Annotated in this window: 95 protein-coding genes and 1 pseudogene (2 of these 96 running past the window's edge); 48 read left to right on the top strand and 48 right to left on the bottom strand. The window is 63.4% G+C overall.

What is annotated here, in order from left to right:
- A protein-coding gene (locus tag LJ656_RS09500) for an NAD(P)/FAD-dependent oxidoreductase (RefSeq protein WP_230509027.1) crosses the window boundary here: on the bottom strand, nt 1-1,008 show its 5' portion. It extends 237 nt beyond the left edge of the window; only the first 1,008 of its 1,245 coding nucleotides appear in the window; its start codon is at nt 1,006-1,008; its stop codon lies off the left edge, out of view.
- A 97-nt stretch (nt 1,009-1,105) separates the two neighbouring features.
- Nucleotides 1,106-1,894 carry an ABC transporter substrate-binding protein gene (locus tag LJ656_RS09505; protein ID WP_230509028.1) on the bottom strand — a complete coding sequence of 263 codons (789 nt, stop codon included), beginning with the start codon at nt 1,892-1,894 and terminating at the stop codon, nt 1,106-1,108.
- A 239-nt stretch (nt 1,895-2,133) separates the two neighbouring features.
- Here LJ656_RS09505 and LJ656_RS09510 point away from each other — a divergent pair, with 239 nt between their 5' ends.
- On the top strand, nt 2,134-3,105 hold the full coding sequence (locus LJ656_RS09510) for an ornithine cyclodeaminase family protein (RefSeq protein WP_230509029.1): 972 nt from the start codon (nt 2,134-2,136) through the stop codon (nt 3,103-3,105).
- Nucleotides 3,106-3,339: 234 nt separating this feature from the next.
- On the top strand, nt 3,340-3,984 hold the full coding sequence (locus LJ656_RS09515; protein ID WP_230509030.1) for a helix-turn-helix transcriptional regulator: 645 nt from the start codon (nt 3,340-3,342) through the stop codon (nt 3,982-3,984).
- A gap of 619 nt (nt 3,985-4,603) precedes the next feature.
- Here the strand turns inward: LJ656_RS09515 and LJ656_RS09520 are convergent.
- From LJ656_RS09520 to LJ656_RS09540, 5 genes and pseudogenes are all read right to left on the bottom strand, one after another.
- A complete protein-coding gene (locus LJ656_RS09520) occupies nt 4,604-5,350 on the bottom strand; it encodes a glucose 1-dehydrogenase (RefSeq protein WP_230509414.1) in 747 nt (248 codons plus the stop codon).
- A 159-nt stretch (nt 5,351-5,509) separates the two neighbouring features.
- A pseudogene (locus tag LJ656_RS09525) lies at nt 5,510-6,150 on the bottom strand (HD domain-containing protein).
- 90 nt (nt 6,151-6,240) lie between these two features.
- A complete protein-coding gene (locus LJ656_RS09530; protein WP_230509031.1) occupies nt 6,241-7,710 on the bottom strand; it encodes a catalase in 1,470 nt (489 codons plus the stop codon).
- A gap of 388 nt (nt 7,711-8,098) precedes the next feature.
- Nucleotides 8,099-9,031: a helix-turn-helix transcriptional regulator gene (locus tag LJ656_RS09535; RefSeq protein WP_230509032.1), complete on the bottom strand. Its 933-nt coding sequence runs from the start codon at nt 9,029-9,031 to the stop codon at nt 8,099-8,101.
- Between the two features lie 235 nt (nt 9,032-9,266).
- Nucleotides 9,267-10,745 (bottom strand): efflux transporter outer membrane subunit, encoded by a 1,479-nt coding sequence (locus LJ656_RS09540; protein WP_230509033.1) that lies wholly within the window; start codon nt 10,743-10,745, stop codon nt 9,267-9,269.
- A 98-nt stretch (nt 10,746-10,843) separates the two neighbouring features.
- Here LJ656_RS09540 and LJ656_RS09545 point away from each other — a divergent pair, with 98 nt between their 5' ends.
- The 4 genes from LJ656_RS09545 (at nt 10,844) to LJ656_RS09560 (ending at nt 16,945) form a co-directional block, all read left to right on the top strand.
- A complete protein-coding gene (locus tag LJ656_RS09545; protein ID WP_230509034.1) occupies nt 10,844-11,461 on the top strand; it encodes a TetR/AcrR family transcriptional regulator in 618 nt (205 codons plus the stop codon).
- 76 nt (nt 11,462-11,537) lie between these two features.
- Nucleotides 11,538-12,659, top strand: a complete 1,122-nt coding sequence (locus LJ656_RS09550; RefSeq protein ID WP_230509035.1) for an efflux RND transporter periplasmic adaptor subunit — start codon at nt 11,538-11,540, stop codon at nt 12,657-12,659.
- A complete protein-coding gene (locus tag LJ656_RS09555) occupies nt 12,656-15,754 on the top strand; it encodes an efflux RND transporter permease subunit (RefSeq protein ID WP_230509036.1) in 3,099 nt (1,032 codons plus the stop codon). Before LJ656_RS09550 ends, LJ656_RS09555 begins: the two co-directional genes overlap by 4 nt.
- A gap of 579 nt (nt 15,755-16,333) precedes the next feature.
- Nucleotides 16,334-16,945: an NMCC_0638 family (lipo)protein gene (locus LJ656_RS09560; RefSeq protein WP_230509038.1), complete on the top strand. Its 612-nt coding sequence runs from the start codon at nt 16,334-16,336 to the stop codon at nt 16,943-16,945.
- 296 nt (nt 16,946-17,241) lie between these two features.
- Here the strand turns inward: LJ656_RS09560 and LJ656_RS09565 are convergent, their stop codons facing one another.
- Entirely contained in the window at nt 17,242-17,952 is a 711-nt protein-coding gene (locus LJ656_RS09565) for a FadR/GntR family transcriptional regulator (protein WP_230509039.1), read from the bottom strand.
- 466 nt (nt 17,953-18,418) lie between these two features.
- Here LJ656_RS09565 and LJ656_RS09570 point away from each other — a divergent pair, with 466 nt between their 5' ends.
- Both LJ656_RS09570 and gudD read left to right on the top strand, forming a co-directional pair.
- A complete protein-coding gene (locus LJ656_RS09570; RefSeq protein ID WP_230509040.1) occupies nt 18,419-19,750 on the top strand; it encodes an MFS transporter in 1,332 nt (443 codons plus the stop codon).
- Between the two features lie 112 nt (nt 19,751-19,862).
- Complete coding sequence (gudD, locus tag LJ656_RS09575; RefSeq protein WP_230509043.1) at nt 19,863-21,212, top strand: glucarate dehydratase; 1,350 nt, start codon at nt 19,863-19,865, stop codon at nt 21,210-21,212.
- Between the two features lie 136 nt (nt 21,213-21,348).
- Here gudD and LJ656_RS09580 read toward each other — a convergent pair whose 3' ends face one another.
- From LJ656_RS09580 to LJ656_RS09630, 11 genes are all read right to left on the bottom strand, one after another.
- Entirely contained in the window at nt 21,349-21,876 is a 528-nt protein-coding gene (locus tag LJ656_RS09580; protein ID WP_230509045.1) for a DUF2867 domain-containing protein, read from the bottom strand.
- A 71-nt stretch (nt 21,877-21,947) separates the two neighbouring features.
- Complete coding sequence (locus LJ656_RS09585; RefSeq protein WP_230509415.1) at nt 21,948-23,456, bottom strand: MFS transporter; 1,509 nt, start codon at nt 23,454-23,456, stop codon at nt 21,948-21,950.
- 306 nt (nt 23,457-23,762) lie between these two features.
- On the bottom strand, nt 23,763-25,070 hold the full coding sequence (locus LJ656_RS09590; RefSeq protein WP_230509047.1) for a sensor histidine kinase: 1,308 nt from the start codon (nt 25,068-25,070) through the stop codon (nt 23,763-23,765).
- Between the two features lie 44 nt (nt 25,071-25,114).
- Complete coding sequence (locus tag LJ656_RS09595) at nt 25,115-25,780, bottom strand: response regulator transcription factor (protein ID WP_230509049.1); 666 nt, start codon at nt 25,778-25,780, stop codon at nt 25,115-25,117.
- A gap of 5 nt (nt 25,781-25,785) precedes the next feature.
- Complete coding sequence (locus LJ656_RS09600) at nt 25,786-27,201, bottom strand: efflux transporter outer membrane subunit (RefSeq protein ID WP_230509051.1); 1,416 nt, start codon at nt 27,199-27,201, stop codon at nt 25,786-25,788.
- Nucleotides 27,198-30,281 carry an efflux RND transporter permease subunit gene (locus LJ656_RS09605; protein WP_230509052.1) on the bottom strand — a complete coding sequence of 1,028 codons (3,084 nt, stop codon included), beginning with the start codon at nt 30,279-30,281 and terminating at the stop codon, nt 27,198-27,200. Before LJ656_RS09605 ends, LJ656_RS09600 begins: the two co-directional genes overlap by 4 nt.
- Nucleotides 30,282-30,311: 30 nt before the next feature.
- Complete coding sequence (locus LJ656_RS09610) at nt 30,312-31,310, bottom strand: efflux RND transporter periplasmic adaptor subunit (protein ID WP_230509055.1); 999 nt, start codon at nt 31,308-31,310, stop codon at nt 30,312-30,314.
- A 185-nt stretch (nt 31,311-31,495) separates the two neighbouring features.
- Nucleotides 31,496-31,894: a hypothetical protein gene (locus LJ656_RS09615; protein WP_230509056.1), complete on the bottom strand. Its 399-nt coding sequence runs from the start codon at nt 31,892-31,894 to the stop codon at nt 31,496-31,498.
- Nucleotides 31,891-32,262: a tlde1 domain-containing protein gene (locus tag LJ656_RS09620; protein ID WP_230509058.1), complete on the bottom strand. Its 372-nt coding sequence runs from the start codon at nt 32,260-32,262 to the stop codon at nt 31,891-31,893. The genes LJ656_RS09615 and LJ656_RS09620 overlap by 4 nt, the downstream gene beginning before the upstream one ends.
- A gap of 386 nt (nt 32,263-32,648) precedes the next feature.
- Entirely contained in the window at nt 32,649-33,104 is a 456-nt protein-coding gene (locus LJ656_RS09625) for a type II 3-dehydroquinate dehydratase (protein ID WP_230509060.1), read from the bottom strand.
- A gap of 78 nt (nt 33,105-33,182) precedes the next feature.
- Entirely contained in the window at nt 33,183-34,559 is a 1,377-nt protein-coding gene (locus LJ656_RS09630) for an MFS transporter (protein WP_230509062.1), read from the bottom strand.
- A 255-nt stretch (nt 34,560-34,814) separates the two neighbouring features.
- On the opposite strand from LJ656_RS09630, the gene LJ656_RS09635 reads away from it, so the two are divergent.
- From LJ656_RS09635 to LJ656_RS09655, 5 genes are all read left to right on the top strand, one after another.
- The gene (locus tag LJ656_RS09635; protein WP_230509063.1) at nt 34,815-35,597 is read left to right on the top strand and encodes an IclR family transcriptional regulator; all 783 of its coding nucleotides are present in this window, start codon (nt 34,815-34,817) and stop codon (nt 35,595-35,597) included.
- A gap of 263 nt (nt 35,598-35,860) precedes the next feature.
- Nucleotides 35,861-36,859, top strand: coding sequence for a porin (locus tag LJ656_RS09640; protein ID WP_230509416.1), 999 nt, complete (start codon nt 35,861-35,863; stop codon nt 36,857-36,859).
- 681 nt (nt 36,860-37,540) lie between these two features.
- Nucleotides 37,541-38,248 carry a dienelactone hydrolase family protein gene (locus LJ656_RS09645; protein WP_230509065.1) on the top strand — a complete coding sequence of 236 codons (708 nt, stop codon included), beginning with the start codon at nt 37,541-37,543 and terminating at the stop codon, nt 38,246-38,248.
- A 132-nt stretch (nt 38,249-38,380) separates the two neighbouring features.
- Entirely contained in the window at nt 38,381-39,415 is a 1,035-nt protein-coding gene (locus LJ656_RS09650; RefSeq protein ID WP_329958847.1) for a helix-turn-helix domain-containing protein, read from the top strand.
- A gap of 4 nt (nt 39,416-39,419) precedes the next feature.
- Nucleotides 39,420-40,661: a Zn-dependent hydrolase gene (locus LJ656_RS09655; protein ID WP_230509066.1), complete on the top strand. Its 1,242-nt coding sequence runs from the start codon at nt 39,420-39,422 to the stop codon at nt 40,659-40,661.
- Nucleotides 40,662-40,685: 24 nt separating this feature from the next.
- On the opposite strand, the gene LJ656_RS09660 is transcribed toward LJ656_RS09655, so the two are convergent.
- Nucleotides 40,686-41,387 (bottom strand): methylated-DNA--[protein]-cysteine S-methyltransferase, encoded by a 702-nt coding sequence (locus LJ656_RS09660; RefSeq protein WP_230509068.1) that lies wholly within the window; start codon nt 41,385-41,387, stop codon nt 40,686-40,688.
- A gap of 270 nt (nt 41,388-41,657) precedes the next feature.
- On the opposite strand from LJ656_RS09660, the gene LJ656_RS09665 reads away from it, so the two are divergent.
- The 4 genes from LJ656_RS09665 to LJ656_RS09680 all read left to right on the top strand — a co-directional run bounded on the left by LJ656_RS09665 (nt 41,658) and on the right by LJ656_RS09680 (nt 45,249).
- Nucleotides 41,658-43,031, top strand: coding sequence for a leucine-rich repeat-containing protein kinase family protein (locus LJ656_RS09665; RefSeq protein ID WP_230509069.1), 1,374 nt, complete (start codon nt 41,658-41,660; stop codon nt 43,029-43,031).
- Nucleotides 43,031-44,020: a substrate-binding domain-containing protein gene (locus LJ656_RS09670; RefSeq protein ID WP_230509071.1), complete on the top strand. Its 990-nt coding sequence runs from the start codon at nt 43,031-43,033 to the stop codon at nt 44,018-44,020. Before LJ656_RS09665 ends, LJ656_RS09670 begins: the two co-directional genes overlap by 1 nt.
- A gap of 82 nt (nt 44,021-44,102) precedes the next feature.
- On the top strand, nt 44,103-44,756 hold the full coding sequence (locus LJ656_RS09675; RefSeq protein WP_230509074.1) for a LysE family translocator: 654 nt from the start codon (nt 44,103-44,105) through the stop codon (nt 44,754-44,756).
- A 61-nt stretch (nt 44,757-44,817) separates the two neighbouring features.
- The gene (locus LJ656_RS09680; RefSeq protein ID WP_230509077.1) at nt 44,818-45,249 is read left to right on the top strand and encodes an NUDIX hydrolase; all 432 of its coding nucleotides are present in this window, start codon (nt 44,818-44,820) and stop codon (nt 45,247-45,249) included.
- Between the two features lie 43 nt (nt 45,250-45,292).
- On the opposite strand, the gene LJ656_RS09685 is transcribed toward LJ656_RS09680, so the two are convergent.
- The 3 genes from LJ656_RS09685 to LJ656_RS09695 are packed head-to-tail and all read right to left on the bottom strand — an operon-like array spanning nt 45,293 to nt 49,532.
- Complete coding sequence (locus LJ656_RS09685) at nt 45,293-46,279, bottom strand: hypothetical protein (protein WP_230509078.1); 987 nt, start codon at nt 46,277-46,279, stop codon at nt 45,293-45,295.
- A gap of 2 nt (nt 46,280-46,281) precedes the next feature.
- A complete protein-coding gene (locus LJ656_RS09690) occupies nt 46,282-46,800 on the bottom strand; it encodes a (2Fe-2S)-binding protein (protein WP_230509079.1) in 519 nt (172 codons plus the stop codon).
- Nucleotides 46,788-49,532, bottom strand: a complete 2,745-nt coding sequence (locus LJ656_RS09695) for a xanthine dehydrogenase family protein molybdopterin-binding subunit (RefSeq protein WP_230509084.1) — start codon at nt 49,530-49,532, stop codon at nt 46,788-46,790. Before LJ656_RS09695 ends, LJ656_RS09690 begins: the two co-directional genes overlap by 13 nt.
- A gap of 706 nt (nt 49,533-50,238) precedes the next feature.
- On the opposite strand from LJ656_RS09695, the gene LJ656_RS09700 reads away from it, so the two are divergent.
- Nucleotides 50,239-51,384 carry a branched-chain amino acid ABC transporter substrate-binding protein gene (locus tag LJ656_RS09700; protein WP_230509085.1) on the top strand — a complete coding sequence of 382 codons (1,146 nt, stop codon included), beginning with the start codon at nt 50,239-50,241 and terminating at the stop codon, nt 51,382-51,384.
- 108 nt (nt 51,385-51,492) lie between these two features.
- Here LJ656_RS09700 and LJ656_RS09705 read toward each other — a convergent pair whose 3' ends face one another.
- Nucleotides 51,493-52,881: a TIGR00366 family protein gene (locus tag LJ656_RS09705; RefSeq protein ID WP_230509088.1), complete on the bottom strand. Its 1,389-nt coding sequence runs from the start codon at nt 52,879-52,881 to the stop codon at nt 51,493-51,495.
- Nucleotides 52,882-53,284: 403 nt separating this feature from the next.
- On the opposite strand from LJ656_RS09705, the gene LJ656_RS09710 reads away from it, so the two are divergent.
- The 3 genes from LJ656_RS09710 (at nt 53,285) to LJ656_RS09720 (ending at nt 57,099) form a co-directional block, all read left to right on the top strand.
- A complete protein-coding gene (locus LJ656_RS09710) occupies nt 53,285-54,106 on the top strand; it encodes an alpha/beta hydrolase (protein WP_230509089.1) in 822 nt (273 codons plus the stop codon).
- A 263-nt stretch (nt 54,107-54,369) separates the two neighbouring features.
- A complete protein-coding gene (gene ilvD, locus LJ656_RS09715; RefSeq protein WP_230509091.1) occupies nt 54,370-56,232 on the top strand; it encodes a dihydroxy-acid dehydratase in 1,863 nt (620 codons plus the stop codon).
- 294 nt (nt 56,233-56,526) lie between these two features.
- Complete coding sequence (locus tag LJ656_RS09720) at nt 56,527-57,099, top strand: winged helix DNA-binding protein (RefSeq protein WP_230509093.1); 573 nt, start codon at nt 56,527-56,529, stop codon at nt 57,097-57,099.
- A 22-nt stretch (nt 57,100-57,121) separates the two neighbouring features.
- On the opposite strand, the gene LJ656_RS09725 is transcribed toward LJ656_RS09720, so the two are convergent.
- The 4 genes from LJ656_RS09725 to LJ656_RS09740 are packed head-to-tail and all read right to left on the bottom strand — an operon-like array spanning nt 57,122 to nt 62,295.
- On the bottom strand, nt 57,122-58,519 hold the full coding sequence (locus LJ656_RS09725) for an amidase (RefSeq protein ID WP_230509418.1): 1,398 nt from the start codon (nt 58,517-58,519) through the stop codon (nt 57,122-57,124).
- Between the two features lie 19 nt (nt 58,520-58,538).
- On the bottom strand, nt 58,539-59,864 hold the full coding sequence (locus tag LJ656_RS09730; protein ID WP_230509095.1) for a M20 family metallopeptidase: 1,326 nt from the start codon (nt 59,862-59,864) through the stop codon (nt 58,539-58,541).
- Between the two features lie 34 nt (nt 59,865-59,898).
- Nucleotides 59,899-60,921: an FAD-binding oxidoreductase gene (locus tag LJ656_RS09735; RefSeq protein WP_230509097.1), complete on the bottom strand. Its 1,023-nt coding sequence runs from the start codon at nt 60,919-60,921 to the stop codon at nt 59,899-59,901.
- A gap of 24 nt (nt 60,922-60,945) precedes the next feature.
- Nucleotides 60,946-62,295 (bottom strand): aromatic ring-hydroxylating dioxygenase subunit alpha, encoded by a 1,350-nt coding sequence (locus LJ656_RS09740; protein WP_230509104.1) that lies wholly within the window; start codon nt 62,293-62,295, stop codon nt 60,946-60,948.
- 432 nt (nt 62,296-62,727) lie between these two features.
- Between LJ656_RS09740 and LJ656_RS09745 the strand changes: the two genes are divergently transcribed.
- The 8 genes from LJ656_RS09745 to LJ656_RS09780 all read left to right on the top strand — a co-directional run bounded on the left by LJ656_RS09745 (nt 62,728) and on the right by LJ656_RS09780 (nt 70,307).
- Nucleotides 62,728-63,801 (top strand): porin, encoded by a 1,074-nt coding sequence (locus LJ656_RS09745; RefSeq protein WP_230509105.1) that lies wholly within the window; start codon nt 62,728-62,730, stop codon nt 63,799-63,801.
- A 115-nt stretch (nt 63,802-63,916) separates the two neighbouring features.
- Nucleotides 63,917-65,032, top strand: coding sequence for an alcohol dehydrogenase catalytic domain-containing protein (locus LJ656_RS09750; protein ID WP_230509106.1), 1,116 nt, complete (start codon nt 63,917-63,919; stop codon nt 65,030-65,032).
- A 28-nt stretch (nt 65,033-65,060) separates the two neighbouring features.
- Nucleotides 65,061-65,606, top strand: coding sequence for a cupin domain-containing protein (locus LJ656_RS09755; RefSeq protein ID WP_230509107.1), 546 nt, complete (start codon nt 65,061-65,063; stop codon nt 65,604-65,606).
- Between the two features lie 26 nt (nt 65,607-65,632).
- Nucleotides 65,633-66,130, top strand: a complete 498-nt coding sequence (locus LJ656_RS09760; protein WP_268998574.1) for a bacteriohemerythrin — start codon at nt 65,633-65,635, stop codon at nt 66,128-66,130.
- A gap of 20 nt (nt 66,131-66,150) precedes the next feature.
- On the top strand, nt 66,151-66,894 hold the full coding sequence (locus LJ656_RS09765; RefSeq protein WP_230509108.1) for an SDR family NAD(P)-dependent oxidoreductase: 744 nt from the start codon (nt 66,151-66,153) through the stop codon (nt 66,892-66,894).
- A gap of 40 nt (nt 66,895-66,934) precedes the next feature.
- The gene (locus LJ656_RS09770) at nt 66,935-67,300 is read left to right on the top strand and encodes a BON domain-containing protein (RefSeq protein WP_230509110.1); all 366 of its coding nucleotides are present in this window, start codon (nt 66,935-66,937) and stop codon (nt 67,298-67,300) included.
- Between the two features lie 213 nt (nt 67,301-67,513).
- Nucleotides 67,514-68,872: a purine-cytosine permease family protein gene (locus LJ656_RS09775; RefSeq protein ID WP_230509420.1), complete on the top strand. Its 1,359-nt coding sequence runs from the start codon at nt 67,514-67,516 to the stop codon at nt 68,870-68,872.
- Nucleotides 68,862-70,307, top strand: a complete 1,446-nt coding sequence (locus LJ656_RS09780; protein ID WP_230509112.1) for a Rieske 2Fe-2S domain-containing protein — start codon at nt 68,862-68,864, stop codon at nt 70,305-70,307. Before LJ656_RS09775 ends, LJ656_RS09780 begins: the two co-directional genes overlap by 11 nt.
- 52 nt (nt 70,308-70,359) lie before the next feature.
- On the opposite strand, the gene LJ656_RS09785 is transcribed toward LJ656_RS09780, so the two are convergent.
- From LJ656_RS09785 to LJ656_RS09800, 4 genes are all read right to left on the bottom strand, one after another.
- Nucleotides 70,360-70,968, bottom strand: coding sequence for a winged helix DNA-binding protein (locus LJ656_RS09785; protein WP_230509113.1), 609 nt, complete (start codon nt 70,966-70,968; stop codon nt 70,360-70,362).
- 308 nt (nt 70,969-71,276) lie between these two features.
- Complete coding sequence (locus LJ656_RS09790) at nt 71,277-71,990, bottom strand: maleate cis-trans isomerase family protein (RefSeq protein WP_230509115.1); 714 nt, start codon at nt 71,988-71,990, stop codon at nt 71,277-71,279.
- Nucleotides 71,991-72,038: 48 nt separating this feature from the next.
- Nucleotides 72,039-73,361, bottom strand: coding sequence for an MFS transporter (locus LJ656_RS09795; protein WP_230509117.1), 1,323 nt, complete (start codon nt 73,359-73,361; stop codon nt 72,039-72,041).
- Nucleotides 73,362-73,642: 281 nt separating this feature from the next.
- Entirely contained in the window at nt 73,643-74,260 is a 618-nt protein-coding gene (locus tag LJ656_RS09800) for a TetR/AcrR family transcriptional regulator (RefSeq protein ID WP_230509118.1), read from the bottom strand.
- Nucleotides 74,261-74,488: 228 nt separating this feature from the next.
- Here LJ656_RS09800 and LJ656_RS09805 point away from each other — a divergent pair, with 228 nt between their 5' ends.
- Genes LJ656_RS09805 through LJ656_RS09840 form a run of 8 tightly spaced genes read left to right on the top strand, consistent with a single transcriptional unit; the run spans nt 74,489 to nt 80,206 of the window.
- Nucleotides 74,489-75,757: an aromatic ring-hydroxylating oxygenase subunit alpha gene (locus LJ656_RS09805; protein WP_230509122.1), complete on the top strand. Its 1,269-nt coding sequence runs from the start codon at nt 74,489-74,491 to the stop codon at nt 75,755-75,757.
- Nucleotides 75,758-75,790: 33 nt separating this feature from the next.
- On the top strand, nt 75,791-76,183 hold the full coding sequence (locus tag LJ656_RS09810) for a hypothetical protein (RefSeq protein ID WP_230509123.1): 393 nt from the start codon (nt 75,791-75,793) through the stop codon (nt 76,181-76,183).
- Between the two features lie 19 nt (nt 76,184-76,202).
- The gene (locus LJ656_RS09815; RefSeq protein ID WP_230509124.1) at nt 76,203-76,619 is read left to right on the top strand and encodes a cupin domain-containing protein; all 417 of its coding nucleotides are present in this window, start codon (nt 76,203-76,205) and stop codon (nt 76,617-76,619) included.
- Nucleotides 76,616-76,945, top strand: a complete 330-nt coding sequence (locus LJ656_RS09820; RefSeq protein WP_230509127.1) for a cupin domain-containing protein — start codon at nt 76,616-76,618, stop codon at nt 76,943-76,945. Before LJ656_RS09815 ends, LJ656_RS09820 begins: the two co-directional genes overlap by 4 nt.
- Complete coding sequence (locus LJ656_RS09825) at nt 76,942-78,186, top strand: NAD(P)/FAD-dependent oxidoreductase (RefSeq protein WP_230509128.1); 1,245 nt, start codon at nt 76,942-76,944, stop codon at nt 78,184-78,186. Before LJ656_RS09820 ends, LJ656_RS09825 begins: the two co-directional genes overlap by 4 nt.
- Nucleotides 78,183-78,728 (top strand): nuclear transport factor 2 family protein, encoded by a 546-nt coding sequence (locus LJ656_RS09830; RefSeq protein ID WP_230509129.1) that lies wholly within the window; start codon nt 78,183-78,185, stop codon nt 78,726-78,728. Before LJ656_RS09825 ends, LJ656_RS09830 begins: the two co-directional genes overlap by 4 nt.
- A gap of 30 nt (nt 78,729-78,758) precedes the next feature.
- On the top strand, nt 78,759-79,163 hold the full coding sequence (locus LJ656_RS09835; protein ID WP_230509133.1) for a non-heme iron oxygenase ferredoxin subunit: 405 nt from the start codon (nt 78,759-78,761) through the stop codon (nt 79,161-79,163).
- The gene (locus tag LJ656_RS09840; protein WP_230509134.1) at nt 79,163-80,206 is read left to right on the top strand and encodes an asparaginase; all 1,044 of its coding nucleotides are present in this window, start codon (nt 79,163-79,165) and stop codon (nt 80,204-80,206) included. Before LJ656_RS09835 ends, LJ656_RS09840 begins: the two co-directional genes overlap by 1 nt.
- A 195-nt stretch (nt 80,207-80,401) precedes the next feature.
- On the opposite strand, the gene LJ656_RS09845 is transcribed toward LJ656_RS09840, so the two are convergent.
- The 5 genes from LJ656_RS09845 to rutR form a co-directional block, all read right to left on the bottom strand.
- Entirely contained in the window at nt 80,402-81,583 is a 1,182-nt protein-coding gene (locus LJ656_RS09845; RefSeq protein ID WP_230509135.1) for a porin, read from the bottom strand.
- 182 nt (nt 81,584-81,765) lie between these two features.
- Nucleotides 81,766-83,079: a cytochrome c gene (locus tag LJ656_RS09850; protein WP_230509136.1), complete on the bottom strand. Its 1,314-nt coding sequence runs from the start codon at nt 83,077-83,079 to the stop codon at nt 81,766-81,768.
- A gap of 2 nt (nt 83,080-83,081) precedes the next feature.
- Nucleotides 83,082-84,854 carry a GMC family oxidoreductase gene (locus tag LJ656_RS09855; protein ID WP_230509142.1) on the bottom strand — a complete coding sequence of 591 codons (1,773 nt, stop codon included), beginning with the start codon at nt 84,852-84,854 and terminating at the stop codon, nt 83,082-83,084.
- Between the two features lie 65 nt (nt 84,855-84,919).
- Nucleotides 84,920-85,627, bottom strand: a complete 708-nt coding sequence (locus tag LJ656_RS09860; RefSeq protein WP_230509144.1) for a gluconate 2-dehydrogenase subunit 3 family protein — start codon at nt 85,625-85,627, stop codon at nt 84,920-84,922.
- Nucleotides 85,628-86,020: 393 nt separating this feature from the next.
- Entirely contained in the window at nt 86,021-86,764 is a 744-nt protein-coding gene (gene rutR / locus LJ656_RS09865; RefSeq protein ID WP_230509145.1) for an HTH-type transcriptional regulator RutR, read from the bottom strand.
- 294 nt (nt 86,765-87,058) lie between these two features.
- Here rutR and rutA point away from each other — a divergent pair, with 294 nt between their 5' ends.
- From rutA to rutF, 5 genes are read left to right on the top strand one after another with little or no spacing between them, the layout of a single operon-like run.
- Nucleotides 87,059-88,153 carry a pyrimidine utilization protein A gene (gene rutA, locus LJ656_RS09870; RefSeq protein ID WP_230509147.1) on the top strand — a complete coding sequence of 365 codons (1,095 nt, stop codon included), beginning with the start codon at nt 87,059-87,061 and terminating at the stop codon, nt 88,151-88,153.
- 22 nt (nt 88,154-88,175) lie between these two features.
- Nucleotides 88,176-88,964: a pyrimidine utilization protein B gene (rutB, locus tag LJ656_RS09875; RefSeq protein WP_230509150.1), complete on the top strand. Its 789-nt coding sequence runs from the start codon at nt 88,176-88,178 to the stop codon at nt 88,962-88,964.
- Nucleotides 88,961-89,350, top strand: a complete 390-nt coding sequence (gene rutC / locus LJ656_RS09880; RefSeq protein WP_230509157.1) for a pyrimidine utilization protein C — start codon at nt 88,961-88,963, stop codon at nt 89,348-89,350. The genes rutB and rutC overlap by 4 nt, the downstream gene beginning before the upstream one ends.
- A 3-nt stretch (nt 89,351-89,353) precedes the next feature.
- Nucleotides 89,354-90,172: a pyrimidine utilization protein D gene (gene rutD, locus LJ656_RS09885; protein WP_230509160.1), complete on the top strand. Its 819-nt coding sequence runs from the start codon at nt 89,354-89,356 to the stop codon at nt 90,170-90,172.
- Between the two features lie 19 nt (nt 90,173-90,191).
- The gene (gene rutF / locus LJ656_RS09890; RefSeq protein WP_230509161.1) at nt 90,192-90,725 is read left to right on the top strand and encodes an NADH-dependent FMN reductase RutF; all 534 of its coding nucleotides are present in this window, start codon (nt 90,192-90,194) and stop codon (nt 90,723-90,725) included.
- Nucleotides 90,726-90,757: 32 nt separating this feature from the next.
- Here rutF and LJ656_RS09895 read toward each other — a convergent pair whose 3' ends face one another.
- From LJ656_RS09895 to LJ656_RS09945, 11 genes are all read right to left on the bottom strand, one after another.
- Nucleotides 90,758-95,923, bottom strand: a complete 5,166-nt coding sequence (locus tag LJ656_RS09895) for a trifunctional serine/threonine-protein kinase/ATP-binding protein/sensor histidine kinase (protein ID WP_230509163.1) — start codon at nt 95,921-95,923, stop codon at nt 90,758-90,760.
- Between the two features lie 429 nt (nt 95,924-96,352).
- Nucleotides 96,353-98,617, bottom strand: a complete 2,265-nt coding sequence (locus LJ656_RS09900; RefSeq protein ID WP_230509164.1) for a xanthine dehydrogenase family protein molybdopterin-binding subunit — start codon at nt 98,615-98,617, stop codon at nt 96,353-96,355.
- On the bottom strand, nt 98,614-99,135 hold the full coding sequence (locus LJ656_RS09905) for a (2Fe-2S)-binding protein (protein WP_230509421.1): 522 nt from the start codon (nt 99,133-99,135) through the stop codon (nt 98,614-98,616). The genes LJ656_RS09900 and LJ656_RS09905 overlap by 4 nt, the downstream gene beginning before the upstream one ends.
- Nucleotides 99,132-100,427 (bottom strand): c-type cytochrome, encoded by a 1,296-nt coding sequence (locus LJ656_RS09910; protein ID WP_230509166.1) that lies wholly within the window; start codon nt 100,425-100,427, stop codon nt 99,132-99,134. The genes LJ656_RS09905 and LJ656_RS09910 overlap by 4 nt, the downstream gene beginning before the upstream one ends.
- 46 nt (nt 100,428-100,473) lie before the next feature.
- The gene (locus tag LJ656_RS09915) at nt 100,474-101,610 is read right to left on the bottom strand and encodes an alkene reductase (RefSeq protein ID WP_230509168.1); all 1,137 of its coding nucleotides are present in this window, start codon (nt 101,608-101,610) and stop codon (nt 100,474-100,476) included.
- A gap of 84 nt (nt 101,611-101,694) precedes the next feature.
- Nucleotides 101,695-102,909, bottom strand: a complete 1,215-nt coding sequence (locus tag LJ656_RS09920; protein ID WP_230509169.1) for an MFS transporter — start codon at nt 102,907-102,909, stop codon at nt 101,695-101,697.
- A gap of 288 nt (nt 102,910-103,197) precedes the next feature.
- Nucleotides 103,198-104,157, bottom strand: coding sequence for an HlyD family secretion protein (locus tag LJ656_RS09925; RefSeq protein ID WP_230509171.1), 960 nt, complete (start codon nt 104,155-104,157; stop codon nt 103,198-103,200).
- 25 nt (nt 104,158-104,182) lie between these two features.
- Nucleotides 104,183-104,383: a DUF1656 domain-containing protein gene (locus LJ656_RS09930; RefSeq protein ID WP_230509173.1), complete on the bottom strand. Its 201-nt coding sequence runs from the start codon at nt 104,381-104,383 to the stop codon at nt 104,183-104,185.
- A complete protein-coding gene (locus tag LJ656_RS09935) occupies nt 104,367-105,881 on the bottom strand; it encodes an efflux transporter outer membrane subunit (protein ID WP_230509174.1) in 1,515 nt (504 codons plus the stop codon). The genes LJ656_RS09930 and LJ656_RS09935 overlap by 17 nt, the downstream gene beginning before the upstream one ends.
- On the bottom strand, nt 105,878-108,109 hold the full coding sequence (locus tag LJ656_RS09940; RefSeq protein ID WP_230509175.1) for an FUSC family protein: 2,232 nt from the start codon (nt 108,107-108,109) through the stop codon (nt 105,878-105,880). Before LJ656_RS09940 ends, LJ656_RS09935 begins: the two co-directional genes overlap by 4 nt.
- Nucleotides 108,110-108,318: 209 nt before the next feature.
- Entirely contained in the window at nt 108,319-108,564 is a 246-nt protein-coding gene (locus tag LJ656_RS09945; RefSeq protein ID WP_230509422.1) for an H-NS family nucleoid-associated regulatory protein, read from the bottom strand.
- A gap of 502 nt (nt 108,565-109,066) precedes the next feature.
- Here LJ656_RS09945 and LJ656_RS09950 point away from each other — a divergent pair.
- From LJ656_RS09950 to poxB, 6 genes are all read left to right on the top strand, one after another.
- Complete coding sequence (locus tag LJ656_RS09950; RefSeq protein WP_230509423.1) at nt 109,067-109,426, top strand: response regulator transcription factor; 360 nt, start codon at nt 109,067-109,069, stop codon at nt 109,424-109,426.
- On the top strand, nt 109,354-111,639 hold the full coding sequence (locus LJ656_RS09955; RefSeq protein ID WP_230509176.1) for a PAS domain-containing sensor histidine kinase: 2,286 nt from the start codon (nt 109,354-109,356) through the stop codon (nt 111,637-111,639). Before LJ656_RS09950 ends, LJ656_RS09955 begins: the two co-directional genes overlap by 73 nt.
- Nucleotides 111,636-112,307 carry a response regulator transcription factor gene (locus LJ656_RS09960; protein ID WP_230509177.1) on the top strand — a complete coding sequence of 224 codons (672 nt, stop codon included), beginning with the start codon at nt 111,636-111,638 and terminating at the stop codon, nt 112,305-112,307. The genes LJ656_RS09955 and LJ656_RS09960 overlap by 4 nt, the downstream gene beginning before the upstream one ends.
- Before the next feature lie 400 nt (nt 112,308-112,707).
- Nucleotides 112,708-113,637 (top strand): helix-turn-helix domain-containing protein, encoded by a 930-nt coding sequence (locus LJ656_RS09965; protein WP_425605915.1) that lies wholly within the window; start codon nt 112,708-112,710, stop codon nt 113,635-113,637.
- Between the two features lie 276 nt (nt 113,638-113,913).
- On the top strand, nt 113,914-114,312 hold the full coding sequence (locus LJ656_RS09970; RefSeq protein WP_230509178.1) for a DUF3331 domain-containing protein: 399 nt from the start codon (nt 113,914-113,916) through the stop codon (nt 114,310-114,312).
- A gap of 51 nt (nt 114,313-114,363) precedes the next feature.
- Nucleotides 114,364-115,343, top strand: the 5' portion of a protein-coding gene (gene poxB, locus LJ656_RS09975) for a ubiquinone-dependent pyruvate dehydrogenase (RefSeq protein WP_230509179.1). Its footprint extends 742 nt past the window's final position; the window shows 980 of its 1,722 coding nt (coding positions 1-980); it begins with the start codon at nt 114,364-114,366; its stop codon lies off the right edge, out of view.

Genomic DNA, 115,343 nt, shown 5'->3' on the forward strand with positions numbered 1-115,343 from the left:
GAAGCTCGGCCGGGCGGTGCGCTCCGCGCGTTCGAGCTGGATGCCCGTCGGCCTGGCGTCACGCTGTGCGATCTCGACGCCCGTGGTCAGCCGCAGGCGTCCTTCCATCGGTGCCACCACGTAGCCCTGCTCCGCGTCGACGAACGGCATCGACAGCATCTGTCGAGTGGGACGGTAGTGCATGTGATAGCCGCGCTTCGCGCGCAAAGGAATGCGATAACCAAGCGGCGCGAAAACGCGGTCAGACCATGAACCGAGTGCCACCACGACCTCTTTCGCGCTGATCCGGCCCGCCACTGTCTGAACCGTCCACGCGTCCGCTTGTGCCGTCAGCGTGGCGGCGTCGCCGGCGAACACCGTCCCGCCGCCTGCTTCGAAAAGACCCGCATAACCTTTGGTCAGGGCTCCGGGATTGACGATGCTCTTCGGGTCCTGCCAATGCAGCGCGCCACAAAAGCTGTCCGCGAGGCCCGGCTCGCGCGCGGCCAGCGCCGCCGCATCCAGTACCGCGAGCCGCAAGCCATAGGTCCTGGCGGTCGTTGCGGCGACCGCCGCCTGCCGCGAAAATTCCGCCGGGGTGCGATAGGCGTCGATCCAGCCGCTGTCGCGAACGAGATGACCGAGTTGCGCGCGCTCGATGAGCCGATCATGTTCCGCGACGCTTTGCCGGATCAACGGCAACATGTCGCGTGCGGCGGCCACCAATCGCGCGGGCGACGATTCCCACCAGAAGCGCGCCAGCCAGCTCGCAAAGTGCGGCAACGCCCGGTAGTCCCAGTACAGGTCGGTCGAACGATTCTTCGCATAGCGCAGCAACGTGCTGAAGTCGCGCGGAAAACCGTACGGAACGACCGAGGAGCTTTCAAGCAGCCCCGCGTTGCCGAAACTGGTCTCTTCGCCTGGAGCGCGCCGGTCCACCAGTGCCACCCGGCGGCCGCGGTCCTGCAACTGCAGCGCGGCCGATACGCCGACAATTCCGGCGCCCAGCACTATCACATCGAAATCCATAAACTCGCTTCGCTTTTTCTGTCAGGACTGGACGCCCGGCTGCCGCATTTTGCGCGGCAAGCCGGTGCGAAACCTCCGGCGCCGGCTCGTGGATCCGTTACTTCGCAATAATGTCGCTGTTGAAATACTTCTGCGAAAGACTGCTCAATGTGCCGTCTTTCTTCAGCGCGTCGAGCGCGGCATTGACTTTCGCGATCAGCGCCTTGTCGGCCTTGCGCATACCCCAGCCGGTGCCCTCGCCGAGCGTTGCGGGATCGCTGAGCGGCTTGCCGGCGATCGCATACTCGTGACCCGCGGGCTTGCCGAGGAAACCGTCCTGCGCGGTTTGCGCTTCCTGAACGGCGGCGTCGAGGCGCCCACCAACCAGGTCGGCATAGATCTGATCCTGGTCCGGGTACGAGACGACCGTTACGCCGGCATTCGCCCAGTGAGCTTTGAGGAAATCCTCCTGGGACGACCCCTGCAATACGCCCACCCGTTTACCCTGGAGACTTTTCACGTCGGGCAGCAGGCCGGATCCGCGCCGGGCCACCATCACGATCGGCACGATGTAGATCGGCTTCGTGAATTCGATCGACTGACGGCGCTTTTCCGTGATGTTCATCGCGGAATTGATCACGTCGAATTTGCGGGCCTCCAATGCGGGAATCAGCCCATCGAACGCATTTTCGACCCATACGCACTTCACGCCGAGCTTCGTGCAAACGGCATTGCCGAGGTCGACGTCGAAGCCCTGCAGTTGCCCGCTCGGCGACTTGCTTTCGAACGGCGGGTAGGCTGCCTCGATGCCGAAGCGCAAGGTGTCCTGAGCCTGCGCGCCGACGGCCCCGAGCGAGCCCGCCAACGCAGCGGCGACGATAAGTGAAAGTTGAAACTTCCGAAACATGAGAGATCCCCTGGGTGTTTGGTCGACGACAATTGAGGACATGCGTGACGGTTGGCCGACCCGCTCCGAGACATCGCATGAGGCATGCTGACACGCCGGCCTCACATCTGCTCTGGATGGACAGTCTATTCTGGACAAATATAAAAGCAAGTAATTTTCATAATAAATGTCCAGATTGGACTGTTTGACTTAGAATCGCCTCACCGCCGAACCCCGGCAACGTTTTGGAGTGCAGTTCAATGAGCCAGTCAGAAAAAGGGTTGCCCCTGATCGTCAATCAGCACGCCGTTCGCGAAGCGCTACCGCACCTCGACGTGCGGGGCGTACTGGCGCAGATGTTCCGTGCGCTCGGAAGCAACATGGCGGCGCAACCGCCACAGACGCTGACGCTGTTTCCGCAAGCCGCCGGCGACTTCATTACCTATCTGGGCGTGATGGCGGACGCGAAGGTGTTCGGCGCGAAGCTGTCGCCGTACATCGTCACCCAGGCGAAGCCGATCATTACCGCGTGGACGGCATTGATGTCGATGGAAACGGGGCAACCGCTGATGTGGTGTGATTCAGGTCTGCTGACGATCGAGCGCACCGCCGGGGCGACCGCACTCGCGGTAGAGCACCTCGCTGCCGATCATGCTAGCCGACTTGCGATTGTCGGCGCGGGTGCGGTGGGACAGGCTCATTTGCGCCATCTGGTTTCGGTGCGGCCGTGGCAATCCATTCAGGTGTTTTCGCCCAGGCTTGCGAACGATCCGGAAAAACGCGCGCAGTTCGCGGCGATAGATGAAAGAGTCTCCATTTGCTCCAGGATCGAAGACTGCGTCGCCGACGCTGACGTCGTTGCACTGTGCACCTCGTCCGGCACCCCAGTGCTGCACGACAATATGCTCCGCAAGCCAGCGCTCATCACGTCCATTAGCACCAACGTCGCGAACGCTCACGAGATTCCGCCCGCATGGCTTGCCGACATGGACGTCTATTGCGACTACCGCCGCACCACCCCAGCCAGTGCGGGCGAGATGAAGCTGGCTTTGGAACACCATGGCTGGCGTCCCGAAGCCGTGCTAGGCGATCTCTCCGAACTGATGTGCGGCGAAGCGATCAGGCCGTCCTATCGAAAGCACGCGTTTTTCCGCTCGATCGGGCTGGGTCTTGAAGACGTGGCGATTGCCTATGCGCTGTTCAACCATCTGACTGCTCGAACGGGCATGTAAGAGATCGCCGCGATCTTGCCGATCACGCCATGCCGCCGGAGCAATGACAAAGGCTGTCCGCCGGGATGCCGCGGTGCTTGATCTCCAGGCGAGCTGATTCAGTCGCTACGCGTCCGGGTCGTCCTGTCATCGAGCAGAAGTACCGCTTCGCTCGTGGCAAAATGCCGGGCATTCCCGGACCTTCTAAACCGCCCACCCAGGTGGACTTTCAGAAAGCTGCAAGCATCTACTTCTATGCGAAAGCCCAAGACAACGGCCGCACGCCGGCTACTTCTGGATCGCTACAGCCGTGTTGCCGATGGCATTGCGCTGCTGTTTTTCCCTTACGTCGAAATCGTGATTCATGACCTGCAAAGTCAAACGATTGCCTATATCGCCAATAATCTGTCGAAACGGGAACTCGGCGACGACTCCGCTCTGGAAGAGATCGATCATTCCGCGGAGTCCGGTACGGTGGGGCCGTATGAAAAGGTCAATTGGGATGGAAGGCGGATGCGGTGCGTCAGCACGGTGTTGTTCGACGATACCGCCAGCGCTGTCGGCGTGATGTGCGTGAATTACAATATCGCCGTCTTCGAAGACATCAAACATGTGATCGATCGCGTAATCTCCGGCGCCGGCGTGGTGAAACAGCCTGAGGAACTATTCAAGGACGACTGGCAGGAACGCATCAACACGTTCCTTCACACGTGGCTCCAGGAACGTCAGTTGGCGCTAAATTCGCTGACTCGCGACCATCGTCGCGAGATCGTCGAAGCGTTGTGGGAAGAAGGAGCATTCAAGGGGAAAAGCGCTGCAAACTACGTGGCGAATGTGTTGGGGATGGGACGAGCCACCGTCTACCAGCATATTAAAGACTTGCGAGACGCGGACACCTGAGACTAGCTGAACAATTACGACACACATCCGATGGCAACGCTGACCGAGGTTGTGCCGGAGTGGCCGTTATGGAACTGTAGGCGGCCGTCGAAGGCTTGCACCGTATCGTGGAGGGGAGTGCGCAATTGGCCGAGTCGAGGCAGTGCCGACCGCAATTGGCTTGCCGCAAACCGGTCGTTGACCAAGGCGCGTGAGACCTGCGGCATCCAACTGGACGACGACCTCGACCGTCCGATCATGGCCCGGTCACGGTCCGACGCCGGTCGCACGGTGTGCTTACCAGAGATCGGGTGGAGTCGGACCGTCATCGACCCATAACTGCCTCTGCGTCAGAAAGTTCCGAGTGACCGCAATTGAGCAGGGAAGAGACTCCCAACCGCACGATCTTGGCGGCCTGCTGACGGCGAAGCACCTCCCCCTTCCCCCGCAGACCTGTCGGGCAGAAAGAGCAGCGTTTGAGAAGGTGCCGAACTGGCGGCGTGTGCGCATTCCGCGTAGGACCGTCAGGTGGAGGCTGCTGCGTCTCGATGCAAACCAGCACGTCGGCTGCTACCGAACGTGCCGGTCAGTCTCTCAGCAGATCGCCCACCAGCCGGCTGGCTGGCGGTACCCGCAAATCTCACCGCATCCCGCCACTCGCGATGATATGTTCGCCCGTCAACCACTTTGCGTCGTCGGAGGCGAGGAAGACGGCAATCGATGCCACGTCGTCCGGGCGGCCCACGCGTCCGAGCGGCGTCTGGCTCACCGCTGAACTCTCGAATTCCGATCCGATGACCCCGGCGCTTTGGGCGCCTTCGGTCACGATCACGCCGGGATTGATTGTGTTGACACGAATCTTTCGCGGGCCGAGTTCGCGTGCGAGCGCGCCGGTGATGGAATCCACCGCGCCTTTCGTGCCGCTGTAGACGGCGGTCGTGGCCGGCGTGAGCGTCGAAACGACCGAGCTGACATTGATGATGCTGGCGCCTTCGCCGAGATGTTGAACCGCAGCCCGCGTGGTGAGCAGCACACCGAGCACGTTGATGTCGAACTGTTTGCGGTAGTGCGCTTCCGTGAACGCTTCGATGGGCGCGAACTCGTAGACGCCCGAGTTGTTCACGAGGATGTCGAGTCTGCCATACGTTTCGATTGCCGCGTCGACGATACCCTTTGTGTCGGCGGCCTTCGACACGTCGCCGCCCACGGATATCGCCTTGCCTCCGGCCGTGGTGATGGCGGACACGACCTCATCCGCGCCGCTCTTGCTGCTCGCGTAATTCACAACGACCGATGCGCCTTCTGCCGCGAGCGCCTTCGCTATGGCGGCGCCAATTCCCTTCGATGCGCCGGTTACGACGGCCACTTTCCCTGCCAGCTTGCCCATGATGTTCACCTCAGTGTGAATAACTGCGTTGATATAAACCGGCATGTCGTCTTGCACGACACAATCGCCGGTGTTTTCTGCGGAAGCGGACCTGCGTGTCGTCGCGATCGGTAAGCGCGGTGCGACTGCGCGGGTATCGATGCGCAGGACAGGCTTTCTTTATCCCGGCCACGACGAATTGCGGATTACAGAGCAAAAATTCCCGCTGTGGAAATGCGGTTCCTTGTCGGCGATGACGTCGGCTTTCACGTTGCCGAAGGTTGTCTCCGGTTTGTGTTTGATGCCGTCGTAGAAGGCCTGAATGATTTCTTCCTTGAAGTGTGTGGGGCGCGGATGCGCGTGCGTCACGGCTTCGCGTTCCTCGGGGGAAAACTCGTGGTACGTGAGTCCGAGCACATCCATTTCGACGCCGGCCGTCACGAGCGCGACGATCGGGTGCATATGACGCGGAATGCCAGGCGTGGTGTGCAACGCGATGGCGGTCCAGACGAGGTCGATGTCGCCCGCCGTGATGCCTCGGGCTGAGAGAAAGTCGCGAGCCGCATTGGCTCCGTCGACTTCGAATCGTTCGGTGGCGCTGCTGTACGCACTGGCGAGCCCCACGTCATGAAACATGGCGCCCGCATACAGCAGTTCCGGATCGAATTTCAGGCCACGGCGCGCGCCTTCGAGTGCGCCGAACAAATACACGCGGCTCGAATGATGAAAAAGCAGAGGGGGGACGTGTCGCGCACGAACTCCGTAATTTCGCGTGCAAGCCGACTGTCGGGCACGGCGACATCCTGAATAAACTGTGACATGACGTTTCTCCATCGAGAGGTGAGCGCAAAGTTGAGCCGTGAAATGAGCGCACGTCGGCCCCCGTTCCGACGTCGCGCGCGAATGGCCTGCTACTTCGTTTCAGTTGTCGCCGCGAGCCGGGCCAGCGCCTCCCGAACCCCCGCTCCGTATGCAGGGTCTGCCTTCGAACAATTAAGAACGTGGCGTTCCTGGATCGACGCCTGAACGGAGGCCATCTGGCGAGCGGTGTTATCGAACAGCACCTGCTGCTGCGCCGCGCTCATCAAACGAAACAGATCGCCGGGCTGCGCAAAATGATCCACGTCCACGCGATGGTCCCAGTGAGCAGCGTCGCCTTCTATGCGCAGCGGCGGCTCGTGAAGCTCGGGTCGCACTTCCCACTCGCCGACACTGTTTGGGTAGTAAGAGGGCGTGCCACCGAGGTTGTCGTCGGTGCGCATGGCGCCGTCGCGGTGGTAGCTGTGTACGGGGCACTTCGGCGCGTTGACAGGAATGTGATTGAAGTTCACGCCGAGCCGATATCGTTGCGTGTCGCCGTAAGAGAAAAGGCGCGCCTGCAGCATCTTGTCCGGCGAAAAGCCAATGCCCGGCACGACATTCGCGGGCGAGAAGGCGGCCTGTTCGACCTCGGCAAAAAAATTACCGGGATTGCGATTCAATTCGAGCACGCCCACTTCGATCAACGGGAAATCGCGTTTCGGCCAGACCTTGGTGAGATCGAACGGATTGAAGGGCAGCGACCTGGCTTCATCGTCGGTCATTACCTGAACGAAGAGTGTCCAGCGCGGAAACTCGCCACGCTCGATGCTTTCGTAAAGATCGCGGCCATGCGTTTCACGGTCCTTGCCCACGAGTTGTTCGGCTTCGCTATCGGTCAGGTTCTCGATGCCTTGCTGCGTGCGGAGGTGAAACTTCACCCACGTCCGGCGATTCTCGGCATCGAGCAAGCTGAACGTATGACTGCCGAATCCGTGCATGTGACGATAGCTGCGCGGAATGCCGCGATCGCTCATGACGATCGTGACCTGATGCAGCGCTTCCGGCAACAGCGTCCAGAAGTCCCAGTTGCTGTTTGCGCTGCGCAGTCCCGTGCGCGGGTCACGCTTGATCGCGTGGTTGAGATCGGGAAAGCGCAGGGGATCGCGGAAAAAGAACACGGGCGTGTTATTACCCACGATGTCCCAATTACCTTCTTCGGTGTAGAACTTCACCGCGAAGCCCCGGATATCGCGCTCCGCATCGGCGGCGCCGCGCTCGCCCGCCACAGTAGAAAAGCGCAGGAATACCGGCGTGGTCTTGCCGGTTTCCGAAAAGAGCTTCGCTTTGGTATAGCGCGTGATGTCGTGCGTCACCGTGAAGGTGCCGTGGGCGCCCGATCCTTTCGCGTGCATGCGACGCTCGGGAATGACCTCGCGGTCGAAATGCGCGAGTTTCTCGATCAGCCAGATATCCTGCAGCAGCGCGGGACCGCGCGGCCCGGCCGTTTCGATGTTCAGATTGTCGACAACGGGTGCACCCGTTGCGTGATCAAGACGCGTAGACGTATCGCGATTTGTCATGCCACGACTCCAGGAAGGTTGTGCGGGACCGGCGCAGCACCGTAGCGTTCCGGGCTGGCGGATGCGCGAGGCTTTGCGGGCAAATTAGCGTGCTGGTACTGCAGGAGCGGCGCGACGAAACCGGACGAAACTGCCGCACTGCAATGGCCACTCGATCAACGCGTGACGAGAGGCGGAGGCATCGACTTGTCGATGTGAGGAAAGCGTACCTGTTGGGTGCCAGATCGATCTTGGATAAAACCACGATTCGATGGACGAATCGTGGGCGATCGTGCGCACCGGAGGCACTCGCTGTTTTGCGAAGGTGAGGGGAATCCGGCGCGCTCGGCGTCGGTGAAAATCAAACGTGCGCGAAAGCATCGATAACGACGCTCGCGCATACCAGGCGCTATCGGTTCTGCTGCCGCCAGTCTTTCGGCCCGCATCCTTCGAGACGCGAAAACACCCGTGAAAAATGGCTCTGATCGAAAAATCCGCAATCCGATGCGATAGTCGCGAGGCTTGCCTCGGTTTCCCGCAACAGGGATTTCGCGCGCTCGATGCGTCGCTTGAGCAGCCACTGATGGGGTGTGCTCCCGGTGGTCTGCCTGAAGGCCTCTCCAAAATAGCTCGTGGAAAGATCGCACTGGCGCGCTAGATCGGCGATGGACGGATTGCCGTGCAGGTGCGCCGCGAAGAAGTCCTCGATGCGCCGCATCTGCCACGGCGCGAGTCCGGAGCGGCGTGGCCGGAGCGAAGGATCGGCGCGGCCATACCGCATGACGACGTGCTCGCAAAATGCGAGCGCGAGATAATCGACGAACAGCGCACTCGTCAGGTCGGGCTGTTGCAGAACGGCCTGCAGCGTGTGTGAAAGACGAAACAGCACCGGGTCGCTCGCGCCGAGATTCTGCTGCACCAGTCCGCCGATACGCCGCCGCTTCTTTTGATCGGTGAATTCTTCGATCGCGCTTTGCGCGAGGTAGAGCCGCATCGTGTCGAATGGCATGTCGAGACGGCGCGTCGGACTTGAGCGCAGATCGAGCAGATAACAGCTACCAGGTCTGGCCGACGCGGAAGCATCCAGGTCGCCGCTCGTATAACGGATGCCCGGATCAGGGCTCAAAATCAACGGCATCTGAAAGACAAACGCTTCTTCCGGTTGCGGCGTGAGCGAGCGCCCCGGTTGCGGACGGGTGTTTGTTAACCGTGTGAACGAGATCGGTTGCCCGTGGGAAAAAACACCGGCCCGCACAGTAGGCGCGTCACGCAACAGAAACCGTTTGGCGAGGACATCGTCTGCAATGGGTTGCCCGAAATCGACATGACTCTTGTCGTTCATTCATTGCGCCTTTGAGTGGGCCCGCGCAGGCGTTGCGTGCCCTTGCCAGGCGACCGGTTCACATGAAGACAGCCGTAATCTAGCGCAGTTCGGTGACTGCCGCGCGACCGGTGTCGTGACGTGTTGGAGTGTGTCCGTTGGTGGCAGCAAGCCGCGCTGCGATGGTGCAATTCACGCCGTGCAATCCCAGAATGTGCGCAGATTTCGTTGCGTGCTCCCGCATTGGGCGGATTTGTCAGCGCGAAGACAGCGACGTCGGCGTCTGGAGCGAATCCGGGTCCCAGCCTCCGCCGAGCGCCTTGAACGTCGATATCGCTGCACGCGCGGATTCCGTTTGCGCTTGTGCGCGCGCGTCGGCGGCCTGGAGCAGGGTTTCGTTGGCGTGCAATACGTCGATGAAGCTCGCCGCACCGCTTCGGTATGCGGTCATCGACGAATCCTTCGCTTTCGATAACGACGATTCCGCGTGCGCGAGCGTGGCCGCCTGTGACTCGCGATTCACCAATGAAGAGAGCGAGTTTTCCACGTCCTCGGTGGCGCGAAGGACGGACTGGCGATACGCCGCGAGCGCCTGCGCGTCGGCGCCTTTCGCCGCGTTGACATCGGCGTTGATGCGCGCGAAGTCGAACAGGCGCCAGCGCAGCCCAACGAGCCCGGCCGCCTGGCTGGCGCCGCCCGAGAACAAGGTGCCGGCCGCGGCCGAGGTCGCGCTGCCGAGGAAGGCGTTCAACGAGACCGTGGGGTAGTACTCGCTGATCGCCGCGCCAATGCGCGCGTTGGCGGCGGCAAGGTGGCGTTCGGCGGCGATCAGATCCGGACGCCTTTGCAGCAGATCGGCCGGCGTGCCCATGTCGGCGAGCGACGGCGCAACGGGGATCAAGGACGGTGGGCTCAACTCGGCGCGGTGTGTGCCCGGCGGCGTACCCAGCATCACGTCGAGGGCATTCGACGCCGCATCCAGCGCCGCGTCGAGCACGGGCACGCTGGCCTGAACCTGGTCAAGCGCGCCCTCCGCCTGCTGAACCTGATAGTCGGCGGCCGCGCCCTTCGAGTACAGGAGGTTCACGTCCGCAAGCAGCGTCTGCTGCGTCTGCACCTGCAGGTTTGCAATATCGAGGCGCGCCTGGAGGCCGCGTATCGTGACGTAGATATCGGCAGTCTGGGCCGCGACGGCGAGTCGTGTGGCGACTGCCGCCGCCTGCGTCGCCGAGTAGTCGGCCAGCGCGGCTTCACGCTGCCGCCGCAGGCCGCCAAAAATGTCGATCTCCCAACCGGCCTCCAGATTGGTCTCGTACTCGGTGCCCCAGCGCTCGTAGCCCGGCGTTGCATTGAGCAATTGGCCCACCGGCGTGTCGATCGATTGATAGGCCCGCGCCGCCGAGGCGGAAACCGAGGCCGAGGGCAGTAGCGCCGCGTTGGCCGTGCCGAGGCGCGCGCGGGCCTGATCGATTTGCGCCACGGCCTGAGCGAGGTCCAGATTCTGGGCCAGCGCCTGTGAAACGTAGTGCGTGAGCAGTGGGTCGTTGAAGCTTTCCCACCACGCAGACAGATCGGCAACCGGCGCTTTTGCCGCGCTGGCGGACGGCGGCTGTGTCACATAATGCTGCGCTAGCGGCGCATCCGGACGGTGGTAGTCGGGACCCACGGCGCAGGCCGACAGGACGGCGGCGCTGGCCAGGAGGTGGAGCGGAACAAGTGGGCGGCGCAAAGACATGATTATCTCGGGAGCGACAACGGGAAGGGTGATGTAGTGACCAATATACAATATGGTCACACGTTGTCAACTATCAGGTGAGCGACTAAGCTTGAGGCATGAACAAGCCCATCCCTTCCGCCTCCCCGTCCCGTGGCCCCTCGGACCACGAAGTGCGCGCCCAGATCGTCGAAGCCGCAACGGAATACTTCAGTCGCTATGGCTATGAAAAGACCACAGTTTCCGATCTCGCGAAGGAAATCGGGTTTTCGAAAGCCTATATCTACAAATTTTTCGACTCGAAACAGGCAATTGGTGAAGTCATCTGCGCCAATCGCCTTGCCGCCATGATTGCCGCCGTCAGCGCGAATGTCGACGACGCACACAGCGCGACGGAGAAATTTCGGCGCATGTTCAAGACGTTACTGGCGTCGGGTAGCCATCTGTTTTTCCAGGATCGCAAGCTCTACGACATCGCCTCTGTGGCGGCTGCCTCGCCCTGGCCTTCCGTCAAAGGCTATGAAGAACAGATTCGCCAACTCATCGCCGATATCCTGCGGCTTGGCCGGGCGACCGGCGAATTCGAACGTAAAACGCCAATGGACGAGGCGGTGAATGCGATCTTTCTGGTGATGAAGCCGTACTTCAATCCCTTGTTGCTCCAGTACAACCTGGATGCCGCGGAAGAGGCAACGGTCCAGCTCGCGAGCCTGGTACTCAGAAGTCTTGCTCCTTAAGTCTAATTGTGACTGTTGACTGATTTGGTCACTGGAATCAGAATGAGGCCTCCTGTTCTTTGCGAGGGGCGACCTCATGTTCCGGCACCATCATTTTGTCTACATACTGAGTCTGGCTTCGCTCGCCCTCGCGGCGTGCGGCGAGCGGCCGGCGACTGATCCGCGTACCGAGGCGCCGCTTGTGCGGACGAGCGCCATTCAGGCCGCGGCGGGCGCGAGCCGGTCGTTTTCGGGCGTCGTCGGGGCCCGCGTTCAGAGCGATCTTGGTTTCCGGGTTCAGGGCAAGGTCATCGAGCGTCTGGTCGATGCAGGTCAGGTGGTCAAGCGCGGCCAGCCGCTGATGCGTATCGATCCGATCGATCTGGGATTGCAGGCCCGCTCGCAGCAGGAACTCGTGGACGCCGCCCAGGCGCGCGCCACGCAGACGGCTGCCGACGAGGCGCGCTATCGCGACCTGGTTGCGGCGGGCGCGGTGTCTGCGTCGACCTACGAGCAACTCAAGGCGGCCGCCGATGCCGCCCGGGCGCAGCTCGTCGCGGCGAAGGCGCAGGCGGTGCTCGCGAGCAACGCGTCCGGTTACGCGCTGCTCGTTGCGGATGCCGACGGCGTGGTGGTCGAGACGCTGGCCGAGCCGGGCCAGGTGGTCGCGCCAGGGCAGATCGTCGTGCGGCTCGCGCATGCCGGGCCGCGCGAGGCCGTCGTCCAGCTTCCGGAGACGTTGCGTCCCGCACTGGGCTCGACGGCCGAAGCGACGCTGTACGGCGCTGGGATGAAGCCGGTGCCCGCCGCGTTGCGTCAGCTCTCCGATTCCGCCGACCGCCTGACGCGGACCTACGAGGCGAGGTACGTGCTCGAAGGCGCGCTGTCGAATGCGCCGCTCGGCGCGACCGTGACGCTCGATCTCGCCGGCGCTGCGAGCCAGGCGCAGGCCGCGATGGAGGTGCCGGTCGGCGCGTTGTTCGATCCGGGCACGGGCACCGGCGTCTGGACTATCGATCGATTGCAGTCGCGCGCGAGCTGGCACAAGGTTCGCGTCACAGCCTTGAGCGACGACACGGCGACGGTGATCGGCGATCTTCGCGACGGCGACCAAGTCGTTGCGCTGGGCGCCCAGTTGGTCCACGAAGGAGAACGCGTGCGCGTCGCCCGCGACGCGGTGACCACGGCGTCGACCTCCGGGGAAGGAGCGGCGCAATGAGCGGCTTCAATTTATCGGCGCTCGCGGTGCGAGAACGCTCGGTCACGCTGTTTCTGATCATTCTGATTTCCATCGCAGGCGTCGTTGCCTTCTTCAAACTGGGGCGGGCCGAAGACCCGCCATTCACCGTCAAGTCGATGACGGTCATCACGGCCTGGCCGGGCGCCACCGCGCAGGAAATGCAGGATCAGGTGGCCGAGCCGCTCGAAAAGCGCATGCAGGAATTGCGCTGGTACGACCGCACCGAGACCTATACGCGCCCGGGGCTCGCTTTCACGACCGTGACCCTGCTCGACAGCACGCCGCCCGCGGACGTGCCCGAGCAGTTCTACCAGGCGCGCAAAAAACTCTCCGACGAAGCGACCAGTCTGCCGCCAGGCGTGATCGGTCCGCTCGTCAATGATGAGTATTCCGATGTGACGTTCGCGCTGTTCGTACTCAAGGCGAAAGGCGAGCCGCAACGCCTGCTGGTGCGCGATGCCGAAGGCCTGCGCCAGCGGCTGCTTCATGTGCCGGGCGTCAAGAAGGTGAACATCATCGGCGAGCAGGCGGAGCGGGTCTACGTGTCCTTTTCGCACGACCGCCTCGCGACCCTCGGCGTGACGCCGCAGGATATCTTCGCGGCGCTGAATAACCAGAATGTGCTCACACCGGCCGGTTCGATCGACACGCAAGGCGCGCAGGTTTTCATTCGCGTCGAAGGCGCGTTCGACAAACTGCAGACCATTCGCGACACGCCCATCGTCGTTCAGGGCCGGACGCTGAAGCTCTCGGACGTGGCGACTGTCGAGCGTGGTTACGAAGACCCGGCCACGTTTCAGATTCGCAATAACGGCGAACCGGCACTGCTGCTCGGCGTCGTGATGCGGGACGGCTGGAACGGGCTGAGTCTCGGGCAGGCGCTCGACAAGGAAGTCGCGTCGGTCAATGCCGGACTGCCGCTCGGAATGAGTCTCACGAAGGTAACCGATCAGGCCGTCAACATTCACTCGTCGATCGACGAGTTCATGGTCAAGTTCTTCGTTGCGCTGCTCGTGGTGATGGTCGTGAGCTTCGCGAGCATGGGCTGGCGGGTCGGCATCGTGGTGTCGGCTGCGGTGCCGCTGACGCTCGCGGGCGTGTTTGTTGTCATGGCTGCAACGGGCAAGAGCTTCGATCGCATCACGCTGGGTTCGCTGATTCTCGCGCTGGGCCTGCTCGTCGACGACGCGATCATCGCTATCGAAATGATGGTCGTGAAGATGGAAGAGGGCTACAGCCGCGTTCAGGCGTCTGCGTATGCGTGGAGTCACACCGCTGCGCCGATGCTTTCGGGAACGCTGGTTACGGCCGTCGGCTTCATGCCGAATGGTTTCGCGCGTTCGACGGCGGGCGAATACACGAGCAATATGTTCTGGATCGTCGGCATCGCGCTGATTACTTCGTGGATCGTGGCCGTTGTGTTCACACCGTATCTCGGCGTCAAGCTGTTGCCCGATATTCCGGTGATCGAAGGCGGCCACGGCGCGATCTACAACACGCCGAATTACCAGCGTTTCCGCGTGTTCCTCGGGCGCGTGATTCGGAGAAAGTGGCTCGTCGCGGGAATCGTGGTGGGTTCGTTCATGATCGCCATGATGGGGATGGGGCTGGTGAAAAAGCAGTTCTTCCCGACCTCCGATCGCCCGGAAGTGCTCGTGGAAGTGCAGATGCCTTACGGCACGTCGATCGAACAGACGTCTGCGGCCACGAAAAAAGTCGAGGCTTGGCTCGCGAATCAGCCGGAAGCGAAGATCGTGACGTCGTATATTGGTCAAGGCGCGCCGCGTTTCTATCTGGCGATGTCGCCGGAGCTGCCCGATTCTTCCTTCGCGAAGATGGTGATCCGCACGAATGACGAGAAGCAGCGCGAGGCGCTCAAGTTCCGCTTGCGCAAAGTCGTCGCTGAAGGCCTGGTGCCCGGGGCGCAGGTTCGCGTCACGCAACTGGTGTTTGGCCCTTACTCGCCTTATCCCGTTGCGTTTCGCGTCATTGGCCCGGACGCCGGCACCTTGCGCACCATCGCCGCGCAGGTGGAGCGGACCATGGACGCCAGCCCGATGATGCGAACGGTGAATGCCGACTGGGGTCCGCGCGTGCCCACGGTGCATTTCACGCTCGATCAAAATCGGCTCGGTGCGTTTGGTTTGACGTCGAGTTCCGTCGCTCAGCAACTGCAATTCCTGCTGACCGGAATTCCCGTCACGCACGTGCGCGAGGACATTCGCTCGGTAGAACTCGTCGCGAGATCGGCGGGCGAGATACGGCTCGATCCGCAGCGTATCGAGGGATTTACGCTCATCGGCGCGGCGGGTCAGCGCGTGCCGCTCTCGCAGGTCGGCAAGGTCGATATCCGCATGGAAGATCCGATTCTTCGCCGACGCGATCGCACGCCCACGATCACCGTGCGTGGCGACATTGCGGAAGGACTGCAGCCGCCCGATGTGTCGACGGCGATGCTGGCGCAACTTCAGCCCATTATTGCGAAGCTGCCGGACGGATATCGGATTGAGGAAGCCGGGTCCATCGAAGAGGCCAACAAGGCGACGAAGGCCCTCGCGCCGCTGTTTCCGATCATGATTGCGCTGACGCTGCTCATCATCATCTTTCAGACGCGCTCGATTGCCGCGACCCTGATGGTGTTCGCGACCAGTCCGCTGGGTCTGATTGGCGTCGTGCCGACACTGCTGCTGTTCAACCAACCCTTCGGAATCAATGCACTGGTGGGACTGATCGCGCTCTCCGGCATTCTGATGCGCAACACGCTTATTCTGATCGGCCAGATCGAGCAGAACGCGCGCGAAGGCATGACGCCGTTCGACGCGGTGGTGGAAGCCACGATCCAGCGTTCGCGACCGGTGATTCTGACCGCGCTCGCCGCGATGCTCGCCTTCATCCCGCTGACGCATTCTGTGTTCTGGGGCACGCTAGCTTATACGCTGATTGGCGGGACGTTTGCCGGAACGATTCTGACGCTGGTCTTTCTGCCGGCGATGTATTCGATCTGGTTCAGGATCCGGCCCGAAGCCGGGGAGAGTCACTCCGCGCTCGAACCGAGTGCCAGTGCGATGACGTAGAGCGGCCCGCACCCGGGCGATGAGGGGTTCGCCCGGGGCCTGTCGATGCGGCTCGGCAATGAGGCGCTTGGCCCAGGGCGTGACGCGGTGTAGTGGGTTCGATTCTGTCTTCTGAGATTATTTAGACGACCGTCGTTTTGGCAGGAAATGCGAATCGACGTTCGGCCAATGGTACGTGAAGACTGCTGTCGGGCGCTGGTGATATCGCTTTCTGCCCGACTACGGCCCGATGTGCTTCGAGGATGCGAGGCGGCATCGAAGCAGGGCGACCGGCTGAGTGCGACCCGCTGAGGTCGCTTGACCTCACGCGACCGCATTGGCAGCTACCGGAGGCGAAGCGGTCGTTTGAATGACACTTTCCAAGCAATAGCGAACGTCGCTTCATGGCCGCACTGCGTCCCACGACCCCGCACCACAATCGTTTCCGGTGTGCGAATCACGCAAAACGCATAAAACGACCCATGGCAGCCCCCTGAAATGTCCGAAAGGAGACGTTCAACAAAAGAAAGGTATTGGATTCTGGTCCAGTGGAGAACAATATTTGGCGACACACTTGGAGCTACAAAAAGGGGGAATTCCATGACCGGACCTTTTAATCAAAAGCCGACCGGCACCATGAAACCATTTATCCTTGCGACAACACTGATTTTTTCGGCGTGTGTTGTGGCGCAGGAGGCCCCCTCATCCCCCGCAGTCGCTCAGTCGAATGTGGCAACGCGACTGTTCATGGATCTGTGCATCCCATCAGTTGGAAATCGCGAAGCGTTGAATGCGCTGGTTGCGAAGTATGACTTGCGTGACGCTGACCCAGTATTCTCTGCAAAAGTGCTGAGAGGGAAGGCCGGCAAGGTATGGTCAGCACCGAGCCATTTAGGCAATTTCATCATCATCTGGCAAGCCGACAATTCTTGCTCCGTTTGGGCAAGGAGGGGCGACGCTGCCACCTCAATCCAGCATTTCAAACGCATAGTGACTGGCGCGCAACGCCCCCGTCTTCAACTGCGAGTTGTTGCGGATCGGGACATTGAAGGTCACGGTGGAACATACCACTATCTAGCTTACGTTCTGTCGAAGGCCGATCAAGATGTTGGAACGTTCGCGAGCATCGGTGTTACGTCCTCAAACGCGGCGGAAGTCCAGGTGCGATTGAGGATGGAGCGAGCGAAGATTTCAACGCCGGTACAAAACTGATCCGCCGTCTAAGTGAACCCTTCGCCACCCCAATGATTTAGATCTTTCCGTGGCGAATTGCTATGAGTTAGGTTAATTTTTGCGAACCGAGCCAACCCGCGGGAAACAGCAAATGTAGGTCTCTGAGCTAGTTGAGACGCTGACGCCGATCGTCGCCAATCTGGACATCGTCGTCGAGCGTCTCGTATTGGCCCGAACCGAGACAAACAATCCCACCTCATCTGCCCGACCATACCCAATTTCCACCACGAAGATCAGCGAACGTCATTCAACGCCAGCCGACGCCTGCGCGTCCCTCAAACCCCCACCTTCGTCAACTCATGCGCCCGCCGCAGCCGTTCCCGGCTGTTGCTCAAATGCATCCGCATCGCCGCACGCGCATCGTCGGCATCCTGTCGCTCGATCGCGCGATAAATCAGCAGATGTTCCCCGAGCACGTTACGCAGCACCTCGATCTGGTCGAGCTCCGCGATCTCAGCCGACCCAAGCCGCGTACGTGGACTGACCGAGCGGCCGAGCTGACTCAACACATCGAAGAAATAGCGGTTGCCGCTCGCGCGCGCGATCTGCAAATGAAACTCGATGTCGTGCGCGAGCGTGTCGGTGCTGCCGCGCTCCAACTCCGATTCGAACCGCTGGAGCGCGGTGCGGATCTGCTTCAGGTTCTGTTCGGTGCGCCGCGACGCCGCGAGCGCGGCCGCGGCCGCTTCGACGTCGATCCGGAATTCGATGATCGCCATCACGTCGAGCATGCTCGACAGGTCGGCGGCCGCCAGTTGCATCGGTTTTTCGGCGGCCGGCGCGAGCACGAAAGTGCCGATGCCGTGGCGCGTTTCGACGATGTTGGCCGCCTGCAAACGCGAAATCGCCTCGCGCACGACCGAGCGGCTCACGCTGAGCTGCTTCATCATCTCGACTTCGGTGGGGATGCGGTCGCCTGGCCTTAGCGCTCCGCGGCGGATTTCATCGGAAAGGGTGGCCACCACCTTCTCAGTTAGGCTGCTCATTTTTGTGGCTGGTTGACTGATTGCCCGCAAAGTATTGCACAGGACTGTACTCGATTTGCGGGCGCGGGCGGCACGGTTACCGGCTATTTATGTGAGCCGGATATGTGAGCCGGAGGCGCGGTGGGGAGGTACGCGAGCCGGTTGTCGCGGGCGGCAGGAGGGCGGTTCCCGGCATGGCGGACCGCGTGCGCAGCAAGGCACCGGCAAGTCCGCCTCCAAGGTTCAGAAGGCAGGATAAAATCTAAGTCATCAGACGTCCTATTTTTGGCGAATGCAAGTGCCGGCCAGTAAGGGAGGGGCCGCGGCGGTCCACTATAGATCAAGGGAATCAACGAAAATTGACAGGGTAAACACCCGGCTGGTTCTTAATCAAGCATCGATGTAGACTGTCGTCAGACAACGTATGTTACACGGTAAGCGTCCTTCCATCTCGGAACCGCTAAAAGCCGACTCCCGGAGACCCACCTTGACCTCAGCCCTGTCCGCCGTGCTCGATCCGCTGGAATCCGCGGTCGCGAAAGTAAAGCGCAACGTACTGCCGCTGTTCCTGATCATGTTCATCGCGAACTATATCGATCGCGTGAACATCGGCTTCGTCAACACGCATATGAAAGCCGATCTCGGTATCGGCGCGGCCGCGTATGGGCTGGGCAGCGGTCTGTTCTTCATCGGCTACGCGTTGTTCGAAGTGCCGTCGAACGTGCTGATGCAGAAGTTCGGCGCGCGCGCGTGGCTCACGCGGATCATGGGCACGTGGGGCATCGTCGCCGCCGCGATGGCGTTTGTGTGGAACGACACGTCGTTCTACGTGCTGCGCTTTCTGCTCGGCGTCGCCGAGGCGGGCTTCTTCCCCGGCGTGGTGTTCTACTTCACGCAATGGCTGCCGCAAAAAGAACGCGGCAAGGCGATCGCGATCTTCCTGTCCGGCTCGGCGCTCGCGTCGGTGCTGTCCGGTCCGATCACCGGCTCGCTGCTGTCGATTCGCGGCTTCGGCCTGCAAGGCTGGCAGTGGATGTTCCTGATCGAAGGCGGTTTTTCGATCGTGCTGTGCGTGGTCAGCTGGCTGCTGCTGAAGTCGCATATCCGCGACGCGCACTGGCTCAGCGCGGAAGAGCAGCGCGTGCTGTCGCAGTCGATCGCGGCGGAGCAGGCCGAGCGCGAAGCGCAGGGCGGCGCGCATCTGCCGACGCTCAAGCTGCTCAAAGACCCGCAGATCGCGCTGTTCTGTTTCCTCTACTTCGCGATCCAGTTGACCATTTACGCGGCGACCTTCTGGCTGCCGACGATCATCCGCAAGATGGGCGGCCTGTCCGATTTCGAGGTCGGCATGTTCAACGCGATTCCGTGGCTGATCTCGATGGTCGCGATGTACGGCTTCGCGGTGGTGTCGGCGAAATGGCGCTTCCAGCAGGGGTGGCTCGCGGTCGCGCTGGTGATTGCGGCGGCCGGGCTGTTCGCATCGACGTCGGGCAACGCGGTGTTCTCGTTCGTCGCAATCTGTTTTTCGGCGATCGGTTTCAAGGCCGCATCGTCGCTGTTCTGGCCGATTCCGCAGGGCTATCTCGATGCGCGCGTCGCCGCCGGTGTGCTCGCGCTGATCAATTCGGTCGGCAATCTCGGCGGCTTTTTCGCGCCGGCCACCTTCGGTTATCTGCAGCAGCACACCGGCTCGATCACCGGCGGCCTGTATGGGCTCGGCATCGCATCGTTGCTCGCGGCGGCGGCCGGCTTCCTGACTCGCAACAAACCCGGCAACCGCGAACCGGCGCGCGAGACGTTGCGCGGCAACGCACATTGACTACACTGACGGCCGCATGTGGCCGTCATTCCGTTTCCGCCCGGTCGAACACGCGCGCGCTGCGCTGCGAATTCCGCTGGCGGGCTTACTTCATCACACAGGTGCTTTTTCCATGACCACGAAACCTACCGAATCGAACGGCACGCCGATCGTCACCGAACTGCGCGTCGTGCCCGTCGCCGGCCGCGACAGCATGCTGATGAATCTGAGCGGCGCGCATGGTCCGTTCTTCACGCGCAACATCGTGATTCTGCGCGACAGCGCGGGCCATACCGGCGTCGGCGAAGTGCCGGGCGGCGAGAACATCCGCAAGACCATCGATGACGCGCGGCCGTTCGTGGTCGGCCAGTCGATCGGCAATCTGCAAGCAATCCTGAACAAGGTGCGGACCCAGTTCGCGGATCGCGACGCCGGTGGCCGCGGGCTGCAAACCTTCGATCTGCGCACGACGATCCACGCGGTGACCGCGCTCGAAGCGGCGCTGCTCGACCTGCTCGGCCAGCATCTCGGCGTGCCGGTCGCGGCACTGCTCGGCGAAGGCCAGCAGCGCGACGAAGTGGAAATGCTCGGCTACCTGTTCTATATCGGCGACCGCAACAAGACCGACCTGCCGTATGCGAACAACGCCGGCGCGCGCGACGACTGGGAGCGCGTGCGCACCGAAGTCGCGATGACGCCGGAAGCGGTCGTGCGACTCGCGCAAGCCGCACAGGTGCGCTACGGCTTCAACGATTTCAAGCTGAAGGGCGGCGTGCTGCCGGGCGACGCGGAGATCGAAGCGGTGACGGCGCTGGCCGAGCGCTTCCCTGACGCACGCGTGACGCTCGATCCGAACGGCGCATGGTCGCTCGCCGAAGCGGTGCGGCTGTGCCGCGATCAGCATCACGTGCTCGCGTACGCGGAAGATCCGTGCGGCGCGGAGAACGGCTACTCGGGCCGCGAAGTGATGGCCGAGTTCCGCCGCGCGACCGGCCTGCCGACGGCGACCAACATGATCGCGACCGACTGGCGCCAGATGGGTCACGCGATCCAGTTGCAGTCGGTCGACATTCCGCTCGCCGATCCGCACTTCTGGACCATGCAGGGTTCGGTACGCGTCGCGCAGATGTGCAACGACTGGGGCCTCACGTGGGGTTCGCATTCGAACAACCACTTCGATATCTCGCTGGCGATGTTCACGCACGTTGCGGCCGCCGCGCCGGGCAAGATCACCGCGATCGACACGCACTGGATCTGGCAGGACGGTCAGTTCCTGACGCAGGAGCCGTTGCAGATCGTCGGCGGCAAGGTGAAGGTGCCGCAGAAGCCGGGACTCGGCATCGAGCTGGATCTGGATGAGCTGGAGAAGGCGCACGCGCTGTATCAGCAGCATGGACTCGGCGCGCGCGATGACGGTGTGGCGATGCAGTATCTGATTCCGAACTGGAAGTTCGATAACAAGAAGCCGTGCCTGGTGCGGTGAGTGCGCGGTAAATGTGTTGAGAGTGCGCCGCAAGCTCTAACGAACGCTTCGGCGTATTTCACCCGGAAAGTTCTGACGCCCCTTGAAAAAGGGGCGTTTGTATTGCTGCCCGGAAAAACGAAGTCATCGCCGCACGTTATGCGGTGGGCCATCCGAGCTGCTGTGCCCGATCGAGTGTGGCACGCACCACCATCCGATGGAACGGTGCGATCAACGCAATATAGGCCTGCCCCAGCGGGCGATTGTAGAAAACGAGTGTCGTCATGATCAGGCGACGGGGTCGACCATGAGATGCCGGCTGTACGAGCACCGACACGCGGAAATCGAGGTGCCTGTCGTTCTCGCCGAGAACGACCTCGTCATCATGTCGTTCGAACACGCAAAAAAGGCTGATCCGCTCGTCTGCGCTCGCTTGTTTGGTCTGGAGATCGACGGCTCTCTTCAGGCCGAACGGCAACACGAGGATGTCGCGCAATTTCAGCAGCATCGCGATCCACTCGGGTTGCTTTGCAAACGCGTGCCGCGCGAGAGACGCGGCGTCGTCGGCGGCGGTTTCCGACAGGTCCACCGAGAAGGCGTCCGCAAAGTCGGCGTGGCCGTACGACGAACTGAGCCGCGAGGACGGCGGCAAGTCTACCTGCTCGATCTTCGGATAACTTTGCATGTCAGATCCCAGATCCGTTAATTCAGGCGATCAACGAAACGCGGCTCCATCGAGCGATGCCGACCCGCCCCTTACCCCTTCCGAAACACCACGTGCGAAATCCGCTGCACCAGCAGCGCGGCCGCGAGCGACGCCACTGCCGTCAACCATACGCCAATATGAATCGACTGCACCAGCGCATCGCGCGCGTTGTCCAGCAGTGCAAGCGTATTGAGCCCCGACGTTTTCATGTCGGCGATCAATTGCGCGCGCGACGCGTCGTCGATCAGGATGCGCAAATCCGCGAAACGCGGTTGCCATTGCGACGCGGCCGGCTCGCCGAGCACGCTGAGCGTGCGCGAGACGACGTCGCGATAGTGATGCGACACGACCGTCGCGACGATGCTGGTGCCGAGCATTCCGCCGACCATGCGGGTCGATTGCAGCAGCGCGGTCGTGATGCCGAACCGTTCGCGCCCGGCGATCTCCTGGCCGAAGATATTGAGGTTGTTCAGGATGAAACCGAGCCCGATGCCGACCGCGCCCATCGGCAGCACGATGCGCAGATGCGGCGTATCGGGATTCGCGAACGCGAGCGCGATCGATGCGAACATCAGTAAAGCGAAACCAATCGTCAGAATCCGCGTCGGCTTCTTCATATGAATCACGATGCGCGTATTGAGCACGCTGCCGAGCGCGATACACGCGGCGATCGGCGTCGCGAGCAGGCCGGCCTGCTGCGGCGACAGGCCGAAGCCGCCTTGCAATAGCAGCGGCGCGAAGAAGATCAGCGAGAACATCACGAAGCCCGACAGCATGCCGAGCGTAAACAGCGTGACGAGTTGTGCGTCCTTGAACAGGTCGAGCGGGATGATCGGGTGCTGCGCGCGTTTTTCGCACGTATACAGTGCGATCGCGCCGACGATCACACACGCGCCGAGCACCAGATTGCCTGCGGTCAGACCGTGCTTCGGCACTGCCTCGATAAATACCTGCAAGCCGCCGAGCACCGCCGCGACCAGACCCGCGCCGAGCCAGTCGATCTTCACTTCGCCGTCGATCGGTCGGCGGAAATTCGGCAGATGGGCCCAGATGAAATAGAGCGCCGCCGCGCCAACCGGCAGATTGACGAGGAACGTCGAGCGCCAGCCGAGGTGCTCGCTCATCCAGCCGCCGAGCGACGGGCCGGCGGCCGTGCCGATTCCGTACGCGGCGGCCAGCACGACCTGCCAGCGCACGCGCGTGCGCGGATCGGGGAACAGATCCGGGATCGACGCGAACGCGGTGCCGACCATCATCCCGCCGCCGATGCCTTGCAGGCCGCGCGCGATCGCCAGAAACAGCATGCTGTTGGCGAGCCCGCACAACACCGATGCGGCGGTGAACGTGATCACCGCGGCGATCACGAAGCGCTTGCGGCCGAAATAGTCGCCGAGCCGGCCGAACACCGGCACAGTGACGACCGACGCGAGCAGGTACGCGCTTGCAATCCACGCGAAGTATTCGAAGCCATGCAGTTCGGCGACGATCGACGGCAGCGCGGTGCTGACGACGGTCTGATCGAGCGCGACCAGCATGTTGACGAGGCCGATGCCGAGCATCGCGTACAACGCATGGCGGAACGGCAGGGCGGGAGCGGAGGGCGTGGCGGGTGTGGCGGGTGTGGCTGTTACGGCGGGCGTGGCGGAGTCAGGGGCGGTCGAATTCACGGGGGCAGAGGTGTCGGGAGTGGGCGCTGCGCGTCGGGTCGCGGTCAGACTGCCGACGATTGTACGCAAGTTGTCTGACCTCTTCGGCGATTATATGGGTTTCGCTGGTCTGAATTTAATCGTCGCGTGAAAAACGACAGGGGGCGGGGAAGAGTGATTCGGCCACGTGGGCACGGCCGGGAGGGACGCGAGACGACCTCAATTTCCAACCTCGAAGGTCAGTGAAACCAGAAGTCCGGGGCAATTGTCCTCTAGAACCAGCGTTGCGTGATGAGCTCGCGCTATTGCGGCCACAAGTGCAAGGCCCAATCCGTAACCGGGAGTGGAACGGCTTTGCTCCAGACGTACGAAGCGCCTGAGTACCTTCGCACGATCATCGGGTGCTATGCCTGGTCCATTGTCGGACATAAGTAGCCTTGGACGCCCTCGGTACTGAATCAACGAGACGGTTAGCTCGGTGCCGGCTGGCGTGTGGCGAATACCATTTTCAATCAGATTTGCGAGCAACTGCGACAGTAGGTGCCGATCAGCCAGGATATGGATGCCACTTTCAATTTCCAACCTGAGTTCGTGTTGCGCCATCTCAATATCAGGGCGGAAAGCGTCGACGACGCGCTCAACCAGAGCGGATAGATCAACCATCCGAAACGCTGACCGCACTTGCTGTGTCTCGATCTCTGAAATACGAAGCAGTGCAGAGAACAATTCCAGTGCGTCACGACCGTTTTCGGCCGCACTTTCAATGGCTGAGCGATAGTCGGCAATATCACTCGCTTCGAGCAACGCGCTCTCCAGTCTTTGCTGCATGCGCGCCATCGGTGTGCGTAAGTCGTGAGCCAGGTCACTCGATACCTGCTGAAGGTTCTCCATGAGCTCTGCATTGCGATCGAGCATGCGATTTATCGTTAATGCCAGCCGGTCGAACTCGCTGGCATTACTAGCATTCGCTACGCGACTCGAGAAGTCGCCATTAATGATCGCCTCCGCCGTATCGTTGATGCGCTCCAGGCGGCGGCGGATGACAAGCCCGATCATCCACGCACCCGCGATACCGACGAGCGTCATTGCACCTAGCACGCCGGCGACCATTCGGCCTAGCGTGCGATCGATCATTGCAATAGGCGTGCGCTCAGCGGCGACTACCAATGTCAGTTGGTCTGAAAGGCGGGTGGTGAGCGCCTGGAGGTCAGTCCGTGCAATTTCGTTTGAGCCCCTGACCTGGAGATGCTCTTGTCGACCGATCTCGAGACTGACTACATCCAGAGAGCCCGCAATACGCCGACCTGCTGCATCGAACAGGCCATACCACATGCCGGCAGCACGATGCCAATCTTCATTTTCGCGTTGATCGATCGCCCGGGTGACGGCTGCCGCTCCACCGTCCTGATACCGATGGATCAGCGTTGTTGTTTCGACGTCCACGCGGTGATCCAACTGCTGCTCGAGTGCCTCGTGGGTAACGCCGTATGTCACACAACCGAGCAGCAACGCTGCTGAAAGGAGCATCAGATTGGCGAGTGCAACGAGCCCCTGTGTCGTACGCGGCCACCTCATGCCGTCTTGATCGTGTAACCCGCGCCGCGCACGGTAACGATCGGGTCCTTTTCAAACCCTTCGTTCAACTTGGCGCGAAGGCGGCTAATGTGGGTTTCGACGATGTTGGTACGCGGGTCGAAATTGAAGTCCCATACTTGCTCCAGCAGCATGGTTTTGGTCAAGACGCGATCGACATTGCGCATAAGTTGCTCGAGCATCAGCACTTCTCGCGGCTGCAGATCGATGCGACGGCCGGCCCGCCGCACCGTACGTCTATGTACGTCGAGTTCGATATCGCCGACGCGTAAGCAAAAATCGACTTCTACAGCAGCGGGACGGCGAACCAGCACGTTGAGTCTCGCGTACAGTTCTGAAAACGCGAAAGGCTTAACCAGGTAGTCATCGGCGCCATTTTCGAGGCCCTCGACCCGCTCGGCGATCTTGCCCATTGCCGTGAGCAGTAGAACAGGAACGTTGATTCCACCGGCACGCAGCATTTTTAGCACTGACAGACCGTCCAGCCCCGGCAGCATGCGATCGAGTACGATCACGTCATACGACTCTTCCGTTGCCTGAAAAAGCGCATCTTGACCATTACCGACCCCGGTGGTCGTATGCCCGGCCTGGACTAACCCACGGCTGATAAAGTCCACCGTGTCGCGGTGGTCGTCTGCAATCAAAACCCTCAATACTTTCCCCTGAAACTTGCAATAGACGAATCGGTCGCCTCCCAACCGCCGCCGAGACTACGAAATAAGGAGACCTGAAGTTGAGCGAGTCGAATTCGGCTTCCGGTCAGAAGTTGGGCAGTGTCATTGAGTGTGCGTTCACTGTCAAGCACCGAAAGATAGGGATCGGCACCTGCCTGATGACGGGCTCGAGCGCGCGCCAGCGCCAGTACACTTTCGGCTTGCGCCTTCTCTAATGCGTCACGCCGTCGCACCTCGGCGCTATAGTCTGAGAGAACCGTCTCGACCTCTTGCAATGCACGAAGCACCGTGCCGTCCCATTGCGCCAGAGCAGCTTGTTCTCCGCTGCGAGCGATAGCGACCTTCGCGTGAATTGCCTCACGATTCAAAAAGACCCAGCTAACGAGGGGCGTCGCGAATATGTCGATAGCACCTCCAAGCAATCCCGTCGAAGCGCCGAATGAGATTTTCGGATAGAGCTCGGCTGTCGCAATCCCGATGCGCGACGTCGCAGCGGCTACTCGCCTTTCTGCCTCGCGGATATCCGGCCGGCGCGCTAGCAACGCGGCCCCATCGCCTACAGGTAGAGGCGAACTGATTGTCGGCAGAGCCGTGCAATTTATCGCACGGGCCGCGCTGGCTGTTGGCGCCTGCCCCTGAAGCACTGTGAGTCTGTTCCGGGCGCTTTGCAGGCTCGCTTCATATGCGGGCAAACTTGCCTGTACGCGTTCGAGTGCCGCATTGGACTGTGCGAGTTCAAGGGGTGACGCATCACCATGACGCAATTGCTCACTCACCAGATCGCGGCTGCGCAGCAAGGCTTCGATTTGCTCACGCACAAGCGCTATCTGCTCAGTCGCGCCGCAGACATCGATGTAGGCGGCGATTATGTCTGCGACCACGGTAACCTTGACGCCGTCGGCCACAGCCTTCTGGGCCGCTGAATCTGCCATCGCCGCAGCCGCCGTGTCACGTAGTCGTCCGAATAGATCCACCTCATAGGTGACCGCGACGCCGAGTCCATAGCTTGTTTTCGGCACGATCGATGTACTTGGCTGTTTGCCATTGGGATCCGAACCAAGATTGCTCTCGACGATAGCCGCTGGCCACTGCGCTGCCCCTATCCGACGCTGCTCGCCACGAGCCATCTCAAGCTGGGCAAGCGCGACACGCAGGTCCGTATTCGCTGCTAACGCACGCTCGACGTGCCTATCAAGTGCGGGATCGTCGAACAGACGCCACCAGCGAACCGGGACCGGGTCGGAGCTTACGCCGGGTTGCGCGGCAGCTTCGAATGCGCGTGGCAGGTCGGCGGCAGGAGCCGGCGCATGACTTCCTGGTAGGCTCGTACAGCCGGATGTCCCCAATACTGCTGCAAGCAGCAGCGATACGATGCGGCGATTCTTCTTCATGTTTTGCTGTCTCGCTTCGATGCCTTATTTCCAAAGCGTGCGTAAAGTGCGGGCATCAATAGCAGGTTCAATGCCGTCGAACTGACCAGGCCACCGAGAATGACGACCGCCATTGGATACTCGATTTCGTGTCCCGGCAGGTCGCCGCGTGCGACCAGCGGAAGCAATGCAAGCGCCGCGCAAGAGGCCGTCATAAGAATCGGCACGACCCGCTCTTCGGCACCGCGCAGGACCAGGGATAGGCCGAACACTTCGCCTTCGTTTCGCACGAGATGCCGATAATGGCTGAGCAACATCAAACTATTTCGCGCAGTAATACCGAACACTGTGACGAAGCCGACCAAAGAGCCCAGCGACATCACGCCTCCGGACAGCGCGACGGCGACGACGCCGCCCAACAACGCACACGGCAGAGTTGCCGCCAACAGTGCGGTCATTCGCAACGAGCGGAATTCCAGCCAGACGAGGAACAGCACGCCAATCAGGCAGAGACCTCCGAGCACCATCAACTGCCGCTGGGACGCCCGCAGCGCCGAGTACTCGCCCAGAAACTCGGGGTAGTAACCGCGCGCAAACTCAAGCCCTCGCACGCGCGCCTCGACATCGCGAGCCACCCTGCCCAGATCGGTACCTTTCAGATTCATCGTTACGTCAATACGGCGCGAGCCATTTTCCCGTTTGATCTCGTTGGCGGCGGGGTTGATGCTCACATCCGCTACGCTCTCCAGCGGCACTTGCGCGCCAGACTGGTTCGACAGCTGGAGTTGCCGCAATGCTGACAAGTCGTTGCGGACATCGGGTGTGCCCCATACGGACACATCGAAGATCTTTTGATCACGATAGATTTCACCCACTTTGCTTGCCTGAACCACCGTCGTAACGGCTCGCCGTACCTCGCCGGCCGTTAGCCCATGCGCTGCCAGAGCATCCGGTTTGAGGCGGATATGGATTTGTGGAATCAGGCTTTGCTGTTCGACCTTCAAGTCGGAAACACCCGGTATCGATGCAATCGCCGCCTTTACCGCTTCTGCTGACATACGCAGACCGTCGACCTCCGGTCCGAAGATCCGCACGACGATAGTTGCGCCGGCGCCAGTGAGGACTTCTTTAATCCGCTCACGTAAATACGTCAGCACATCTCGATAAAGACCCGGATAGCCATCGATAACATCCTGAATTTTTTTCACACTGGCATCGTAGTCGGCCTGCTCATCCAGACTGATCCATAACTCGGTGAAGTGCGGGCCATAGACTTCGTCGCCACTTTCGGCACGGCCTATGTGCGATCCAAAGTTACGAACACCAGGAATGGCCCTCAGCTCCCCACTGGCTCGCTTCGTAATTCGCTCCATCGCTTCGAGTGACGTGCCGGGCTTCTCAACGAAGTGCATCAAAAAGTCAGTTTCGCGAAAGTCAGGCAGAAATTGATTGTCGAATTGGCTGTAACCGATACCCGCGATCAGAAGCCCTCCTGCCACCGCGCCCATCGCTAGCTCTGGCCGGCCGACAACTGCAGGAAGAATTGCTCGATAACCCCGCTTAAGCGCGCGAACCCAGCGAGGTTCTTCGGTATGTCGAGACAACCGCGGCAAGAGGATCAGGCAGAGCGCGGGCGTCACGGTCAGCGCGACGAGCAGCGATGCACCGATTGCGAGGATATAAGCCGTGGCCAAAGGCCGGAAGAACGTGCCCGCCACACCGTCCAGAAAGAAAATTGGCAGGAACACGAGCATGACTATAAGGCTGGCGAACACCACTGCGCCGCGTACCTCGAGTGACGCCGCAAGTACCACGTTGAAAGCCGGCTTCGGACGAGGCAGGAGACGGTTTTCTCGCCAGCGACGGCCGATATTCTCAACGTCGATGATTGCATCGTCGACGATCTCACCGAGTGCGATGACGAGGCCAGCAATAACCATGGTGTTGAGAGTCTGGCCCGTCCAGATCATTACCAGAACGGCCGCGAGCAGGGAAAGCGGAATTGCTGAAAGACTGATGGCCGCCGAGCGCCAGTCGCGCGTGAAGACGAGCAGTACCAGCGCGACCAATGCGCACCCGAGCCACATCGCCTCTGCCAGGTTACTTAGAGAACGCTCGATAAAAGTGGCTGGACGGAAGATTGACGAATCGATGTCGATACCTTGCAATCCTGGCTTCAAATCCGCAATCGCTTTCTCCACGCCACGGGTCACTTCCAGGGTATTGGCGCCTTGCTGCTTCTCGACGATCAGTAACAAACCGTCGCGCTCGTTGATAATGGCGCTGCCAATCGGAGCCGCATGTCCCTCGACAACTTCCGCGACGTCGCCCAGCCGCACCGGTGCGCCATCCACCAGCTTAACCACGGCCCGCGCGAGATCCTCCGGTGTTTGAACGAATGACGGGTGCCGCACTGCGATGCGCTGGTTTGGCGTATCCACGAAGCCACCGCCGGTTACAACGACGGCATCGGCCGCCGCCTGCTGGACTTCCGCAAGGGTTACACCGATAGCTGCCAAACGCGCCGGGTCCACCAGCACTTGAAGCTGCCGATCACGCAGCCCCCAGATCGCCACGTTTGCAACCCCAGGCACCCCCATGAGCTTTGGACGGACCGTCCAGCGCGCAATCTCGGACATCGACATTGCATCTAGCGATGACGAGGACATACCGATCTTCAGTGCGCGGCTGGTCGCGGAAAGTGGCGGCAGGAGCGTTGGGGGGCGAACGCCCGCGGGCAACCTCGGCGCCGCGGCGGCAACGCGTTCCTGTACTAGCTGGCGCGCACGCAAGACGTCGAAATCGTCTTCGAAGATCAAGACCAGGGAAGACAGACCCAGCACCGATTTCGAGCGCATTGTCTTCATTCCGGGCACCCCGTAAACCCCGGCTTCGAGTGGAACCGTAACTAGACTTTCCACCTCCTCGGTCGACAGTCCTGGAGCCTCGGTCTGGATCTCGACCATCGGTGGTGCGAATTCAGGGAATACATCAAGACTCACATTTTTACTTGCCCGCACTCCGACGATCACGAGCACAACGGCGACGAACAAAACAAGAACTCGCTGTCGCAAGGCGTTGGCTACCAGCCACTTCAGCATACATACACTCCGAATGTCCAACGCACGCAGTTATTTCGTGCCAAACTCAGTGCCAAATAGTTCAGCGGCTCCGGCGTGTACGACGTCCGCGTCCGCCATTGCCGCGCGCGCCAGCAGCGCGCTTCCGTCTTCGGTTTTTGCCACTTCGACGCGACGGCGCTCGTACGTGTGGGGCTGAGTACGCACGTATACCCATTCGCCGCCGTGGATGTCGCGCACGATCGCCGACGCGGGGACGGCCGCCTGCTTCGTGGCGCCTTTGATTGGGATGTCTACCGCAACACGCTGCCCCAATTTGAACGTTTCGAGGTGCTCTTCGAGCGAGTAGTAGAGGTCCACTGTGCCCGCGACCTGGTTGGCCGAAGGTGGCCCGTTCACGCGGCGCACTTCGTATGCACGGTCGCCCGCGCCGAGGCCACGCAGCGATGCCGGCGCACGCAGATCCAGCGCCGACAGATTCGCTGCAAAGACGGGCACCCGCACCCATCGCGAATGGTGCTGGACCATCGAACTCACACTCGGTCCGAGGAGACTTCTCTGCCTCTGTGCGACTTCCAGGTTTGCGCGTGCAACTGCCAGTGCGGACATCGCCTCGTCGTGTGCGCGAACGCTGCCCGCCTCGTGCTGCACAAGGGCCGCCGCTCGATCCGCAGCCTTTTTCGCGACGGTCAACTCAGCCTGCGCCTTGGCCATTTCACCGTCGGCGCGAACCTGATTCGACGCGAGCAAACTCAAATCATTTGTCGTGCTAATGGGCAGGCCGCCGGTGGCCAGCGGGGGAACAACCACCTCCGCCTGAAACATGCGACTGGCGGTCGTGTTACGTATAGTCACGGGGCCATGGGCGATGCCGAGACGTTCTTCCGCGTCCGGCGTCAGCGTGATTCGCAGGAGTTCGGATTCCTTCGCGATCGACTGCGTTTTGACGTGAGCCGATTGGGTAGCGATAGCTGGCGGACGGTCGCCGCACGCGACGAGCGAAAAGCAGCTTCCGAGACTAACGAGTGAAATATAAAAATAACGCTTCATTGGCGCTCCCCAAATGCCGCAATCTAAAAGAACATCCTATCGGGGGTGCGCTTCGCTTTTACTTTCCAGATCTATACAATTTCGCAAGGTTTCCGGCGTTGGACCGCCGGGATCAGATGATGGGCGGGTCTGCTCGACGAAATACCCGCGAGTCGTGCTTGGGCTGGAAGCGTTGCGCCGCGAAATCAATGCTTCCTAGCGGGGTCGTCGAGTTCTTTAATTACCGGATCCCCTGGTGGCAGATGTCGTGAGACGACAAAAACCTCCACGTCGCTCATCGAGCATTCTTCTTCCCCGGCGTTGCTCACGGTAATGACCTTGACTTCAGCGCCGTTTTTTTCTTGAAAGGTAACGTGGTAGACCTCGCGCCATAATTGCGTCCCGTCCTTATATTTGCCGATCTCCCCGGATGCCAGTTGTACGGCCCTGGTTTTGGAAGCGTCGATATCGCCGAGGATGCCAGCGTTTCTTAACTCCACCTGGGCCATGCTGGTTGGCCAGTTGCTACATGGCGGGTTCGGTCTGGTTTCTGCGGGGCATAACGCCGGAAGCGATAGCAGCATGGTTGCAAGAGTACGTTTCATGGATGCTCCACCTTAAGCAGTCTGTCGCCACTGTTCCAGATTTTTTCCCGATATACCAAGCGCAGAACGATACAGCCGTTGGATGTGTTGCCGGGATCGGAGATGCTGTCGCCGTGGATCATAAAACCGGCGCGGCCGCCTAAGTTCGTGCCCGCGACCGGGTTAAGCCGCATCGAATATGGTCCGGTATGGGCGTGGGGAAAGGGCGGACGGATCTCGTACCGGCCAACTGGGATTGGTCCTCTGTCGCGGATATATTGACTACTGTGCTTGTTCTTGTCGTCGCCTTTACCGGAATATCCCCTGGCGATCCATTCGTCGTCGTGATAAAGATCGCCACTTGCGTGTTTGAAAATCCACACCATCATCCGGCCTCCTTGGTTGTACGAGTTGACAAGTACACCAAAGAACCTGATCTCAATAAATTTTCAGAATAAGAATTTGCCTAATGGTTTAAAGCGCGCGGAGCAGCACACCGTCGGACAAGTCCGACGGACCGCCCGCACAAGCCCGATAACTCGCGGGTCGGAAGGTTGCGGACACGCACCTGGCGCGCAGCGAGCCGCGCGCGAAAAGTCGCGCATGGATGTCAACAACTGTTGAATCCACGAACGGTGCAAAAGAAAACGCGTCGTACCGCCAATAAAAAAATGCCGTGCCCCGAAGCGCACGGCATTTGCATCCATCGAAAGAAAGCCAACCCCGCGCGACGCTCAACCTGCAGCGTCGCGCAGCGCACCTTCCACCCACGCACTCACCCGAAGTTCGGCCTTTTGCCAAGCGCCATCGCCATCGCCTGCAACGCCACCAGATATCCGTCGGCCCCAAGCCCGCAAATCACCCCAGTCGCCACCCGCGAAATCAACGAATGGCGATAAGTCTCATCGCGCTTATGAATATTGGTGATGTGCAACTCGATCAACGGCCGCTCGATCAGCTTGACCGCATCGAGCACCGGCACCGACCCGAACGAAAAGCCTGCCGGGTTCAGAATCACCGCCGCGTCGCGTTCGAACGCTTCCTGCAGCCAGTCGATCAGCGTCGCTTCGCTATTGGTCTGGCGAAACTCGCAGCGAAGTTCGAGGCGTGCGGCGAGCGCCTGCATCTGCTGTTCGATCTGCGCGAGCGTGGTGGTGCCGTACAGATGCGGCTCGCGCCTGCCGAGCATGTTGAGATTCGAGCCGTTCAATACATAGACGAGATCAGTCATGGTTCTATTACCTGTTTGCCAAAACGATGGGGCCAAATACATGCGTACTGCGAAGCGATGAAATGCCGAGCGTCACCTTCACAGCCGATGACTATTGCCCGCATGCACGGCCGCGAAATCTTCCGCGCCGCTGACGGCCGCGGCTGAGTCGGTGCGATTCATGTCGATGCCGGCGGTTTCGCGCGCGGTCAGAATCATCACCAGCGAAATAACATTGAACACCACGCACACCGCGACGACGCCCCACGGCGAGCCGTTGCACACCGCGAACAGCCACACCGCGAGCACCGGCATCGGGCCGCCGGCGACCAGGTTCGCGCCGGTATAGGCGAGCGCGGAACCGGAGTAGCGCACGTTGGTCGGAAACGCCTCGGCGAACGCGACCGGCTGGATGCCGCTCTGGAACTGCGTGAAGCCGAGGAAGAAACCCATTGCGGCGAGCATCGGCACAAAGCTGCGGGTATCGAGAATCTGGAAATAGACGAACAGCATCAGCAGCGTCGCGATCGAGCCGATCGCGAGCGCTTTCTTGCGGCCGATCCGGTCGCTCAGCATCCCGCCCGCCAGCGCGCCGACGATCGCGCAGACGTTCGCGCCCATCAAAAGCAGGAAGCCGGTTTGTTTAGGAATCGCCAGCGTTTTGGTGATGTAGCTGAGCGAGAACACCACGATCAGATAGAAGATCGCCGCCGGGCCGCAGAAGAACAGCATCCAGCGCAGCACGGTGCGCCAGTGCAACCGCAGCGCGTCGCGCAGCGGACTGCCGACGTGCACGACCTCGGTCTTGCGCAGCGCGACAAAGGCCGGTGTTTCGCTGACGCGCAGGCGGATATACAGCCCGACGATCACCAGCACGAAACTCATCACGAACGGGATGCGCCAGCCGTAGCTGTCGAACGCGGCGGCGGACATCGTCGACGACAGCAGGAGCAGCACGCCGTTCGCCATGATCTGGCTGAGCGGCGAGCACAGGCCGAGAATCCCCGAGTATTTGCCGCGCCGGTCGGGGCTCGCGTGTTCGATCGCCATCAGCTGCGCGCCGGTCGATTCGCCGCCGAGCGCGAAGCCTTGCAGGATCCGCAGCAGCACGAGCAATACCGGCGCCCACACGCCGATGCTGGTGTAGGTCGGCAAAAAGCCCATTCCCATTGACGCAAGTCCCATCACGGTCACGGTGCCGAGCATCAGATTGCGCCGGCCGAGCTTGTCGCCGAGATGGCCGCAGATGATCGCGCCGAGCGGCCGCGCCGCGAGCCCGACGCCGAAGGTCGCGAGCGACGCGAGCAGCGCCGAGGTCGGGTCCATCGACGGGAAAAACAGCCGCGGCAGGATCGTCGCGGCGAGGGCGCCGTAAAGCGTGAAGTCGAACCATTCGAGCGCGGTGCCGATCGCGGCGGCCGTGACCGCGCGGGTGCGCATTGCGGCGTGCGAGCCGGGCTGTGCAACGTCCATCATGTTGTCTCCTTGTGCGTCTGCCGCGCGGCTGGGCTGCCAGGCTGTGCCCGATACGCGTGCCGCGCTGTTGTGTGAGCGAGAAATGTGATCGGTAGTCCGGAACGATTCGCGTCGATGGACACGTGTCCGCTACCGTCAAAACAGCTTAACACCCGTGGGTGGGACGTCATTCCAGGGTGGAATTTCATCTCATAATGTGCAAGACTCATCGCACAGACGACAACACACGAATACAAGAACCCCCTGGAGACGAAGATGCCCGGCGTCACCGAACGCACCCTCGCGGTACTCGAATTTCTCGCCACCCAGATGGAAGGCACACCGCTCGCGATGATCGCCGATGAACTCGACATCCCGCGCAGCGCGTGTCATCGCCTGCTGGTCGATCTGAAGCAGTGCGGTTACGTGCGGCAGTTGCGCGAGCATGGCGATTACGTGTTGACCACCAAACTCGTCGGCCTCGGGCTCGGTTTTCTCGCGACGTCGGGAATCGTCGATATCGCGCAGACGATGCTCGACCGGCTGGCGGAGAAATCCGGCGAGCTGGTGCGGCTCGCAATCGTCGACGGCGATCGGCTCACGTGGGTCGCGAAAGCGCAGGGCGCGCTGAAGGGTCTGCGTTACGACCCCGACATGGGGATGGACACGATCCTGTCGTGCAGCGCGACCGGTCACGCATGGATGATGACGATGACCGACGAACGCGCGCTCGAACTGGTATCGCGCCAGGGCTTCGGCCAGCCGAAACAGTACGGCCCGAATGCGCCGACCACGATTGCCGGCTTGCTGAAGTTCGTGCACGCGGCGCGCGAGCGCGGCTACGCAACGATCAACGAGGTGTTCGCGCCGGGCATGACCGCGATGGCCGCGCCGGTGCAGCGGCGCGGTTATCCCGCGCTCGGCGTGATCAGCATCGCCGGGCCGCTGGTGCGGCTCGACGAAAAGCGCATGGCGAGTCTCGGTCCGACGCTGCTGGCGGCCGCCGCGGAACTGGCGGCGGCAAGTCATGCGTCGCCGTTGTTCAATCGCGGGCGTTAATCGTTTGGTGCTGCACGAGTCGGCGCGAACGTGATAAGTTCGCTCGCGATAAGCCGATCGATGTGCCCGCGGAGGACCTGATCCTGCGACATGCTCCGGTATTTTTCGTGAAGACCGCCCGCCATCGCGCGCGGGTGGCGGCCAGTTCAAGTGCTTCGCGTGCAGCGCTCCAGGCGAAGCCGGCCGATGCGGCCAATGCGGCCACGTCGCCGCGCACAGTCGTGAAGAACCGCGCGAAGGCGACCCTCATCGGCGGCGCGTTCATGTTCTTCTACACCCACGCTGCAAGCGCGGCCGTCGGCAACGACAGCGGCTTCGTCTCGCTGTACGGCGTGTTCGACACCAGCCTCGAAATCACCGACCCCGGCTCCGGCTGGACCCCCCGGCTCGACTCGGGCGCGTTTCGCGGCTCGCGTCTCGGACTGCACGGCGCGGAGCCGCTCGGCAATGGCACGTCGATCGTATTCACGCTGGAGAACGGCTTTAGTTCCGTCGACGGTTCGATGCAGCTTCCCGGTTCGATCTTCAACCGCCAGGCGTGGCTCGGCGCGAGCGGCGCATGGGGCGAAGTGCGCGTCGGCCGGCAGTACTCGCCGATCTATATCCCGTTCAAGGGCGACCTCGACGCGTTCGGCGCCGGCACCATCGCGTCGGGGCTCAACAACCTGTCGAAGATCACGCCGTATGCGAGCAACGCGATCGCCTATCTGTCGCCGCGCGTCGCCGGTTTCAGCGCGACGCTGATGACCGCGACGCGCGATCCGTCCGAGCACGACGGCAACGGTATCGACGGCTACTACGCGACCGCGACCTATCATCTCGACGGGCTGCATCTGCTGTACGCGCATCAGCAGACGCACGGCAGCGGTGCGCTGCGCGCGAATCTCGGCGGCGCGAGCTACGGCTTCGGCCATCTGCGCGTGTGGTTGGCGTTTTTCAACGGCGACGGCGGCTCGCCGCTCTATCACGGCGCAGGCGGCTCGCTGTCGGCGCAATACAGCTTCTCGGCCCATGCGCGCGCCGCGCTCGGTTATGCGCACGTACGCGACTACACGACCCCCAACGGCAGCGCGGACCAGGTCAGTGCCGCGTTCGAATACGACATGTCGCGCACGTTGCAGCTCTACTTCAGCGCCGCCTATCTGGCCAATCACGAAGACTCGAGTTTCACGCTGCGCGGCGTCAACGTGACCGGACTGCCGGTCGCTTATCCGGGCGCGCCGGTCAAGGGTGTGCAGGTGGGCTTGCTGCAACGTTTCTGATATCGGTTCAACCTGGCCGGCTGCGCTTGCCGTGTGCCCACTAATTGGGTGAAAGCGCGTAAATCGATACGGTTTAAATATGCGCGGGGAGTGTCGGAATTAATCCGCTACAAAATGAACAGATTCCATAAATGGCGCCGTTCTCCGCCAAAGTCCCGCTGGCTTTTGACTTGTCAGGTTGCCGGATAAAAAAAGGCCGGCACGAAGTGCCGGCCTGAAAGATTCTGGCGTCCGAGGATGTTGCCAGAACCTGAGAGACGTGAACATGAAGCGGCGCAGCGGCGCAGCACATGGCCCTGAATGGCCGGCCGATGCACCGCACGGTAAGCACGCCGCGCTTGCCGGCGGCGCCTTCCAACGGAATACGGGTGACGCGACGTGCGCAGGTGGAACGACCGGCGCGGTGCGCGTCGATGAACCAAAACGCATGGCGTCGAGTATAACGTCGTTAATCGGTTTGTGAAATAGAAAGATTGCGAATTAACTTGCACAAAATCGTTCATCTTTTATCGATCTATTGGACGAGTGGAATAAAAGATCGAATTGAATCAGCATGCATTCTCTTGTCGGCGAGTTGAAATGCGGCGCGAGCGGTTCGCGCTCGCGCGCAACGCTGTATTGGCGGGCAGAACAGCGGGTAGTGGCGCTATGCTAGCGGTCTCGTCTACTCAAGGAGCAACCATGACCCAACTCGCAGGTTCGATGATCACGTTCGACCGCCCGGACGGCAAGCAATTGCAGGGCTATCTCGCCACGCCGCAAAAAACCGCCGGCGCGCCCGCGGTTGTCGTGATTCAGGAATGGTGGGGCTTGAACGAGCAGATTCGCGGCGTCGCGGACCGGCTCGCGCAGGCCGGCTATTTCGCGCTGGTGCCCGATCTGTATCGCGGCAAGGCGACCGTCGAGCAGGAGGAGGCGCATCACCTGATGAGCGGCCTCGATTTCGGCGACGCTGCGAGTCAGGACGTGCGCGGCGCGGTTCAATACCTGAAGCAGCATTCGGCGAAGGTCGGCGTGACCGGCTACTGCATGGGCGGCGCGCTTACGCTGCTGGCGCTGTGCAACGTCCCCGAAGCGGCGGCCGGCGTTGTCTGGTATGGCTTTCCGCCGCTCGACTATATCGATGCGTCGAAGATCACCGTGCCGGTGATGGGTCACTGGGCGCTGCAGGACGAGTTCTTCGTGCCCGATACCGTCGATGCGCTGGAGAAGAAGCTCGGCGACGCGAAGGTCGAGTTCGAATTTCATCGCTACCTGGCGCACCATGCGTTCGCGAACGAAACGGCGGTCGGGCCGGGCCGTATCGCGCAGACCCAGTACGATCCGGTGTGGGCGCAGCAGGCGTGGGACCGCACGCTGACGTTCTTCGGCCGCACCTTGTGGAAGTGATGCGCGGGTAGACCGGAGCGGGCGCGCGGCCGGCGCCCGCGACCGCTTCGCAAAAGAGCGGATCGTCATCCTCGCGGCACGCAAAGTGCGGCTATGATCCCGTGCAACTGACGACCCTGCGGAGATACCCTGATGAGCGATCCGGTAGCCGGCCGCGCGACTGCCGCGACCGCCGCGCCGACCGCGACAGCGGCGAAGTGCGATTACAGCCACTTCGATACCTATCGCGCCGCCCCCGAGGCGCAACTGCTCGCGTGGCGCGAGCGCGTCTGCTATGTCCTCGATGTGCCGATCTCGCGCCAGCAGCTGAGCGACGGCTTTCGCGCCAGAGTCGACAGCTATCGCGTCGGCGGCATGGCGTTCATGGATTGCAGCACCGATCCGATTACGCAATCGCGTCCGCTCGCGCGGATTTCGACCGACAGCATGCGCGACTTCGTGTTTCATGTGGCGCTCGACGGCCCGTTCGAAACTACGACTGGTCCGTATCCGAAGCGCACCGCGCTGCAAACCCGGCCTGGCATTCTCGCGCTCGACCTCGATCAGCCGATGCGGATGGCGCGCGGCTCCTGTCATATGCTCGCGCTGTTCGTGCCGCGCGAGATGGTCAACGCGCTGCTGCCCGAAGCCGAATCGATTCATGGCAGCGTGCTCGAATATCACACGCCGCTCGCGCGGATGATTCCCGCGCAACTGGCTGAGCTGGGCCGCACGCTGCCCACGCTGAGCGCGGCCGACGCGCAACAGGCGCTGTACAGCTGCGTGCAGCTGATCGCCACCGCCTTCGGCAGACAGAGCGGGCTCATCGGCAATGCGCGCGCGGTAGCGCGTACCGCGCGCTTTGCGGCCACGCGCCGCTATATCGATGCGCATCTCGGCATGGCGGACCTGACGGTCGAGCGCGTGCTCGCGGTCTCGCAACTGTCGCGGCCCACGCTTTACCGGCTGTTCGAGCAGGAGGGCGGACTCGCCGCGTACATTCGCAACCGCCGGCTGCGCGAAGCGGCTGACGAGTTGCGGCGCTATCCGCACAAGCGGGTGATCGACGTCGCGTACGGCTGGGGCTTCAATAGCGCGTCGGACTTCAATCGTGCGTTCAGGCGTGCGTACGAGATGTCGCCGGGCGATTTTCGGGCGACGGCATCGGCAATCAATCAAAGGAGATGACAACGTGGTGAAGATCGATCCGGACCGGCTGATGGCCGACCTCAAACAGTTGCGCAGTTTTGGCGCGACCGGTCCCGGCGTGGTGCGGCTGTCGCTGTCGCCGGTGGATCTGGCGGCGCGCGAGTGGCTGGCCGGCAGGATGAGCGACGCGGGGCTCGATGCGCGCATCGACGGCATCGGCACCGTGTTCGGGCGTTCGCGCAATCCCGGTCCCGCGTTGCTGATCGGTTCGCACACCGACACGCAGCCGACCGGCGGCTGGCTCGACGGCGCGATGGGCGTGATCTATGGCCTCGAGATCGCTCGCGCGCTCGGCGAACACGACGCGACCCGGAATCTGGCAGTCGACGTCGCGTCGTGGATCGACGAGGAGGGCACGTTCTCCGGACTGCTCGGCAGCCGCAGCTTCGTCGGCGAGGAGGTCGACAGCGCGATTCGCGACGCGGCCAACCGGCAGGGCGAGCGTCTCGAAGATGTGCTGGCGGCCGCGGGACTGGCGGGCCGGCCGCGCGCGCAATTCGAGCCGGGCCGCCAGCTGGCCTATCTGGAGCCGCATATCGAACAGGGCGGGCGGCTCGAAGCGATCGGCAAAGCGATCGGCGTCGTCACGACGATCGTCGGCATGCGCGAGTTGCGGCTGCGCTTTACCGGCCAACGCAATCATGCCGGCACCACGCCGATGGCGATCCGCCGCGACGCGGGCGCGGCGCTGGTTGCGTTCATCGCGACGCTGAACGATGCGTTCAAACAGCTCGCCGATGCCGACACCGTATGGACCGTAGGGCGCATCGATCTCGAACCGGGGTCGATGAGCGTCGTGCCGGGTACAGCCGACATGTACCTGCAATTTCGCGACGCCAATCCGGCGCGGCTACAGGCAATGGAAAGCGCGCTCGCCGAACTGGTGCGCGACTTCAATGCGCGTAACGCGGTCAGTGTCGAATTGCAGACCGTCGATGAACCGATCGACCCTGTCAGCATGGACGCGACGCTCGCTGAGCACATCGCGCGAGCGGCCGAGGCGGTCGCGCCGGGGCAATGGCTGCGCATGCCGAGCGGCGCCGCGCACGACGCGCAGGTGATCGCGCGCTGCATGCCGGCCTGCATGATGTTCGTGCCGAGTATCGGCGGCGTGAGTCACGACTTTATCGAGGACACGGCCGAGCAGCATATCGTGCTCGGCTGTCAGGTCGCGGCGAGCGCGGCCGCTTCGATGCTGCTGGAGTTGGCGGCGAAAGCCGCCTGACAGGAAGAGCGGGGCGGCTGCCGTTCAGTTGCCGAACAGCGATGCCTGGGTGCCGCGGCTCGGCGGATGACGTGCCGGTTGCGCGGCTGCGGCCGGTTCGGCGGCGGGCTTCGGTTGAGCTGCCTGCACGGCGTGCCGCGCCGGCTCGCGCTGGTGTTCGCGTTGTTGTTCGCGCGGTTGTTCGTACCGCGGCTTCTGCTCTTCCCCATCCGCGGCCCCAGCCTCGGCCGCCGCTTCGAGCGAAGTCTGTCCCGCCTCCAGCGCGAGCAACAGCATCTTGTTCGCGAGTCCGCCGGCGAATCCGGTCAACTCTCCCGATGCGCCGATCACGCGATGACACGGCGCGATGATCGAAATCGGATTACGCCCGTTGGCCGCGCCGACCGCGCGCACCGCGTTCAGATTGCCGATCTGCTGCGCGATCTCGGTGTAGCTGCGGGTCTGGCCGAATGGAATGGTCAGCAGCGCGTGCCAGACTTTTTTCTGAAACTCGGTGCCCTGAAACTCGAGCGGCAGATCGAAGCACTGCCGCGTGCCGGCGAAGTACTCGCGTAATTGCCGCTCGGTTTCGAGCAGCACCGCCAGTTCGTTTGCTTCAACCATTTCGCCGAGCCGCACGCGGTTTGGTTTGTCGTGTTCCCACAGAATCGCGGCGAGGCGCTCGCCTTTTGCTACGAGCTTCAACTGGCCGACCGGCGATTCGATCAACTTGAATGCGTACGTCACTTGAATCTACTCCCGACGAGGTGGAGGCGCGCGGCTTGCGGCATGCATTCGCGATCTGCCGCGCAAAGCCGCAGAAAGACTGCGCCGTTATTCTGCAGTGTGTGCTTCACGTGGTCTGAACGCGCTCCGGATCTTGCGGTCTGATTCGCATTCGACTGGCCGCCGGGAACCCGGCGTTTCGCGCCACTGTACCGCACAGAACCGTCAACTCAGTAGAATTGAGTCCTTCGGTACGACGCGCGGCGCTACCCGAACCTTTTCCCCACGACTGTGACCACCACTCTAGAACAACTGCGTACCGGCCAACTGGCCGGTGCACGCGAACTCAAACTGGCGTGCGGCCTGCGCGAATTTCCGCGCGAAATCTTCGAGCTGGCCGATACGCTGGAAGTACTCGATCTGTCGAATAACGCGCTGACCGCGTTGCCCGGCGACCTGCCGCGGCTGCGCAAATTGCGCATCCTGTTCGCGTCCAACAATCCGTTTACGGTACTGCCCGCGGTGCTCGGCGAATGCGCGCAACTGGAGATGATCGGCTTCAAGGCGAACCGGATTCGCGAAGTACCGGCGCGTGCATTGCCGGCGCGCTTGCGCTGGCTGATTCTGACCGACAACGAAATCGAGCACCTGCCCGTCGAGTTGGGCCGCTGCACGCAGTTGCAGAAGCTGATGCTCGCCGGCAACCGGCTGCGTTCGCTGCCCGAGGCGCTTGCCTCGTGCTCGCGGCTCGAACTGCTGCGGCTCGCGGCCAACCGTTTCGACGAATTGCCGCGCTGGCTGCCGCGGATGCCGCGGCTTACGTGGCTCGCGTATGCAGGCAATCCGTTCAATGCGGCGCTCGAACAGACGGCGCTCAGCGATACGCCGATCCGCGCGATTCGCTGGGATGCATTGAAGCTCGAACAGCCGCTTGGCGAAGGGGCGTCGGGCGTGATCTATCGCGCGGCGTTGCGCACCAGCGCCAAAGCGGATGCCGACGCGGATGCCCCGGCGCGTCCGATCGCCGTCAAGCTGTTCAAGGGCGCGGTGACGAGCGACGGCCTGCCCGATTGCGAAATGGCCGCCTGCATCCGTAGCGGCGCTCATCCGAATCTGATTCCGGTACTCGGCAAAGTGATCGACCACCCAGCGGATACGCATGGACTCGTGATGGAACTGATCGAGCCGCGCTTCGTCAATCTCGCCGGCCCGCCGAGCCTCGCATCGTGTACTCGCGATATCTACAGCGACGCCGCGCGTTTCGACCTCGACACGCTGCTCGGGATCGCGCGCGGCATCGCGGAAGTCGGCGGCCATCTGCATCGGCGCGGCGTGATGCATGGCGATCTGTACGCGCACAATATCCTGCACGGCGGCGCCGGGCACGCGTTGCTCGGCGACTTCGGCGCGGCGTCGTTCTATCGCCCGGACGATCGCGAACTCGGCGGCGCGTTGCAGCGGCTCGAAGTGCGCGCGTTCGGCTGCCTGCTCGAAGAACTGGTCGAACGCTGCGCCGAACTCGACGCCCAACCGCGGCTTGCCGCGCAACTGGCCGCGTTGCAGGCGCGCTGCCTGAGCGAGCAGCCCGACCAGCGGCCGCTGTTCGACGAGATCGCCGCCGGCATCGCGGCGCTCGAACGGTCACGCGGCGAAGGAGACATGTGATGACGCAGAACCTGCGCCGCCGCGCGTTGCTCGCGAGCGCGCTGGCCGCGACCGGCCTTGCGGGTCTGACCGGGGTGGCCGGCCTTACCCGTGCCGCGCGCGCTGAAGCGATGCCCGTCGTGAAGCCGAAGATCGCGCTGGTGGTCAAATCGATGACGGACCCGTTCACGGTCGCGATGCTCGATGCCGCGCGCAATTACCAGCAGCACTTCGCATCGCAATTCAGTCTGACGATACGCGGCACCGCGAAGCAGACCGACACCGCCGCGCAGATTCGCATGGTCGACGAAATGATCCGCGCGAAGATGAACGCGATCGTGATCGCGCCGACCGATTCGAAGGCGCTGGCGCCGGTGCTCGCGCGCGCGATCAAGGCCGGCGTCATCGCGATCACGATCGACAATCCACTCGACGAGGGCGCGCAAAAGGCCGCCGGCATTTCGGTGCCGTTCGTCGGGCCGAACAACCGCAACGGCGCGCGCCAGGTCGGCGAATATCTGGCCGCGCGGCTCAAGCGCGGCGATCAGGTCGGCATCATCGAGGGGATCTCGGTCAGCAGCAATGCGCGCCAACGCACCGCCGGCAGCCGCGACGCGATGGAAGCGGCCGGCATGCAGGTGGTGGCGGTCGAGTCCGGCAACTGGGACTACGGCCGCGGCCGCGACGTGGCCGCGAAGATGCTGGTCGATCATCCGCAGTTGCGCGCGCTGCTGTGCGGCAACGACAACATGGCGATGGGCGCGGTCGACGCGATTCGCGACGCGGGCCGCGGCGGCGGCGTCTACGTGACCGGCTATAACGCGATCGACGCGATCAAGCCGCTGCTCGCCGACGGCCGCGTACTCGCAACGATGAACCAGTTCGCCGACCGCCAGGCGGTGTTCGGCATCGACTTCGCGGTGAAGGCGGTCAGCGAGCACCGTAAGCAGCACGAACTGTCGCCGTTCGTCGAGACGCCGCTGCAACTGGTGACGGCGGCGAAGCGTTGAGGTTGCGCCGGTAACGCATTTTTGTCCGTGGCATGATTGCGTGCCGTTCGACCGCATCTAAAAACGACACGCAAGGTCCGTCATGTCATTTCACACCTGGTTGTTATTCGCCGCCGCTTATCTGCTTACCACGATTTCGCCGGGGCCGAACGTGCTGCTGGTGATCCGCAACTCGGTACGCTATGGCAGCCGCGGCGCGGCGGCGACCGTCGGCGGCAATCTGCTTGCGCAAGCGGTGGTGGTGTTGCTGGTGGCGCTCGGCGTCGGCGCGGCACTGGCGGCGTTGCCGCCGCTGTTCGTCGCGATGAAGGTGCTCGGCGCCGCGTATCTGATGTATCTCGGCATCAAGCAATTGCGCGGCGGCAAAACGCAGGCGGCCCAACATGCGCAAACCGCGCAGCCCACAGCAGTCGCTTCGACGGCCCACACGTTCGAATGGAAAAAAGTATTCCGCGAAGCATTGCTCGTATCGGGCAGCAATCCGAAGACGTTGATCTTTCTGTCCGCCTTCATGCCGCAATTCATCGACCATGAGCGCGCTCTGGCGGGCCAGTTCATCGTCATGTATCTGACGGTCGCGGTGATCGTCGCGAGCGTGCACGCGATCTATTCATTCGGCGTGCGCGGCCTTCACCGGCGCTTCGGCGCGAATCGCCGGCTCGCGGCGCTCAAGCGCGCCAGCGGACTGATCTTCGTCGCGCTCGGTCTGAAGCTGCTGGCCGCGCAGCGCGCATAACGGCACGACTGCGCGCGGCTGCATTACACTCGCGATTCCGTCAGTTGCCCGCGAAGCCACCATGAGCCGAATGCAAAGCGTCGTCGACGTCAACGTGCTGTTTCTGAATCCGCAGGGCGAGTGTCTGTTCCTCCAGCGCGCCAACACCGGCTTTCGTGACGGTCAGTACTCGCTGGTGGCGGGGCATCTCGAACCGGGCGAATCGGTGGAAGAATGCGCGATTCGCGAAGCGAAGGAAGAGGCCGGCGTGACGATCGCGCCCGGCACACTGGAATTCAAACTCGTGATGCGGCGCGATTCCGACCAGAACCGCATCAGCTTCTTTTTCGCGTGCCATGCATGGGATGGCGTGCTCGCGAATAGGGAGCCGGATAAATGCTCGGGCTTCGTGTGGGCAAAGCCGGACAATCCGCCGGCGCCGGTGATCGACTATATCGCGGCCGCCCTCGCGCAGATTCGCGAGGGCGTGATGCTGGCCGATTTCAAGGGCTGAACGCCGCGACCTTCACGCCGCGGCTTTTCACACGAAGCACCGCTCAACCGCCCTTCGTGCTGCCTTGCGCATTGGGCGCGAAGTGGCACTTCGGATCGTTCTTTCCCTGCTCGGAGCAGCAGGTCAGCAGATTTCTCACCGACTCCACGTTCGCCGCATTCCACTCATCCTTGCTGCGGTTGTTGTCGATCGGCATCCAGTGAGTGAGCGGATAGCTGCTCGCGAGCTTGTTGCTGCCTTTCGGCGGCGCCAGCATGCCGGCCGCGAGCGGCACATAAATACTGCAACTCTTTTCGTTGCCGATCCGATGGCAACCGATGCAGGTATTGCCCGGCGTGCTGATCGACAGCGTCGCCCACGACTCGAACGCCTCGCCGAGATTGATGTACTTGCCCCACGGATCGGTCGGCACCTTGTTCCACACCTGGCCGATCCACGGGCTGTACATCACCGGGCTCGCGTCGTGGCACGACACGCATTTCTTCGTCGCGGTCGCGGCCGGCGCCCACCAGAAGGTCTCGGCGGACACGTGTCCGGGCGGCGGCGTCTTCTCGTTCGGCGGCGGGACGCGAGTCGCATTGAAGCCGGCCGCGCTGCCCGGGTGCTCGGCATGGAACCAGCAGGTTTTGCCGTTGCCGGTGTTGTGCAGCACGATGTCGACTTCGTCGTAGAACGGACTTTCCTTCGAGCGAATCATCTTGCGGCGGCAGAACGCGGAAATCTCTGTTTCGCCGTGCGACAGGTTCAGGATCTTCGAGTACGGCGTGCACGGTCCGGAGGTCGGCGCTTCGTAGGGCAGCAGCGCGGGCCGGTCGCACGTCATGTTCGCGAAGTAGCGCTCGGGCACGCGGTTGTTCACCGTGATCGGCACCGTCGTACCGGCGTTGCAGTCGAATGCCGGAATCTCGCCGATCTCGTCGACGCATTGCTGACCGTATTGCAGCAGCGTTTGCTCCGCCGTTGCGGCGGCGAAGATCGAGCGCGCCGCGCACATCAGCAGCAGTAGCAGTACGCGCAAACAGGTTGTCATCGTCATGCTCCGTTGCGGGTATAGGGCGCCGCGACCTTGCGGATCGCTTCGAGGTATTTCACATAGCCGGTGCAGCGGCACAGATTGCCGCCGATCCACGACTCGATCGTGTCGTCGAGTTGCGTCGCGTCGACCGGATGCGTGCGCAGATGGTCGAGCATCGCGGTCGCGGCCATCAGAAAGCCAGGCGCGCAGTAGCCGCACTGGAACGCGAACGATTCGAGAAAGCTCTGTTGCAGCGGCGACAGCTTGCCGTCCTGCATCAAGCCTTCGACCGTATAGACGTGCATCCCCTGGACCGCGCTGACCGGCGTCGAGCACGCGAGGGTTTTTTCCATCGGCGCATCGGGCAGGTTGCGGGTGCCGACCGTGCACGCGCGGCACACGCCGATTCCGCAACACAGCTTGGTGCCGGTCAGATCGCGCCGTTCGTGCAGGAAGTCGATCAGGTTCATGTCGGCGTCGTCCGCTGGTGCGTCGACGGCCTCTCCGTTGATGTACAGGCGAATCACGCTGCCCATTGCAATGCCCTCCGAATCTGTTCCGGCGTAACCGGGGTTTCCCTGAAGCGTTGGCCCGTCGCCATCGCGAGGGCATTGAGCAGCGCCGGCGCGATCGGGCACATCACCGCCTCGGCGATGCCGCGCGCGTTGTGCGGATCGTCGGCGGGCGGCGACAGCGCGATCAGCGTTTGCCGTGGAATGTCGGGGAGCCGCGTGATCTGATAGCGGTCCAGATTCCAGCGGCCGTTGCCGGGGCCGTCGTTGCCGAGCGGACAGGTTTCGCTCAGTACGTTGCCGATGCCCATCGCGACCGCGCCCTCCGATTGCCCTTGCACGAGTTGCGGACACAACTGCCGCCCGACGCTCACCGACGACACGACGTGCTCGACCTTCACCCGCCCGTTCGACGGATCGACCGATAGCGCCAGCAACGCGGCCGACGGCGCATAGGTGGTGCGCTGGAACTTCGCGCCGTTGACCGTCGGCTGATGCAGCTCTCGTTGCAGCGGCGTCAGGCTGTCCGGATTCATGCCCACCGCGACGTAGTCGTATTCGATGTCGGCGGGGCCGGACTTGAACGGATAGGTGCCGGTCCAGAACGAGCCCGCGTAACTCGCATGCACGGCCGCGACGGTCGGCAGATTCAGGTTGCGCATCTGTTGCAGCAGATCGGCCCACGGCAGCGGTTTGCCATTCCCGTTCGCGACCAGCGCGCCGTCGACCCACTTCACGTCGGCGGCCTGCACGTTCTGATGCCACAGCGTCTGCGCGGCGGGCAGCACGCTTTCGAGCAGCAGCGCCTGGGCCGCGCCTTTTACTGCGTGGTACTGATGAAATGCGCCGAGGCAAGCGCTCGACGATCCCGAGCCGTAGCGCACGTCGGTCGGTTTCTGCGGATTGCTGGTGGCGGTCAGGCCCAGCGCGTTGAACGGTTCGAACACGCTCATCGCGATCGTCCGCGCGTTCTGGCCGAGGTATTCGGATGGCGCGAGACCGAGCGTGGTCGCCGCGCCGTTGCCCATGTCGGTGTAGGTCGTGATCACGCGCAGGCTGCCGTCGGGCAGCACCTGCACCATCGCGTACATGCCGTCGCCGGAGGTGCCGAACGCTTCGTTGGCCATCGCGAGGCCGACGCCGTATTTGAGGCCCTGGGCCGCGCGCTGCGCGCGCGTCGCCTCGCGCTCCTGCCACAGCGGATGCTGTTCGAGCCCATCGAGCACGCTGTTCAATTGCAGATCGAACAGGATCGGCGCGCCGGTGATCGCGCGGCCGCGTCCGAGCGACGGCGCGCTGCCGAGCAGATTGACGCGGCGAATCTCGAACGGCGACATGCGCAGTTCGGCGGCCGCTTCGTCGAGCAGCGTTTCGATCGCGATGAACGCCTGCGGACCGCCGAAGCCGCGCTGTGAGCCGCCGAATACTTCCGGCGTGTACAGCGACGCGGCGGTCGCATTCGCGCGCGGAATTTCATAGCAGCTCATCGCGCTCAGCGCCGCCAGTTGCGCGACGTACGGCGACAGGTTTTTCTTGCCGCCGCCGTTCATCGTGAAGTCGCAACTGAGCGCCTGGATCTTGCCTTGCCGGTCGAACCACAGCGCTTCGGTAAATTGCGTTTCGCAGCGCTTGAGACCGACCTGGAACTGCTCGTAGCGCGACTGCTGCCAGCGCAGCGGCCCTTGTGCGAACGGCGCGGCGAGCGCGAGATAGAGCGGGAAATACGAACGGTCGCGGCCGCCGAAGCCGCCGCCCGGATAGCACGCGACGATGTGCACGCCGTTGATCGTGACCTTGCTGTTCGCGAACAGCGCGGCAGCGCTGCCCGCGTCCTCGCCGGCCGATTGCGTGCCGAGCACGAGGCGCAGCTGGCCGGCGCTCGCGTCGTACCACGCGAGCCCGCTTTCCGGTTCCATGAATACCGGGTCCATCGCGGGCGTGATGAAACCCTGCGGATTCGACGCGCCGGCCCTGAACCATGTGCCCGCGTCGAGATTGCGCTGGATCGTCGCGTAGATATTTTCGCGGGCCTTCGCGAGCGCCGCCAGATACGCGGGCGTCGGCTTGCCATCGCTGCCGCTCTGGTAGTCCTTCACGTAGTTGAAGTTGGTGTCGTCGTCGCGCACGTAGGTCGTGGTCGGCGAATACGGGACCGGCTTCGGACGATCGCTTGCATTCACCGGTGCGCCGTAGCGGATCGTGCTGTTGTTGAATTCGAGCAGCTTGCGCGCGCGCCGGTACACGTCGAAGTTCGCGAAGATCAGCAGCGCGGCGGGCTGACCGAAGCAGTCCGCCGCGTGGCCTTTGCGCGCGAGCCAGTAGATGTCCTGATTCGCGATTGGATCGGTTTCGGGCGCGAGCGCGATCTGGCGCGCGAGCAGCGCATCGTTGTCGACGATCGCAATCGGCCGCAATTGCGGCGGCAGCATGCTCAGGTCGTAGCCGTCGTACACGCGATCGACGCGGTTGCAGCGCAGCGCATACAGCCAGTTTTCCTGCTTCGGCCAACCGGCGAAATCGCTCGCCTTGAAATCGCGCGCATAGATCTTCTGGCCGGTCACCTTCGGAATGCCGTCGATGCGCCAGCGTGCCTTGCCCGGTTCGGGCGCCCACGGCGGCCCGTTGTCGGGCTCGGTTTGCATCGATGCCGAACTCAGCACCGCCGCCGGCAGATTGCTGATCGAAATCGCGACGAGCGTGCTGCTTCCCATCACTTTCAGGAAGGTACGGCGTGTAACGGGGATATCGAAAGCCATGTGGGGCTCCGGGGATTAATTGTTATTTCGGTTTTTATGCAAAACGATTGAATATTTCGTGTTATTTGGCGCGCATGGCAAGGCGCGCGCTTCCGGTTTTCAGCACTCGCGGAATTAATGGTTCGAAGTGGTCCGCCGGGCGTGCAGACAAGCTGGTAACGCGCCGTCCCGGCACGCGAGAAGCCATAAAGTACGGGCGTTGCCGGCGACCCGGCCGGTCATCGCATTGGCTGCGAACGGTGCGTGGATGGCCCGGTTTGGATACCCCTGTCTCTGATCATGTTGATTGCTCGCGTCGTCTTTCTTTATTGATTTTTGAATCGACTTTTCGGCAATGCTAGGCGGAATGGATTTTTATCGCAAGATAAGTGTGAAGAATATCCGGATTGAATGATTAACGATGCTTTTTAGCGTCGCCACAAGCGCTTTTCGGCGCGCCGGGAATGTCTGCGAGGCCGCCGCAAACGAGCGGGTCGAAGCGGGTGCGCGCGGTATCTCGAAAAGGCCGGGCGTGCGCAAATCTGTCGCTCCGGCGAGATTTGCGTTATTGTGCTGCCACTTAAAAAGGCGGGCGCGGGCAGCCGGCCCGAGCCGCCGCAAATCGACTTGTCCGGGAACGGATGAATAGCGCGTGACCGCAGTATCGGGAACATCAGCAATGCCCAACCACCCGGTTGGCAAGGTAAGCAAAGAGGAGATGTGTCGTATGTCGTTCAATTTTCACAAGCTGCTGCCGGTTAGCGCAGCAGTCGTTGCATTCGCAACTATCGCAGGCACCGCGCACGCGGACCAGGTCGTCAAGATCGGTCACGTCGGCCCGCTGACGGGCGGCTCCGCCCACCTGGGCAAGGACAACGAAAACGGCGCGCGCCTCGCGATCGAGGAAATCAACGCGAAGGGCCTGACGATCAACGGTCAGAAGGTCACGCTGGTGCTCGACGCGCAGGACGACGCGGGCGACCCGCGCCAGGCGACCCAGGTCGCGCAGAAGCTGGTCGACGACAAGGTCGTCGCGGTGGTCGGCCATCTGAACTCGGGCGCGTCGATTCCGGCTTCGAAGATCTATAGCGATGCTGGCATCGTGCAGATCTCGCCGTCGTCGACCAATCCGGCTTACACGCAGCAGGGCTTCAAGACGACGTACCGCGTCGTCGCGACCGATGCGCAGCAAGGTCCGGCACTCGCGACCTTCGCCGCGAAGAACCTGAACGTGAAGACGGTCGCGGTGGTCGACGATTCGACCGCGTACGGCCAGGGTCTCGCGAACGAATTCGAAAAGACCGCGAAGTCGCTCGGCCTGAAGGTCCTGTCGCACGACGCGACCAACGACAAGGCAGTCGACTTCCGCGCGATTCTCACCAAGATCAAGGGCGAGAATCCGGATGCGATCATGTACGGCGGCATGGACGCGACCGGCGGCCCGTTCGCGAAGCAGGCGCGTCAGCTCGGCTTGCGCGCGAAGATGCTGTCGGGCGACGGCGTCTGCACCGAAAGCCTCGCGGACCTCGCCGGCCCGGCGGCCGGCAACGTGGTGTGCTCGCAGGCCGGCATGGCGGTCGAGCGGATGGACGGCGGCGCGCAATTCGCGGCCAAGTACACGAAGCGCTTCGGTCACCCGATCGAATTCGACGCGCCGTTCACGTACGACGCGGTGTATATCGTCGTCGACGCGATGAAGCGCGCGAACTCGACCGAGCCGGCGAAGATTCTCGCGCAGGTTCCGGGCACCAACTTCAAGGGCGTGACCGGCCTGACCGCGTTCGACGCGAAGGGCGACCTTCAGCACGGCGTGATCTCGCTGTACAACTACAAGGACGGCAAGAAGACGCTGGTCGACGTGGTGAAGATGTAAGAAGCGGGTAGCTGCCAATCAGCGGTAAATAGCCAAAGGGCCGATGAAGCATGCTTCATCGGCCCTTTTTGTATCCGGCATCGATGCGTGATGCGCGGATTTAAACCGTTACGGCACCAGCCACAATGCGACCGCGTAAATCACCAGCGACACCGCGAACGTCACCGCGGTATAGCCCATCACGCGCTGGATGCGAATGCCCGCAATCGCGACGATCGGCACCGCCCAGAACGGCTGCAGCATGTTCGACACGTTCTCCGCCATCGCCACGCCCATCGCGGTACGCGGCACCGACGCATGCAGGCTCAGCGCGGCCGGCAGCACGAACGGACCCTGCACCGCCCAGTGACCGCCGGCGCTCGGCACCAGCAGCGTGATGATCAGCGAGCTCAGGAAGCTCCACAGCGGCAGCGTGACCGGCGACGCGATCGTCACGAACGCCTTTGCGATCATCGACGCCAGCCCGGTGCCTTTCATGATGCCCATGATCCCGCCGTACATCGGGTACTGCAGCAGCATCGAGCCGGTCTGACGCGCGGCGCGGCGGATCGAATTCGCGTACGCGATCGGCGTGCGTTGCAGCGCGAGGCCGATCATCAGGAAGATCAGGATCGTGTTGTTGATGTCCAGATCGAAGCCTTCCTTGCGCCACGTGATCGTCAGATAGCCGATGCCGAGTGCGAGCAGCAGCAGCGTGCCGAGCATCGACTGTTCGAGGCGTGAGGCCAGCGACGACGCATTGCTTGCGCGCGCATGCGGATCGTCGCTCGGTGCATCAGCGGCGGCTTCGGCGGTCTGGCGGAACGCAATCACGTTATCCGCTTTCGGATGCATCCTGATGAAGATCGCGGTCATCACGACGACCACCAGCACCGTCGGAATGAACACGAACGGCGCGAAAATCGTTTGGCTGAGCGGCACCACCTGACCGGTCGCTTTCTCGACCAGATTCAGCGCGTTGCCGTGCGACGCCTGCGACAGCGCAATCGAACTCGACAGCCCGCTATTGCAGATCGACCACGCCGAATAACTGCCGGCCACGAGCCACGCGAAATCGACGTCGACGCGCCGCGCGATTTCGCGCGACAGCAACGCGCCGACGATCAGCCCGAGCCCCCAGTTGAGCCACGCGGCGAGCGCGACGACCGGGAACACCAGCAGCGCGGCGCGCGCCGGCGTGTGTGCATGGGCGGCGAGCGCGCGCAGGCCGCGCTGCACGACCGGCGCTTCGGCGATCGCGTAGCCGGTCGCGAGAATCAGGATCATCTGCAGCGCAAAACCGAGGATCCCGAATGTTCCGGTGTACCAGGCATCGAGCAGCGTGGGCAGTGTGCCGCTCGGCGCGATCAGCATCGCCAGTACTGCGACGAAGAACGTCAGGCAGATCGACAGCACGAACGGGTCGGGCATGACCTGTTCGAAAACATAAACCAGCCCTTCGACGATACCGCGCGAGGCGGCAGGCCGGGCGGCATGGGGAGCGGTGTCTCGCTTCATGTGTATGACTCTGTGTGATACCGGCCACTGGCAGGACGGAGCGGACAGGAACGGCGCGCCGGGCCGGTGTGGGGGAGCGGGCGCGTATCGTCGGCAAGTTTTTGTTGCCTTACCTGACCTCGATGACGGAAGGCAGTGCGGCGGGAATTCCAGGCCGGGAAGCCGGGTTTCGGCGCGACTGATGTCGAACGCGGCGAAGTGCCGTGCGAGACTTTCGTTTGCTTTTCGATGTTCTTACAATGAACGGTGTTTCGGTAAGCGAACGCTACATTATTCGTCTTATGCGGATCGAATGTCAAGAAAGGTCCGGCGTGGCGGTCATGCGGTCCTTTCGTCCAGTTCGAAACAGCACGACAATGCGCTCGCGTATTCCACTTAATTTCTCCGAACGGGACTGAAGACTATGACGACCGTCTATCGCGGCATGGATCGACCGACGCTCGATGCCGCCTATAACAACACCCAGGCGATTCCGAACTTTCCGCAAGTGCTGAAGGATTTCCAGCAACGTAGCGCGCAGCTTTACGAGCGCGTGCCCGGCAAGCGCGATCTGCGCTACGGCGAGCGGGCGCGCGAGCGCTTCGACTGGCTGTCGTGCGGCGAGACCGATGCGCCGACGTTCATCTTCATTCACGGCGGCTACTGGCAGAACTGCGTGAAGGAAGACTTCGCGTTCATCGCGGACGGTCCGCTCGCGCTCGGCTACAACGTCGTGCTGGCGGAGTACACGCTGGCGCCGGAAGCGTCCATGACGCAGATCGTCGGGGAAATCACCGGGCTGCTCGATCATCTGCGACGCGATCCTGACGGCCTCGGCACCGCGGGGCGGCCAGTGTGCGTGAGCGGGCACTCGGCGGGCGGTCATCTGAGCGCGCTGCATCGCGCGCATCCGTCCGTCAGCCGAGCGCTGCCGATCAGCGCGCTGGTCGATCTCGAACCGATCAGCCTGTGCTGGCTGAACGACAAGCTGCAACTGAGCGAGCAGGAGATCGCCGCATACAGCCCGCTCCGTCATATCGGCAAGGGCGTGCCGACGCTGGTCGCGGTCGGCGGCGCGGAATTGCCGGAACTGGTGCGTCATTCGGACGACTACGCGGCTGCCTGCGAAGCGGCGGGCGAGCAGGTCGCGCTCGTGCACGTGCCGGGCTGCACGCATTTCTCGGTGCTCGACGATCTGGCGCGGCCGGACGGCGTGCTGCTGAGCGCGCTCGCGAAGCAGGGCTGAGCGGCGTGAGCGGCGCGGCGGCGCGGGTCCATGCCGTCGCTGAATTAATAGCTTTTGCGACCTAATCACGCCGAAAAAATATATTGGACGTCTTACTGGCGTTCTTGCACTATTCGTTCCCAGCGCAAACTGCACGTACCATTGCGATCCCCACGCCCGCGAGCCAGCCGGGGGTAGCGCCGTCGCCTTGACCCGTACGGCGACCCAACGGCAGGCCGGCGCAGGCGCTTACCAAAACCGATAAAGCAATTCTGAGGATACAGATGCCCCACTATCGCTCACGCACCTCGACTCACGGCCGCAACATGGCCGGCGCCCGCGCGCTGTGGCGCGCGACCGGCATGAAGGACGACGATTTCGGCAAGCCTATCGTCGCGGTCGTGAACTCGTTCACGCAGTTCGTGCCGGGCCACGTGCATCTGCGCGACCTCGGCGCGCTGGTCGCCAGCCAGATCGAAGCGGCGGGCGGCGTCGCCAAGGAATTCAACACGATTGCCGTCGACGACGGCATCGCGATGGGCCACGGCGGGATGCTGTATTCGCTGCCGTCGCGCGAACTGATCGCGGACTCGGTCGAGTACATGGTCAACGCGCACTGCGCGGACGCGATGGTCTGCATCTCGAACTGCGACAAGATCACCCCGGGCATGCTGATGGCCGCGATGCGCCTGAACATTCCGGTCGTGTTCGTGTCGGGCGGTCCGATGGAAGCGGGCAAGGTCAAGTCGCCGACCGACGGCCAGGTGATCGCGAAGATCGACCTGATCGACGCGATGATCAAGGCCGCCGATCCGAAGATCAGCGACGCCGAAGTCGCCGAAGTCGAGCGCAGCGCGTGCCCGACCTGCGGTTCGTGCTCCGGCATGTTCACCGCGAACTCGATGAACTGCCTGACCGAGGCGATCGGTCTCGCGCTGCCGGGCAACGGCACGATCGTCGCGACGCACGCATGGCGCAAGGGGCTGTTCGAACAGGCCGGCAGCCTCGTCGTCGACCTGTGCCGTCGCTACTACCAGGAAGAAGACACGTCGGTGCTGCCGCGTAGCATCGCGACCAAGCAGGCGTTCGAAAACGCGATGACGCTCGACGTCGCGATGGGCGGCTCGACCAACACGGTGCTGCACCTGCTGGCGGCCGCGCAGGAAGCGGGCGTCGACTTCACGATGTCGGATATCGACCGCATCTCGCGCCAGGTGCCGTGCCTGTGCAAGGCCGCGCCGATGACCGACAAGTACCACATCGAAGACGTGCATCGCGCGGGCGGCATTATCGGCATTCTCGGCGAACTGGCGCGCGCGAACCTGCTCGACCTGTCGTGCGGCAACGTGCACAGCGGCACGCTCGGCAACGCGATCGCGAAGTGGGACGTCGCCGGCGGCGCGGGCGAGGAAGCGCAGAAGTTCTTCCGCGCGGCGCCGGGCGGCATTCCGACCACGGTTGCGTTCAGCCAGGAGGCGACCTTCAAGACGCTCGATACCGACCGCAAGAGCGGCTGTATCCGCAGCAAGGAAAACGCGTATTCGAAGGACGGCGGTCTCGCGGTGCTGTACGGCAACCTCGCGCAGAACGGCTGTATCGTGAAGACCGCGGGCGTCGACGAATCGCAGTGGCTGTTCTCGGGCCGCGCGCGCGTGTTCGAAAGCCAGGACGATGCGGTCGAAGCGATTCTCGGCGACAAGGTCGTTGCGGGCGATGTCGTGGTGATCCGCTACGAAGGCCCGAAGGGCGGCCCGGGCATGCAGGAAATGCTGTATCCGACTTCGTACCTGAAATCGAAGGGTCTCGGCAAGAGCTGCGCGCTGTTTACCGATGGTCGTTTCTCCGGCGGTTCGTCCGGTCTGGTGATCGGCCATGCGTCGCCGGAAGCGGCCGAAGGCGGCACGATCGGCCTCGTCGAAGACGGCGATGTGATCGAGATCGACATTCCGCAGCGCAAGATGCACCTCGCGGTGTCGGACGAAGTGCTCGCGCAGCGTCGCGCGGCGATGGAAGCGCGCGGTGACAAAGCGTGGCAGCCCGCCAATCGCGAGCGGGTGGTGTCGCAGGCGCTGCAGGCTTACGCGGCGCTGGCCACCTCGGCCGACCGCGGCGCAGTGCGTGATATTTCGCAGTTGAAGCGCAAGTAATCGCGCGGATGAGTGCGGGGGCTTCGGCGCGGCGACGCGCGCGAAGCCCGATGAAAACCGGCAGGCGGGTCACCGCTTGCCGGTTTTTGTTTGGCGGCGGCGTTTGGGTGGAAGGCCCAGCGGATAGGGGGTTGGTGTACTATCGCGTCGAACCAACTGGTAGTCGATCGAGCGTCGGCAAGCCACGCGTTGCACAGGGTGCCGGCAAACCTTGCGCACGCAGCACGTTTTTCGCTTATTGGAACGGTTGAGCCTGCCGGACGGCACGGCGCACCATGGAGGGTTGATCGAAGCATGGAAACCAGGTCCTACCGCGGCTGGCACCTCGCCAAGTCCGGCACGGAACACAAGGCCACCGAGTTCGAGTGGGCGCTGATCCGTTTTTACGAGTCGTTTTCCCGTTTCGTACTGACTACCGGCATGATCACGATCGCGGCGGATGTCGACATCAAATATCAGGAACACGTGATCTTGCACGTGATCCGCATGCAGGATCGCCCCAAGAACAGCGCGACCATCGCGCGGCTGATGAATCGCGACGACATCCCCAACATTCAGTACAGCTTGCGCAAGCTGGAGTCGGCCGGCCTGATCGAAAAGCAGAAGGACAAGAACAGCAAGACCTATTCATATTCGGCAAGCGAGCGTGGCGTGCAGCTCACCGACGAATACAACAAGGTCCGGCAGGAGATTCTCGTCAAGCGCTTCGAGGAGATCAGCGATGTCGACGAAAAATTCGAGCGCTGCGCGCGTTTCATGTCGCTGCTGACCGGAATTTATGAGGAGGCAGCCCGCGATTCGGCGACGATCACGCCGCAGACCGACGAGCCGCCGCCGAAGCCGAAGACTTCACGCAAGTCTGCGTAAGCGGCGGCGGCTGGCGCGCGAGTTACAGCACCGGATGCAACTTGTGCCACTCGCTAGCCTTCTGATAAGCCATGCCGGCGCGGCACAGCAGGGCTTCAGCACCATGAGCCGCAACGAGCTGGAAGCCGATTGGCAGGCCGTCCTCGGTGAGCCCGCATGGCAGCGTGATCACCGGATGGCCGCTGGAATTGAACGGCGCCGTAAACTGGATCAGGCGCGCATTGAGTTCCGGATCCTGCGCGAGCGCGCCCAACTGTTCGTGGGTGGGTGCAGCAAACGGCTGCACCGGCACGATCAGCAGATCGATCCCGCTCATGAGCCGGTTGATCTTGCCTCGTAACGCGGCACGGTTCAGCAGGACCTGCTGATACGCCATGCCGCTGGTTTCACGACCGATCTCGATCAGCCGCGTAAGCGCCGGCCCATAGTGCGCCGCGAGCCGCGGCCAGGTGTCGGCGTGAGCCACCGCTACTTCCACACCGCAGTTGACCTGCCACTCGTCGACTACCGTGCGCACTTCGGGAAAGCGCACCTCCCGCACTTCGCCGCCGAGCGACTTCACCACTTCGACGACCTGCGCGAGCGCGCGCACGATGACGCGGTCGACGCCATTGCTGTTCCACTCTGGATCGACGCCAAATCGCGGCCCGCACAGATCGTGCGCGTCGTCCGGCAATGCGAGCGAGGCGTCGGGCAACGAAGTCGGGTCGAGCGGATCGTGCCCGGCAATCACGCCAAGTAGCAGCGACGCGTCGGCGGCACTGCGCGCCATGGGGCCCGCATGATCGAGGCTGGCGCCCAGTGCGAATATGCCGTGACGGCTCACGCGTCCCCATGTCGGCTTGATGCCAGTGAGCCCGTTGGCTGCCGAAGGGAAACGGATCGAGCCGCCCGTATCGGTACCGAGCGACGCGTAGCACAGTCCCGCTGCCGTCGCGACGCCGGAGCCGCTCGACGACGCGCCCGCCCAATGACCCGGATGCCACGGGTTGACCGGTTCGGCGATCTCGGGATGATGCGTTGCGAACGCGCCCTCCGTGAGCTGGAGCTTGCCGAGCACGATTGCACCGGCATCGCGCAGCCGCTTGACGGCGGTGGCATCTTCGGTCGGCACGAAGTCACGAAAAATCGTCGTGCCGGCCGCAGTCGGAGAACCCGCGCACCAGTACAGATCCTTCACCGCTATCGGTACGCCGAACAGAGGCCCGGTCGCCCCACCGGCCAGCAGTTTCCGGTCAGCTTCTCGCGCGGATGCGAGCGCCTCGTCGCGCATGACGAGCGCGTAGCTGTGAAGCGTGGGGTCGAGCTTCTCGATGCGTTCAAGCATCGCCGTCGTGACTTCGACGGAAGAGAGGGCGCGCGTGGCGATCAGACGCGCCACCTCGCGCGCCTCCAGGTAATGCAGTTCCGATTGGGACATGTTCAATCCGACTCCGTGCTTAAAGTCCAAGCTCCGCGCGCTGCCGTGTCAGCGTGTCGATCACGGCGTACATGATTTTTTGGGCACACGGCATCAGGTCGGGAACGTAGGTCGCGCCCATGCCGCCCAGGCCCTCCGCCACCGGCAGCGGTGAGCCTTCGGCGGGCCATGGCCAGCCGATGCGGGCGGTCGGAATGCCGAAGCGACGCAGTGCGGCGCCGTCGGTCTGGCCGCCAAGCGGGTCGGGCGTCGGATGCGCACGCTGCTCGATGTGCTCCCAGCCACGCCGCGCGGACTGCACGATCCAGTTCGACGGGGAAGTCGTGCCGCCGGGCACGGAGCCGTACATTTCCCAATCGAGTTCGAACTCGGGGCGGCGCTCGCGTAGCGCCGCGACGAATGCGGCAAACTGCGCCTTCACGTCGCCCGGCGAGGTGCGCGGATTGATGCGAACGTCGAAAAATATCTCGGTTACGGCCGAAGGAAACGCCGGCCGTTCAGGCCACCCCGCCCGCACGCCCGAGATCCAGCCGTGCGGCTTGACCGCGCCGGACGAATTGCGTTCGGCGTACTCGATCAGCCATTGCTCGAGTTCGAGTATCACGTGCGCGGCCGGCACGACCGAACTGCGAAAACCCGGCGTGTCGCGCGGCACACCCGCGTAACCGAGCGTGCCCTTGACCTTCAGCTTGAACCAGCCCAGGCCGGGCTCCTCGTGATAGACCCAGTTCCAGGGCTTCATCACGATCGCGAAGTCTGGCGCAACGCCACGGCTCAGCAGGTGCGTGACGCCCCCGGACAGGCCCGCGTGAGCGCGCGCCGCGAGATCGACAGGCATGCCGCCATCGGCCATGGCGACGATCAGGTCGCCGACCAGCGGCACATCGGCTTCGATCAGCGCGGTCGCGACTTCGGTGAGCGTCGCGATCATCCCTTTCGGGTTCGACGCGCCCAGACCGTAGACCCAGTCACTTTCCATGCGTGCACGCGGCTCGAGGTCCGCGAAACCCGGCGGCCCGATCCATGGGTCGTCGCTTCCGTCGCCTTCGAGATGGGTGTCGATGGGTGCGTAGAGCATTAGCGCCGCACCGCCGCCGCTGCCGCGTTTTTCCGCGACGACGTTGCCGGTCCGCTCGTTCATGGGCCGATAGCTTGCGTTCATACCGACGCTCGCCAGATGCCCGGCCATGAACTGGCTCGCGTCGCGCGCCGCGCCGGTCGGGCTGTGAATGTCGGTGAGTTCGAACAGCAGCTTTTGCAGCCGCCGCGCGTCGAGCCTCGCGCATGCCTTGTCGTACCAGGCTTGCTGCTCGGGTGAAAAAGGCAATGGCGTGGTACTGACCACGATGGATACCTCCAGATTGCGTTGCGATGCCGGGTCAGTTCGATGGTGCGAACTGTTCGGCGTAAATGTTTTCCGGGTGCAGGCCCAGATTCACGAGCTTCGTCGTGGCGGCGTCGATCATGCGCGGTGGACCGCACAGATACGCGACGGCGCTTTCGTGTGTCACGTCGGCCTCGCGGATCGCATCGACGGGATTGCCGGCGAGCAATTCGCCGCTCGCGTGGTGGTCCACCGAGATGCGCGTCGTGAGATTCGGCAGCCATTGCCCGCGCAACTCCAGATCGTCGAGGCAGAAGAGCTGTTCGGGCGTTGCACAGCCGAAGCTCAGCAGTATCGGCGGCTTGCGTCCGGGCTGACGACGCAGCGTGTCGATCATCGACAGGATGGGCGCGAGGCCGGTGCCGCCCGCCACCATGATGTGCGGCGCGGCCACCTTCTCACGCAGGAAGAAGCTGCCGAACGGGCCTTCGATTTCGAGGACGTCGTCGGCTTTCGCCTCCTGTTCCAGCCACTTCGACATCACGCCATCTTCGAGCAGGCGAATCAGCAGTTCGAGCTTCGGCAGGTCAGCCGCCGTGCTGGCAGGCGAATAGCTGCGCGTGACATTCGTGCCCGGTACTCGTACCTGAATGAACTGCCCCGGCTTGAAATCGAGCCACGCACCTTCGGCCAGTTCGAGCCGCAGCCGCACGACGTTCGACGCCACCTTCTCGATGCTGTCGACAAATGCGTGCGCCTTGACCGCCTGCACGTTGGCCGCATCGCTCGCATAGTTCAGCGCGAACGTGCAATCCGATTCGGGTTCGGTCAGGCACAGCAGCCGGTCGCCGGCTTCGTATTCGCTGCGCAGGAGCGTCGAACTGGCACCCGCGCGCATGCCGGCGCAGCCTTCGACAAGCTTTGCCGCACAGCTCGAACAGGATCCCGACCGGCACTGGTGGATGACCGGAATACCCGCGGCAAGAGCGGCGTCCAGCACACTTTCGCCCTGCTGCACCGCGACCGATGTCGCTTTACCGTCGCGAAAGCTCAATGTGACGTTTCTAATGGGAGACATTCGGATACCTTCAATACTCGGTAATTAGTGATCCTCTTCGATCTTCTCGACGAAGTACGAAGGACGCTTGCCGTCTGCCGTTCGCTTCATGCGAATGCTCGACGCCTTGATGGTGCCGTCGATGCCGTTGCCGGGCCTTGCAATGCCGCGATTCCAGCGCGAAGCGATCTTGCGCCAGGTGATCGGCGAAACATCGGTCGAAACGAGTTGTTCGTTGTCCCAACCGGTGCCGTCGGCATAAAAATCGTGCATCGCCTCGCGCGCATACAGGTCGCAGTTGTTGAATCCATGCAGGCACAGCGGCTTGAACAGATAGTCGTAGCGATACTTGAAGTCCTTGCGCTCCTTGTCGGTCGGGCATACGCGCGCGAGGATTTCCCAGTACTCGTAGGTGTCGTCGGTGATCGGCACATACCATTCGAACTGGACGACATGCTCTTCCGGCCAGTTCTCGACCATCAGCACGCCAGGCAAAAACACGGAGGTGCGGTACGGGCGGGCATTGACGTTCTCGACCTTGAGGTCGACCTTCTCGTTCTCGAGAACAGGGTTCCACTTCTCCGTGAAAAGCCATTGCACGAGCCCCTTGGGACCGTTCTCGTCTTCGACAGCAGCGATGCAGTCGTCCGCGGTCGGTACGATGCCAAGCGGCAGCACCCAGTCCTTTGCGTGAATGATCGCGTTGTCCTTGTGAACGAGGATGTGCGCGTTATCGAAGCCGTTTTCGCAGGCGATGCGCCAGTTCGCGAAACCCGTGCGGTGCATGCCGTGCGCGACGATGTCCTTGTCCAGCAGGCTCGGTGCGGAGGGCCACAGCGGATGCGGGAAGCGTTCGTCGTTCTCGGGAAAGCGGATCGGCAGGTCGTGCGCGAGCGGCGGTACGTCCTCATCCGGATAGTCGTCTTCGCGCACGAAAACGAAGATCATCCCCGCGACTTCCTCGACCGGATAGGTCGTGAGGCCCGTCGTGCCGATCAGCTTGTCGTCCGGATTGCCGGCGATGGTCGTGAGCTTGCCGCTTCCCAGTTCGTACGTGAAACCGTGGTACCAGCAACTGATCGTGTCCTTGGTCAGACACATCGGCTTGGCGGACAGACGCACGCCGCGGTGAATGCACTGGTCCTTCAGCGCGTAGATCTTGCCGTTCACACGGCGCAACGCGATCTGCACCCCGCAGATCTGGATGCCCTCGACAGCATCTTCCGGCAATTCATGGCTGAAGAGCGCCGGATACCAGTGGTTGATGAAGCCCCATGCCGCGTCCTTGTACGGCTGGTACTGGCTCTGAACTTTCGCGTCGTTGACGCGAGCGTTGCTGATCTCGTTGAGTCGCTGGCCGTTACTGCGCCGGCGAGCGATGGGCGTGTCGCTCATGGAGTGCTCCTGATGTGTGGGCTGGCGCGCATCTCGTTACGGCTCAAGAGCGCTGATTTCTGTACAGCTTTCGCGATTCGATGCGCGTCGTCGCGCGGCTCCCGATCGTTGCTGTGATCGAAGACTACGAAAAGATGAATTGACAGTCAATTTATTTTCAATCAATCTTCGCTTGCCAATTGACTGGAAACAACTCGATCGGCGGTGCGTAGAAATCGACGAACGCCGTTGGGACAGCGCTCAGAGAGCTGTTCGCTGATCCTGCGCAGGTGCGGAAGCAGGCGAGGTAACCCGGGTTTTCCCTGGCCGATGCAGTCGGCCACAACGGGACCTGAACGAAGACGCGCATCGGCGAAGACCGCACGTAGGCAAGAAACGGCCCGACGAAGCGGGCCCAGCAAAGACTATTGACGAAGGGGCGAGGAGAACGCGGTGAATACCAGGCACTCTGCACTACTGATCGGTCTCGTGATGGCTGCAAATGCCCACGCGCAAAGCAGCGTCGAACTCTACGGGATCATCGACACGGGCGTGATGTATGTGTCGAACGTGGGCGGTCACAGCAACTGGCTGGCCGATCCCGGCACGGCGGCGCCGAACCTGTTCGGTCTTCGCGGAACGGAAGATCTCGGCAATGGACTGAAAGCGATCTTCAAGCTCGAAGGCATGTTCAGTCTGAACAACGGCGGATCGGTCAACGGGCTGTTCGGACATGAAACTTATGTGGGCTTGCGTGACGACCGGTGGGGCACGCTGACCGCCGGCAACCAGATCGACTTCATGTTCTATTCGCTTGTGGTCGACCACTGGGGTCCGGCTTTTCCGTTCGTCAATTCGCTAGGTTTGCGGCAAGGGTCGTTTTCGGGGCTAAACATTCCGGGGCCGCCGGGCAACAGTTCGTTCGACTTCGACCGTACACTCGGCGCGCCGATCGAGAACTCGATCAAGTACATGAGCCCCACCGTCGGTGGCCTCTCGATGGGCGCGCAGTACAGCTTCGGCGGGCAGGCTGGTTCGTTTGGTCAGAATAGCGGGCAGAGCTTCGGTCTGAACTATCACATCGGCACGGTCGCGCTGAACGGCGCTTACACGTACATCAAGTACCCCGAACTAAACAACGGCAACAGCGGCATTCGCAACATGGGCCTGGCTGCCTCGTGGCTCGTGGGGCCGGCCGAACTCGCGGCAATGTACACGAGCACGCAAAACACACAGAACGGCGCGCGTGTCGGCGTCTACGAGGCCGACGCGACGTGGACGGTCTCACCGTTGCTGCACGCAAACCTCGCCTACCAGTACATGAAAGGAAACGATGTCCTGAAAAACCAGAAGGCCAGTCAGGAAACGTTGTCGCTCATGTATTCGCTCTCCAGACGCACGAGCATCTATTCGACACTCGCCCTCCAGCAGGCCTCGGGCGGTCCCGCGTGGATTTCGCTCGTGCCGGGACCCGCGTCGGGCGGCCGGCAAACGGCGGTCGATATTGGTCTGCTGCACGTGTTCTGACGACATGCCCTTACCGCGCGGATGCCGTCGCTCAGTACCCCGTAACAGCGGCACCGCGCTTTTCGGCTGGCACTGGCCAGTCATGCCCCACCAAACCTGAACAGGAGACACCACCATGGACACCCGCTCAACCATGCGCGCAATGCGCGTTCACGAACCCGGCGGCCGCTTCGTGCTCGACACGATCCCGCGTCCTGAACTGCTGCGGCCGACCGACGTACTCGTCGACGTGAAGGCGTCCGGCGTGGTGCCGAACCTGCGCAACGTGATGAGCAATTACGGTGAGCGTGCTTACCTCACCGTGGCGGATCTGCCCGCGATCTACGGGTTGGATGCAGCGGGCGTGGTTGCCGAGGTGGGCAGCGCGGTGACGGGCATCGTCCCGGGCGAACGCGTCTATATCAATCCGGGCCGTTCGTGCGGATCGTGCGACGCGTGCCGGACTGGCCAGCCGATCAACTGCGCGGCCTTTACGTTTCAGGGCTACTTCGGCTTCGGTCCGCAATCGAAAACGATGTACCGGCAATATCCGTACGGAGGCTTTAGCGAGTTCGCTACGGCGCCCGCTGACGGCCTCGTCAAGCTGCCCGAGGCCGTGAGCTTCGAGCAGGCCGCGCGTTTCGGCTATCTCGGCACCGCGTATTCGGGTTTGCGCAAGGCGGGCGTCGGCGCGGGTCGCACGGTGCTGATCGTAGGCGCAAGCGGCACGCTGGGTCTTGGCGCCGTGCAGATCGCACGCGCAATGGGTGCGACGCGCATCCTGTGCGTGGCGCGCAACGAAGCGCTGCCCGCCCGTGTGGGCGCACTCGATCCTCAGCGTATCCGCACCTTTTCGTATGGGACGGGGTCGCTGGCTGACTGGGCCCGCGAGCAGACGGATGGTGTGGGTGTCGACGCCGTCATCGACGCGATCGCGCCAGGCGCGTCGCATCAGGTCACGCTCGACAGCATCGCGGCACTGCGGCGCGGTGGCCGGCTCGTCGAAATCGGCGCTATGACCGACCCGCTGCCGCTGAACCTGCACGAGATGATGTGCGCGCAGGTAAGTGTGATCGGCTCGCTGTGGTTCTCGGTTGCCGAAGGCCAGGACCTGGCGGAAATGGCCGCGGCCCGCACTCTCGATCTCGGCGTGTTCGAACACCACCGCTACTCGCTCGACCAGGCCAACGAGGCACTCGCGGAAGCAGAACAGCGCACCGGCGGCTTCGTCAACGTCGTCATCGTTCAATGAAACAGCCCGAGTCGAACAGGAGAGGATCATGGTAAGACGCATCGTGACAGGCGAGCAGGACGGCAAGTCGGTATTCGTCTCCGATGGCCCCGTCGCCAATACGCACGACTATAAAGCTGTGCCCGGCTTCCAGACCACGCTGGCATGGGCAACGCTGCAGGGCATCGCGCCCCTGCCACATGACGGCAACGATCCGGTGGTCGGCATCAAGTCTGTGGTGCCCGATCCGCATGGCACGCGCCTTCTCGTCGTGCAGTTCCCGCCCGACAGCTCGCTCGATTCCGCCGACTTCGACCCGGTTGCGGCCAGCGCGGAATACGCAGCGCATCTGCCCGGCCTCGCCGAGACATTCGAACCCGATGGCGCAGGCATGCACCGCACCGCATCGGTCGACTACGACATCATCGTTTGCGGCGAGCTGTGGCTCGAACTCGACGACGGCGAGATTCGCCACCTGAAGGCGGGCGACATCGTGATCCAGAACGGTACGCGTCACGCGTGGCGCAATCGCGGCACTGTGCCGGCGGTGATGGTGGCGGTATTGATCGGCGCCGGAACGCCCGCCGCGCTGTAACGGCAAATCAAGTGGGAGGGCAAACGATGAGTCAGCAAGCAGAACATCCGCACGACGGGCCGCCCAGGGCTGCACGCGCCGAAACGCTGGAATGGAGCGATGCGATGTTGCTCGGCCATGCGCCGATGGATGCCGCGCATGAAGAGTTTGTCGAAGTGGTGACGGCGCTCGCCGGCTGTACGCAGCATACGGCGCTGGCCTGCCTGCGGGCGGTCCGGGCGCATCTGCTGTCCCACTTCGCAGTCGAGCAGGAATGGATGCAGAAGACGGATTTCCCCGCCGCCGATTGCCATCTTGACGAGCATCAGCGGGTGCTGGATGCCGTCGAGAAGGTCAACGCGCTCGCAGCGGTCGGCGAGGTGGGGCTGCAGGACATCAAGCGTCTCGCGCAGGCGTTGGCGGACTGGTTTCCTGGGCATGCCGACTATATGGATTCAGCGTTGTCGGCGTGGGTCAACAAAAAGATGCATGGGGGCGCCCCTGTCGTTTTGCGACGCCATGTGCAGGTGGCCGAAGTGGCCTGAACAAAGTGAAGGAGCTAAACATGATCATGAAAGACAAGGTGGGACTCGTAACGGGCGGTGGCTCGGGCATGGGGCGCGCGGCAGCGCTCGCGCTGGCGCGCGAGGGTGCGATCGTCGTGCTCGCTGGACGGGGTGAAGCAAAGCTCGCGGCCGTGCGCGATGAAATCCGGCACGCCGGAGGCCGGGCGGAAATCCGCCCGGCCGACGCATCGCGTCGCGAGGATAACGAGGCGCTCGTCGCGTTCGTCGAGTCGCGCTTCGGCAGGCTCGATTTCGCCTTCAACAACGCGGGCGGCCACGCGGACTTCAAGCCGATCGACCAGACGTCGGTCGAAGAGTCGGAGTGGGTGATCGATCTGAACTTCAAGGGCGTCTACTACGGCGTCAAGTATCAGATTGAAGCGATGCTGCGTGCGGGCGGCGGCGCGATAGTCAATAACGCGTCGATCTTCGGCTTGCGTGGGATGAACGGCATCGCTCACTACGTTGCGAGCAAGCACGCTGTAGTCGGTCTGACACGCGCGGTCGCGAAAGAGTACGCCGGCAGCGGTATCCGCATTAACGCGGTGTGTCCGGGCGCAACCGAGACGCCGAACTACATGCACTCGACCAACGGCGACGTGCACCTGCTCGACGACATGATTCCGATGCGTCGCATCGGCCAGCCCCATGAGGTCGCCGACGCGGTGCTGTGGCTGCTATCCGACAAGGCGGCCTACGTGACGGGTACCACTCTTTCCGTCGACGGTGGCATGACGACCTGAACGACAGTTTCTGGCGCACGGGACACAAGGAGATAGAGCGATGAAATCGGATCGTGCAGCACGGTACATCGGCGGCGCGCTTATCGCGCTGATGGCGTTCGGCGCGTACGCGCAGGGCGGCAGCGAGCTGGCTTCGACGCCCGCAGCGAGCGCGGCTCCGGGTGAGAGCAAAGGCGCGAGGCGAGCGGCAAACCGGCTGCTGCAGAACAAAGTGCGCCGCGCGCTGGCCCACGAAAAGGGCCTCAACGCTTCAGGCATTGCGGTGCGCGCCCGTGACGGCGCGGTCGCTTTGCAGGGTTGGGTGCCGGAGCAGTCGCAACTCCAGCTTGCGTTGCGCACGGCGCAAGGTGTGCCCGGTGTCGTGTCGGTGAGCAACCAGTTGACCATACGACCGGTTGGACAGTGAGCAGTCGTCCCGTGCGAGCGATCGGGCGTTGAACGGTTACGCCCGGGACGACGAACCAACAAGGATCAGTGGTTTGAGTGAGTGCCGGGCGGCACCGGGGAAAAGCTTTTCGAACGTGATCGGTAAATGAGGCGCGCAAGCGGATCCTGCTTTCTATCAGTTATACGAACTAAACATTTGTTCCGCCGAAGGGCCGAACGTTTGGAGATAGTCATGCCTGACACGATTGAATTGGCGCAGCAAGGCGAGGTCGATATTTCGACTGTCCGGATGACGGACAGCTCGCGCATGCCGAAGTTCGCGCTCACGATGGCCTGGTGGGCGTTGTGCAGCGCGATGGTGTATCTGATCATCGGCGCAACACTGGCGCTTTACTACGGCACGACCAACGCGCTGATCGGGATGCTGATGTCGGTGATCGTTTATTCCGCCGTGAACTATGTACTGACGAACCATGCGATCCGCACGGGTCTTTCCGTCTCGCTTTTTTCCCGCGTGCTGTTCGGCAGCGCGGGCGCGGCGCTGGCCACACTGATATTCGCGGCAACGGTCATCTACTACACCGTGTTTGAGAGTTCGGTCATTGCGGTAGCCTTGAACACTCTCTTTCCGTCCGTTTCCTACCCATTGGCGTGCCTGATCGTGGTCGCCTACAGCGTACCGCTGGTCTTCGGCAGCGTGCAGAACTGGCTCGACAAGCTCAACGGAGTGCTGCTGCCTTTCTACGCGGTGGGCTTGATCGCAGCCGTCGCAATCGCGACGACAGCGCATGGCTATAGTCCGGCATGGATGCATTTCGGCGAGTCGCCAACAGGACCCGCCGCGTCGAATGGCTGGTGGAACTGCTTCGTCTATTACATGGGCGTCTGGCTCTTCATGCTCGCCGCGTTCGACTTTGCCCGTTTCGGCAAAAAGGAGCATGCCCGCTACCACAGCCTGATTAACTTCGGCATGCCGTTCTGGATTGTCACGTTCGTGGTCAACGGCGTCGTGGGGATCTATCTCGTCAGCACGATGCAAGGGCAAAGCACACTGTCCGAGGTGTCGGTGGTACTCGCGCTGCTCAAGTTAATGGGGCTGTGGGGATTCGGGTTTCTCGTCGTCACGCAGACGCGCATTAATACTGCCAATTACTATCTCGCGACAATCAACACCCAGGCACTGTTCGAAGCGGGGCTCGGCCTGAAGCTGCCGAAATTCGTCTGGACGATAGTCGTCGGCGCAATCGTGTACGCGCTGATGCTGTCCGGCATTTTCTCGAAGCTGCTGCTCGCTCTCGCGTATCAAGGGGTGTTTGTCGTCGCGTGGGTGGCGGTGGCGCTCGCTCATATCCTCTCGCACAAATCGGAGCGGACTTCCGACGACGCAGTGGAAGGGGCGCTGCGCGACGCGCCGACTTTCAACGTAGGCGGACTGGTTGCGTGGTTTGCCGGTGTCGCGGCGGGCATTGGCTTGATGAGCGGACCGGAATCGATCCACTCATTCTCCGCACCCGCAACGTTCGTGATCTCGGTCGCGGCGTACCTGACGGTATCGGCGTACGCGAAGCGGTCCATTCCGGTTGGCACGTGATCACGCATCAGGCTTCGATAACGGCCGGGGCGTTTCAGCCCGGCTTGCCCTGACCGGTTTGGTCAACGGGGCTGTGCTTACGACAAGTCCGCAGCCCGTGATTTCATCAAGGAGAGAGATAATGTCAGATCCGACGATCATCCGCCGCCGTACGGTCAGCAGCGGCAACAGTGGTGCATCGACTCAGTATCAGCCCTACAAGGACGCTGCGTGGGGCTTCGTCAATCACTGGTATCCGGCGCTTTTCAGCCACGAGTTGGTGGAGGACCAGGTGGAAGGCGTGCAGATATGCGGTATTCCGATCGTTTTGCGGCGCGCGAACGGCAAGGTTCACGCGCTCAAGGATCAATGTCTGCACCGTGGCGTTCGCCTTTCCGAAAAGCCGACGTGTTTCAACAAGAAGACGATCTCGTGCTGGTACCACGGCTTCACGTTCGATCTCGAAAGCGGCAGGCTCGCGACCATCGTAGCGAATCCGGAAGACAAGCTGATCGGCACGGTCGGTATTACCTCTTATCCTGTCCACGAGGTTGCAGGGATGATCTTCGTCTTCGTGCGCGACGACGATTTCCCGCTCGCGGACGTGCCGCCGCTCGAACAGGATCTGCCGGTGCGCTTTCCGAAGCATAGCGACCGTTACCCGCACCCACTGTGGCCGGCCGTGCCCAGTCTGCTCGACGAGAACGCGGTGGCGATGGGCATTCACCGTATCGGCTTCACGAACTGGCGGATTGCGTGCGAGAACGGCATCGACAATGCCCATCTGCTGCTGCACAAGGACAACAGCATCATTCACGCGATGGAATGGGTCCTGCCGCTTGGCCTGTTGCCAAGCGGCGAAGACTGCGTGGAAGTCCTCGAAGACCCGGAAGGTCCCAAGGGGATGCTGCAATGGCTCGGCACGGACAAGTGGCAACCGGTGCTGGAAAACAAGGAGCTTGGGCTGAAAGTCCCTGGACTCGTAGGCCGACCCTATCGTACTTCCATTGTGCTGCCGGGGCTCGTTGCGGTCGAGAACTGGCCGGGCGAGCATATGGCGCAACTGGAATGGTTCGTGCCCATTACCGACGACACGCACGAGTACTGGGAGGTGATCGTGCGCGTTTGCAATACGCCTGAGGAACTGGCAGCGCACAAGTACCGCTACGAGCGTGTCTACGAGCCGCTGGCACTGCACGGCTTCAACGACTGCGATATTTACGCGCGTGAGTCGATGGAAGATTTTTACGGCGACGGCACAGGTTGGGAAAACGAAAAGATGGTTGCAACGGACATTTCAGCCGTCACCTGGCGCAAGGTGGCATCGCGATGGAATCGCGGCATCGCGAAACCGGGCCGAGGTGTGCCGGGCGCACGAAAGGACAGCAGCCTGCGCTTCAAGCGCGCGGCGGACGGCAAGCGAATCAGCTATAAGACGGAGCAGATCGAAGACTGAACCGTGCCTTGTATCCCTTCCCCGGACGTTGTGCCGGGGAGAGGGCCCTTCATCAAGGCAGGTCCCGTTCGGTTCGGTTTTTTTTCCGCTTTATCGCGCTTTGCGTCGATCCGGTGGCCGGGGCAAGCTGCTCGGTTTGCGAGGTGATGGTGGCGGCGTCGCGAGCCGCTTCATCATAGATCCCGGTAAGAAGAGACATGAAGCGCGCGTAGCGCTCGAACTTCTCGTCGGGGTCGCTAATTTCCCCGAGGCGCTGGATCAGTATCTCGTTTCTGACCTTGTAATACTCGTCCGTCAACCGAATCCCCAGATCGCTCGCACGATAAAGGTAGGTTTTGCTGCTCTTGTCCTGCTGCTTTTCGATCAGTCCTGCGGTTTCCAGCTTTCTGAGGCTGTACTGGATATTTGGAATATCGTCGCGATTCATTAATCGTCCGATCATCGCGCTCGTCTTGGGTCGGTTCTGCATACGGATGACATGAAGGATCACGTGCTCCTGATGTTTGAGGTCGACATTCGCAGTGATCGCAACGATGCCGGTTGCGAGAACGAAGCGAGTGAAGGACTCGTAAAAACGGATCAGTGACCACTCAAACTCAGCGATCTTGAACTCGGTGTCAGACTTTGCGAGATGCCACGATCGGTAGAACTTGGGTTCCATTGCTTGACTCGCTCAAAATTGTCGATGGGAAGTGACGGCTCCCCGGTTCGGCCGTCTGGCATCACCGGCATCGCGAGACAATTTCGTGTGCGTGAGGACTTGCTGCGGCGAGGTGATGTCAATCAATTGTCAATCGACAATATATTTAATCACACTGGATGATCTACCAATTTCCGAAAAATTTCTGCCGACGTTGGGGTGTCCGGGATTGTTTGCGTAAGCTCATTGTCGGCTTGCCCGGATTGGGGCTAGTTCACATCCTGCAAACCGGGGCCGAGAACCTATCCCTATAGAGACGCGAAGTCGTATCAGTCGAACGCACCTGCGAGCAGCGCCCCATAGCCGCGCGGCCGATCGGCGAGTCCGAGCGTGCGCAAGCAATGCCACAGCAGCGCCTGGTTGCTGGTCACGACCGGTTTGCCGCGCGCTTCGATGGCGCCGATGACCGGCGCCAACTGAATCCCCGCGCAACTGATCAGGAACGCGTCCGCATCGGCGAGATCGACGCGGTTGGCGAGCGCCGCCCAATGTTCCGGCGGCAACATGCCTTGCTCGACCGGCGTGGACTGCGGGTCCGAAATTTCACTGACGATCTCGATGCCGGCGCGCGCGAGGAACGCACTTTCCATCTCGACGACCTCGGCCGGGTAGGGTGTCAGCAACGCAATGCGTTTCGCGCCGCAGGCGGCCAGCGCGGCGAGCACAGCGTCGGTGGTGGTGACCGAGCGAATGCCGGTTGCGGCAAGAATGCGCGCGTTGATCGCGTCAGCGCCGACCGCCATGCTCGCGGCCGTGCAGTTCATGGCGATGAGCTCGACGGCGGCCGTGGCGAGCAGGCCGGCGTGCTTTTCCACCTCGGCGACGACAGCGGTATCGCTCTCCAGCGAGGTCCGCGAGAAAGGCATGCGCGTGGTGACGAACTGAACTCCCTCGGGCGCCATCAATTGCACTTCGAAGTCGCACAACCCTCCGGACGGATACAGATGCCCAATGCGTGCCCGAGTTCCAAAGCCGAGACTCATAACCAGTACCTTTAACCGAGAAGCAAATTGCCGGGGCGAGTGCGAGGGTCATGCGTCGCGCGCGCGACGCACATGTTCCGGGGTGGGCGTGAGCATCACGGCAAGCGACGCGATGAGCGCCGTCGTCGCGAACATCACGAAATTCCAGGCTGGAGAAACATTCAGACCTGCCAGGTAACCGCCGATCACCGGGCCGCACATCGCTCCGAAGCGTCCAACGCCGACCGCCCAGCCGGTGCCCGACGCGCGCGCATGCGGAGCGTAGTAGTTCGCCACGTAGCCGAGCAGCACGAGCGCCACGGCAATACTTCCGAACCCCGCGCACGCGACGAGCAGATAATTCAACGCCATCACGTTCTTGTACGACAGCGCGGCAATCGAGAGCGCGCCGACGAGGAACGCCGAAGAGATCGTGAGGCGCGGGCCGAAACGGTCCGCGATACGTCCGATCACCACGCCGCCGACAGCCGCCGCGAGATTGAACACCGCGAAGAACGCCAGGCTCGAACCGAGATCGTAGCCGTTCTTGCGCATGATCTGCGGCAGCCAGGTGCCGAGGCCGTAGACGAGCATGATCGCCATGAACTGCGCGACCCACAGGCACAGGGTGCCCATCGCGTTCTTGCGCGAGAACACCTCACGCAGCACTTCGCGAAACTGCGCCTTTTTCTGCGCGCCCGGCATATCGGGCGCAGGCTCGCTCATGCCGAGCCGCGCTGCGAGCATGCGGGCCTCGTCGTGGCGGCGATTGCGCACGAGAAATTCGAGCGACTCGGGCAGCCACATCATCAGCGCGGGCACGAACAGCAGCGGCGTCGCGCCGATGGCGACGACCGCGCGCCAGCCAAAGCTCTGGATGAACGCAATGCCCGAGAGCGCCGAAACGAGCGCGCCGATCGGATAGCCCGAATACATGATCGCGAAGTTCAGGTTGCGCCGCTTCGGCGGCGAATACTCGATGGTCAGTGCGGCCGCCACGGAAATGACGCCGCCGAGCCCGAGCCCGCCTATGCCGCGCACCAGCGCGAAGATGGCTGGCGTCGGCGCCCATACGGCGCCGAGCATCGAGAGCGAAAAGAGTGCGACGCAGCCGATCAGCAGTTGCTTGCGGCCCGCGAGGTCGCTCAGCAGGCTGATGAAGTAGGCGCCGAAGAGGGTGCCGATGAGCGCAGCGCTGCTCATCTGTCCGAGTTCGAGCGGCGTGAGATGCCAGCGCGTATCGGCCAGCAGCGAGGGCACGATCGTGCCCATTACGCCTATGTCATAGCCCTCGGAGACGATCGCTACCCAGCAAAGTGCGAGGACGAGGCAGGTCGTGCGCAGCGGAATGGTTTGGGCGGGGCTTTCGGCCGCCGCGTCGGCAACGTGCATGGCTTCTCCGGGTGATTCAGGGACATTGGAATTGGAGTCGGCGCTACGCGGAACGTCGGCGCCATGCCAGGACGCGTCAGGCTCAGCGAGCTTAATAAATAGTCGCATTCATTATTGTTGAGATCAAACCGGAGTTAACCCTGAGCTAGATGAAATGTCTCGCTGCCTTGATGTGCGATGAATTCGGAAAAAGCCTAGAAAACAGAGGATTTCGGATCTCCCGCGCGAGGTCGGGGCGCCGCGGCGAGCACGCGGCCCGCACGTTTTTCGAATGGTATTAGTTATACGATTTCCGCGCGCTTGCGACGCGTGCGTGGCGCCGGTGCTTCGGGCCCCAGTATGAGGTCCACCATCAGCGCCGCAACGGCCTCGAGGTCGCGCGTATCGCCGATGCGGCTGTTGATCGCAAAGCCGTCGTGCGCCATCCACAACACATGCGCGAGCAGCTTGTTGGCGGCCACAGGGGCAAGCTCGGGCGGCAGGCTCTCGACGATCAGCTCCGTTACGAAGTCTTCGCAGCGCGCGAGCAGGTCGTTGGGCTTGGGCGTGCCGCGCGGTGCGCTCGCGAGCGCTTCGATCATGGCGTTCGCGAACGAGTAGTCGGCGGCCGGAATATCGCCCCAAAGCCCCAGCACGATGCGGCGCAGGCGCGTGCGCGGCGTGGGGAACTTGCGTACCGCGTCGCGCAGCGTCTCGAGCTGCTGCATCAGCCACGGCGTATAGATCTCGTAGAAGATCAGCAGTTTCGAATCGAAATACACGTACAGGTTCGCGACTGTCATGCCCGAGGCGCGGGCAATTTCCGTCATGGTCGTCGCCGTGTAGCCCTTGCGGCAGAACAGATCGAATGCGGCGGCGACGATTGCGTCGCGCACGTCCGCTTTTTTGACTTGTGCCATCCATGTCCCCTGTGCGGCCGCGCTTCCTGCGCGGCCCTGTCGTTGAGCGGTCGATCCCGGCGCGTGGTTCATGACCGGGTTGCGTTCGTTATTTTACCAGGCTTGTCCCCCGCGTCCTGCCGCCCGGCGTCGAATGGGTGCGCGAATAAATCGGTGCTTGACAAGATCAATCGTTCAAAACAGAATGCCATTTAGTTTTGAACGATGATCGAACGGAGGCATTGCAGCATGAAACCCGAAACGTTTTTCCTCACGGACCGCTATCCCGAGCTTGGCAAAGGCCCGGTTCCGCTCGAGCCCTACGTGTCGCCGGAGTACTACCAGCGCGAGAAAGCGCAGATCTTCAAGAAGACCTGGCTGCAGGTAGGGCGTGTCGAAGAGATTTCGCAGCCGGGCGACTATTTCGTGAAGGAACTGGCTGCTTGCGACACTGAGATCATCGTGGTGCGCAACAAGGCCGGGCAGATTCGCGCGATGCACAACGTGTGCGCGCACCGCATGAACCAGCTCGTGTACGACAAGTGCGGCCACACGCGCAAATTCTTCTGCAAGTTCCATGGCTGGGCCTATGACCTCGACGGCAAGCTGACCGGCGTGCCCGACGAAGACTGCTTTTTCGACATGAAGCGCGAGGACTACGGGCTCGCCCAGGTGTCGTGCGACGTATGGCAAGGCTTTATCTTCGTGAACATGGATCCGCAGCCGGCGCAGTCGCTGGCCGAGTTCATGCGGCCGGTCTATGGCGAAGTGGAGGGCTACCCGTTCGACAAGCTCACCTGCGGCTTTCAGTGGACGAGCGTCGTGAACTGCAACTGGAAGCTCGCGCTCGACGCGTTCCAGGAGGCTTACCACGTCGCCTACGTGCACGGTCGCTCGATTGCCGACGCCATCGACCGCAGCGAAGGCGGCAGCATGCGCCCGCTCGACGTGGTGTGCGGCGACCTGCACCGGCGCCTTTCGCTCGCCGGCAACCAGAAGTCCGTGTATGGCAACCCCAAGGCCGCGACCTCGGGCGGCGCCGCCGCCGAGCAGGCGCTGGCCGAATCCGCGCAAACCCGCCCGATTGCGGCAGCGGCCCTGCGCGCGGCGATCGGCAGCGCGAAACATGAGTTTCCGCTCGACGCGCTGCCCAAGGGCGTGAACTGGACGAACAGCGAAAACTGGCTGTTCGACATCAACGTCGTATTTCCCGACTTCTATGTCTCGCTGCGCCCGAACTATTGCCAGGCGTACAACTTCCGGCCCCTCTCTCACAACAAGACATTGTTCGAAGGCCGCGTGTATTACCCCGAGATGACCACCGCCGGCGGGCGTTTCTTCCTCGAATACATGAAGGTCGCGCTGCGCGACGTGCTGCTGGAAGACATGAGCACGCTGGAGCGCACCCAGCGCGCCGCGGAAACGGGGGCGAAATCGCACATGATTCTCCAGGATAGCGAAATTCTCGTCCGCCATGGCGCGCACGTCGTCGACCGGCTCGTCGCCGCCGCCCTCTGAACTCACGCCTGTCTGGAAATCCCGAGGACCCCTATGGAAACGAAGATCATCAATATCGAGGCGCTGCGCGCCACCTCCGCGCCGGTGCCCGATCTGCCCGCGCAATTCGCGAGCCTGCAGCCGTTCGCCAGCTGGGCACTCGATACGGAAACCGCGCGCAACGTGCGCCGCCATGCCGCGACGATGGACGAGATCCGCGCGTTCGTGGCCGCGATGCTGCCTGAGATGGAGCGCATTTTCGCGTGGCTCGAGCGCTTCGACATGAACGCTCTGCCGCCCGACGCGCGCGCGCTGATGTGCCTGACGCTGTCGCTGGCCGAAGTCGCGCCGGCCGTCGAGTTCTACCAGCAGCAGGCCGTGGTGGACGGGTTCGACCCGCGCCGTTTCGTCGCCGACGAGGCCTTCGTCATGTCGCCCGCGCTGTGAGCGGCGCAAGGAGACAAGCATGAGTCAATGCCGCGTTTTCGCCATCGACGACAACCTCAAGGAAGTCGTGGCTGATGGCCTCTATATGAAGCATCTCTTCGGTCAGACGATGAGCGTTGCGGTCGTGAAGTTCATCGAGACCGCCGGCCGCGCGCTGCCGGCCAAATCGCATCAGCACGGCGAGGAAGCATCGCTGCAGGTGAGCGGCGGCTGCTCGGTGTTCACGGGCGAGGGCGCCGCCACGGACGCCGAATTTCCGATGCACGCGGGCGAAGCGCTGCTGATTCCCGCCGACACGCCGCACTACGGCCGCAACCGCTTCGAGCCCGCTGGCATGAGCCTGCGTCTGAATGCGGTGACGCCGCCGCGCAGGGAATATGGCGCGGAAGACACGGTGCCTTACTATCCGCTCGCCGAGCGCAAGGAGCAGTCATGAGCGAATCGTCCTTGCAGCCCTGCCTGCACGTCAGGCAAGCAGAGCCCGCTACACACGGTTCGGCGTTCGACATGAGCATCCGCGAGTTGCTGGACGGCGAGCGGATCGAAGCGGCCGCCGGACTGGCGGGCGAAGAAGTGGCGGCAATTCTCGAGGGCACCTTCAGTATTGAAGCGGCTGGCGAGCACTATCGCCTCTCGGCTGGCGAAGCCATCATCATTCCGCCGGGCGCGGCGCGGGCATGGACCTGCACGTCCGCCACGGGGGTGCTGTATCGCGTGATCAAGCAGGGCGGCTTCGCGGCCGGCGAGGCGGTCATATCATGAGCGCCGCGCGGCATGTGGTGATCGTCGGCGCGGGGCATGCCGGCGGGCGCGTGGCGCAGCACCTGCGCGCGCTTGGCTATCGCGACCGGCTGACGCTGGTCGGCGATGAGCCGCACGCGCCCTATGAACGGCCCGCGCTGTCGAAAGAGCTGCTGCTCGGCGAAAAGCGCAGTGACGAACTGATGCTCGGCCCCGCTTCGTTCTGGGACGACGCCAGCACCGTCGAGCGTGTGCATGCGCGCGTCACGAGCGTCGACGCGCAGGCGCGGCGGCTCTCGCTCGACGACGGCACGAGCCTCGGCTTCGATGAACTCGTCGTTGCCAGCGGCGGCGTCCCGCGGATGCTCGACGTGCCGGGTGCGACGCTGCCTGGCGTGATCGGTCTGCGCACGCTCGACGACGGCCTCGCGCTTGCCGAAACGTTGCGCAGCGTAAAGCGCATCGCCATCGTCGGCGCGGGCGTGATCGGCATGGAGGTGGCGAGCAGCGCGCGCGCGCTCGGCATCGAGGTCACCGTGCTCGAGGCCGGCGAGCGTATTCTTGCGCGCAGCCTGCCGCCCGCGCTTTCCGCATGGCTGCGCGAGCGGCACGAAGCACAAGGCGTGCGCATCGAAACCGGCGTGCAGGTGCGCGCCATCGCGCCCGCTCAGGGCGAGTCCGGCTATATCGTGCAGGCCATGCGCGAGGACGGTACGACGTTCGCGGTGCCGGCCCAGCGCGTGCTCGTGGCGGTCGGTATTGAATGCGCGGTGGGCTTTCTGGATGGCACAGGCCTCGCCTCGCGCGAAGGGGTAAGCGTGGACGAGCGCTGCCGCAGCCCGCTAGCGCCGTGGTGCTACGCGGCGGGCGACGTCGCGCAAACGTGGCATCCGCTTTACGGAAAGCCGGTGCGCCTCGAAACCTGGCGCAATGCCGAAAATCAGGCCGCGGCCGTGGCGGGCTTCATCATGGGGCGCGACGAGCCCTATATGGAGATTCCGTGGATGTGGACCGACCAGGCCGGGCACAACGTCCAGGTCGTCGGTCTGCCTTCCCGCGACGACGAGGTGTGCGTGCGCGCAACGCGTGATGCTCATCCGTCCACTGTGCTGCTGCTGCGCGAAGGGTGCGTGACGGGAGGCGTGTTGATCGACAACGGCCGCGAGCGCCGCCATCTCGAAGCACTCGTTGCCAGGCGCGCCAAGCCGGCGCCCGAGCGGCTTGCCGACGCGTCGATCCCACTCAGGGAGCTTGCGCAATGAACGACGCAAGCCTGCACGAGCGCGTGGCGCGCCTCGAAGCCCTCGAAGCAATTCGCGAACTCAAGGCGCGTTACGCGGCGCTTGCCGACGCGAAATACACGAGCACCCACGAACGCCAGCCCGCCGACGTGATGGCGCGGGTGGCATGGGATCAGGCGCTGTGCTTTACCGAAGACGCGGTGTGGGAGGGCGGCGCGGGCTTCGGCGACTCGCTGGTGGGCCGCGCGCAGCTGCACGAGTGGTTCAAGCGCTCGCCGTGGTGCTTTGCGGCGCATTACTACGGCAGCCCGCGGCTCGAAATCCGCGCAGACGAGGCGAGCGGCACCTGGCGCCTGTGGCAGCTCGCGATGCGCGAGGACACGCGCGAAGTCGTGCTGCTCGCCGCCGTCACGCGCGAGCGCTACCGGCGCGATGACGACGGCGCATGGCGTTGCACTTACATGAAGTTCGAACAGATCCACCTTGCAGCGCCCGGCGCCGGAACGGCCCCGCTTGCCGCGACGCTCGCGGCGCTCGATGCGGCGCGCGTGGCGCAACCATGATTGCGTGAATTCGCAGAAGGAGTCCTGACTATGTGTACCTTGACCGTTTCTGGAGACGAGACCCTCGGCGTGGCCCAAAGCGAGTCCGATCAGGGCGCCCAGCCGGTGCGCTGGTATCGCGCCGGCGAGGCCGCCGCGCTCTTTGCAGGCGGGGCGAGTTGCGGCGTGCGGATCGATCGGCACGAGCTGGCGCTGTTCGACGTGGACGGCACGGTCTATGCGCTCGACGACATCTGCACGCACGGCCACGCGCGCCTTTCCGAAGGTGAATTCGAGGGCCATGAGGTGGAGTGTCCGCTGCACGCCGGCTTGTTCGACGTGCGCAATGGCCGCGCGATGTGCGCGCCGCTCTCTCGGGACGCCCGCTGCCATGCGGTGAAGGTCGAAGACGGCGTGGTGTACGTCAACACCGAAGCCTTGCAGGAGAAAGCGTGATGCAGACGCAACGCAATCGCGGCTCGACGGGCGCGGCGGGCAAGCCGCGCGTCGCGGTGATCGGCACGGGCGGCACCTTTGCGATGCAGGCGCGGCACCGCTTCGACTGGATCGAGTATGGCGAGAGCGGCGTCGTTCGTTCGATCGACGCGCTCATGGACGAGATGGGCGGCCTCGGCAACGTCGCCGACGCCGTGGAACTCGTGCCCGTGCCGTTTCGCGCGCTCGGCAGCACGGCCATCACGCCCGCCGACTGGCTCGCGCTCGCAAAGCTGATCCGGCTCACGGCCGCGGCCGACACCGGCATTGCGGGCTTCGTCGTCACGCATGGCACCGCCACGCTCGAGGAAACCGCGTGGTGCCTCGACCTGCTGCTCGACCTCGATGTGCCGGTGGTCATCACGGGCGCGCAGCGGCCGCTGAACACGGCCGGCAGCGACGCGCCCGGCAACCTGCGCGCGGCGCTCGCGCTCGCGCAGTCCGACGCGGCGCGCGGCGAGGGCGTGCTGGTGGTGATGAACAACCAGATATTCGCCGCGCGCGACGTGACAAAGGCTGCAAGTTTCGAGCTGGGCGCATTCGAGGCGCCGCCTTTTGGTGCGCTCGGTCGGGTGGAAGCGTCGGGCCGCGTCGTGATGCGGCGCCGGCGCGCCAACACCGCGCTGCGCTTGCCGCTGGACCTGGAAGCGCTCGACACGCTGCCGCGCGTGGATATCGTGCTCTCTTACGCGGGCGCCGACGCCGTTGCGATCGAAGCCTTCGTGGCGGCGGGCAGCCGCGCGATCGTGAGCGCGGGCCTCGTGCCCGGCCGCCCGGCCGCCGCGGAGCAGGCCGCGCTCGCGCGAGCGGCGCAACGCGGCGTGGTGGTGGTGCAGTCGAGCCGCGCGCCGCGCGGCGAGGTGCCGCTGCAGGCGTTTCTCGAAGCAGCCGGTGTGCTCGCGGGCGGCGATCTCGCCCCGCAGAAGCTGCGCATTGTGCTGATGCTGGCGCTCAGTTGTACGACCGATCGCTTGCAGATCCAGCGATGGATCGACGAGGCGTAAGACAGGTTCGTGTGAATCCACCGGGAGCGCTATTAGCCATGACCGCCTCGGTGATTGCTCGCCTCAATACAAGGAGAGGGAATAGGAGTGCAAAAGTATTCGACTCGAGGGAGGCGCGGAACCTGCCGAAGGCACACGACGTTCCAGATGTCGTATGCCTCTCTATCGGAAAAGGCTGATATGAAAAGCCTCTTATCAAAAAGCAATCGCCAGCCCAAACATCGCGACAAATTGATTCGGCGTTGAAGACGGAGTCGTATTCTGCGAGTCCCCCACGGCCGGCCTCGCATCGATGATATCTCCGCTGCCGCCAATGCCGAGCGTGTGCCCCGACGCGTGCTGAAACGCCTGCAGCGCATAGAGCGTAGTGCGTTGCGACAGGTGGTACAGCTCCTTGAGCGATACCTGCTGGTAGCGGGCTGCGTCATCAATTCCATTGGCAGACGAAGCGTGCGTGAAGCTATAGCCGGCTGCCAGATCGACCCGGGTACTTGCCTTGTAACTTACCAGCGCACCGTAGGTATTGAACACAGCGGTATCGCTGAAAAGCGAATGACCGTCGGGCTGATAGATCACGTTCGAATAGTTCAGGCCGAACACAATATTGCCCAACGTATAGTTGGCGGCAGCGGCGAGGTGCTGGACGACGCGCGCGGACAGATATCCATTGTTCACCACTGAGTGAGAAAATTGTGCGCTGGCGTTCGGATCGAAGCTCCCCTCGACGTTGCCCGTGTTGTACATGCGGATGTACCCGACGCCGGCTGCAAGCGGACCGCCGTCATAACGCAGTGCCGCACTTATGAGACTGCCGCTTTGCACGCTGCCAGGCACCCCGCCGAAGCCGTACTGCACACTGCCACGAATTCCATATATCGCGGGCGATGCATAGGTTACCGAATTGTTTGCACGAATGTCGGTGTCGAATCCATCGATATCGGCAGGGTGTGCACCGGTTGCGCCAGTCAGGTAGGTCACCGGCCCCAACACCCCCATGAGCAGATAGTACGGCGTGTACTGACGACCCATGGTCAACGTACCGATCTGTGTGTCCTGCAACCCGACATACGCGTACCGGTTGAATGCCAGCCCCGGCGTTTGCTCGGCCCCGGTCCCGGGATCGAAGCCTTGCTGCAGGTCGAAAATCGCGCGCAGGGTCGGGCTGAGCACCTCCGTTCCCTTCAGTCCAAACTTGGACGCATACAGATTGCCTTGCCGCATGTACACGTTCGAATGGCCATTCTGATTATTCGCGTACACGATTGCTTCGTCGACGTTCCCATACAGGGTGACGCTGCTTTGCGAGAATGCCGGCGACGATACGGTCGCGGCGCACAGGATCAACGGCCGGGCAAGAGGAGCAAGTTTGAATTTCACGATACATTTCGTCAGTTGTACTGGTCGTGCGCTTCTCCATACCCCGGAAGCACCCGCAGCGATGTTTTTCGGTTCTTAACGCGGTGGATCGGACCGATCTTTATCACGTCCATCCGAACCGGTCAGATGCTCTCACCATCTGAAGGCGCTGGATGCTACCAAAAAAGCTCCGGCTTTGCGTTCTACCGCGCAGCGCTCTGCCTGGTCCCCAGCGGCGCCTGGGCGCCCAGGCTTTCGCGCGCCCGCTTCACGTCGTCGGCGCTGACGGCCGCCGCGGCATTGCCCATGCTGTTACGCACATAGGTGCCGACCGCAGCGACCTCGGCATCGGAAAGTTTCCAGCTGAAATTCGGCATCGCCGCTCCGGTCGGATTACTGTGCGTCACTGCCCCGCGACTGCCGACGAGGATGGTGCGTAACAGGTTGGTTGTTACCGGCGCCTGAATGCCGGAGTTGCTGCTCAACGACGACACCATCCCGGACACCCCCGTGCCCGACGAGCGATGACACGCGATGCAATTGGCGATGAACAGTTCGTGACCGGCTGCCATCACTGGATTACTCGCATCGAGCGGTGCCGGTGGCCTGTTGTCCGATCCGGGGAAGCTCTTCAGATACACCGCCATCCCATGCAGATCCTGCGTCGTCGCGTACTGGAGCGAGTTGGTTACCGCTTCGGCCATCGGGCCCGACGCGACGCTGCGCGCATTGCCGCCCGTCTGCAGATACTGGACGATCTCTTCCGGCGTCCAGTTGCCCAGGCCGGTGTAGGTGTTGCTCGTGATCTCGGGCGCGAACCACCCCTGCAGCAGACCTCCCTGCAACGGCGCCCTGTCGCCACCGAGGAAATTCTTCGCCGTATGACACGCGCCGCAATGACCCAGGCCCTGCACCAGATACGCGCCCCGATTCCATTCCACTGACTGCGTATCGTCATGCCTGAACGGCGTATTGTCGAAGAACAGCAGGTTCCAGCCGAATATCAGCCAACGGATATTGAACGGGAATGGCAACTGGTTGGACACGACCGGATTGTGAACCGCAGGCACGGTATCCAGATATGCCTTGATATCGCGGATATCCTGATCCTTGATCCTCACGTACGCGGTGTACGGCATCGCGGGGTACAGAAACTCGCCGTGCCGGCCGCGGCCTTGACGGACCGCGCGAATGAACTCTTCGTCGGTCCACTCGCCGATGCCAGTTTCCTTGTCCGGTGTGATGTTGCTCGAAATCAGCTTGCCGAACGGCGTCTGAAGCGGCAGGCCGCCCGCAAACGGCTTGCCGCCTTCGGCGGTGTGACACGCGATGCAGTCACCCAGACGCGCGAGATACATGCCCCGCGCGACAGCGTCATCGCCCGGCTTGGGTGCGGCCGGCCGCGGCGCGGCTGCTGTTTGCGCGTCGACGCTGCCGGCGTGGCCCGCTGCGAACAAAGCCGAGGCGGCGACCGCAAGCGTGGTCACGACGGCAATCAAGGTCTTTTTCCTGTCCATGATCACCCCTTCACCAGAGGACCCGGCGATTTCAGATACGTCGCCTTGATCGCCTCCGCTGCCCACAGCGTCAATGCGGCGACCGTACCTGTCGGGTTGTAGCCGCCGTTATTCGCGAATGCCGACGCACCGACCACGAACGTGTTGTGCACGTCCCAGCTCTGCAGATAGCGATTGAGCGCGCTCGTCTTCGGATCGTCGCCGATGATCGCGCCACCGGTCGTATGCGACGACAAGTTGTCCATCGGCGAAAACGGCTTCGCGGTCGGCTCGCTGCGCACTACTGTCTTTGCCCCCATCGCATGGCCAATCTCCACCGACCTGTCCGCCATGAACCGGGCCGAACGCTTGTCGTTTTCGATCCAGTCGAAGGTCACGCGCAACAGTGGCTGGCCATGGCGATCCTTGTAGGTCGGATCGAGATCGAGAAACACGTCGCGATGCGGATAGCTGTTACCCATGCAGTACACGGAATTGAAGTTCTGGTACGCATGCTGATACGCCTTCTTCCATTCGCTGCCCCACCGGGGCGTCCCCGGCGGAACACCGCCGGCGAGTCCGATCGGTCGACCATTGGTCGAATGGATCAGCGCGACTCCACCACCGATGAAATCGTGGTTCGAATGGTCGAAGTTATCGCCATTGAAGTCGTCGATAGCCTGCGCGAGCGCACCGGCTCCAATGAAGGGATTCAGCCGCTCGTTTTCGAAAAACACCGATGCGCCGGCTATGGTCTGATAGGCGTAGTTTCGACCCACCACGCCTTCGCCGGTATCGCGGTTATACGGCTTGCCGATACCCGAGAGCAGCATCAGGCGCACATTGTCCATCTGGTACGCGGCGATGACGACGATGTCCGCCGGTTGTTCCCACTCGTTGTTCTCGTGATCGATGAAGGTGACGCCGGTGGCGGTCTTTTTGTCATCGGTGAGATTAACGCGCAGTACCTCGGCCTCGCTGATTACGCTGAAGTTCGTGCGCTGCATTAGCGCGGGCAGAATGCACGCCTGCGGGCTGCTCTTCGACCAGTTGCCGCAACCGAAGAACTCGCAGTAGCCGCAATACGTGCAAGGCGCCATCCGCACGCCGAGCGGGTTCACATACGCGCCCGATGTGTTGCCGGCCGGCACCGGAAACGGGTGATAGCCGAGTCCGCGTGTGGCTTTATCGAAGATCATCGCGGCCTGGGTGCGCTCGAGCGGTGGCAGAGGATAGTCGCGATTGCGCGGACCTTCGAACGGATTGCCGCCTTCCTGGATCTTGCCCTGGATGTTGCCCGCGCGACCGGACGTGCCCGCGAGCCGCTCGAATCTGTCGTAGAACGGTTCGAGATCGCTGTAAGTCACGCCCCAGTCCTGCACCTGCATACCCTCGAGAAACCGGCCTTTGCCATAGCGCTCGACGGTATTCGTGTAGGTCTTGAAATCGGTCGGCAGGAAGCGCCACGTCATGCCGTTCCAGTGCGTGCCCGCACCGCCCGCTCCCCAGCCGAACTGATAGGTGTTCAGCTCACGCAACGGCAGCGCGGTCTGATTGACGTTATTGCGGAACGTCAGCGTTTCGACCGCGGGCGGCTGCAGTAGGGCGCGGCGCGTGGCGAAGCGCAACTCGTCGGTACTGATCGTGGTGGGGAAATCGCTGCTGGTGTCACGCCAGGCGCCGCGTTCGATTGCGACCACATTCAGGCCCGCCTGCGTGAGTTCGTTCGCCATCAACGACCCGGCCCAACCCAAACCTATGATGACGGCGTCAACCTTGGCACGCTTGTTTGCCATGTCACTCTCCGCAAAAGCGATGGGGGGTGATGCTCGTTATATCCGCCGACGCCGGCTGCGGCTGCTCAGTTCTTGCTGTTGATGAGGCTGATGGGGATGATCTTCAGGTCTTCGCCGCGGCGGCCGATCACGTCGCGAAAGTCGTATTGCGCGCCGGGAAAACCGAGCATCTTCCAGCCCGCCATGTCTTTGTTGCCACCGTAGATCGGGTCGGCAAAATAGCCTTCGCGCACGTTCTGCAGCAGCATGTTGAAAAATGCCTTTGAATCGACCGAACCGAGTGCGAGCTCGCCCGATTCGAGTTGCGTTAATAGCGCATCCTGCTGGGTCGGAGAAAGCGCCTGAAACGCTTTTCCATCGAATGTTTTCTTGCAGTGCGTGTCGAGTGCGCCGAGGCCGGCGCGGTAGCGCTGCGCAGGTGTGTCGCTAAACTGCGGGCCCTGTTGCGGCGTGCCCTGCGTAAAGGAGCCGAGTCGGTACTGCATCACGGCGTTACCGAAGTCCCCGCTCAACTGGCGATCGATAAACAGCGCACATCCCGCTTCCTTGCCGCCGATGCTGATCTCATCGTGTGGAATCAAACGGTCCGCGATTGCTTCGAGCGCCGCCGCTTCGTCAGCGGTGAGGTATTTCCAGCCATCCGGTGTCACGGGTTCGGGCAGCACGACTGGGTCCTTGACCCATGGCATGCCACCGTAAATTACTTTGGCTTTGGCTACCACCACGGTCGCCGCGAACATCAGCATTGACGAGAGAAATTTTCGCCGTAGCACTTCGTCCTCCAGATAGACGCAGAACGCGACATGCTTTTAACAATGCTGCTGCCAGTCTGACTCGGTCGATAGATATAGTCTCGCGGACAGACCCAGTTTAGTCAGAAGTTAAATTTTTTAAAACAAAAAAATTGCATCTTACTTAGGAGAGTTTTTTATTCTTTCATCCCACTGACTTCTGGGATAGCCGCACGTTGGTTCGTAAAATATATTGGACTCGCCTTGACTCCTTTGTTTGTCTCGCATAAAAGAATCGTCGAAATACTGCACCTCAAAGATATCTTTTCGCACGCTGTCTCGACGGCCGTCCTGTCCTCCTGATCAGGCATCCTCTATATAACAAAATATCGTGTCTATATCGATGATTTGCACCAGAGCCCGATCGGGTACGTGTCAGGCCTTGCAACCGGTACGCGGCAAGATGCCGGCGAGCACGATGTCGCACAGGTTCCGCTCCACCTCGGCGAAGAACTTGCGGTTTTTCAACGTCTTGCCGGTCAGCCCTTCCACCTGGAACGAAAAGTCCGCGTAGTGCTGGGTGGTCGCCCACAGAAAAAATATCAGATGGTGCGGCGTCACCGGCGCGAGCTTGCCGTCCGCGATCCACTGCTCGATGACCGCCTGCTTTTCCTGCACGAGTACCTTGAGATTCGCTAGCAACTCGTTGCCGAACACCGGCGCGCCTTGCATGATCTCGATGCAGAACAGACGCGAGGCGGCCGGATTGTCACGCGACGCAATCAGCTTCTGATGGATGTACGCGGGGATCGCTTCGACCGGGTCCTGCTCGACGCTGAACGCGCGCAGCGGCTCAAGCCAGAGCGCCAACAAATCGCGCAGCAGCGAAGCATACAGATCGTCCTTGTTGCGAAAGTAATAGAGCAGATTGCCCTTGGAAACGTCGGCGCGCTCGGCGATCTGATCGACGCTGGTGCCGTGGAAGCCGAAGGTGGAAAAAAGCTCCAGCGCGGCGTTCAGGATGTTGCGGCGCTTTTCGTCGATCTGCCGTTGACGGCGCGCCTCGCTCGCCTCGCTGCGTTTGCGTCGCGGTGCGCTTGTCAGTTCTTTGCCGGGCGCCTGTGACATCGTCTCGGTGTCGGTATCGAAGTGATTGAAGGGAGCGCCGGAATATAGCACGCGCGTTCCGGCGTTCATGCCAACGGAACGCAACGACTGTGCCAATTTGCACCAAATGGTTAGAACTTCGATGGAACGTCACGCGGACGCGGCCCACCCGCGGTGGCCGATGCGAAGCGATGGTGCGTGAGCGCCCATTCTGCGTGCGGCGATGCGCCAACCATGTGCTCCGTGATGGACCAAATGGTCCAGACAAAACCAGATAAACAGGGCGAACGCCATGATTCTCAAGGGTTTCGGCAAGCTGGCACGAAGTCTGAATAGCTGAACGCCACATACCTCCGGAGCGATGACATGAAAGTTGGCGTCTTTCTTCCCATCGGCAACAACGGCTGGCTGATCTCCGAGCACGCACCGCAGTACATGCCGAGTTTCGAACTCAATCGCGAGATCACGCAACGTGCGGAGCACTACGGCTTCGACTTCGCGCTATCGATGATCAAGCTGCGTGGCTTCGGCGGCAAAACCGGGTTCTGGGATCACAACCTCGAATCGTTCACGCTGATGGCCGGGCTCGCGGCGGTCACCTCGAAGATCAAGCTGTATGCGACCGCCGCTTCGCTCGTGATGCCGCCCGCGATCGTCGCGCGCATGGTGTCCACCATCGATTCGATATCCAATGGCCGCTTCGGCGTCAATCTGGTGACGGGTTGGCAGAAGCCCGAGTATTCGCAGATGGGCATGTGGCCGGGCGACCAGTTCTTCGGTACGCGCTATGCGTATCTGTCCGAATACATCCAGGTGATGCGCGAATTGTGGTCCGAAGGTCGCTCCGATTTCAAAGGCGAGTACTTCGCGATGGACGATTGCCGCCTGAGCCCGCGTCCCGCCGCGCCGGTCGAAGTGATCTGCGCGGGCGCGAGCGATGCGGGCATGGAGTTCTCGGCGAAATACGCGGACTACAACTTCTGTTTCGGCAAGGGCGTTAACACGCCGACCGCGTTCGCGCCCGCCGCGCAACGGCTGATCGACGCGACGCGCGTGACCGGACGCAACGTGTCGACCTATGTGCTGATGATGGTGATCGCCGACGAAACCGATGAACTGGCACGCGCCAAATGGGAGCACTACAAGGACGGCGTCGATCACGAAGCCGTGCAGTGGCTCGGCGAGCAGGCGGCGGCCGACAAGCGCTCGGGCGGCGACACCAACGTACGGCAGATGGCCGATCCGACTTCGGCGGTGAACATCAACATGGGGACGCTGGTCGGCTCGTACGCGAGCGTGGCCCGCATGCTCGACGAAGTTGCGACGGTGCCGGGCACCGAAGGCGTGCTGCTGACCTTCGACGATTTCGTGCAAGGCGTCACGCAGTTCGGCGAGCGCATCCAGCCGCTGATGAAAAGCCGCACTGCGGTTCAGTCGCCGGTCAGCTCGCTTGCCGCCTGATTTCCCATCGACGGAACAGATGATGACAGAAGACACCTTGACTCCGATTCGCACCTTCGGCACGCGCACGCCGCACACGCCAGTCGTTCTGCGATGCCGGCCCGAACCGCTCGCGCTCGATGCGTCGGCGACCGCGCTGATCATCGTCGACATGCAGAACGCCTATGCATCGTTCGGCGGTTACGTCGATACCGCGGGTTTCGATATCTCGGGCGCGCAGCGGGTGATCGCCAACATCGCGGCGCTCGCCGATGCCGCGCGCAATGCCGGCATGCCGGTCGTGTACCTGCAAAACGGCTGGGACGCCGCGTATCAGGAAGCGGGTGGGGAAGGCTCGCCGAACTGGCACAAGTCGAATGCGCTGAAGACGATGCGCCGCCGCCCGGAACTACACGGGCGCTTCCTCGCCAAGGGCGGCTGGGATTACGAACTGGTCGACGCACTCAAACCGTTGCCGGGCGATCTGGTGGTGCCCAAGACGCGCTATAGCGGATTCTTCAACAGCACGCTCGACAGCACGTTGCGCGCGCGCGGCATACGCAGCCTGGTTTTCACCGGCATCGCAACCAACGTATGCGTCGAATCGACGTTGCGCGACGCTTTTCACCTCGAATATTTCGCTGTCATGCTGCGCGACGCGACCCACGACCTGGGCGGCAAGGCGATGCAGGACGCGACCGAATACAACGTCGAAACGTTCTTCGGCTGGACGTCGGATACGCAGACTTTCATCGAGGCCATGCAAGGCCTGCATGAAGCAACGAAAACCGGCCGTCCGTCGCAACCCGAACACTCAGGAGAACTCGCATGAAGCAGTCGATCATTCCCGCAGGCTCCGGCACGCCGATCGCACCGTTCGTTCCCGGCGTGCTCGCGCAGAACACGCTCTACGTGTCGGGCACCTTGCCGTTCGACGATCAGAACAACGTCGTGCATGTCGGCGACGCGGCGGCCCAAACCCGCCATGTGCTGGAGACCATTTCGCGAGTGGTTGCGGAGGCGGGCGGCACGATGGCCGACGTCGCATTCAACATGATCATGCTGCGTAACTGGTCGGACTATGCGGCGATCAACAGCGTGTATGCGGAGTTCTTTCCGGGCGAGAAACCCGCGCGCTATTGCATCCAGTGCGGTCTCGTTAAAGAAGACGCGCTGGTGGAGATTGCGTCGATCGCGCATATCGGCGACGGAGCGTAGCGGATGCGCACGGTCTTTTACGAAGTGCAGCACCGTGGAGTCGCGGATGCGCCCACGGTGCTGCTGTCGTCCGGCCTCGGCGGTTTGGCGTCGTACTGGCGCGAGCAGAGTGCCGCGCTCGGCGCGCGAGGCGCGACGGTGATCGTGTACGACCAGCGGGGCACGGGACGCAGCCGGGACGCGTTGCCGCGCGACTACACGATTGCTCGGATGGCCGAAGATGTGCGGCAAATTCTCGACGACGCCGAGGTCGCGCGCTGCCACTTCGTCGGGCATGCGCTCGGCGGCCTCGTCGGAATGCAACTGGCGCTCGATGCAGCGGAGCGCGTCGCGAGCCTGACGCTCGTCAATGCGTGGCCGAGCATGCGGGCCGCGACGCGGCGCTGCTTCGATGCGCGTCTGCGGCTGCTGCAGCACGCCGGTGTCGAAGCCTATGTCGACGCGCAACCGATCTTTCTGTACCCGCCGGTGTGGATGGAGACGCACGGCGAGCGCGTCGAAGCCGAGGTGCGCCATGCGATCGAATCGTTTCCGGGCGTCGATACCATGCTGGCGCGAATTCGCGCGTTGAGCGCGTTCGACATCAGCGGGCGGCTCGGGTCGATCGCGGCGCCGACACTGCTGGTTGCCGCATCCGACGACGTGCTGGTGCCGTCGAGCGCTTCGGCGCTGCTCGAAGCCGGCTTGCCGCAGGCGACGTTACGCACGATGCCGTACGGCGGACATGCATGCAACGTGACGTGTCCGGAGCCATTCAACGCGATGCTCACGGAGTTCATCGTCGACGCGCATGCGCGCTCGGGGGTGGTACGCGAAGGCTGACGCACAAGGAGAGAGCCACATGACCCAGGCAATCGCGGCCGACGCAGCCGCCGCGCGCGGCATGCCGGTGTGCAAGGCGAGCTTTCGTGACGCGATGTCCAGACTCGGCGCGGCGGTCAACATCGTCACGACCGATGGCGCCGCGGGGCGCGCGGGCTTCACCGCATCGGCCGTGTGCAGCGTCACGGATGAACCGCCGACGCTGCTTGTCTGCGTGAACCGCAACGCGTCGGTGTACGAAGCGGTGACGCGCAACGCGGTGTTGTGCGTGAACGTGCTGGATGCACGGCACCAGGCGCTATCGACGCTGTTCGGCGGCAAGACGCCGATGGCCGAACGATTCGACGCGGCGCACTGGCGTATCGCGGCAACCGGCGCGCCGTTGCTCGACGACGCGACGGTGTCGTTCGACTGCCGCATCGTCGGCGGCACGGCAGTGGGTACGCACGACGTGCTGTTCTGCGAGGTGACGGCGATCGAGACACAGATGCGGGCGGGCGCGCTGATGTATTGCGCTCGCCGCTATCATGAACTGCAGACGGACGGTTCGTAGCGGTGCTGCGGGCGCTGGGGCATAAGATCGCGCTAAGCGACGGGCAGCGTCATGACAAACTCGGCGCCGTGCTGCACGTTAAAGGCATCGAGCGTGCCGTGGTGGCTCTCGACGATGGAGCGGCAGATCGCGAGCCCCATCCCCATGCCCGACGATTTCGTCGTATAGAGCGGATCGAAAATCCGCTCCAGCACGTCGGCCGGAATTCCCGTGCCGCGATCGCGCACGGACATCACGACCTTACCTTCGACAACCCGCGTGGCGATCGCAAGCGTACGCGTTTCAAGCGGCGTTTCGCTCATCGCCTCCACGGCATTGGTAAACAGATTGAGCACCACCTGCTGCAGCTGGATGCGGTCCGCCTGAACGATCGCGTCGCCTGCTTCCAGTTGGGTGGCGACGCTGATTTGCTGCGCCACGGCTCCGAGGTGGAGAAGGTCCAGCACGTCGCGCACGACGTCGTCCATGCGTAGCGGCGCGAGAATCGCGGGTGCCTGCTTGGCGAGTGCGCGCAACGCGCGAATGATCTCGACCGCACGCAGGCTCGTTCGCTTGATATGGACGAGGCCCGCGGCGACTTCCTCGAGATTGGGCGTGGCGCGCTGCAACCAGCGCAGGCTGGCGTCGACCGAAGTAGTGATGGCGGAGAGCGGTTGATTCACCTCGTGGGCTATCGAAGCCGCCACGTTGCCCATCACCGTGAGATGCGAGGTGCGGGCGAGTTCGTCACGCGCGGAGCGCAGGCTGACTTCCGCATTCAGGCGATGCTCGCTTTCCTCGACGAGCCTTTCGTAGAGTCGCGCGGTTTCGAGCGAAACCGCCACCTGCGGCGCGAGCACTTCGAGGTCCGCGACGCGGTTCTGGTCAAAGACGCCCGGCGCGAGACTGTTCTCCAGATAGACGATGCCAACGAGCGAGCCGCCACGCAGGAGCGGCATGCAAAGCACGGAGCGTTGCGTGCGTCCGGCGGAAGTTCGCGCGCGCAGTGATGGCGATTCGACGCTCGCTTCCGCAAACACCAGCGTCTTGCGAGTACGCACGACGCTATTGAGCACGGCCAGCGGCAACGCGTCATCGTCGGGGGCAGCGCCGCTGAGCGTGACGACCACGTGATTCGTTTCCACGCGCGCCAACGCTTCGATTTTCGGCCCGTCGTCGTGCATGAGCAGCAACAGGCCGTATTGGGCCCCGGCGTACATGGTGATGCCGGTGAGCAGCTTCTCGACCAGACGATCGGTCACCGCTTCGCCCGAAATCGCCTTCGCGGCTTCGACGCCCAGATCGACAAAGGGCTGCTGCCGCGCTGCGTTGCGCGGGCTCGCTTCGTCGGTAGCCAGGGACGCCAGTTGCGGGTGGCGCTCGTGAATACGCTCCTCGGGAAACGACGCGCCCCAGCGGCGATAGCAGATCGCCGCCTGACGCAAGTGATGGCGCGCGGAGGAATTTAGCGCATGCGTCATGCAAAGCTCGCCCGCGAATTCGTGCGCGAGCGCCTGTTCGTGCATGAATCCCGCTGCTTCAGCGGCTTGCGCGGACTGCTCGTAAGCCACCAGCGCGCCGAAGGCATCGCCCTGGAGCCGCGCGATTTCGGCGTCGATCAGGAGGAGCTTGTTGCGGAACGTCGCACCGTTTTGATTGGCCCATCGCGCGAACTGGCCGCGCTGCGTGCGAAGCTCGAAAAGCGCGCTGTCGTGCGAGGTGCATTGGCCGCGGGAAATCGCGATCGCGCCATACAAACGGCAATCGGCCACGTTGATATGCGCGGGCACGGTCCAGGCGAGCGCGCTCGCATTGTCGAGGCGAGTGCGCGCGGCGGAATAATCTCCGGCGAATAACTTCCCGAGGCCACCGTAAAAGTAAAGGAAGAAGCGGGCGATTTGCGAAACCGCCGCGCCGGTCTGCTCAGGGCGATCCGTGCTGTCCTTTCCTCGCTGCAACTGGTGGACGAAATCGCGTTGCGCCAGCAGGACCGCTTCGATATCGCGGTACTGGATAATCGCTGTGAGTTCGAGTCCCCGTTCGACCTCTTCGTCGACGAGCGACAAATTCTCGCCCATGGCAATCAGGTCGGAGACGATGTGATTGCACGCGTAACAGGCCATGCCGATGTCGCCCGAGGCTCGTCCCAGCACGCGCGCTCGCCGCACGTGCTCCAGGGCGAAGGAGAGCGGGCGTGTCCATACGCTGACCTGATCGATGGCAACGAGCGTGGCCACGCGCTGCGCTTCGAAACCGTGCTGATCGACCAGCGCCAGCGCGGCCTGTCCGTAGGCGAGCCCTTCGTCGGCGGCTTCGTATATGCCCGCGAAGAGGACGCCGAACCACGCGAGGCCATGCGGCGACTCCGGCGTCACGCCATGTTCGAGCGTGAGTTCGACCATCTTGGCAAGATGCAGGATGCCGAGTCCGTCGGTCACGAAGAACGAGGACGTGAGCGTCGCGAGCAGGCCCATGACAACCTGAATGCGCTGGTCCTCGCAACGCGGAAGATGGCGCACGCTGGCAATCGCGCGGCCCCGCAACGCGATCTGCACCGACTCGCACGCGGCGCGCATCTGCTCGGCGGTCGGCGAGCGGTGCAGATGCACGCCAAGCAGCGAAAGCCCGGTCAGTGCGGTGGACAAAGCGCCTTCGTAATCGGATTGCACGGTCTGCAAGACGGCTTTGAGCCGATGCACGTCGGCCCGGTCGAGAATCGCGAGCGGGTGGGCGAGCAACGCGTCAATGCGTTGTTGGGCGTCCGTGAGTCTGGCTTGCGCCAGCAAACACTCGCAGTGCAGCAGTTGGGCTCCGTAAGTCAGGCCGTAGTGGTTCGACCACCACTGTTCATCGACCATGCCGAGGGCCGCGTTCGCATATTCGGTCGCCTGGTCCAGCGCAGCGGCGTTACGCGCGCGCTTGCCCGCCAGGATCAATACGCGCACATAGGCAATCCGCGTTGCGGGTTCGAGCGCCTCTTTGGGCGCGCGCTCGATCTGACTGGCGATATCGAACGCATACTCGGGAAGACGCGCACGCCAGTAGTCGATCATCACGGAGGCGATACGCTCGTGATAGTGCGGCTTCGTTTGTGCTTCGATGCGCGCGTAAGCGGATTCGAGCACGCGATCGTGCAAAAACGCATAAGCCTCGGGTTGTGCCGCCAGCAGATTGGCGTCGACGAACGGACGAAGACGCTCATGAACCTCGTCTGGTGTCACGCCGCCTATTTGCGCGAGCAATGCCACGTCACAGCGTGTCCCGACGCAGGCGAGCCACTCAACCAGTTTGGTGCTTTCCTGCGCAAATCGATCGAAGCGGCGAATCAGCAGATCGATCACGTTGTCGGAGTAAAGGCGGCGCGCGATGCTCGCTTCGTCCCAGATCCAGGCTGCGGCTTTGACGCTGTAGCTCAGCACATCGTCGTCGATCAGCATGCGCAGGAGCTGGCGCGAGAAGAACGGATTGCCGGCCGTTTTCGCGTGAACGGCGCGCGCCAGAGGCTCGACGCGCTCGGCCGGTTCGTTGAGCGTCGCGCCGATCAGCGCGGCGAGGTCTCGCACCGACAGCGCTTGCAGGCGCACTGGCGTCACCCGCGTCGTCTTGCATGCGTCGAGCTCGCGCCGCCACTGGAGCTGGCCAGGCCGGTCGACGGAGAATTCGCGGTGCGCGCAAAGGAGCAGCACGTTCGACGGCGGTTGCGCAGAGAATGCCCTCAGGAACGTGAGGCTCGCGGGGTCGGCCCACTGAACGTCGTCGAAGAAGATGACCAGCGGTGCGCCCGGCTGCGCGAGCGCCGCGAACGTGTGCAGCAGGGCGCGCACGAGACGCGCCTGGGCGAGCGGCGCGGCTACGTCGGCAAGCGGCGCGCCGGGGCCGATGATGTGTTCGACTTCCGGTACGAGTTCGGCGAGCGCTCGCCCTTGCCCCTCGAGGAGCGCGGTCCAGCGCTCGCGAACGGAAGCGAGCAGGTTGTCGTCCTCGCCGAGCAGCGCCTGCGTCAACGCGCGCACGATCTGAACGATCGGCGCGTAGGGGATATTGGTGCGGAGCTTGTCGGCCTTGCCGGACGCGAATCGAGAGCCGCGCCGCTGCACGTCGTTGAATAGCGATTCGACGAGCGCCGACTTTCCGCAGCCGCCGCTGCCGCAGATCAGCACGATCTCGGTCTTGCCGGTCGTGGCCACGCGCGCAAGGGCATCGTCGAGCAAGGCTTGCTCGGTTGCCCGGCCGAACAACCGGCTCGACATGCCGAGGAGATGAGACGATGACCCGGCATCCACGGCAAAGGGGGCCTCGCCGCCAGGCGCGCACAGCGAGTCGCGGATGCGTTGCAAGTCCGCATAGGCTGCGGCGGCCGTGGCGTACCGTACGCGCGGGTCTTTCGCGAGCAGCCTGAGCAGGACGTCGGAAAGCGGCTCGGGCACGTCCGCGCGGTGGCGGCGCGGATGAACGGGTTCGATTGCCAGGCGCGCGTGATACCAACCCGCCGCGCTTTGCGCGTCGATTGGCAGTTCGCCGGTCAGCAGGGTGTAGAGCGCCACGCCCAGCGCATAGAGGTCCGCGCTTTTGTGATCGGCAGGGGCGTCGTCGAGCGCGGCTTCCGGAGCCAGATACGGCTGCGCGCTCGGGCGCTCCCGGTATGTTTGCGGCGCCGCGGGATCGAAACCGGTCAGGCTGGTCGCGCGGGTTGCAACGTCCGCTTCGATGCCGGCTCGGGCCTCGCCGAGCACGATGCTGGACAGCTTCAGATCGCCGTGGCAAAGGCCCGCTGAGTGGGCTTCGCCGAGTGCGCGCGCGGCGCCGGCGGCTACGGCGAGGAACGCTTCGAGGGTGAGTTGCCGAGGTTCCAGAGACGATGAGAGGGTGCTGCTCGCGCATGCCTCGTACACGACAATGATGCGCTCGCCACCCCAGACGGTCGCGACCGGCGGCAGGCCCCACGGCAGGCGAATTCGCGTGCCTACGACGAGCTCGCGCTTCAGGCGTTCGGTGCCGATTGCCGACGTGTTCAGAGCATGGCGCGCGAGCCAATACCTGCCGTCACCGGGCTCGCAAAGCAGGGAGGTCGTCACGCCGTCGGCATGGTCGAGTTCGCGCTTCTCGCAGCGCTCGAACCATGCGATGTCGAACGGCACGCCCGGGAAAGCGGCGTGCGCTGCCGTGCCATTCTCAATCTGTGCGCCAACCGGGCTGGAGGGCTTGGCGTGCGTGGTCATTTTATGGCCATGCGTATGTCGAATTCCTGAACGATCGATAAGAGATTGGCGGACAAGGCGCGGCCGGCTGCGCCTTGTTTCTCGCCTGCTCGATTTCGATAGATTTTCACCATGACTTCGCTACTGCTTTCTTCACGAAGCGACTGCGTATGAGTTTCCCGTATGAGCAGCCTGTTGGCTTCGCGCTCACCGGCCGCGGATGTGCCGTTGCAAGAACCTCGTGGAGAAGTATGCAAGGAATACCACAATGGACTATTTTTCGCGCTTAAGCGGCGGTATGCAGGGCGGGCGCCGGCATATCGAGCGTTTGCCGCCCGCGTTCATAACATTTAAGAACTTTTAGCGAATTCGGGCGCTGTCGGCGTCGCGCAGGTCCAGGTGGACCTGCTGCCGATGCGCGTCGCCGGACACGAGCGCATCCATGGCCGTTTACACCTCGATGAGCTTGCGCAGCGAGTCGCCGGCCAGCGGCAGGTCGCGAACGCGCTTGCCGCTCGCGTCGAACAGCGCGTTGCCGAGCGCGCCGGCGGTCGGTCCCATGGCCGCTTCGGCCGCGCCGAGGAAGGGGGCGCCGGGGCGGTCGATCAGGTGCACGTTGATCTGTTTGGGCACCGACGAGTAGCGCAGGATGGGGTACGTGCCCCAGTCGAAGCTGCGGATGCGCTGCGTGTCGAATTGCAGGGACTCGTGCAGCGTCCAGCTCGCGGACTGGATGATGCCGCCTGCGATCTGGTTGCGGATGCCGTCGGGATTGACGATCTGCCCGCAGTCGATCGCCGCTTCGGCGTGTTCGAGCGTCACCTGGCCCGTTTCCGGCTCGATCGAGACTTCGACGGCAACGGCCACGTACCCCATGAGGTTCTTGTACTTGGCGAAACCGAAGCCCACGCCATGATTGCGGGCGCGCGGCGCGCGCGGCCAGCCGAACTGTTTCGCGGCGAGCTTGATGACATCCTTCGCGCGCTCGTCATCGAGATGCCGCAAGCGGAACTCGACGGGATCGACGCCGGCCATATGGGCGAGATCGTCCATCGTGCTTTCGATGGAGAACACATTCATGTGCGCGCCGAGCGAACGCATGGCCGAGGTTTGCAGCGGCATGGTCGGCGAGAAGTTGTTCATCACGTAGATGTTCGGCAACACGTAAAGCGGAATGCCGTTGCGGTCGCCGCCGCCTTCGGGTTGCAGCATCGGCGTGGAGGGCGCGGGGACGAACGGCTTTTCCAGCATGCGCGCGGGCAACAGCCGCCCCGCGTTGACGATGCGCTCGTTGTGCGAACTGCTCCACAGCGCGTAGTTCCAGTCGACGATGCGGCCGTTCGCGTCGATGGCGGCTTTCACCTCCGTCACCATGGCAGGTGTGTAGTGATCCCAGGTATGTTCCTGCTCGCGCATCCATTGCACGCGAACCGGATGACCGGGCATGGCCGCCGCGATCAGCGCCGCATGGGCGGCCACGTCGTCGGCGCCGTTGTGTCCGTAGCAGCCCGAACCTTCCACGTGTGCGCAGCGCACGTGCTCCCTGGGCAGCGAGAGCATTTCGGCGAGCGCGTCGCGCAGCGGATACACGCCTTGCGAATGCGTCCAGACGGTCATCTGCGTGCCGTCGAACAGGGCGACCGAGCACGACGGACCAATCGAGCCGTGCATCATGTAGCGCTTCGTGAACTGCGCGCTGAGCGTCTTGACGGCGGGCGCCATGGGCGCGTGGTGATCGGCGATCTTGATGGGCTCCGTGGCGATGACTTTCAGGTCGCGATGCACCGTATGAGGATCGGGCAGCGCGCGGCCGTTCGTCCAGGTGCTGCCTGCCGAGAGCACCCGTTGCGCCTTGACCGCTTGCCATTCGCCTTTCGCCACGACCGCCAGCATGCTGCCGTTGCGCACGATCTTGACCACGCCGGGCATCTTCATGACCGCGGCCTCGTCGTACGCCGTGAGGCGCGCGTCGTAGACCGGCGGCATCACCACGCGCGCGTGCAGCATGCCGGGCAGCTCCATGTCCTGAACGTAGCTCACGCCCCCGGTGACTTTCGAGGGGATATCCACGCGCGGCAGTGAGGTGCCGATCACGCGGAACGTTTTCGGGTCCTTGAGCGGCGAAGTGGGCGTGGCGCTGCGATGGAGGTTGACGAGCCCGACGGCCTCGCCATAGCTCATCATGCGGCCGTCGCGCGCGCGGATCGCCGCGTTGTTCGCGACGAGCGTCGCGCCGTCCACGTTGAAGTGCTTCGCGGCGGCTTCCACAAGAAGGCCGCGTACCTGGGCGGCGGCGTTCAGCAGCGCCGTGCCGCTGTCGGCGATGGTGTGGCTGCCGGCGGTCAGGCCTTCGTCGGGCGACGCGCCGGTGTCGGCGGTCAGGAAGGTGATCAGCGCGGGCGCCATATTCAGCTCTTCCGCCGCGACCTGGAGCAGGGCCGTGCGCACGCCCGTGCCGAGTTCGACCTTGCCCGTGAATACGGTGACCTTGCCTTCGGGCGTGATCTTGATCCACGCGTCGAGCATCGGGTTGGTCTTGAGGCTGCCCGCGAGCGCCTGGTTCTCCTTCGAGACATGCACCGCCGCGCCTTCGTCGGCGATCACTTCCTGGGCGAACAGCTTGGCGCCTGGCGCCATGCTGAAGGCGACGAACAGGGCGCCCGAAATCATGAAGTGGCGGCGGCCTTCGTCGACGAAATCGTCCTGGTGGCTCATCGTTGCGCCTTCGTTTCGGTGTGGGGTTGAGCGACGGACTGCGCAGCGGATTGAACCGCGGGCTGGGGCATGCCCGCGACCTCGCGCACGGCGGCGAGAATGCGCATGTGCGTGCCGCAGCGGCAGAGGTTCGGCTCCATGTGAGCGCGCAGTTCCTGCTCGCCCGGATGCGGGTTCTTATCGAGCAGTGCCTGGGCGCGCATGATCATGCCCGCGATGCAGTAACCGCATTGCGCCGCCTGGTGCTTGATGAACGCGTTCTGCAAGGCTCCGGGATGCGCGGCGCTGCCGAGTCCTTCGAGCGTGCGTACGGGACGCGCGCCAATCGCGCTCACCGGCACGAGGCAGGAAAACGTGGCCTCGCCATCGACGATCACCGTACATGCGCCGCATTGACCGAGGCCGCAGCCGAACTTCGCGCCGTGCAGCTTGAGATCGTTTCGCAGCGCATACAACAGCGGCGTGGACGGGTCGATATCCAGCGCGTGCGGGACGCCGTTAACGTTCAGGGTAATCATCGCGCACTGTCCTCCTTTCTGAGCCTGGCGACGAGCGGGGTGGCGTCGGGCCACGCGGGTTTCGCGGACCACGTCGCGCGTACATAAGCGAGAAGATCGGCGACTTGGCGGTCGTCGTATATGCCGCTGAATGCGGGCATGTAGTTCATCGCGTCCTCGCCGTGCCAGTTGATGCCGTTCAGGATCATCTGGATCGCGTTGCGCGGCGTGTCGGCGTTGATGGCGGTACTGAAGGCGAGCGTGGGGCGCTCGCCGATCGTCTGCATGGGCGAGCCGTTGCCGTGGCACTGCGCGCAGGATGCGTTGAAAAGCACCGCGCCGCGTTGCTCGGCCGGTGTCGTTTCGTGCGCGGCGCTCATCGTGCCCGTGGCGGCCGTTGGCGTCGTATGCGGCGCCTCGGCCTTTTGAAGCGACAGGATGTACGTGGCGATCGCCTCGACGTCCGACTGCGGCACGGTTGCGAGGTCGCGCGTGACGGGCAGCATCGGACCCGCGGCCGCGCCATGCTCGGAAGCGCGGCCCGTGCGCAGATAGGTGACGAGTTGCTCGCGCGTCCACGGTTTCGATGCGGCGTAGAGCGCGTTGAGCGGGGGCGCGTCCCAGCCGTCGACAATGCCGCCGTCGAACGCCTGCCCAGACTTTTCTCCGCCAATGGCGTTGAGCGGCGAGTGACACGACGCGCAGTGGCCGAGCCCGTCCACCAGCAGCTTGCCGCGATTCCATTGCGCGTCTTGCGCGGGGTCCGGCTGGAGTGGGCCGGGGTGCAGGAACAGCACATTCCAGAAGGCCACGAGCGGGCGGAAGTTCAGCGGAAAGACGAGCGCGTTCGCGGGCGCGGTGGCCTGCACCGGCTCGCGGCTCATCAGGTATGCATAGGCCGCCGAAACGTCTTGTTGGGACATGCGCGTGAAGTGCACGTACGGAAAGGCGGGATAAAGCTGATGCCCGTCGCGCGCGATGCCGCGACGCAACGCGCGGGCGAACGCCGCCTCCGACCAGTTGCCGATGCCCGTTTGCGGGTCGGGCGTGATGTTCGTGGCATAGATGGTGCCGAACGGCGTGGCGAGCGGCAGGCCGCCCGCGAACGGCTTGCCGTTCTTCGCGGTGTGGCACACCACGCAGTCGCCCAGAGCGACCACGCGCGCGCCTTCCTGCTTGAGCTGGGCATCGAAGCTGTCGGGGGACGGGCGCGTGACGGGTGCGATCGCAGGCTCGTACATGATGGCGCCCGCCACCGCCAGCCCCACGACCGCGAGCGCGCCAACGGCCAGCGCAATGCGTTTGCGATTCATGCTATCTCCTCGTTTCCGCGTTCATGGGCGCCTTTGCGGTAAGGCTTCACGAGGAGAGGGCGTCGGTCCGGACCGGTTCGCCGGCGGGGGCGCCATGCGGCGGGTAATCGACGTAGCCGACGTTGTCGCCGCCATACCAGCCCACCGGGCGCGGTGCGGCCAGTTCGACGTTCCCGGCGATGCGCTCGACGAGGTCCGGGTTCGCGATATACGCGCGGCCGAACGCGACGAGATCGGCGTCGCCCGTGGCGATCAGGCGATCGGCCGCCGAAGGCGTAATGGAGCCGTTGAGCATCAGCGTGCCTTTGAACGCGGGGCGCAGGGTCTCGATCATGCGGGGCAGGTCGGGCTGACCGCTCCAGCCGTTCGTGTCGGCGGCGTGCAGATACGCGATGCCCGCTTCGTCGAGCATGCGCGCGACGTACGCGTAAGTGCCATCGGGATCGGCATCGCGCACGTTGTTGTAGCCCGCATACGGCGAGACGCGCACGCCCACCTTCGCGAGCGGCATGACTTCGCCGACGGCCTTGATGACTTCGGCGAGAAAGCGCGCGCGGTTGGCAAGCGAGCCGCCGAATCGATCGTCGCGCGTATTCGTCGTCGACGAGAGGAACTGATGCAGCAGATAGCCGTTGGCGGCGTGAATTTCAACGCCGTCGAAACCGGCGGCGAGCGCATTGACGGCGGCGCGCCGGTACTCGGCGATGGCCTGGATGACTTCGTCGGTCGTCATGGCGCGCGACGGCGTGGCGTGGATCTTCGTGTAGTAGCCGTTTTGCAGTTGACCCCACACTTGCAGTTGCTCCAGGTCGTCGTTCAGGCCCGAGGGCGAGAGCGGCTGATTACCGTCGAGCAGCGCCATCGAGCTCACGCGGCCGCTGTGCCAGAGTTGCGCGAACAGGCGCCCGTGCTTCGCGTGCACCGCGTCGGTCACGGGCTTCCAGGCCTGCACCTGGGTGTCGGTGACGAGGCCCGGCGCGAGTTCGAACGCGGCGGAGTGCGGGCTGACGTTCGTGGCCTCGCTGATCAGGAGGCCCGCCGACGCGCGCTGCGCGTAATACTGCGCCATCAGCGCGGTGGCTTCGCCGTGATGCGGCGCGCGGGCGCGCGTCATGGGCGCCATCGCGATCCGGTTGGGCAGCGCGAGGCCGGACAGGTCGTAAGGAGTAAGCAAGGAAGACATGGCGAGTTTCCTGTGGGGCACGTTCTTGGAGTTGAACTGTGGGTACAAACTGCGGTTACGAACTTCGGGTTCTGACTGCGGGTTCTATCGGCCGCTGCGCACGTGGGCGCGTCCGACAAACAGGAAGTGGACGAACGCGATGAGCGGGAAAACCAGCGCGACGCCGGCAACGAGCGTCCAGCCGCCGCGCTCGAACAGCGTGCTCGCGAGCGCCGAGCCGATTGCGCCGCCCACGAAGATGCTCGTCATGTAAAGCGCGTTCAGGCGGTTGCGGCTCGACGCATGCAGCGCGTAGATCTCGCGTTGGCCGAGCACCATGTTCATCTGCACCGCGAAATCGAGCGTGATGCCGGTGACGACGAGGCCGAACACGCCCCATGCCGGATGCACGAGGGCGGGCAGGAAGGACAGCGCCGCCGTGATCAGGGCGACGAGCGTGGCGCGCACGGAATGACCGGCGTCGGCAAGGCGGCCCGCCACGGGCGCGGAGGTGGCGCCGATTGCGCCCACGAGTGCGAACAGTGCGATCTCCGACTGCGTGAGCCCGTACTGGCGCGTCAATTCGATCGGCACCGCGGTCCAGAAGAGGCTGAACGTGGCGAACATAAGGCCCTGGTAGAGTGCGCGATGACGCAGCACGGGCAGGCTGCGCGTGAGCGCGACCAGCGAGCCGAGCAATTCGAGGTAGGTGGCGCGATGCTCGGGACGGCGCTGCGGGATCGTGAGCGCGAGCACGGCCGTGACGAGTGCCATCAGAACCGCCGCGCCGCCGAACACCACGCGCCAGCCGAGGTGGTCGGCGACCACGCTCGCGAGCGGGCGCGAGAGCAGTACGCCGAGCAGCAGGCCGCCCATGATGGTGCCGACGATGCGTCCGCGCGAGTGGTCGGGCGCGAGGTGCGCCGCGAGCGGAATCAGGATCTGCACGGCGACGGAGCTGAAGCCGATCAGGAAGGAGAGCACGAGAAACCAGCTCGCCGAATGCACGAGCGAGGCCGCCGTGAGGCTCGCGATCGAAACCAGTGCGGTCGCGATCATGAGCTTGCGGTTTTCCAGCAGGTCGCCGAGCGGAACGATGAAGAACAGCCCGAGCGCATAGCCGATCTGCGTGAGCGAGACGACGAGGCTCGCGGTGTCGCCGGACATGTGGAGCGACGAGCCGATCAGCAGCGTGATCGGTTGCGCGTAGTACAGGTTCGCGACGATGGCGCCGCAGGCGAAGGCAAACAGCGCGACGAGTCCCGACGTGAGCCGGGCCGATTCTGCTTTACCGCCGAGGGTCGGCGAGGGCGTGGACATGCTAACTCCTTAACGATGGCCTCTTGGTTTGGCGAGGCGGGTCCGGTTACTCCGTATTCGCAGCCGCCGAGCACTTGCGCGGATGAAAGGCAACCTTTGTCAGATCGGAAGGTTAGAAGAGGCGCCTGCCCTGCGGAAGCCGGACGCCACGCAACCCCACGTTGCATGAATCGCAATGAAAACGGGGTTTCGGGAGCAGTGTGCGCACGCCGGAAAGCCCGTGTTTGCGGGCTGCGGCCCGCTTTTCGGATTCGCACGATGACGGTTCGGCATGCGCTGCATGACCGGCTAGTTCCGCGCCGACGGGGTGAGCGTCACCGTGCAGGTCATGCCCATGGCGAGCTTGACGCCCTCGGGAACGCGGTCGAGATGAATCCGCACGGGCACGCGCTGGGCAAGACGCACCCATGTGAAGATCGGATTGACGTCGGCGAGCAGGTCGCCTCGGCTCGTGGGGTTGTCGCGATCGGCAATGCCGCTCGCGAGGCTCTCCACATGCCCTTCGATCGGCGTGCCGCCCGAGAGCAGGCGCACCTGCGCGGGGTCGCCCTCACGCACCGAGGGCAGCTTGGTTTCCTCGAAATAGCCGTACACCCAGAAGGAATGCGTGTCGATCAACGCCATGCGCGCAACGCCCGCGCTCGCGAAGTCGCCGGGGTAGAGGTCGAGGTTGGTGATATAGCCGTCGGCGGGCGCGTGCGCTTCGCTGCGCGCGAGATTGAGCATGGCCGTGCGCTGCGCGACCTGAGCCGCCTTCACTTGCGCCTGCGCCGACGCGTAAGCCGCCGCCGCGCCTTCATAGGACGATTTGGATTGCAGGGCAAGCGAGTCGGCGTCGGCGCGGTTTTCCTCGGAAATCGCGTCGCCCGCGAGACTCGCGCGGCGCGACGCCTGGGCGCGCTTCATCCCGTACTCGGTCTGGGCCGCCGACATGCGCGCCTTCGTTTCGGCGAGTTGCGCCTGGGCGCGCTGGAGGTCGGCATCGGCCTGATCGATGGCGTACTGAAAGCGCGCCGGGTCGAGCACGAACAGCACATCGCCCTTGTGCACGTACTGGTTGTCGTGCACGCGCACCTCGCTCACGAGGCCGGACACGTCGGTCGCGATCTGCACGACCTTGGCGCGCACGCGACCGTCGCGCGTCCAGGGCGAGAACATGTAGTCGAGCCAGAGCGCTCGCACGAGCGCGATGGCCACGGCGAGCAGCACGAGCGTGGTGGCGGCGCGCAAGAGGGTTCGGGTATTCATCGTCGATCACACAGGGTGGGCGCGGTCACTGACGCAACAGCAGTGACGCACCGCTGAACAGCGCCGCGAACAGCGCGACGCGAAAGAGGCCGGGATGCCAGACGAAGCGATAGAGGCCGAGCCGCGCGAGGGCGAGATCGACCGCGACGAACAACACCGCGCAGGCCACGAGAATGGGCAGCAAGCCCGGCACGAGCAGCGAAAAAAACTCAATCTCGCGCGGCATCGCTCGCTCCTTGCGTGGCAGATGCGGCATTCGCCGGGCTTGCCGGACCATAGCCGCCGCCCAGCGCGCTCATCAGCAATGCCCACGCGTCGAGCCGCTGCGCCTGCACCTGCGCGAGGCTCTGCTCCTGCTGCAACTGCGCGTTCTGCGCGGCCAGCACGTTGAGAAACTCGCTGATGCCGCTGCGGTAGCCGGCATCGGCCAGGCGGTATGCCGTGCGCGCGGCGTCGAGCGTCGCCTGGGTCGAGGCCTGTTGATCCTCCAGCGCGCGCAGCGACACCGCCTGCGCGGCCACGTCTCGCATCGCGTTCACGACAGTACGGTTGTAGACGTCCACGGCGGCGTCGCGCGACGAGGCCGCCACGCCGTACTGCCCACGCCGGCGCCCGCCGTCGAAGATCGGCAGCGAGATCGCCGCGCCGACGCCATGCCCGATGCCGTCGCTATTGAGGAAGTTGAAGAAGCCGCCGAAGGTGGCCGCCGAGCCGAGCGAAGCCGTCGCGAGCAGATTGATGTCGGGATAGAAGTCGGCGTGCGCGGCGTCGATGCTCTTGTCCGCTTCGAGCACGCGCCAGCGCGCCGCCACGACGTCCGCGCGATGACCGACCAGCTCCGCCGGCAAGGCGGCCGGCAGCGCGAGCGGCACGCTCAGGGCGAGTTGAGGCCGCGCCAGCGCGTCGCCGTAACCGGGGCCTTTGCCGCACAGCGCGGCAATCGCGAGACGATCCAGGGCGATCTGCTGCTGCGCCCGCAGCAGGCGCGTCGCGCTCACGGAGAGTTGCGTTTGCGCCTGGGTCGCTTCGAGGCGGCTGCCGATGCCCGCGCGCCAGCGCTCAGTCGCGATCTCGAAAGTGCGCCGCTCCTCGTCATGAACGGCGCGATACACGTCGGCGAGCGCGTAGTCGAGCGAAAGCTGGACATAGGCGCGCACGACGCTGGTTTGCAACTCGACCTCGGCAAAGCGCGCGTCGGCGGCCGTCGCATGCAGATTGTCGAGCGCGCCCGCGCGGATCGCGCGTTGCTTGCCCCAGAGATCGAGGTCGTAAGACAGCGTCGCGCCGATGTCGTTGCTCCACACCGTCGTGCCGCCCGGCGGCGCGGGCGTGGTGTAGCGCGCGTAGCGGCGGCGCTCGAACGAGCCGTCGATGTTCGCTTGCGGCAGCGCGCTCGCCCCGGCGATTTCCGTCTGAAAACGCGCGGCTTCCACCCGCGCGGCGAGCGCTTGCAGGTCGGGATTGCCGGCCGTGGCGTCGCTCACCACGCGGTCCAGTTGCGCGTCGCCCCAGTGCCGCCACCAGTCGCCTTGCGGCCATTGCGCATCGGCTTGCGTCTGGCGCAGTGCGGCGCCGGGATCGAGCGTGCTCGCATCGACCATCGTCGCGTGCGTGTGGATGCCGCCGCTATCGATGCAGCCGCCGAGCAGGATCGCCGCCGACAACGCCGCCGTGAACGCGATGGTGCGAGGACCCAAAAGGGGGAGTACGGTGCGCGTTTTCATGCGGAACGCTCCGGGCGGGCCCAGAGCGCGAGCGCGCCGTCGCGCAGCGCCAGTTCCGTGAAGTGCAGCAACGCCTGCATGCGGCAACGAATGAGCGCTTCGTGATCGGCCGGGGCGTCGCCCTGCGTGCGCGCGCCCAGATCGATGCCCGGCGGCAGCGCCGCGAGCGCTTGGTCCGTGGCGGTGAGCGCGCGTCTGGCGCGCTCGGGCGCGGGCGCGTCGAACAACTCGGCGAGCGCATCGAGCCACGCTTGCAGACGATCGGCCCACGCGGCGGGCAGCGCGTCGCCAAGCTGCTGCGTGTCGACGCGCATCAGAATCATCGCGCGGCCCGCTTCGAGCACGGCGAACGCCCACGCGATCATGTGCTCGCGATCGACGCGGGGATCGGCGGGCGCCGAGGCGATCTGCATGATGCAGTCGCGTACCTTCTGCTCGAATGCGTAGAGCAGATCGTCGTCCAGTTCGCCGTCGCGCGCGTCGCTGGCAATGAGGGCGCGCAGGTCCACGAGGTAGCGGCGCGCGATCCACTCGCCCGCGCGCGGTGCGAACACGGAAAACGCCACGGCGGCGGTGGCGATCCCGCACAGCAGCGCGAAGCCCGTGTCGAGATACGCGCTCGGGTTATAGACGGCCGGATTCGAAATGCCGACGATGAAGCAGAAGTAGATATTGAAGCCGAGCCCGAGCACGGCCGTCTTCGGGAACGTGTTGAGGTAGGCGCCGACCATCACGACAATGGCGGTCGCCGCCGCGAGCAGCGTGAAGGTGCCGAGGTGCGGCAACGCGAAGAAGCTGAAGCCGAAGCCCGTGAGCCAGCCCGCGAGACAACCCATGAAGATTTGCCACGCGGCTGTGGGCGGATCGGGCACGAGCGCGAACAGCGTGCTCGTGATGGCCACGGCGACGATCGCGGTCGCGCCGCCCACCCAGCCCGAGGCGACCCACACGGCGCCCACCAGCAGCACCGCGAGGGCCGCGCGAGCGCCCGCGACCAGCGCGGCCGTGCGGTTCGCCACCGCGTGCTGGCGGGCGATACCGGCGATGCGGCCGATCGCCTGGAGCACGGAGACGGTCCAGGGCAGACGGTCGGCGTTGCGCGCTTCGATATAGCGGCGGCAGAGCAGGCGCAGATCCGCTGTCATGAAGAGGAGCGCGGCCCCGGTGCTGGCCACCACTCTGCGTTGCGCGGGCGGCAGATCCGCGAGCGCCTGGAGTTGCGCGTCGAGCTGCGCGGGCAGTGCCGCTTCGAATGCGTCGAGCTGCGGCAGCAACGCGGCCACGGCGTCGTCCGCGACGCCTGGCGCGCCCGCCTGAGCGGGCATGAGCGCGAGCGTGGCGTCCGTCAACGTCGCGATCGCGGCCTGCGCGCGGGGATGCGCATCGACGATCGCGTGCGCCTTGAGCCGTTGCAGCGCGTAGAGCCACGTCACCGTATCGAGAAAGCTGCGGTCGAGATCGAGAAAAACCGAATGCAGGAGCCGCATCGACGGATCTTCGAAAAGCGCGCCGGTGCGCAGCAACTCGACGTTTGCACGCTCGCCGATCAGGCCCAGCAGCGCGCCCGCTTGCGGCGCGGTCGGCGGGGGCGTGCGCGGTGTCGCCGGCGCGCGCTCCAGCGTTGTGCGCAAGGCGCCCAGCAGATGCGTGAAGCTTACCCGGCTCGCGGCATAGAGCGCGGGCGCGACGTTGCGCGGCAGCACGATCGAACTCACCACGCTCGCGCACACCACGCCGATCACGACTTCGCTGATCGTGTACACCACATTGTCGAACACGCCGTACGGATTCGATATTGCGGGCATCGCCGTGATCGCCGTGGCAAAGCCGGTGAGCACGAGGCCGTACGACTGGAAATTGCGAAAGTACGCCGAGCCGAACGAGCACAGTCCGATCCACGCCGCCAGCGCGACAAAGAAGGGCAAGGGCTGCTGGGCGAACAACGCGATCAGCACGAGGCCCGCGAGGCTGCCGCCCACCATGCCGAGGCCGCGATAGAAGCCGCGCGCGATCACGATGCCACTTTGCTGGTGCATCATAACGATCACGCAGGAAAGCATGGCCGTGGCCGGCGAGCGCAACTCCAGGCGCATGCACAGGCCCATCGACAGCACGACCGCCAGGCCCACCTTGACGATGTGCAGGAAGCGCGGCGCGTCGTCTTTCCAGTACGCGAGCCATTCGTCGCGCAGGCGCGGCGGTGTGGCGCCAGCGGGCGTCACGTTCATGGGTGTCCTCTTCGATCTTTTCGATGTCGGTCGCGCGTGCGTCACGTCGTCGTGATCCGCAGGGATTTCGATTGAGTCCGGCTCAATTCAAAGCACCCGTCGATGCGCGCACGACAGGATTGCACAGCGCAAAAATGTTTGCGCTTAAGGGACGGGTGGGGCTTCGGGAGCCGTTTCAGTTGCCCCCGCAGTTGTCCTTCAGTTGATCTTCAATACGCGTCGCCCGCGCAGCGAAAATGCTCGATCGACTGGCCCGCCGCCACCGCGCGCTTGAGCCACGGCGGCATCGCGCCCGCGCCGTCCCAGGTGTTGCCATAGGCGTCGCGGTATCGCACGGCCAGCGCGGCGCGCGTGTCCGCCATGAGCGCGTGCTCCAGCGCCTCCAGCGTGATGCCCGCGCGCGCCATCTTCTGGCGCATCCAGACGATGAGGCGCTCGCGTGCTTCGCCGCTCATGGGCAGGGGTGAGGGCGCGTTCGCGCCGTGGGTCGTCAATGCTTCGGAAAGGATCTGCATGGTCGTGTCTCTCTCGTCGGGTTCCTGCCTGCCAACGATAGCAACGCGCTTGCGGCCGCACCATCAGCCCGTGATATGTGCGTTTCAGACCATCGATTGATGTTCCATACCTTGGTTTAGATTCGGTGCGGGGCACGAAAGCCGCGCGCGTGTCGGGCTTGTTCACAAGAGATCGACGTGGCCGTGCGGCGCCCTGCTCCCGCGACACGCGCCGCAGGAAATGGCGCTTGCGTGAGCGCAGCACCGCTCGCCGTTTCAAACCGCTTGAAGCCCGATAAGTGAAAAGGATCGCCGCTCTATACTTAGATATAGTTGTCACACATCGAGATATAGTGTTATTCAACGACGCTCCTGTCTAACATAACGAACATGAGCGGTCAGCACTTCTCGAGCCCCGCCCGAAACGCTGTACTGGACGAGGACCATTCGCTTGCAAACCCCCATGATAGTTTCCATCGTCGACGATGACGAAAACGTGCGTCTCGCGACTTGCAGCCTGCTCAGGTCGCTGGGCTGCGATGTGCGGGTGTATGCATCGGCGGAGGCATTTCTGTATTCTGGCCGCCTTGGCGATGTGAACTGCGTGATTTCCGACGTGCAGATGCCCGGCATGGGCGGCATGGAGATGCAGCGCAAGCTCAACGAACTGGAGTCCGCCCCGCCTATTATTTTTATCAGCGCATTCGGTTCCGACGCGCGTCGCAAGGAAGCGCTTGCCAACGGCGCGTTGTGCTTTCTCGACAAGCCGGTCAATGGGGATGCAATCCTCGCATGCCTGGAAAAACTCAGTCGTTCCACTTGAACACCACTCTCATCCGACCCGACGTCACACGACATCGCTTCGAAGGGGGCCTTGTCTTCTGGCTCGCCGCGCTCGTTGCGCTCGGCGTATTTTGCGTCGATGCGTTCACGCCGCTCGATATCGCCGTCGCCGTGTTCTATGTCGTGGTTGTGTTGCTCGTCGCGTCGAGCGGATCGAGCATGGCCGTGGTGGGCACCACGGTCGCCGTCGGCGTGCTTACGCTGGCCGGTTTCCTGTTCTCGCACGGCAGCGACTACACCGGCAGCTCGATCGCGCGTTGCGTGGTGAGCCTGCTAGCGATCGGTTCGACCTCGATCCTCTCGCTGCGCAATCTCGCGAAAACCGCGCAATTGCACGAGCAGATCGACATGCTCAACCTCACGCACGACGCGATCCTCGTCTATGACCTCGACGGCAAGATCACGTTCTGGAATCACGGCGCCGAAACGCTCTATGGCTGGAGCGCGGCGCAGGCCGTCGGCCAGCGCATCCACGATCTCACGCAAACGCGTGCAGCCGCGCCGCTCGACGAGATTTACGCCACGCTGCTGAGCCACGACCACTGGTCGGGCGAGCTGCAACGCGTGCGCCGTGACGGTCGCGCCGTGAGCGTCATGAGCCGGCTGGCCGTCTGGCGCGACGCGAGGGGCGAGCCGCGCGCGATCCTCGCGACGAACAACGACATCACGCTACAAAAGCAGATGACCGAGGAGCTCGCGGAGCAGCAAAAGGAATTGCGCGCGGCAATCGACGCGATCCCGGGCATGGTCTGGAGCGCTTCGAATGAAGGCGACGTGATGTTCGTGAACCGGCGCTGGCAGGAGTGCGGCATCGACACCAAGGACCGGGGCGCGGACCTGTGGGCGGGGCTCGTGCATCCGGACGACTTGAGCCGCATGCGCGGCGACTGGCGGGCCTCGGTGGCTTCCGGCCGGCCGCTCGACAATCTCTCGCGCGTGCGCCAGCGCGACGGGCGCTACCGCTGGATGCATATCGCCGCCGAGCCTCAACGCGGCGCGAACGGGGCGGTGCGCCGCTGGTATGGCGTGAACACCGATATCGAGGCGCGCAAGCGCGCGGAGGACGCGCTCACGCGCAGCGAAGCTTTCCTCGTCGATGCGCAGCGGCTGAGCAAGACCGGCAGCATTGGCGTCGCGCCCAGGAACGGCGAGATGATCTGGTCGAACGAGGCTTGGCGTATCTTCGGCTACGACCCGGCTTCGGAGGTGACGCCAAGTCTTGCGCTCATTCTCGCGCGCACGCACCCCGACGACCGCGCCCTGGTTGAGGCCGCGCACCGCGGCGGCGACACGCCCGCGCCGCTGATCGATCTGGAGTACCGGCTGGTGATGCCGGACGGCGCGCTCAAATACGTGCACTATGTCGCGCATCTCGGGCCACCCGCATCGACCGATCTCGCCTATGTCGGCGCGCTCATGGACGTCACCGACTCGCGCCAGACCCAGGAGGCGCTTGCGCGCTCGATGGCGGAACTCGCACACGTCACGCGCATGACCACCCTCGGTGAAATGGCGGCCTCGCTGGCTCACGAAGTCACGCAGCCCATGGCCGCCGTGGTCACGTCGGGCGACGCGGCTCTGCGCTGGCTCAACCGTGTCGAGCCCGATGTCGAGGAGGCGGCGCGCTCGATTGCGCAGATGATCAAGTCGGCGCGGCGGGCCAACGAGATCGTGCGCCAGATCCGCGCGATGGCGCAAAAGCGCCCTGCGGCATTCACCAGCATCGCGCTTGACGATGTCGTGGATGGAGCCGTGGAATTGATGGCGCGCGAATTCCAGCGCAACGGCGTGCGCTGCGACGTGCAACGATCGCGGGAAAAGCCGCTCGTTCATGCGGACAATGTTCAGTTGCAGCAGGTGATCATCAATTTGCTGATGAATGCGGTGCAGGCGATAGCCGAACGCGAGGGCGCGCCGCGCCGCGTTGTCGTCGCAACCCATAGGCTGAACGAACAGCAGGTGCAGTTGAGTATCGAGGATTCCGGCCCGGGTATCGTCGAGCAAGATCGCGAACGCCTGTTCAATCCGTTCTTTACAACCAAGGCCAACGGCATGGGCATGGGATTGTCGATCTGCCGCTCGATCGTCGAAGCGCATGGCGGCAGCATTGGCCTTGACGCGGCGGCGGCTCCCCGTGCACGCTTTTTGATTACGCTGCCGCAGGAAACCGCACAAGAGGAGGTCGTCATATGAAAATTCAGCGCGATGCAGGGAGCGGGGCGCCGGGCCGGCTCGTCTACGTGGTCGATGACGACGAGTCGATGCGCGAGGCCGTGGGCACCTTGCTGCGCTCCGTCGATCTGCCGGTGCAGATGTTCGCATCGGCGCGCGAATTTCTCGCTTTCGAGCGCCCCGATGTGCCGAGCTGCCTGATTCTCGACGTGCGTCTCAAAGGGCAGAGCGGCCTTGCCGTGCAGGAGCAGATTGCGCAGTCCGATCTGCGCATTCCCATCATCTTCATGACCGCGCACGGCGACATCGCCATGACGGTCAAAGCCATGAAAGCGGGCGCAACGGACTTTCTCGTCAAGCCGTTTCGCGATCAGGACATGCTCGACGCCGTCGATCACGCGCTCGCGGCCGATGAAAAGCGGCGCAGCGCCGATCGCTCCGTTTCGGATCTGCGCAAATGCTATGGATCGCTCACGCAGCGCGAGCGCGAAGTGATGGCGCTGGTGGCCTCCGGGCTGCGCAATAAACAGATTGCCGCCGAAATGAACCTGAGCGAAATCACCGTGAAGATTCATCGCGGCCAGGCGATGCGAAAAATGGAATCGAATTCATTCGCCGATTTCGTACTCAAGGCGAAGACGCTTGGCATTAGCTGGCCCGCCGACGAATCTGATTTGCAACGCCCGTAGTAGCCCCGTTTTCCACGCTCGCCCGCCCGCCGATTTCCGCTATTGCGCGAATGACGGGCGCGCCGCCGTTCACGACATTATTCTTTTCTCTGTATCAGGTTTTTTATCGGCGGCTTATACCAAGGTATGAGTGGAACGGTGCGCCGCAAATAAACGGCCGCCCGAAACAGCGCATGCGCGCGGTGCGTCGGCCTTCGCTTCGCACTATCAGATATTCCGGCGGGCATTGGATTAAACGTCGGTATGAGTGCTTTAAACATTCACGCCAAGAGCGCAATCCATTGTACGACTAGTGGGCGCAATATTCGTACGGTAACGTGAAGCCTGATCACATTACTCAACTTCGCGGCGCTTCAGGTCGGCAGTTCGACACGATGGCGGCGAGAAAGGAGCGAATCTCATGAGCAATCTGTCCGACTGTCTTCTGCCGCCGCACGCGGCGCACCAGCCGATCGACGCGGAAACCGAATGGCGCGTGCCGGGCGGCAAGCTGCAATCGACGCCCGAGATGCAGGTCCTGCGCTGGTCGCGCAAGCCGCGCGTGCCGCTCGATGTCGTGAGCGATGGGCATGTGTCGATGCATTGCGTGGCGCTCAATCTCAAGTGCACCGTGGTCGACTTCGACTACGGTGCGCGTCCGCTGATTCGCGGACGCGTGTCGGCGGGCGTCGCGCATGTGGGCGCGCCCGGCATCGCCACGCGGGCGTGTTTCTCCTCGCCATGCGATGTGCTCCATCTGTACGTGACGCAAAAAGTGCTCGACGAATGCTATGCGGACCTGTTCGAGCACGCGCACAACGGCGAGCTCGTGCTCGGGGACGGCCGCTTGCTGCGCGACCCCGCGATCGAACGCCTGAGCCAGGCGCTGGCCGTTTCGCAGACCAACGACGCCGCGCTTGGCAAGGTCTTTACGGACAGCGTAAGCCTCGCCATCGTTTCGCGCCTCGTGAGCCGCCAGTACGCGGGAACCTCGCGCCGCGCGCGCGCCGCGGCCGAACTGCCGAAATGGCGCATGACGCGGGTGATGGATTACGTCGACGCCCATCTCGGCGACCCCATCGGGCTCGCGGAAATGGCGCAGAGCGCGGGTCTGACGCGCATGCACTTCGCGGCGCAGTTTCGCCAGGCAAGCGGCCTGCGTCCGCATGAATACCTGCTGCGCCGGCGTATCGACCACGCACAGTCGCTGTTGCTAGGCTCGCAGCACAACGCGCTCGACGTCGCGCTCGCCTGCGGCTTTCGCTCGCAGGCGCATTTCACGACCGTCTTCAAGCGTTTCGTGGGCGAGACGCCGTCTTCCTGGAGGAAAAGCAACAATGGGCTTCGATAGCGACCTCGTGCGCTTCATGGCGCACAGCACGCAGTATCTGCTCGGTCATTTTTCAACGGCTGCAGCGCACGAGCCAGAGGTGGAAACGGCGATGCACCCGTCGCCCGCCGGACGCACATCAGGTCTTGAGTGTCCGCACGGGTTGTCCGCATCGAAGTGGGACCGCTCCCGGTCCAAGGCTTGACCATTGACGCTGCTGCCGCGAATCAAATGTTCGCACGGCGAGTCCAGGAATCCACCACAAAGCCGAACGCGGCAATAACAGGAGTCTGAGCTATGGAACCGCAAGCGCAAGTTGTCGACCCGTGGCAAATGACGATTGGCCTGCTTGGGCAGTTGTCGGGCGAGAAGTGCCCGGGCAGCCCCGTTCCGGCGGCGCCCGAGCAGGCGTCGCGCCGCAGCGCCGACAAGCCGGTACCCGGCCTCACGATCCGCGTGCTGGAGCGCGCCACCGCCACGCGTGTGACGCTCGCCTGGCGCGACCCCTCGCGTTGCGCGTACTGCGATCAGGAGTGGTACCGTACCCGCGCGCGCCGCGCGGGCGTGTGCGTGGTGAGCGGGCGCAAGATGCGCCGCGGTGAGGACGTCTATCGCCCGCGCACGACGCGACCGCAGGCGCTCAACGCCGACGCGATGATCCATAGCGTCGTACTCGACGAAGCGGGGCGCCCTTGAGGGCGAAGCCGCGCCCGGTCGATCTTCATCCACAGTGAAAAGGAGTCAAGCATGGCCAGCAATACCATTGCCGATTACCTCGCGGGCACGCTCGCTGCAGCGGGCGTCGAACGGATCTGGGGAGTGACCGGCGACAGTCTGAACGGGCTCGCGTACAGCCTGAACCGGATCGGCTCGATCCGCTGGATGCACACCCGTCACGAAGAAGCGGCCGCCTTCGCGGCGGGCGCGGACGCGGCGACGAGCGGGCGACTCGCGGTCTGCGCCGGTAGTTGCGGTCCGGGCAACCTGCATCTGATCAACGGCCTGTTCGATTGCCACCGCAATCATCAGCCAGTGCTGGCCATCGCCGCGCACATTCCGTCGACGGAAATCGGCCTGGGGTACTTTCAGGAAACGCATCCGCAGGAGCTGTTCAAGGAGTGCAGTCACTACGTCGAGGTCGTGTCTTCCGCCGCGCAGTTTCCGCGCGTTCTGGCGCGCGCGATGCGCACCGCAATCGAGGAGCGCGGCGTCGCCGTGATAGTGTTGCCCGGCGACGTGGCCTTGAGCGAAGGGCCTAAGGAGGCGCCGTCCTGGACGGAAAGCGCGCCACCGAGAATCCTGCCCGCCGAAGCGGATCTCGATCGCCTGGCCGCGCTGCTGAACGCGTCCGATGCGGTCACGATCATGTGCGGCAGTGGCACGCAAGGCGCGCACGATGAAGTGGTCGCGCTCGCCGATACACTCGGCGCGCCGGTGGTCCACGCGTTGCGCGGCAAGCAGTTCGTCGAGTACGACAATCCGTACGACGTGGGTATGACCGGCCTGATCGGTTTCAGCTCGGGCTATCACGCGATGATGTCATGCGACACGCTGCTGCTGCTCGGCTGCGATTTTCCCTATCGGCCGTTCTATCCGGCGGACGCGAAAATCGTCCAGATCGACTGGAAAGGCTCGCAACTCGGCCACCGTGCGCCACTCTCACTCGGGCTCGTCGGCACGGTGAAGGAAACCATCGCGGCGACGCTGCCCAAGCTGCAGCGCAAAGC

It is taken from the genome of Paraburkholderia sejongensis (assembly GCF_020880815.1).
In the GTDB taxonomy this organism is placed as follows: Bacteria; Pseudomonadota; Gammaproteobacteria; order Burkholderiales; family Burkholderiaceae; genus Paraburkholderia; species Paraburkholderia sejongensis.

Excerpts from the sequence above, each read along its gene's own strand:
- LJ656_RS09505 (WP_230509028.1), bottom strand. The coding sequence starts at position 1,894 with ATGTTTCGGAAGTTTCAACTTTCACTTATCGTCGCCGCTGCGTTGGCG.
- LJ656_RS09510 (WP_230509029.1), top strand. The coding sequence starts at position 2,134 with ATGAGCCAGTCAGAAAAAGGGTTGCCCCTGATCGTCAATCAGCACGCC.
- LJ656_RS09515 (WP_230509030.1), top strand. The coding sequence starts at position 3,340 with ATGCGAAAGCCCAAGACAACGGCCGCACGCCGGCTACTTCTGGATCGC.
- LJ656_RS09520 (WP_230509414.1), bottom strand. The coding sequence starts at position 5,350 with ATGGGCAAGCTGGCAGGGAAAGTGGCCGTCGTAACCGGCGCATCGAAG.
- LJ656_RS09530 (WP_230509031.1), bottom strand. The coding sequence starts at position 7,710 with ATGACAAATCGCGATACGTCTACGCGTCTTGATCACGCAACGGGTGCA.
- LJ656_RS09535 (WP_230509032.1), bottom strand. The coding sequence starts at position 9,031 with ATGAACGACAAGAGTCATGTCGATTTCGGGCAACCCATTGCAGACGAT.
- LJ656_RS09540 (WP_230509033.1), bottom strand. The coding sequence starts at position 10,745 with ATGTCTTTGCGCCGCCCACTTGTTCCGCTCCACCTCCTGGCCAGCGCC.
- LJ656_RS09545 (WP_230509034.1), top strand. The coding sequence starts at position 10,844 with ATGAACAAGCCCATCCCTTCCGCCTCCCCGTCCCGTGGCCCCTCGGAC.
- LJ656_RS09550 (WP_230509035.1), top strand. The coding sequence starts at position 11,538 with ATGTTCCGGCACCATCATTTTGTCTACATACTGAGTCTGGCTTCGCTC.
- LJ656_RS09555 (WP_230509036.1), top strand. The coding sequence starts at position 12,656 with ATGAGCGGCTTCAATTTATCGGCGCTCGCGGTGCGAGAACGCTCGGTC.
- LJ656_RS09560 (WP_230509038.1), top strand. The coding sequence starts at position 16,334 with ATGACCGGACCTTTTAATCAAAAGCCGACCGGCACCATGAAACCATTT.
- LJ656_RS09565 (WP_230509039.1), bottom strand. The coding sequence starts at position 17,952 with ATGAGCAGCCTAACTGAGAAGGTGGTGGCCACCCTTTCCGATGAAATC.
- gudD (WP_230509043.1), top strand. The coding sequence starts at position 19,863 with ATGACCACGAAACCTACCGAATCGAACGGCACGCCGATCGTCACCGAA.
- LJ656_RS09580 (WP_230509045.1), bottom strand. The coding sequence starts at position 21,876 with ATGCAAAGTTATCCGAAGATCGAGCAGGTAGACTTGCCGCCGTCCTCG.
- LJ656_RS09585 (WP_230509415.1), bottom strand. The coding sequence starts at position 23,456 with ATGCTCGGCATCGGCCTCGTCAACATGCTGGTCGCGCTCGATCAGACC.
- LJ656_RS09590 (WP_230509047.1), bottom strand. The coding sequence starts at position 25,070 with ATGCTCCTTTCAGCAGCGTTGCTGCTCGGTTGTGTGACATACGGCGTT.
- LJ656_RS09600 (WP_230509051.1), bottom strand. The coding sequence starts at position 27,201 with ATGAAGAAGAATCGCCGCATCGTATCGCTGCTGCTTGCAGCAGTATTG.
- LJ656_RS09605 (WP_230509052.1), bottom strand. The coding sequence starts at position 30,281 with ATGCTGAAGTGGCTGGTAGCCAACGCCTTGCGACAGCGAGTTCTTGTT.
- LJ656_RS09610 (WP_230509055.1), bottom strand. The coding sequence starts at position 31,310 with ATGAAGCGTTATTTTTATATTTCACTCGTTAGTCTCGGAAGCTGCTTT.
- LJ656_RS09615 (WP_230509056.1), bottom strand. The coding sequence starts at position 31,894 with ATGAAACGTACTCTTGCAACCATGCTGCTATCGCTTCCGGCGTTATGC.
- LJ656_RS09620 (WP_230509058.1), bottom strand. The coding sequence starts at position 32,262 with ATGATGGTGTGGATTTTCAAACACGCAAGTGGCGATCTTTATCACGAC.
- LJ656_RS09625 (WP_230509060.1), bottom strand. The coding sequence starts at position 33,104 with ATGACTGATCTCGTCTATGTATTGAACGGCTCGAATCTCAACATGCTC.
- LJ656_RS09630 (WP_230509062.1), bottom strand. The coding sequence starts at position 34,559 with ATGATGGACGTTGCACAGCCCGGCTCGCACGCCGCAATGCGCACCCGC.
- LJ656_RS09635 (WP_230509063.1), top strand. The coding sequence starts at position 34,815 with ATGCCCGGCGTCACCGAACGCACCCTCGCGGTACTCGAATTTCTCGCC.
- LJ656_RS09640 (WP_230509416.1), top strand. The coding sequence starts at position 35,861 with ATGTTCTTCTACACCCACGCTGCAAGCGCGGCCGTCGGCAACGACAGC.
- LJ656_RS09645 (WP_230509065.1), top strand. The coding sequence starts at position 37,541 with ATGACCCAACTCGCAGGTTCGATGATCACGTTCGACCGCCCGGACGGC.
- LJ656_RS09650 (WP_329958847.1), top strand. The coding sequence starts at position 38,381 with ATGAGCGATCCGGTAGCCGGCCGCGCGACTGCCGCGACCGCCGCGCCG.
- LJ656_RS09670 (WP_230509071.1), top strand. The coding sequence starts at position 43,031 with ATGACGCAGAACCTGCGCCGCCGCGCGTTGCTCGCGAGCGCGCTGGCC.
- LJ656_RS09675 (WP_230509074.1), top strand. The coding sequence starts at position 44,103 with ATGTCATTTCACACCTGGTTGTTATTCGCCGCCGCTTATCTGCTTACC.
- LJ656_RS09680 (WP_230509077.1), top strand. The coding sequence starts at position 44,818 with ATGAGCCGAATGCAAAGCGTCGTCGACGTCAACGTGCTGTTTCTGAAT.
- LJ656_RS09685 (WP_230509078.1), bottom strand. The coding sequence starts at position 46,279 with ATGACAACCTGTTTGCGCGTACTGCTACTGCTGCTGATGTGCGCGGCG.
- LJ656_RS09690 (WP_230509079.1), bottom strand. The coding sequence starts at position 46,800 with ATGGGCAGCGTGATTCGCCTGTACATCAACGGAGAGGCCGTCGACGCA.
- LJ656_RS09695 (WP_230509084.1), bottom strand. The coding sequence starts at position 49,532 with ATGGCTTTCGATATCCCCGTTACACGCCGTACCTTCCTGAAAGTGATG.
- LJ656_RS09700 (WP_230509085.1), top strand. The coding sequence starts at position 50,239 with ATGTCGTTCAATTTTCACAAGCTGCTGCCGGTTAGCGCAGCAGTCGTT.
- LJ656_RS09705 (WP_230509088.1), bottom strand. The coding sequence starts at position 52,881 with ATGAAGCGAGACACCGCTCCCCATGCCGCCCGGCCTGCCGCCTCGCGC.
- LJ656_RS09710 (WP_230509089.1), top strand. The coding sequence starts at position 53,285 with ATGACGACCGTCTATCGCGGCATGGATCGACCGACGCTCGATGCCGCC.
- ilvD (WP_230509091.1), top strand. The coding sequence starts at position 54,370 with ATGCCCCACTATCGCTCACGCACCTCGACTCACGGCCGCAACATGGCC.
- LJ656_RS09720 (WP_230509093.1), top strand. The coding sequence starts at position 56,527 with ATGGAAACCAGGTCCTACCGCGGCTGGCACCTCGCCAAGTCCGGCACG.
- LJ656_RS09725 (WP_230509418.1), bottom strand. The coding sequence starts at position 58,519 with ATGTCCCAATCGGAACTGCATTACCTGGAGGCGCGCGAGGTGGCGCGT.
- LJ656_RS09735 (WP_230509097.1), bottom strand. The coding sequence starts at position 60,921 with ATGTCTCCCATTAGAAACGTCACATTGAGCTTTCGCGACGGTAAAGCG.
- LJ656_RS09740 (WP_230509104.1), bottom strand. The coding sequence starts at position 62,295 with ATGAGCGACACGCCCATCGCTCGCCGGCGCAGTAACGGCCAGCGACTC.
- LJ656_RS09750 (WP_230509106.1), top strand. The coding sequence starts at position 63,917 with ATGGACACCCGCTCAACCATGCGCGCAATGCGCGTTCACGAACCCGGC.
- LJ656_RS09755 (WP_230509107.1), top strand. The coding sequence starts at position 65,061 with ATGGTAAGACGCATCGTGACAGGCGAGCAGGACGGCAAGTCGGTATTC.
- LJ656_RS09760 (WP_268998574.1), top strand. The coding sequence starts at position 65,633 with ATGAGTCAGCAAGCAGAACATCCGCACGACGGGCCGCCCAGGGCTGCA.
- LJ656_RS09765 (WP_230509108.1), top strand. The coding sequence starts at position 66,151 with ATGATCATGAAAGACAAGGTGGGACTCGTAACGGGCGGTGGCTCGGGC.
- LJ656_RS09770 (WP_230509110.1), top strand. The coding sequence starts at position 66,935 with ATGAAATCGGATCGTGCAGCACGGTACATCGGCGGCGCGCTTATCGCG.
- LJ656_RS09775 (WP_230509420.1), top strand. The coding sequence starts at position 67,514 with ATGCCTGACACGATTGAATTGGCGCAGCAAGGCGAGGTCGATATTTCG.
- LJ656_RS09785 (WP_230509113.1), bottom strand. The coding sequence starts at position 70,968 with ATGGAACCCAAGTTCTACCGATCGTGGCATCTCGCAAAGTCTGACACC.
- LJ656_RS09790 (WP_230509115.1), bottom strand. The coding sequence starts at position 71,990 with ATGAGTCTCGGCTTTGGAACTCGGGCACGCATTGGGCATCTGTATCCG.
- LJ656_RS09795 (WP_230509117.1), bottom strand. The coding sequence starts at position 73,361 with ATGCACGTTGCCGACGCGGCGGCCGAAAGCCCCGCCCAAACCATTCCG.
- LJ656_RS09800 (WP_230509118.1), bottom strand. The coding sequence starts at position 74,260 with ATGGCACAAGTCAAAAAAGCGGACGTGCGCGACGCAATCGTCGCCGCC.
- LJ656_RS09805 (WP_230509122.1), top strand. The coding sequence starts at position 74,489 with ATGAAACCCGAAACGTTTTTCCTCACGGACCGCTATCCCGAGCTTGGC.
- LJ656_RS09810 (WP_230509123.1), top strand. The coding sequence starts at position 75,791 with ATGGAAACGAAGATCATCAATATCGAGGCGCTGCGCGCCACCTCCGCG.
- LJ656_RS09815 (WP_230509124.1), top strand. The coding sequence starts at position 76,203 with ATGAGTCAATGCCGCGTTTTCGCCATCGACGACAACCTCAAGGAAGTC.
- LJ656_RS09820 (WP_230509127.1), top strand. The coding sequence starts at position 76,616 with ATGAGCGAATCGTCCTTGCAGCCCTGCCTGCACGTCAGGCAAGCAGAG.
- LJ656_RS09825 (WP_230509128.1), top strand. The coding sequence starts at position 76,942 with ATGAGCGCCGCGCGGCATGTGGTGATCGTCGGCGCGGGGCATGCCGGC.
- LJ656_RS09830 (WP_230509129.1), top strand. The coding sequence starts at position 78,183 with ATGAACGACGCAAGCCTGCACGAGCGCGTGGCGCGCCTCGAAGCCCTC.
- LJ656_RS09835 (WP_230509133.1), top strand. The coding sequence starts at position 78,759 with ATGTGTACCTTGACCGTTTCTGGAGACGAGACCCTCGGCGTGGCCCAA.
- LJ656_RS09840 (WP_230509134.1), top strand. The coding sequence starts at position 79,163 with ATGCAGACGCAACGCAATCGCGGCTCGACGGGCGCGGCGGGCAAGCCG.
- LJ656_RS09850 (WP_230509136.1), bottom strand. The coding sequence starts at position 83,079 with ATGGACAGGAAAAAGACCTTGATTGCCGTCGTGACCACGCTTGCGGTC.
- LJ656_RS09855 (WP_230509142.1), bottom strand. The coding sequence starts at position 84,854 with ATGGCAAACAAGCGTGCCAAGGTTGACGCCGTCATCATAGGTTTGGGT.
- rutA (WP_230509147.1), top strand. The coding sequence starts at position 87,059 with ATGAAAGTTGGCGTCTTTCTTCCCATCGGCAACAACGGCTGGCTGATC.
- rutB (WP_230509150.1), top strand. The coding sequence starts at position 88,176 with ATGACAGAAGACACCTTGACTCCGATTCGCACCTTCGGCACGCGCACG.
- rutC (WP_230509157.1), top strand. The coding sequence starts at position 88,961 with ATGAAGCAGTCGATCATTCCCGCAGGCTCCGGCACGCCGATCGCACCG.
- rutD (WP_230509160.1), top strand. The coding sequence starts at position 89,354 with ATGCGCACGGTCTTTTACGAAGTGCAGCACCGTGGAGTCGCGGATGCG.
- rutF (WP_230509161.1), top strand. The coding sequence starts at position 90,192 with ATGACCCAGGCAATCGCGGCCGACGCAGCCGCCGCGCGCGGCATGCCG.
- LJ656_RS09895 (WP_230509163.1), bottom strand. The coding sequence starts at position 95,923 with ATGACCACGCACGCCAAGCCCTCCAGCCCGGTTGGCGCACAGATTGAG.
- LJ656_RS09900 (WP_230509164.1), bottom strand. The coding sequence starts at position 98,617 with ATGAGCCACCAGGACGATTTCGTCGACGAAGGCCGCCGCCACTTCATG.
- LJ656_RS09905 (WP_230509421.1), bottom strand. The coding sequence starts at position 99,135 with ATGATTACCCTGAACGTTAACGGCGTCCCGCACGCGCTGGATATCGAC.
- LJ656_RS09910 (WP_230509166.1), bottom strand. The coding sequence starts at position 100,427 with ATGAATCGCAAACGCATTGCGCTGGCCGTTGGCGCGCTCGCGGTCGTG.
- LJ656_RS09915 (WP_230509168.1), bottom strand. The coding sequence starts at position 101,610 with ATGTCTTCCTTGCTTACTCCTTACGACCTGTCCGGCCTCGCGCTGCCC.
- LJ656_RS09920 (WP_230509169.1), bottom strand. The coding sequence starts at position 102,909 with ATGTCCACGCCCTCGCCGACCCTCGGCGGTAAAGCAGAATCGGCCCGG.
- LJ656_RS09925 (WP_230509171.1), bottom strand. The coding sequence starts at position 104,157 with ATGAATACCCGAACCCTCTTGCGCGCCGCCACCACGCTCGTGCTGCTC.
- LJ656_RS09930 (WP_230509173.1), bottom strand. The coding sequence starts at position 104,383 with ATGCCGCGCGAGATTGAGTTTTTTTCGCTGCTCGTGCCGGGCTTGCTG.
- LJ656_RS09935 (WP_230509174.1), bottom strand. The coding sequence starts at position 105,881 with ATGAAAACGCGCACCGTACTCCCCCTTTTGGGTCCTCGCACCATCGCG.
- LJ656_RS09940 (WP_230509175.1), bottom strand. The coding sequence starts at position 108,109 with ATGAACGTGACGCCCGCTGGCGCCACACCGCCGCGCCTGCGCGACGAA.
- LJ656_RS09945 (WP_230509422.1), bottom strand. The coding sequence starts at position 108,564 with ATGAGCGGCGAAGCACGCGAGCGCCTCATCGTCTGGATGCGCCAGAAG.
- LJ656_RS09950 (WP_230509423.1), top strand. The coding sequence starts at position 109,067 with ATGATAGTTTCCATCGTCGACGATGACGAAAACGTGCGTCTCGCGACT.
- LJ656_RS09960 (WP_230509177.1), top strand. The coding sequence starts at position 111,636 with ATGAAAATTCAGCGCGATGCAGGGAGCGGGGCGCCGGGCCGGCTCGTC.
- LJ656_RS09965 (WP_425605915.1), top strand. The coding sequence starts at position 112,708 with ATGAGCAATCTGTCCGACTGTCTTCTGCCGCCGCACGCGGCGCACCAG.
- LJ656_RS09970 (WP_230509178.1), top strand. The coding sequence starts at position 113,914 with ATGGAACCGCAAGCGCAAGTTGTCGACCCGTGGCAAATGACGATTGGC.